The following is a 115,343-nucleotide window of genomic DNA, read 5'->3' on the forward strand; positions in this document are numbered from 1 at the left end:
CTGGCAGTTGGTGACCTTGCCCGCGGTGCCGGTGTACTGCCGCGACACACACGCCGAGGCAGTGCCGTCCTTGAGGAACCCGGTGTCATCGAAGACCAGCACGGTGGGCCGGATCGCCTTCTCCATCCTCCAGGCCAGCCGGGCCCGCACATGCGCCGGGTCCCACGGACTGGTGGTGATGAAGTGGGCCAGGGCCTGACGGTTCCCGTCCTCACCCAGCCGGGCGGCCATCGGCTCGACCGACTTGCGCTGCCCGTCCGTGAGCAGGCCCCGCAAGTAGACCTGCCCCCACCGACGCTGGTCGTTCCTCGCGAACGGCTCGAAAACCTTCGCCGCGAAGTCCTCCAACTCACCACGCACAGCCGCAATCTCGTCCGGAGTCACACCCTCTCAACGCAACACCGAGCCAGAAGGACACGCTCAACCACAGCTGACCTGACCAAGCACTACTAGTACTGCAACGGTCTTTGGTCTGATGTTTGGCTCGTTCCACCATCGTCGCAGCCGGCCGCGCGCGTGACTCCACTCTGGGCCGGTCATGTCGCGTCCTTGGTGCCGCGTTCGGCCTCGGTGGCCTGGAACCGGTAGGACTCGGTGCCGGTCTGGATCAGCGTGCAGCGGAAGGTGATCCGGTCGGCGATGGCCGCGCAGAGCCTGGGCTCGTTGAAGATCGAGTCCCACTCGTTGAACGGGGAGTTCGTCGCGACCGCGGTCGCCTTGCGTTCCTCGCGCTCGGTGAAGATCTGGAACAGCAGCTTGGCACCCTTCTTGTCCAGGTCGAGGTAGCCGAACTCGTCCAGACACAGAAGATCGACTTTGCTGTAGCGGGCGATCACCGCGGACAGGCGCTTGCCGGTCGCGGCCTCGGCGAGCTCGTTCACCAGGGCGGCGGTCGTGGTGTAGCGGATCGACAGCCCGGCCTCGGCGATCGCGGTGCCGATCCCGATCAGCAGATGGGACTTGCCGGTGCCCGAGTCGCCGATCAGGACCAGCGGCCGGCCTTCCTGAACCCATGCCGGGTTCTTCAGCTCGCCGATGATCTCGGACGGGATGTGAGGGTTCTTGTCGAACCGGAAGTCCTCCAGCCGCTTGGGCCGCGGGAAACGCGCGGCCCTGATCAGCCGCTGCTGGCGACGCACCTCCCGGTCGCCATGCTCCATCCGCAGCAGGTCCAGCAGGAACTGTTTGTAGGTCAGCTGTTCGCGGCGGGCTGTCGCGGCGGTCTCGACGAACCGCTCGCGTAGGGCCGGGAGCCTCAGATCCCGGCAGAGCTCGTCGATCGCCGCGTCCTCGGGATCGCCGGGCAGCGGCATCCTGGTGGGCGGAACGTCGGCAGGGGCCTGCTCGATGGTGGGAGTCATGCGCTGGTGCCCTTCTTCGGCGTCGCCGCCGCGCTCGTCGCCGTGGTCACGACCGGCTTCAGCAGCCGGTCGTACTTGCTCATGTCCGGAAGCCCGACCCGTAGATCCGTCGGCAGCCGCTTGGTGTGCAGGGAGATCGCCTTCGCCCCGTCCTCGGACTCGCCGCCCTTCGTGCCGCTGACGCCGTCCCTCTCGCCGAGCACGTCGTCGGTGCTGTCGTCGTCCGGCTCGGCCCCGCACGTCTCCATCGCCTTGCGGGCCTCGATCGCCACCAGGTCGGTGCTGGCCGCGCCGATCCTCAGCACCGTGCTCATCCCGGCGATGACCGCGTCGGCGGGCAGCGTCCGGTGCAGCAGCAGCACCTCGATGAGCATCCGCGTGCCCTCGCGGTCACCGCACTTGCGCTTCGCCGCGGCCCAGAACGCCTCATGCGTCTTGGTGAACCCGCCTTCCGCGCGGGCCTGCGCCAACGCTGCCGCCCCGGCGAACGCACCAGGCTTGACCAGCAGGATCTCCAGATAGTGGTCGAGGATGTCGTGCGCGGTGTAGCGGCGAGCCAGCCGCGGGTGCCGGGCGACGACCACGCGACCATCGAAGACCCATACCTCGTTCGCCTTCGGCTTCACCCGCACCTTCGCGCCGATGAACCGAGCAGGCACCGAGTAGTAGCTCTGCCGCACGGTGACCCGTCCGTTGCGGTGCACCACCGGCGTCAGATCGATGCCCGTGTCGTACTCGTCCGCCGGCAACGGACCGAGCAGCGACTGTTCGGCAGCACACGTCCGCGAAGTCGACCTCGGCCTCCTCGCCCGGCCGCTTGGCCTGGGGCACCATCCCCTCCAGGAACCGCCGCCCCTCACGGGCCTCCAACTCGACCTCCACCCAGCGCCTGCGAACGTAGTCACGGACCGTGGAGTACGACGCCTCCTCGAAATCCCGCTCCGCCGCAAGCCGCTGAAGAATCCGGTCGATCGTGTGCCGCTGCTTCCTCGGCGCCCGCACATCCTCCCGGAGCACCTGGTCGATGAAGCCCTTCACCGGCTCCAGCACGCTCACCCGGGGAGGAGGTGACTTCCGCACCGGCGGCACCGGATGAATCAAAGCCTTCACGACCGTCTTGCGCGAGACCCGGTACCGCTGGGCCAACGTACGCTGCGACACCGTCGGATCGCTCCGACGGTCACGACGGATCCGCTCAAAGATCCACTCACGCGATCTGTACACCAGGTCTCCTGACACGACCTTGATCAACGCGCACAGCGCGACCGGCCAAACAGCCCAAGACCCTCATTACGCCGAAAGCGGCATGTCACACACCATCAGACCGGTTGGCTCCCCCAACTCGCTGCCCGAGCGGTGGTCCCCGTTCTCGCTGCCCGAGTGGTCCCCTTACGACCTGTCGAAAACAGCCTGACCACCGCTGGCCTCGGCCAGGCCGCTTGACCGACCGCGAGCCTTCCTCTTGGGGTGCCGTTAACGAGCCGCGAACCAGGTGACAAGTGGCCAGAACCGCAGGTGGAACGCCTCCTCGGCGGCGGCGCTGATCTGTTCCGGACCCGGTGCGCTGCCCGTAGGGATGGGCAACAGCGCTACGTCGAGGGCGACACGGCGCCCAGGGAGGCTGTGGCCGACCTGCCTCGATCACACCGAGGCTCCGGCCGTCAGGCGAGTCGCGTGAACTGCCGGGAGGGGCGCCTCAGGACCACGATGCCGACGGCAAGTGCCCAGTAGACAACCAGCGCCGCGGTCATGGCGGTATTGCCCCAGCCGACGGCACTGTAGAAGTCGGCCGCGTCCGTCCCGAAGAACAGCGATGGTACGAAGGCGAGGTTGACCGCTGAGACGGCATATGCCAAGCGCCCGGCCCAGCGCGGCAGCACCCCGCTGCGCAGGATCGCGTATCCGGCGGCCATCAGCAGGACCGCCGTCAGGAGCCGGGCCACCGACCCGTGCAGGAGCATGTTCGCGTGGGCCAGCGTGCCGTCGACGGTCGGGTCCATGGTCCCGTCGGGATGCTCCAGGACGGTCCCCGCCTCGATAGACGCAGCGACCAGGGTGACGGTGACATAAGCCAGCCCAGAGCCGAACACCAGGCTCGCCAGCCACTCGAACCCGGCGCCCGCGCCCCGGATCAGATGGCGCAGGCCCGTCAGGAAGACCAGGAGCGCGCCGCAGGTCAGGATGTTCAGCAAGATCCTGGCGAGCACGTTCGAGGCCGGCGGCGCCCCGGAGTACACGAAGTAGAGCGGGACGCCGACCGCAGCCAGTACCCCGGCGGTGATGCCGCACAGGCCCATTAGCTGTCGTATGCGGATGTCATCCATGACGTTCTTCCTTGTCTGGTGCAGAAAGGGGGTTGGAGTGGGCTCGGGCCTCGATGCCATCGAGCAGGCGCTGAATACCGAGGTGGACGATCGGCGTGACATCGCCGTCTTCCGCTTCGTCGAGCCCGTCCCCGCCTGTAAGTGAGCACAGGGTGGGGAACTGCTCCGGGTCCAGCCGCTCGGCCAGGACCTGGCCGTATACGGCAGCGCCCGCGGGATCGAGTTCGGTGGCCACTCGCGCCAGGTCGCGTACAGCACTGGAGATGAAGGTGGCGAGCGGAATGAGTTCTCCGCGGCGGAGGCCGGCGCGGTGGAGCGGGCTCAGCAGCGCCTCGAACCACGCCAGTTCGTTCGGCCCGACCGGTGCGCTGAGCGTGGGCGCCTGCAGGATCCAGGGGTGGCGGAGATAGAGGCCCCACAGCGCGTCCACCCATCCTTCGACCTCGGAGCGCCAAGCTTTGGCCGCTGCTGGTGCGGGTGGGCGGCCAGTAGCGGCGTCGGTCATAGCCGCGAGGAGCTGGTTCTTGCTCGGGATGTGCCGGTAGAGCGCCATCGCGGTACAGCCCAGCTCGGAGGCGATGCGTTGCATCGACAGTGCGTCCAGTCCCTCGACTTCGGCGAGAGCAATGGCTGTCCCCACGATCAGCTTGGCGCTGAGCCGGGGGCGAGGTTCCTCGGCATGGTCGGGAGTGGCGCGCCACAGGAGGTCTGCGACAGCACTCAGGTCGATCGTGCGATTGGGGCGCCTGGCGCGATCTGCGGGCAGCATGGACCTCTCCCCCTCGATGTGTTTACAACATACACAATGTATATGCCATAAACGTTGATTCCCGCACCCGGCCTGAGACCTGACGCCCCGTCAGAGTGCTGCCGCAGTAAATGCCGGATTTACTGCGGCGGAGCCTCTACGGTGATCTTCGCGACCTGCGGCGGGGCATTCCGGTCGCCGAGGCGAGGTGTACGCATTTACTGCGACAGTGTCGGAGAGGCGGGGCAGGCATGGCGATCGAACCAGTGACCGAACTCGGAACCGAGGGCGCGCTCCGGCTGCCGAGCGCCCGAGTGGTGCCCCTGTCCGCCGCTCCGTCGTCGTACACCGCGGCGGTCGAGCGGTACCTCACCGGCGCGGGCATCGCGAAGTCCTCCGCGCGGATCTACCGGATCTCGCTGACGACGTGGGGATGGATGCTCGCCGGCGAGCCTGCGCCGACCGGCCCGGCCCGCCGGGGCGCGAAGCCGCCCGTCTTCCCCGTCACCGCGATCGATGACCCGGCACTGCCGGAGGTGCTGGCCGAGCTGGCGGCGGCGCGGGCGGACGAGATGGACGCCGACACCGTCAACCGCGAACTGTCCATCGCACGCAAGGCGATCGGCTGGTGGCAGCGCCAGGGCTGGATCGAAGGCGATCCCACGATCGGCATCGAACGGCGGCCGGCACCACCGGACCGCACCAAGGCTCTCGCGGAGAACCAGATCGCCGCCCTGTGGCGCCTCGACGTCGCACTGCGGGAGAAGGCGCTATGGAAGATGCTCTACGAGTCCGCCGCGCGGGCCGACGAGGTGCTGTGCCTCGACGTGGAAGACCTCTGCCCACAGGACAAGCGCGGGAAGATCACCGCCAAGGGCGGCGCGACCGAGTGGATTCACTGGCAGTCGGGCACCGCCCAGCTCCTGCCCCGCCTCGTCGCCCGCCGCACCCGCGGCCCGCTGTTCCTCACCGACCGCAAGGCCCCGGCCGGAACACCGACGCTCGACGTGTGCCGGGAGACCGGCCGGGCCCGGCTCTCCTACCGCCGCGCTGAGGAGATCTTCGAGGAGAACACCCGGCTGCTGGCCAACCCCCTCGCCTCACCCGACGACATCGAGGACCTGGACGGCTGGACGCTTCACCGGCTACGTCACAGTGCCCTCACACACGACGCGGAGGACGGCACCTCCACCCCGATGTTGCTGGCCCGCTCCCGCCACGCATCCGTCCGCTCCTTGGAGCGGTACGCCCGTCCCGGCGTCGACTCGGTCGCCCGGCACATCGCCGAACGCGACCCCGCTGCACGCCGCCGCACGTAAATCTGAGCAGATCAGGGCTTCAAGATCATCCCGTTGCCCCTTTGACGCGTATCTCGGTCACACCCCGTCATCGCCCGGAGCAGGCAGGCGAGTCCCGCCACCGACAGGATCGTGCGGACCAGGTTCCAGGCCACCCAGGGATCTTCGAAGGCGGCTCGGGCGGCCGTCGGGTCGTCGGCGGCCGCGAGGGCGGCGTTGAGGGGCACGTTCCCCGCGGAGGTGACCAGGAAGACCGCCGCGCAGAGGACGAACCCGGCGAGCGTCCAGGCCCGCGCCCGGGTGGCCCGGTGCTGCCAGGCGGCCACCGCCGCGAGGATCGGCGCCCCGAAGAACGCGGTGAAGAACACCGGGTTCTGGATGACCTCGTTGATGTTCCGCATCACCTCGAAGAAGACCTTGTCGTCACTGCGTGCCAGCGCCGGCATCACCGAGCTGACGTACGCGAACATCACCCCCGCGACGAGTCCCGTCGCCAGCGCCGCCGCGCCGAGGACGACGCCGGCGCCCTTCCCACCCGTGTCCTGTGTCATGTCCCCATTCAAGTGGGGAACGGGGGGTGGAGAACATGGTTCCGCGTCGCGCCCGCATACGCGAGCGTCCAGGGCTCTCTACTCGCGGCGGCCCGTCGGGGGCGGGCGGCTGCCCGCGCGGTACGGGGCCGGCCAGGGCGCGGCCGGGCCCTCGTAGCCCTGCTCGGCCGCGGCGTGGAGGGTCCAGTGCGGGTCGAAGAGGTGCGGGCGGGCGAGGGCGCAGAGGTCGGCGCGGCCCGCCAGGAGGAGGGAGTTGACGTCGTCCCAGGAGGAGATCGCGCCGACCGCGATCACCGGGACACCGACCGCGTTGCGGATCCGGTCCGCGTACGGCGTCTGGTACGAGCGGCCGTACTCGGGGCGCTCGCCGGGGACGACCTGGCCGGTGGAGACGTCGATCGCGTCGGCGCCGTGGTCGGTGAAGGCGCGGGCGACCGCGAGGGCGTCCTCGGCGCTCGTGCCGCCCTCGGCCCAGTCGGTCGCCGATACGCGCACGGTCATGGGGCGGTCCTCGGGCCACACCTCCCGTACGGCGTCGAAGACTTCGAGCGGGAAGCGCAGCCGCCCGTCGAGGGTGCCGCCGTAGGCGTCGGTGCGGTGGTTGGTGAGCGGGGACAGGAAGCCGGACAGCAAGTAGCCGTGGGCGCAGTGGAGTTCGAGGAGGTCGAAGTCGCAGCGGGCGGCTCGGCGGGCCGCTGCGGTGAACTCCTCGCGCACCGACACCAGTTCGGTACGGTCGAGGGCGCGCGGAGTCTGGTTGACACCCGCCCTGTACGGGAGGGGGGACGCGGCGACGACCGGCCAGTTGCCCTCCGGGAGCGGCTGGTCGATGCCCTCCCACATGCGCCGGGTCGAGCCCTTGCGGCCGGAGTGGCCGAGCTGGACGCCCAGCGCCGTGCCGGGCGCCCGCGCATGGACGAAGGCGGTGATCCGCGCCCAGGCGTCGGCCTGTTCGTCGGTCCAGAGGCCGGTGCAGCCGGGGGTGATGCGGCCTTCGGGGCTCACGCACACCATCTCGGTCATGACGAGTCCGGGGCCGCCGAGGGCCCTGGCGCCCAGGTGGACGAGGTGGAAGTCGTCAGGGACGCCGTCCTCGGCGACGTACAGGTCCATGGGTGAGACGACGACGCGGTTGCGGAGGGTCAGTCCGCGGAGCCGGAACGGGGTGAACATGGGTGGCGTTCCGGGCGGGCAGCCGAAGTCGCGTTCGACGGCCGCCGTGAAGGCCGGGTCGCGCAGCCGCAGGTTGGCGTGGGTGACGCGGCGGCTGCGGGTGAGGAGGTCGAAGGCGAAGCGGCGGGGCGGCCGGTCGACATGGCCGGCGAGCTCCTCGAACCAGCGGAGGCTGGCGGCGGCCGCGCGCTGGGTGGACGCGACGACGGGGCGGCGCTCGGCTTCGTAGGCGGTCAACGCCTCGGCGAGGGGGCGGTCTTCGGTGAGCTGCGTGGCGAGGGCGAGGGCGTCCTCGACGGCCAGTTTGGTGCCGGAGCCGATGGAGAAGTGCGCGGTGTGGGCGGCGTCGCCGATGAGGACGGTGTTGCCGTACGACCAGCGTTCGTTGACGACGGTACGGAACGCGGTCCAGGCGGAGCGGTGGGAGCGCAGCTCCCGGCCGCCGAGCGCCTCGGCGAAGATCTTGGCGCAGCGGGCGGTGGACTCGGCCTCGTCGAGTTCGTCGAACCCGGCGGCCCGCCAGACCTCCTCGCGCATCTCGACGATGACGGTCGAGGCGTCCGCGGAGAAGGGGTAGGCGTGGAGCTGCATCACGCCGTGCTCGGTCTCGGCGATCTCGAAGCGGAAGGCGTCGAGAGGGAAGTCCGCGGCGAGCCAGATGTAACGGCAGCGGTGGGTGGTGATCGTGGGACGGAAGTGTTCGGCGTGGGCCTCGCGGGTGCGGCTGTGCACGCCGTCGGCGGCGACGACCAGGTCGTGGCCGGCGGCGAGCTCGGCGGCGGGCGGGGCCTCGGTGCGGAAGCGGAGCCGTACGCCGAGCTCGGCGCAGCGGGCGTGCAGGAGCTCCAGGAGCCGACGGCGGCCGAGGGCGGCGAAGCCGTGGCCGGTGGAGGTGGTGCGGTGGCCGCGGTGGACGACGTCGATGTCGTCCCAGCGCACGAGCTCCCGGCGGAGCGCCTCGTACACGGCGGGGTCGGCGTCCCGGATGCCGCCGAGGGTCTCGTCGGAGAGGACGACGCCGAAGCCGAAGGTGTCGGAGGGAGCGTTCCGCTCCCAGACGGTGACCTCGCGGGCGGGGTCGAGACGCTTGAGAAGGGCGGCGGCGTAGAGACCCCCGGGGCCGCCGCCGATGACGGCGATGCGGGTGGGGCGCGCGGGATGGCCGGGGGCTTGGGCGGCGGCCACGGTCCGGGCGGGCTCAGCCCGGACGTTCTCGGTCCGGACGTTCTCGGTCCGGGCGGGCTCGGTCCGGGCGGGCTCGGTCCGGGCGGGCTCGGTCCTGGCTGCTTCGGTCCGGGCGGGCTCGGCCCGGACGTTCTCGGTCCCGGCGGGCCCGGTCCTGACTGCTTCGGTCCGGTCGGCCTCGGGCCGGTCGAGCCCGGTCCGGTCGGGCCCGGTCCGGTCGAGCCCGGGCCGGTCGAGCCCGGGCCGGTCGAGCCCGGGCCGGTCGAGCCCGGTCCGGTCGGGCCCGGTCCGGTCGAGCCCGGGCCGGTCGGCCTCGGGCCGGTCGAGCCCGGTCCGGTCGGCCTCGGGCCGGTCGAGCCCGGGCCGGTCGAGCCCGGTCCGGTCGGCCTCGGGCCGGTCGAGCCCGGGCCGGTCGAGCCCGGTCCTGGCGGCCATGGTTAGCGGCCCTGCCATTTCGGCGGGCGCTTCTCCGTGAAGGCGGCGTGGAACTCGGCGTAGTCCTCGCCGTGCATCAGCAGGGCCTGGGTCGCCGCGTCCAACTCGATCGAGGCGGCGAGCGGCATGTCCAGCTCCGCGGAGAGCAGGGCCTTGGTCTGGGCGAGGGCGAGCGCGGGGCCGTCCGCGAGGCGGCGGGCGAGGGCGGCCGCGCGGGTGCCCGCGGCGCCCTCCTCGGTCAGCTCGCTCAGCAGGCCGATGCGCTCCGCCTCGGCCGCCAGGACGGGTTCGCCGAGCATGAGGAGCCGGGTGGCGTGGCCGAGCCCGACGACCCGGGGCAGCAGATAGGCCGCGCCCATGTCGCCGCCGGACAGGCCGACCCGGGTGAAGAGGAAGGCGAAGCGGGTGGTGGGGTCGGCGACCCGGAAGTCGGCGGCGAGGGCCAGGACGGCCCCGGCGCCCGCCGCGACGCCGTGGAGCGCGGCGACCACCGGGAAGGGGCACTCGCGGAGCGCGCGGACGACCTGGCCGGTCATCCGGTTGAAGTCGAGGAGCCGAGCGGTGTCGAGGGAGAGCGTGGCGCCGATGATCTCGTCGACGTCACCGCCCGAGCAGAAGCCGCGGCCCTCCCCGCCGAGGACGAGCGCGCGGACGGCCCGCTCGCGTGAGAGCTCGGCGAGCAGGTCGCGCAGGTCGGCGTAGGCGCCGAAGGTGAGGGCGTTGAGCTTCGCGGGGCGCGCGAGGGTGACGGTGGCGACACCCTCGTCGATGTCCAGGCTCAGGTGCCGCCAGCGTTCGGTACGGGTCGCGGAGCCGGTAAAGGGGCTCATCGGAAGGGCCTCCTTCCTCCGCTCGGAGGGTATCACTCTCCTGTGACCGTCGTCACGAGTACGCGATAAAGGAGGCGTGAGCGCGGGACCCCCTACGTCCCGCGCGACAGATGACCGAAGTCCCTACCGGCCGGGGAGGGGTGCCCTGGGAACGGGATATTGCGGCTCGTAAGGTTGAAACCAGGACGTCTCGGGATGCCCCCACCCCACTCGCCCACCTGCCGCCCCTCGGTGAAGGGAGCCCTGCCACCCATGCCCGAACCCATCGGACCCGCCGAACCCATCGGACCCGCCGGAGCCACCGGCCCCGCCGGAGCCACCGACCCCGCCGAAGACGCCGACCCTGCCGGAGTCACCACCTCGGCCGGCCCCGCCGGCACCGGTTCCGCCGTCTCCTGGCACATCCGGCTGCCCCACACGACCGCCGCCGTTCCGATCGCCCGCGCCCTCATCCGTACCGCGCTCAACGACATCGGCCCCGCCGCCGCCGACCTCCCCGACAGCGACACGGCCGAACTGCTCACCGCCGAGCTCGTCGCCAACGCCGTCGAGCACACCGCCGGCCGGGGTCCGATCGAGCTGGTCGTCGAGCTGCTCGCCGCGCCCGGCGGCTGTCAGATCGAGGTCCACGACGCCGAGCCGGCCGGCCCCGGCGAGCTCGTCTGCCCCGACCCCGACGTCGGGGTCGACCCCTGGCAGGAGCACGGCCGCGGCCTCCTCCTGATCCGCGCGCTCAGCAGCGACTGCGGACACCGCCCGACCACGCACGGCAAGGCGGTGTGGTTCACGCTCCCCGGGATTCCGGCGCAGCGCCGCCGCCAGGAGCCCTGACCGAGAGGCGGCAGGACTCGCAGGGCTCGGTCAGGAATTCTGAGCGAGCGGCAGGAGCCGCCCAGGAGCCCTGAGCGACAGGCAGGAGCCGGTCAGGAAGCCTGAGCGACAGGAGCCGCCGCGCCGAGGCGCGAGTGACGGCGCCCGTAGAGCGCGTACACCAGCGCTCCGACGACCAGGAAGACCGCGAACTGCACCCAGGTCGTCCAGCCCGTGCCCCAGATCAGGTAGAGGCAGAAGCCGATGCCGAGCACCGGGCTCAGCGGGAAGAACGGCACCCGGAAGGAACGCTCCAGCGCCGGATCGCGGCGGCGCAGCACGATCACCGCGAGATTGACGACCGCCATGACGGCGAGCGTGCCGATGGTGGTCAGGCCGACGACCACGTCGAGCGAGGCGAAGGCGGCCGGGACCGCGAAGACGCCGGCGACGATCCAGGTGTTGGCCACCGGGGTCGCGGAGCGCGGCGAGACCCGCTCGAAGATGCGGGGCACCAGGCCGTCGCGGGACATCGACATCAGGATGCGGGTCTGCCCGTACATCACCGCGAGCACGACGGACGCGATGGCGACGACCGCGCCGAAGGCGATGACCCCGCCGCCGACCGAGGAGCCGGTGACCTGGTCGACGACGAGCGAGAGCGCGGCGGGCTGACCGGCGACGGCGTCGGCGCCGAGGGCCCCGATCGCGGCGAGCGCGACCGAGCAGTACAGCAGAGTGACGAGCCCGATACAGATGAGGATCGCGATCGGGATGTTCCGGCGCGGGTTCTTCACCTCCTCGCCGGCCGTGGTGATCGCGTCGAAGCCGATGTACGAGAAGAAGGCCACCGAGGCGCCCGCGGTGATGCCGCCGGCGCCGTTGGTGAACGGCGAGAGGTTGCCGTCCTCGAAGGCGGAGAAGCCGATCGCGCAGAAGACGACGAGGATGCCGATCTTGAGGACGGCCATGGCGGCGGTCGCCCGCGCGCTCTCCCTGACCCCTCGTACGAGGAGGCCGGCGGCGAGCAGCACGACGACGACGGCCGGCAGGTTGACCACACCGCCGTCACCGGGTCCCGCGGAGAGCGCGGCAGGCAGCTGCCATCCGATGAGGCTGTCGAGCAGCTCGTTCAGGTACTGGCTCCAGCCGACCGCGACCGCCGAGACGGAGACGCCGTACTCCAGGAGCAGGCACCAGCCCACCAGGAAGGCGGTCCGCTCCCCGAGGCTCGCGTAGGCGAAGGAGTACGAGGAGCCGGAGACCGGGATCGCACTGCCCAGCTCCGCGAAGGAGAAGGCGGTGAAGACGCAGGTGATCGCGGCGAGCACGAAGGAGATGACGACCGCGGGCCCCGCCTCCGCCACGCTGTCGGAGAGTCCGACGAAGATGCCGGTGCCGACGATCGCGCCGACGCCGAAACACACGAGCTGGAAGAGGCCCATGGTGCGCTTGAGGCCGTGGCCTTCGAGGTCGGCGCCGGACTCGGCGATGAGCTGTTGCGGGGACTTGATCCGCGAGGACATGCGGGGCTTCTCATCTCTGGTGGTGCACGCGTGAGGGGGGTTCGGGCATGTACACCCGAACCCCCCTGAAGGATGCGATCGTAAGCCGCACCACGCATATTCACCCAATCGGGCGTAAGGCTATGCCTGCGCACCCGCGGTCGGCGCCTCGGCGGGGCCCGCCATGGTGGCGACCAGGACCGCCTTGATGGTGTGCATCCGGTTCTCGGCCTCGTCGAAGACGACGGAGTGCGCCGACTCGAAGACCTCGTCGGAGACCTCCAGCTCGGTCAGGCCGTGCCGGGCGTGGATGTCGCGGCCGACGGCCGTGCCCAGATCATGGAAGGCGGGCAGGCAGTGCAGGAACTTGACGTCCGCGTTCCCGGTGGCGCGTAGCACGTCCATGGTCACGGAGTACGGGGAGAGGGCCGCGATCCGCTCGTCCCAGACCTCCTTGGGCTCGCCCATCGACACCCAGACGTCGGTGGCGACGAAGTCGGCGCCCCGGACCCCGTCCGCCACGGACTCGGTGAGGGTGATCGTGGCACCGCTCGTCTCGGCGAGCTTGCGGGCCGCGGCGACGATCTCCTCGGCCGGCCAGTACGCCTCGGGGGCGACGATCCGCACGTCCATGCCGAGCAGGGCGCCGGTGACCAGGTAGGAGTTGCCCATGTTGAAGCGGGCGTCGCCGAGGTAGGCGAAGGCGATCCCGTCGATCGGCTTGTCGGTGTGCTCGGTCATGGTGAGCACGTCGGCGAGCATCTGGGTCGGGTGCCAGTCATCGGTGAGGCCGTTGAAGACGGGGACTCCCGCGAAGGCGGCGAGCTCCTCGACGGCGGCCTGACTGTCGCCCCGGTACTCGATCCCGTCGAACATCCGGCCGAGTACGCGCGCGGTGTCCTTGACCGACTCCTTGTGGCCCATCTGGGAGCCCGAGGGGTCCAGGTAGGTGGTGGAGGCGCCCTGGTCGGCGGCGGCGACCTCGAAGGCGCAGCGGGTGCGGGTGGAGGTCTTCTCGAAGATGAGGGCGATGTTCCGGCCGCGCAGCCGCTGGACCTCGGCGCCGGCCTTCTTGGCGGCCTTGAGCTCGGCGGAGAGCGCGATCAGGCCGCGGAACTCCTCGGCGGTGAAGTCCAGCTCCTTGAGGAAGTGGCGGCCGATGAGGTCTGTGGCCATGGGACGCGCTCCTGGGGGTACGGGTCGAGGGGACGGCGGCCGGGGGAACGGCGCCGAGGGCACGATGGTCGCGGGGACGACGGCCGAAGGGACGACAGTCGCGGACCCTGGAAGTCTATACGAACATCAGCATTTATATACAGCCCCCTCGCGGAGGACCCGCTCAGATCGCGTCGCGCTCCACCGGGCAGCTCATGCAGCGCGGGCCACCCCTCCCCCGCCCCAGCTCGCTCCCCGGGATCTCGATCACCTCGATGCCCTGCTTGCGCAGATGCGTGTTCGTGGTGACGTTCCGCTCGTACGCCACCACCACCCCCGGCTCCACCGCGAGGACGTTGCACCCGTCGTCCCACTGCTCCCGCTCCGCCGCGTGCACGTCCTGTGTCGCCGTCAGGACCCGGACGTCCTGGAGCCCCAGGGCCGCGGCGATGGCGCTGTGCATCTGCTCCGGCGGATGGTCCGTCACCCGCAGGGACTGCCCCTCGTCGCCCGGCTCGATCGTGTACGAGCGGAGCATGCCGAGCCCCGCGTACTGGGTGAACGTGTCCTGGTCCACCATCGTCATCACCGTGTCCAGGTGCATGAACGCGCGCCGCTTCGGCATGTCCAGCGCGACGATCGTGCGCGCCGAACCGGCCGCGAACAGCCCGCGGGCCAGCATCTCCACCGCCTGCGGGGTGGTGCGCTCGCTCATCCCGATGAGGACGGCGCCGTTGCCGATGACGAGGACGTCCCCGCCCTCGATCGTCGACGGGTAGTCGCGCTGCCCCTCCGACCAGCGGTGGAAGGAGCCCGCCTCCGGTCCGGCGAAGAGCGGGTGGTGCCCGTAGATCGCCTCGAAGTGCACCGTCTCGCGCTGCCGGGCCGGCCAGCGCATCGCGTTGATCGAGACCCCGTCGTAGATCCAGGCCGAGGTGTCCCGGGTGAAGAGGTGGTTCGGCAGCGGCCCGAGGACGAAGTCGTCGAGGTCGAGGGCGTGGAAGCGGACCGACGTCGGCTCCCGGTGCGCCGCCAGGAACTCCCGCTTCGTCATACCGCCGACGAGCACCTCGCCCAGCGCCCCGGCGTCCAGCGAGTCGAAGGCCGCGCGCAGGTGGTCGGCGGCCAGCGGACCGTACTCCTTCTCGTCGAAGACCCGGTCCAGGACCAGCGCGCGGGCGGCGGGCACCTCCAGGGACTCCCGCAGCAGGTCGCCGAAGAGATGCACCTCGACACCGCGGTCGCGCAGCACGTCGGCGAAGCCGTCGTGCTCCTGGCGGGCCCTGCGCACCCAGAGCACGTCGTCGAAGAGGAGGGCGTCCTTGTTGGACGGCGTGAGCCTCTTCAGCTCCAGATCGGGGCGGTGGAGGATGACGCGGCGCAGCCGCCCGGTCTCGGAATCGACATGGAATCCCATGGGCCCATCCTGACGGAGCCGGGGGGCCGCGGCCCGTCTTTCGGGCCTTCGAGCCCGCGGTTCAGAGCGCGTCACTTCACGTCACCTCACTTCACGTCACTTCACTTCCCGTCACCTCACTTCCCGTCACTTCAGTACGGAGGCGATGAGGATCAGGGCGATGAGCAGGCCGAGGAAGGCGGCGGTGCGCAGCAGGAAGCGACGGGTGTAGCCGTTGACCGAGTCGCCGTCCGGCGGGGGGTAGGTGACAGGGCCGGGTGGCTTGCCGGGCCGCTGAACCTGGTCGGGTGGTGGGGGTTGGTGGGGCGGCGGGGGTTGGTGGAGGCGCTGGGCCTGGTCGGGTCGTTGGGCTGGGTGGGGTCGTTGGGCCGGCTCGGATCGCTGGGTCTGGTGGGATCGCTGAGCCTTGTCGGGTCGCTGGGCCTGGTCGGGGCGGTGGGCCTCGTCGGGCCCGTGAGGTGGCGCGGCCTGGTGGGGAGGCGGCGGCTGGTGGGGTGGCGCCGGGCGCCGGGCGCCGTGCGCCTCCTTGAGGAGCGTGAGCCAGACCGCGTCGGGCAGGCCCGGACGGTCGCCGTCGACGATCTGCCAGAAGGCCTCGCGGGCCGACGGCACGGGGCTCCTCCGCAGCCGCGAGAGCAGGTCCGCGACCGTACCGACCGGGGCGTCGCCGCCACCGAGGAGCGGGCGGACGGCCCAGCGGTGCAGCTCGGCCGCGTTGGACGCGCGCTGCTCCTCGGGCGGCTCGGAGCGGTCGTGTTCGGCGCCGGGCGACGCGGCCGCCCAGAGCTCCCGGCCGAGAACCACCTCGCACAGGTCGCGGCGCGCCGGATGCTCCCAGAACGGCAGGCGCCGGGCGATCTCCTGGAGGAGGAGGGTGACGACGACGTACAGCTGAGGGCGGCGCAGGGCGTCGAGGAGCTCACGGCTGCCCGCCCGCTCGACGAGGCCGCGGGCCTCCTCCACGTCGCGCGCGGTCGGCAACCGGTGGACGAGCCCGGTCTCGGCCTCCCGCTCCCGGCCTCCCCGCAGCTTCGTGCCCCACCCACGCCGGCCGCCGTCGGCCGGACCGGTCCACTGGGCCCCGACCAACGGGAGGACGGGACGGGGGTACGGATCGTGCGCGTGGTCCGGGGTGGAGTGGGGTGGGCGTGGGAGGAGTACGGGATCCGGTTCGGGGGCCGGGGTGGGGGCGGGGAGCGGTTCGGGATCACGGTGGCGGGCGGGAGCGGAGGCGGGGTGGCGTTCAGGGGCGCGGTCGGGCTGCCGCGGCGGGACCTCCGGGGCCCAGGGGTCGGCTGCGCCGGGGGCCTCGCCGTGGGCCGTGTCCGTGTACGGCTCCGCCGTGTGCCGCGGCGGGTCCTGGACGGGCCGGCCGGGGCGGGAGCGGTCCTGGCGGCCGTCCCAGGGCTCCGGGGAGGACGGGGGACGCCCCGCGTCGGGAGACCGGGGTACGGAGCTCCGCTCGGCGACCGGGAGGACCGGCGGGCGGCGCGCGTCGGAGCCGTCCCGCGTGCGGTCGGCGTCCCGCGCGCGGTCGATGTCCCGCGCGCGGTCACCGTCCCGCGAAGTCGGCTCGCGTCGCGCCTCCGGCGAAACGGTCGGATACTCCCGGCCCGTCGCCGCCCCGGGCTCTGACGCCGGGCCGGGCTCCAGGGCCGTGCCGGGCTCCGGGGCCCGCTCCGGCCCGTACCCCCGCCCACCCCCGTATCGCGGCTCCGACTCGGCCCGATTGCGCGGATCCGGCGCGGGCCTCGGTCTCGGATCCGACTCAGCTCCGTTCAGCGGATCCGGCGCAGGCCCGGATCTCGGATCCGGAACGGCCCCGGATCGCGGACCGGCCTCGGATCGCGGACCCTCGGTCCCGGACCCGTACCCGTACCCGGGGTCCGGCGGCGCGGCCCCGTACCGCGCGTCCCCCGTGGGCGGGACGCGGGGTTCACGGGCCGGGCCGGTGCGGCGGCGGGTTCGGGCGTCGAGGGTGTCCAGGGCGCGGGCCGCCGTGTCGAGGAGCGGGGCCCGGCGGCCGGACGCCGCCTCGTGGAGGGCGCTCCCGACCGCGTACTCGCGTCCGTCGCCCTCCTCGACGCCCCGCAGATGGTGGCGGACGAGCCCGGCGGCGATCTCCTCCGCGCGGTCGCCCGACCGCTCGCACGGGTCGACGCGGCGGCGGCCCGTGTTGGGGCTCGCCGCTCCCGACCAGCGGCCGACGAACACGTAACGCAGCGCGGGCAGTTCGACGGTGTCATGACTGGCGAAGGTCCACCGGCGTTCGATGAGCTCGCCGAACATGCTGTGCAGTCCCCACAGCACGGGGCAGGCGGTGTCACCGCGTTCGTCGAGGACGGTGAACCGGCCGTCGGGGTGCCGCAGCAACTCCGCCACCGTACCGACGAGTTCCCCCGCCACGTACGGCAGCGTCTCGTCGAGTGCGCCCTGTCCCCGGCCCGCCGCCGGTACGAGGACCTCCTCCCGCACCACGGGAAGCCGTCCGCGCGCCTCGGCGGCGTTCAGGGCGGCGGCGCCCTCCCAGTCCCAGGCCTGGAGGCCGAGGCACAAGGCCGGGTCGAGCAGCGCGGGCGAGCCGACGAGCGCGTGACAGAGGACGGACGTCCCGCCGTCGGCGTCCGCGAAGGGGGTCCGCCGGATGAGCATCACGCCCGCGCGGCCCTCCAGGCGGATCAAAGCCGGCCGCGTCTCCTCCCCGCCGGCCCGCAGCATGGGGCCGGAGATCCGGAAGAGTGCCTCCGTCTCGTCCCGGAGCCCGGACCAGGCCACCGGACCGAAGCCGGTACTGCCCGAGGAGTTCTCGCTGTCCCAGCGGAAGACGATCTGGTCGACCTCGTTCTCCGACCGTGTCATCGGACGATTCCCTCCGTAGGCTGCGTCCCGGGCAGCAGCCCGCACATGGCGAACAGGGACAGCAGGGGCGCCAGGACCCGGCGCGGCCGGACCCCGTGCGGGAAGTGGTCGCCGCGTGCCTGTCCGCCGGTCGCGGCGACGAAGTGCAGGGAGCAGTTCGCGCAGTCGTCGAAGGGCTTGAGCCAGGCGGCGCTGGCGTGGTGGGCGAGGAAGGCGTACGCGTCGCGGCTCTCGTCCCGCGCCTCGGCGGGGTCGAAGCGGCCGGGCAGGGCCCGGCCGAGCCACCGGTCGACGGTCGGTTCGAAGCGCACGAGGTCGCTCTTGTTGACGGCGAGCGCGGCCGGCGCCGCGACGAGTCCCCCGCGCTGCCTCGGGATGCGGTCCAGGACGGTGGCGAAGGCCTCGTCGCCGAGGTCGCGGCGACGCAGCCCGCTCTGCTCCCGCACCGGGTCGAGGGAGCCGAGGCGGAGCGCGCGGAGCGGGTCGAGGACGAAGACGAAGGCGTCGACGCCCATGAGGAAGCGGGCCACTTCCCCGTCCTGCGCGAGGTCCTCGCCCGCCAGGTCGAAGAAGACGACGGGCCGGGGCGTCCCGCCGCCCGCGGAGACCAGCAGCCCGTCCGCGAAGCGGGCGAAGGTCTGCTGACCGGTACGGCCCAACTGCCGTCCCTGCTGGAGGTTCTGGACGCGTTCGCGCAGATAGGTCCGGTGCGCCTCGGGGTTGAGCGGTCGGCTGCGCAGTCCGTACGGCGCGAGGCCGCCGAGTTCGATCTCGCCGAGCATCGCGGCGAGGAGGTGGGTCTTTCCGACGGAGGAGCTGCCGACGAGGGCGACGGAGAGCGGCTCGCCGTTGGTCAGGTAGGGCACGGGCAGTTCGTGCTCCTCGTCGCCCTCCACGGTGTGCGGGCACAGGTGGTAGGCCTTGCGCAGGGCGTCGGCGACGTGGGCGGGTCGCCGCTCCCCCGTGAGGTCGAGCGGGATCCGGTTGCCCTTGGCGTCGATGGTGACGAGCAGGCGCTCGTCGTACTCGACGGGCAGCAGGCAGTGCGGGCACATCCGGCTCCGCGAGGGCGGGACGGACGGGAAGTCGAGCGGCGACGCCGGAGCGGCGGGGCGGAGGGGTCCCTCCCCTCCTCCGAAGATCCGGTCGATGAAGGTGGTGCGGGAGGAGCGGGGGTCCGGTACGGGGTCGGGCACGAGGCCCGGTACGGGGTCGGGCACGAGGTCCGGTACGGGGTCCGGCCCGGCGCGGTCGGTGTACGGTCCCGCGTCCGACCACGGGTCTCGCGCGAACGCGGCGTGTTTGCGGGCGAGTTGTCTGTCGTACCGGGCACGCCACGGGGCGAGCGGATCGGCGGCTCCGGCGGCCGCGCCGAGCGGATCGCGGACGTTCAGGAGCCGCATGAGCTCGGCGGGGCGCGGCCGTTCGGCCGCCCTCGGGGAGAAGAGGCCGCTCTGGGCCAGGGCGGCGAGACGCCGGTAGTCCGCGAGGTCCCCGGGCGGTCCCCCGCCCGGGCCCGGGCGGCCGGAGAGGAGGTAGTAGCCGAGCTGGGCGACGGACCAGAGGTCGTCGCGCGCGTCGGTCGCGCCGCTCCCCTCGCGCTGCTCGGGCGAGGCCCAGGGCGCGCCGCCGAACGGCTCGCGCGCCTCCCCCGCGCGCAGCGCGGCGAACGGCTCGCAGAGCCGTACGTGCGCGCCGTCCCACCGCACGGTGTCCGGCGCGACGACCCGGTGCACGAGGTCGGCGTCCTCCAGAAGCCGTACCGCCAGGGCGAGTTGGCCGATGATCCGCTCCTGCTCCTCGGAGCCGAGGCGGCCCGCCCACTCGGCGAGCGGCCTGCCACGGGGCATGCGGTACAGGACGAAGGGCTCGGGCGCGGTGAGTTCGAAGCCGACGACCCTGGCGAAGACGGCCCCGAACTTCGCTGCCCCGTAACGCCGTTCGAGGGCGACGGCGGCCGCCACCTCGCGCTCCAGCAGGCCGTACGCGTGGGGGTCGGCCTGCGCGGACACGGTCAGCCGGAACTGCAGCACCGGCCACCCCGCGCCCAGGGTGGCCCGGCGCGCGAGGACGCCGGGCCTGCCGGGCGGCCTGCGGTCGTCGCCGTACCGCACGGCGAACCGGACCGGCTCCTCGCGGTGGGTGAGGAACTCCAGCTCCTCGTAGTACGGGTGCGGCGGGCTCGTGGGCTCGGCCAGGTGGTCGGGGTGGTACGGATCGATCGGGGGGTTCGGGGCGGTCGGATGGTCCGGGTCGGTCGGGTAGTTCGCGTGGTGCGGGTCGGCCGGGTAGCTCAGGTGGTCCGGGTCGGTCGGGTGGTTCGGGTCTGTCGGGTGGTTCGGGTCTGTCGGGTGGTTCGGGTCTGTCACGGTTCTCCCGCCTCCTCGGCGCGGACGGTGTGCACGACGTCCGCGCGCAGCGGTACGAGACGGAGGATGCCGGCGTGCCGGCCCGCACCCGTCCACACCACGTCCTCGGCGGTGCCCCGCCAGATGTCGTCCCCGGCCGCGCCGCGCCGCATCGCCTCGGGCACGAAGCGGACCCGCCGGGCGGCGAGGGGGTCGTGGGAGAGCAGCCTCAGGTGCTCGGGGCCGCAGAGCGCGACCGTGCCGCCGGGGTCGTCATCGGAGAGCAGCAGCCGGGCCACCGCGTCCGGGGCGACACCGGTGAGCCGGGCCGCGTCGGGCCGTTCGGAGCGGTCGGTGAAGGCCGCGAGCGAGGTGAGCGCGCCGAGGTCGCGGAGGCTTTCGTACGGCGGCGGTGGCGAGGCCGCCGCGTCGCGCTCCAGACGGATCCGGGTCTCGTCCAGGAGCTCCGTCAGCCGCTGCCCCTGTGCCGTGTGCTCCGTGCCCCCGGGGTCGCGTTCGATGCCCGCCCAGCATCCGTCGAGGAGGAGGACGGTGCCGGAGACCAGATCGCCGACGAGCGTGTCGACGAGTGCGGGGCCCCCGTCCCCGTACCGCCGCTCCAGCCATGCCGGGGCGGGCGTGAGCTGCCGGGACGGGGACGGTGGCGGGTAGGGAGACGACTGCGGCGCGTACGGGGGCGCGTACGGGGGCGCGGCCGGAGTCCGTACGGGCGGCTCGGCGTCCATGTCAGACCAGCCGTCGTCCGCCCCGTCGTCCGCCCAGTCGTCCCAACTCCAGGCGGCCGGCGCGGTGTCGGCACCACCGGCCTGGCCGGGACCCGGTCGCGGATACGGCGCGGGCTCCGGCGGTTCGTCCGCCCAGGAAGCCCGGTCCGGCCCCCACTCCGGCGGCTGGTCCGTCCTCCATTCCGGCGGCTGGTCCGTCCTCCATTCCGGCGTCCGGGCCCGCCCCCACTCCGATGACCGGGCCGGCGACCGCACGCCGCCGTACGCGTCGGCGGTGTCCGCGAGGCCGCGCAGCAGCCGGGCCGTGGCACCCGCCCCGGCCGAGCAGTGGTGCCGCACCTCGGCGAAGAGCCAGTCGTGCACGGCGGTCGTCACGACCAGGCCATGGACCTCCCGCAGCATCCGGCCGGCCTCCTCCGGATCCGCCCGCGCCCACCAGTCGTCCACGGCCCGGGTCCAGTCGCGCAGGGCGATCAGGACCACGGCCACGACGGACACGGCCAGGGCCGCGGCCCCCGCCCAGGTCGGCAGGGCCAGGAACATGCCGAGGCCCGCGCCGGCGAGGCCGCCGAGGACTCCGCCGACGAGCCGGGGCGCCGCGCCCGTGGCTCCGCCGCCGTCGATCCTGCCGTCGGGCGAACGGTTGGGCCTGCGCCGCAGCATCAGGACGGCGAGGGCGGCGGCGAGGACGCCGACGGCCGGGCCGAGGAGCAGGCCGAGTACCGGCCAGACCCCGGCGAGCAGCGCGAGCAGGCCGGTCAGGGCGAAGGCCGCGGGCCGCGACCCGCCGGCCGTGAAGGGATACCGGCCCCCGAGCCGCCGCAGCCGCTCCGGACCGCAGATCGCGTCCAGGCGCGCGAGCCGGGAGGCACTGCCCGCCGGTGCGGTGCGCGCGGAGAGCGCGGAGAGCCTGGCCGCCACGGAACGCAGCGGCAGGCCCCGGCCGATCAGGTCGTACGTATGGTCCCGCAGGGCCGGGACGATTCCCGCTCGCGTGATCTCCCTCGGCAGCTCGGGGAGTTCGACGCCCCGGTCCCGGAGAAGCCCCCGGTGTTCGGCGGTGAGGCGGGTGCCGCCCGCGGCCCCGAAGGCGTCCGCGACGGCCGTACGGAACCGGGCCAGCTCCTCCGTGAGCCGCTCGATGTCCCCCGGCAGGTCCACGGCACGGCCCGCGCCGGTGAGGAGCCCCGCCACTCCCCGCACCCGGTCGTAGCCGTCGACGGCGTCGTCGAGTGCCTCCTGGCAGGCGGCGAGCCGGGCCCCCGCCCTGCCCCCGACCGGCAGCCAGTCATGGCCCGAGAGGGAGCGCGGCACGCCCTCGCCGAGAAGCAGCGCGAGCGCGCCCGGCACGCCCTCCGGGGAGGCGGCCCCGGCCGGGACCTCGGGGCCGGTCAGCCCTTCGACGGCCTGCCGCCAGGCCCGCGCGCGGGCCTCGTCGGTGAGGTCGTGCTCCAGGACCCGCACGGCGGGCACGGCCACGCCGTGCACGACCTCCGCGAGCGAGCCGAGGACGGCGTCGAAGACCTCCGGGGTGGCGAGCACCTCGACGAGCGGGCGCAGGACGGCGTCGCCGGAGGAGGCGACGGCCGCCGCGCCGCCCTCCGCACCGTCCCCCACGCCGTCGCCCACGCCGTCGCCCGTGGTGTCACCCGTCGTGTCGCCCGTGGTGTCGAACAACCAGAGAACTCCGGCGGCGGGCGGGCGCAGTGTCAGGGTGCGGCGCAGCGTCCGGTCGCCCCGGTCGCCGACGGCCAGGCACACGATCTGGGCGGGGCCGTAGGAGGAGAGGCGCTCGTAGAGGAGTTGATGGGCGACGAGCCCGGCGGCCTCGTCGACGACGAGGAACCGGCGCTGACCGCCGGGCTGCGGGACGTCCAGCGCCGCGCGGACGGCGGCGCCGGGGTCGTCCGGCCCGCCCGACCTCAGGTCGAGGCAGACGGCGTGGCCCGGGAGAGGGCGCTCGGGGAGGGCGCGACGGTTCACCGCTCCTCCTCTTCCGGGCCCCACGGGTACCCGTCGAACTCGAACTCGGGCTCCGGCTCGAACTCCCAGTCCCCTTCGTACGCGGATCCGCGGGCCTCACCGGCCACAGGAGACTGAGGGGACGGGTCGTGCCGTCCCGCCCCCGGCCTGGACGCCTGCCCGGGCTGACCGTGCCGCCCCGGCTCGCTCCCGGGCCCGGTCCCCGCCCCGTACCCGTCTCCGTCTCCGTATCCGTATCCGTATCCGTAGTTCTCCCGAGGATCAGGACCGGGCGGCCGACCCTGGCCCCGCCCTTGGCCCTGACCCCGCACACTCCCCCGCCCCTGTCCTTGTCCCTGCCCCCGTCCCCGCCCCTGTCGCCCCGGCCCGTGGCGGTCGAAGAGGGCGCGCAGGGTGGAGCGGTTCGCGCGGGCCGCGGCCGGGAAGCGCATGTCGAGGGCGCCCGGGTAGGTGACCTCCCAGAAGTGGCGCAGCGGGGCGAGCCATTCGACGTCCGTGTCGCCGTACTCGCGGTACTCGGCCTCCAGCCGGTCGAGCAGGACGAGCTGGCGCGGGGCGACCTCCTCCACGAAGTGGGTGAAGAGCCGCGACGGCGGCTGCGGCACCTGCCCGAGGCCCTTGGGCAGGGTCCGCATGAGGCGTTCGCAGAACACCTCGATGATCTGGCCCTCGTCGAGCAGCGCCCAGCGCTCGTACGCGCGCAGCATCCCCGCCCAGCTGGAGAGCGAGCCGTCGAAGTCCTCCAGGCGCAGCGACATGGTCGCGGACTCGCCTTCCTGGAGCCGGATCCGGACGAGGCCGGGCGAGTCGGCCGGTCCTTCGGTGGCGATGTTGCCGTTCCACATCGCGCAGAGCAGCCGGTGCATGATCCGCTGGCGGTCCTGCTCCGTGGCGACGAGCCAGTCGTCCTGGTAGCCGAGGCGCTGGCGCCAGTGCAGGAAGTCGTCCTCGCCGGCCGAGTCGCGGGCCTCGGACCAGAGGCTGAGGACGTTGCGGACCTCGGAGATGTCGGTGAGGTTCATGCCGCTGCGGAAGAGGACGACGGTGAGGGACTCGGTGTCGACGGCCCGGTACTCCTGGTCGGCCTTCGCGGGCAGGTTGAGCGCCTGGCGGAGGAAGCCGGCGGCGCGGCCGTCGGACTCGCTGGCCGGGTGCACGATGAGGATCTTCATCGGGCCGCTGCCGTCCGGGACGAAGCCGACGGGGAGCAGCCCGGCGAGCCGGGCGCGGAACTGGTCGAGCCAGCGCGGGTCGACCTTCGACTCGGCGCCCTCGTCCCCGGCGGCGGCCCGCAGCAGCAGCTCCATGGAGGGCAGCAGGGGGCGGGCGAACTGGGCCTCGTTGGCCTCGCCGAAGAGCTTCTTGACCCGGCGTTCCAGGACCTGCTTGATCTCCTTGACCGGTGCTCCCGGCGAGCGGCGGACCGCGTCGAGGGCGCTGCGCCAGTCGTCGGGCCGGACCAGCCGGTCGAGGAGGGTCGCGGCGTCGGTGGTCTCGGGGAGGCCCTCGCTCTGGGCGAGCCGGTCGACGACGTCGTCGTAGAAGGCGCGCAGGGTGTTCTGCGGGGGCAGGAGGTAGGCGATGCCGGCGCGGTCGTCTCGGTAGAGCTCGCGGCGGCGTTCGGCGAAGCCCCGTGCCTCGTCCTGCTCGTGGGCGCGGAGCACCTTGGTGAGCTCGCCCAGCTCGTTGACGGTCCTGGCCAGGGACGGCCGCCACTGGGCCTCGCCGGCCTGCCAGCCGCGGTGCCAGAGGCTGCGGGCCCGCCACTGGTACCAGGCCTGCTGAGCGGCGAGCGCGTCCTGGACGTCGGGGTCGTTCCACCGGGCCGGTACGACGCCGCCGACGCTTCCCTTGATGCGCGGGATCGGCGGGGCGGAGGCCTGGACGTGGGAGGGACGTTCGGGTTCGTTGCGCCGGTTGTCCAGCATGCCCGTGAAGCCCGCTCTGGCGACTCTTTCGGGGTGGCCGGGCAGGCCGGCCAGGACGGCTTCGAGCTGGAACGGGCCGATGAGGCCGAGGAGTTCGCGTGCGCCGGAGCCCGGCCTGAAGTCCTCGGTGAGGCGCGGTATCTCGCGGGTGAGATGGGCGTCGAGACGGCGCAGCGCGTCATCCATGTCGCCGATCCGGTGCTGCAGCTCCTGGGCGATGTCCCTTCGTCCCCTGGGGAGTTGCTCGGGTCCGGGGACGTCGGGCGCCTCGCGGTTCCAGAGCCGGCCGATGCCGGAGCGGACGAAGAGGTCGCGGACGAGGTCCGATCCGTCCCGGGCGGGCCGCCGGGCGCGCTCCTCCATGCCGCGCACGGCCTGGGCGAGGAGCCGGGCGGCGACGATCTCGGCGAGGTCGTCGATGGGGACGGTGAGGGAGGCGGCGAGGCTGGTGGACATGCCGCGGTAGCCGATGCCGGAGCGGGCCGGTGTCGAGCGCTCGACGCTCTTGTTCACGAACCGTTCGGCGAAGGACTGGTAGTCGTCGTCGGCATGGGTCACCGAGCCGTTGGAGTCGCTGAGTTCGGTGCCGATGAGGGACATCACCATGGCGGTGATGGAGCGGCGCAGGTCCTCGGCGCCGATGACGGACGGCTTGGAGAAGAGGAAGGCGGTCTGCATGGTCGCGGGGCGCAGGGCGACGACCCCGTCCCGCGGGTACGTGACGCTGAGCCGGCCGCGCTGTTCGACGTCGCCGACGGCGTCGACGGCATCGGGTACGTTCTGGTCGTCGACGAGCCGTGAGAGGTCCACCAGGGCGCGGGCCGCGTTGAGTTCGGCCTCGCGCCCGCCGCCCGCCTCGGGCGGGAAGGCGGACGGCATGACGACGAGCGGGTAGATCTTCACGCCGGGCACCTTGGCGTTGCGGAACTCGTGCCCGATGAGGTGGATGAAGTCGTAGTAGATGCCGGCGCCGGTGCCGCCGGCGACGGAGAAGGCGACGAAGACGTCGCAGCCCCTGATCCGGCCGCCACCGACCCGCTGGAGGTCGCCGGCCGCCTGGCCGATGGCCCCGATGGCCTCGCGGAGCTGGCGCAGGACGGGTTCGAGACCGGAGCGCAGGGTCGCGAAGAGCGCGGCGCGCCCGACGGTCGGCAGCTGCCCCGCGCCACTGTTGAGCGGGGCGACGCGCGGCTGCCGGATCCGGGGCGGCAGCCAGAGCCGGGTCTCCTCGGGGACGGAGACGCGCAGCATCTCCGTGACCTCGGGCGAGGAGTCGAAGTCGGTCGGCAGCAGGTCCCGGACCATGCGGGAGGTACGGGCGAAGGCGGCGCCCTCGGCGCCCCTGGCCCGGAACTGCGGCTGCTTGAGGAGCTCCGCCTCGCTGAAGTCGGCGTAGACGAACTGGAGGCAGTCGGGCAGCTGGAAGGGCATCCGGCGCCCGCCGTCGACCAGGTCGGTGCCGTCGGGGCCGCAGAGCTCCCGGCGGAGGCTGCGCTCGAGTTCGCTGCCGATGCGGCCGCCGGTGCCGCCGAGCCCGACGAAGAGCATGGGCTGATAGATCTTCATGTCGTCTCCTTTGGGGGCCCGTTCAGAAGTTGGGGTCCGGGTCCCCGGCGGCCGTACCGCCCGTGCCCGTACTGGGTCCGCTTCCGGGATCGGTTGCCGCGGGGATGTCCGCGGCGCCTCCGGATCGGGCTGATCGGTCTGTCCTGCCTGATCTGTCTGATCTGTCTGACCGGCTTGATCTGCCTGCCCGGCCTGATCGGTCGGACCGGTCGGACCGGCCTGATCGGTCGGACCGGTCGGACCGGTCGGATCGCCGGGGCAGTCCGAACCGGCGCGGCCCTGGTACGCGGCCTTCCGCGCCCGTACGCGTACGGGATCCGGCCCCGTCGTCCGTACGGGAATCGGTTCCGTCCCCCGTACGAGGACCGGAGCCCGAGCCGGAGCCGAAGCCGTAACCGGAGCCGTAGCCGTCGTCGGCGCCGGAGTCGAAGCCATAGCCGTAGCCGTCGTCCGTACCGAAGCCGACGCCATCGTCCCTACCGGTACCGGAGCCCGTGCGGGCGCGGCCCCGCCCGCGGTCGCGGCCCGTTCCCCCGCCCCGTACGACGAGTTCGTACGCGTCGAGGCCGGCCGGCTCGCCCGGGCGCAGGGGGACCTGCGCGCCGCCCCGGGGGCGCAGCAGCAGCTGGCCGCCGCCCGTGCGGCGCAGTACATGGGCGCCGGAGGAGGAGCCTTCGCGGGCCCGGCGGAGGGTGGGCGGGGCGCCGCCCACGTCGTCGACCGCGAAGGGGAACGACCCTCGGACGCTCTGGCCGCGGCGGACGGTGAGCGTGTCGAGGACCCGCCCGCCCTCGCGGAGTTCGAGCGTGACGCCGGTGAGGTCGCGGCGGCGGCGCCTGGCCGCCTCCTGGACGCCGAGGAAGGCGGCGACGAGGACGAGTCCCGCGGCCCCGCCGACGACGGCCTTCCACCACCGGTCCCACCAGGTCGGCGGGGCCACGACGAGGACGTCGAGGAAGCCGTCGTCGAGGACGCGGTCGCCGTCGCCGGTGTCCACGGCCGCGATCCGGCCGCCCAGTTCGCCCAGCGGTGTGCCGTCGCCGACGGTCACCGTGAAGGGGACGCGCGTGCTCCCGCCCGGCGGCGCGGTGACGGTCGCCGGGGAGACGGAGAGACGGGCGCCGGGAGTCAGGTCCTCGACGGCGAGCCGCAGCGTGCGCGGTCCGGAGTCGTTGTTGGTGACGTCGATGGTGCCGCCGACGGTGCTCCCGGGGTGCACGGTGGCCCGGTCGAGGGCGAGCCCGGCGGTGAGGAGCGGGGTGCCCTGGGTGACGCGGGCGTGCAGCGGCCGCCGGTCGGAGGTGACGCCGGGCGCCGACATGCGGGTGGTGAGCTCCAGGTCGCCGGTGGCGCCGGCGGGCACGGTGAGCGTCCCGGTGAACCGGACGTCGCCCGCCTTGCGGTCGGGGGCCTTCCCGTCGTCGGCGAGCCGGAACGTCACGGGGGCGAATCCCGCGCCGCGCAGTTCGGCCGCCACCGTGAGATCCGCGAGCTGGCGGGGGTCGGTGACGGTGACACCGCGCCGGGTCTGCATCCGTACCGACACGGTGACCTGCTCGCCCGCGCGCGGGGAGGCCGGGTCGAGGGTGACGTCGGAGCGGAGCATGCCCTGCCAGATGGCGCGGACGGCGACCTCGCGGTCGCGGTGCCCCTCCGGCGCCTCGATGTGCACGCGCCAGCGGCCCGGCAGCGGGTTCTTCACGCGCAGCGCCTCGACCGGCCCGTCCTGTCCGCCGACCTCGAAGGTGGAGCCGTCCAGCTCGCCCCGGGTGGGGACCTGCCGGCCCATCGGGTCGAAGTAGGTGACCCGTACCTTCGGGTCGTGCTTGGACACCGTGAGGGAGCCGTCGGTGGCGATGGGCGGGATGACGACCGTCAGGTCGGCGGGCGGCTTGCCGGCGGTGCCGTGCGAGATCCGCGCGCACCGGGCGGCGGCGAAGGTCTCCTGGAGGGCCTTGTCGAGCTCGGCGGAGCTGCTGACGACCCGCATGTGGGGGACGGAGCCCGGCACGTCGGAGCACGCGCCCCGGTAGCCGCCCTCGGCCATGGCCGTGAGGGCCGCGCGGTCGATCTCGGTGCCGAAGCCGAGGGGCCAGATCTGCACGCCGGCCGCCCGGGCGCGCGCGAGTTCCTCGGTGAGCCGCCGCTCGCCGTTGGACTGGCGGTTGGCGGGGTCCGTGCCGTACTCGGGGCTGTCGGAGACGTCGAGCCTGCCGTCGGTCAGGAGGAAGACGACCTTGGGGGTGGCGGGGGCCTTCGCGGCCGCCCCACCCGTGGTGCCCTTCTCGGGGAGGCTCGGGAGGTCCGCCGGCCGGGGGAGGCGGGTGAGGCGGGTGACGGCCTGGCGGATGGCCGCCGGGAAGTCGGTGCCCGGCCCCATGCGGGCCGCGTCGCGCCGGTTGAGCAGCTGGACGCAGTCGCTGAGCCGCTCGCGGCCGGCCGCGTCGGCGACGGTCGGCGCGCAGACCTCGCGCACGGGCGACTGGCCGGACTTCTCCGAGCTGCCGAAGCCGATGACGGCCGCCCGGGAGCGCTCGGATATCTCGCCCTGGCTGAGCAGCCCCGCCGCCTCCGTCTCGCGCGCCAGGTCCTTGTCGGCCAGGCTGGCCGACTGGTCGACGACGACGGCGAAGTCGATCGGGTCGGGTCCCTCGGCGGGCTCGGCGACCGCTCGGGATGTCTGCGCTGACTGCGCTTGCTGCGCTTGCTGCGCTGCCTGAGGCGCGCCGGGAGCGCCGAACGCGCCGGGGGTGCCGGCGGCCGCGAGCGGGCCGGTGAGCGCGAACAGCGTACCGGCGAGGAGCAGGGCGCTCCCCTTGTTCGTCCACTGCATCGTCACTCTCACCACAGTTCGCTGAGGAGGGCCAGGAGGGCGCCGAGCGCGAGCGCGCACACGCCCAGGCGCAGCCACCGGTACTTCGCCGCGAGCACGAGCCCGTGCACGCTGGCCTGTTCGAGGAGCCAGCCGGTGGCGTCGGCGCCGGGCGGGGCGAGCCGCTCGCGCAGTTCGCCCTCGGACCGCCCGGCCGCCAGGTCGCGAAGCAGCGTGCGGTCCGCCCCTATCCGCGTGCGGGGCAGGACCACCGACACGAGCATCAGGACGCCCGCGGTCCACAGCGCACCCGCCACGAGCAGGAGGGCGAGCCCGGCACCGGCCGTGGGCATCGGGCCGCGGTCTCCGGAGAACACGACCGCGAGGAAGGCGAGGGCGCCGGAGAGCAGGATCGCGGCCTTGGTGTCGGCCCGCCCGATGTCCTCACGGACGGTGGAGAGCAGCCGCTCGGCCATGAACCGCAGCTCTTCGGGCGCCACAGGGGCGGGGGTCGGGGTGGGGGCGGGACCGGGGCCGGGGACGGGGCCGGCATGCGGCGGAGACGCGGCCGGGTCCGGGGTCGTCACTCGTCCTCCCAGTCGTCGAACGCCTCGCTGGGGCGGCCGGGGCGCGTGGGCCCCGGTCCGGAGACCGTCCCCGACCGGTCGGCGCGCTCGCGGTCGTACGGATCGTCGCGGTCGAACCGGTCGAACGGGTCGTACGAGTCGTCCCGCTCGTACCGGCCACGCTCACCGCCCCGCCGGCCCTGCCCCCGGTCCCCGTACCCGTACTCGTCCCTGTGCCTGTCCCGGTCCCCGTCGCGGTGCTCCTCCCGCCTCCTGCCCTCGCCCCTGGCCCTGCCCCTGCCCCGCTCGCGCTCGCGCTCCCGGTCGGAGCCGGACTCGACGCGCGTCGGCTCGTAGACCCTCCGGACGGGCGGGGCGTCACCGCGCTCCCGGGGCTCCCCGCGATTCCGGCTGTCCCCGTGCTCCCCGAGCTCGTCGCCCCAGTCGGGTCGTATCGGCTCCGGGGTGCCCTCCTCCAGGGCGCGCCGCGCCCGCGAACCACCTTCTCCGCCCGAGGGGTTGAGTACGTGGTCGGTGATGCCGCCGACGACGTTGCCGGTCTGGGTCCGCAGGTACATGAGCACCTGGTACATCTGCTCGCCGATGTCGTGCCGTTCCAGGACCCCGGTGTCCAGGAGGCGGTTGAAGACGGCCAGGTAGTCCTCCTGGCCCTCGCGCCGCTCCCGCTGGAGCTGCATGCGCATCTCCCACTGCTTGTCCGGGTGCGTCGCCATGTGGTGGGCGATCTGGGCCAGGTCGCCGCGCTGGAAGAGGGCTTCGATCTCGCGGGCCCGTTCGGCGATCCGTGCCCGGTCGGCCGCGTCCTTGCGGCGCTCCGCCTCGGCCTCGCGCGCGTCCGCCTCCATGGTCACGCTGATCCGGTCACGCCGGTGGACCTCGGCCTTCACCAGGTCGTCGAGGTCGATGAAGACATGGACCCGGGTCTTCAGCCCGATGTCCCGGCCGAGGCTGAGACGGCCGGCGTCCAGCTCGTCCCGCACCGCCTCGTCGGCGCGCTGCGCCTCGGTGATCCGGAACCTCCGGGACAGCCTACGCAGTCCGTCGAGCAGCTCGTCGTGCAGCAACTCGGCGACGTCCTCGACCTGTTCCTGGACGACGAGGTGCGGATCGGTCACCACCCACTGGACCCTGGCGACGGCCTCGAAGAAGACGCCGTCCCCGGCGGCGGGCAGCTGGAGCCGGAACTCCGTCACGTTTCTGCCGAGTTGGACCTCGAAGACGGTGTACGGGGAGCCGATCAGCGGCTTGTTCACGTCCTCGTTGCGGTCCGGCCAGACCACCCGGTGACCGCCGTTGCGGTAGAGGAGCACGGCGGCGACCCGGCCGCTCCGGCGACGGTACGGGGGCGCGTACTCGCCGAGGAGCGGTCCGCGCGGGCGCCCTGAGGCCGCCGGGCCCCGCCGCTCGCCCGCCCGGCCCTCGCCCCGCGCCCCACCTCCCACCCCGCCCCGCGACCCGTCCCGCGCCGCTTCCCGTCCCCCGTTCCGTTCCCGGCTCTCCGGCACCCTTGCACCCTCCTGCCCCTGTCCGCGCTCCGGTTCGCGCTCCCGACCCGGAAGCCGATCCCGATCCTCGCCCCGGCCCCGATCGCGGTCCTGGTCGCGATCCCGGTCGCGGTCCTGGTCGCCCCGGCCTCCGTTGCGCGCCTCGCCCGGTGCGTCGTACCGCTGCCGTTCGCGTTCGTACCGCTGCTGCCGTTCCCTGTCGTCCCGCGCACGCCCGGGCGCGTCCTCGTACCGCTGCCGCGCCCGCCCGTCCGGAGCCCTTCCGTCCGGCGTCCGCTCGTCCCATCGCGCCCGCTCGTCCGGTCGCGCGCCCCCGTCCCGCTCGGGCCCGGTCATCGGTTGACTCCTTCCGTCACGGCGTCCCACATGCGCCGCGCCGCGCCTCTGTCCAGGGGCCTGTCGCGGTCCCGGACCAGCTCGTTCAGCAGGCCTCTGAGGCGATCGCGGTCACGACGGTCCACGGCCAGGAGCGGCAGGAAGCGGCACACATGACCCAGCGCCTCCTCGTCCTTCGCGGCCCGCCGGAGCATGCCTCCGAGGGCCTCCAGCGCCACCTCGCCGGAGCGTGCCGTGGCGAGCGTGTGCCGCAGCAGCCGGGCCAGTTCGGGCGCGAGCCCTGGGCGGGTGGCGAGCAGGGCGACGAGCAGCGGGCGGGCCGCGTGCGGGTCGAGCTCGGGCACGTCCCGCAGGCCCCACAAGTGAGTGGTCCGGGTGCTCAGCGCGCGGATGAGGGCGAGATGGGTCAGGTTCGCGAGGCTGAGCCGGCCGTCGTCGAGCCACTGGTCGAAGCGCCGCAGCACGGGCTCGGGCTCCCCCGAGGCGAGCAGCCGGGCCGCGCTGAAGGCCGCGGGTCCGAGGACGTCACCGTCGGACGCCTCGTGGACCCGGACGACCCGGGCGAGCGCGTCGAGCGAGCGGGGCACGTCGCCGGCGGCGAGCACGTAGCCGTGGGCCAGCAGGGCGGTCCCGACGAGACCGGAGTCCTCCGACACGGCCCAGTCCTTGAGCACGGCGGCGACGGCCGGCCGGATGCGGGCGTCCCGGGCGGACTCGGCGAGCGCGGTCGCGGCGGCCAGGCGGGCCACGGGCGCGTCCGTCACGGCGAGGGGCGTGATCAGCTCACTGAATCCGTGGATCCAGTCCCAGGAGCAGAGCACGCCCGCGGCGATCGAGGCCCGCACCCACACCTCGGGTCGCGGGTCGTCGCACAGGGAGCGCAGCCAACGTGCCACCGGGCCCCGGACGTTGTGGTAGCCGTGCCAGATCTCGCCGAGTACGGCTCCGGCCAGTGCCTCGCCCTGGAAGCGGACGGCCCGCACCGGCACCTTCGCCGGGCCGAGGTCCAGTTGCCCGTCCTCCAGGACGGCCCGCGCCTGCACCGGCCGGTGCTCGGCGTGCGTGCTGAACAGGCGTCGCCCTGGGGCGTGTTCGGGGTCAAGAGTGACGGCGAGCTCCCAGGCGAGGAGTTCGGCGGCCTCGGCGGCGAGACTGTAGGCCGAGCCGTCGAAGACCGCGACGGCGATACGGAACGCTCCCGCGTTCAGGACGGGGAGCGCCTCGGGCAGCGTGCCGGGGCGGTCGGCGCCGGCGAACCACTCGCGGGCCTGTGACGTCACGAACGAGGCGCAGTCGGCGAGGAGTTGCTCCTCCGTCACCTCCCCGCGCCAGTGACGGGCGAGATGGTCGGCGAGCCGGGCGGCCTCGCGCGGGCGCAGCTCCTCCAGGCCGAGGGCCGTGACGACGTCGGAACGGCCGGCGAGCGCCCGCGCCGCGTCGAGGGCCTCGGCGGGCTCGGCCCGCAGCAGGTCCCGCAGATGGCGCCCAAGGACCTCGTCGGCCGGCGGCGGCGGACAGTACGTCCCGTACCGCCCGCGCAGCAGCCTGTCGGCGAGCTCGCCGTTCTCGACGAGGACGATCCCGTACGCGTCGACCCCGCGCAGCAGCTCCGCGAAGCGGTCCAGGTGCAGTTCGGAGAGGCGGGCGGCGGGGCGGCGCGCGGCGGTGCCGTCGCCGCCCGGGCCGGAGCGGGAGTTCCGTGGCTCGCTCTCCGTGCGCATGTCCTCGGTGAGCAACTCCATCAGGTGGCCGCCGCCCTCCTGGAGGGCCTCTTCCGTGATCTCGTCGACGCCGTGGCGCGGGTCGAGCCGGAAGACCTTGTCGTCGGCGAGCTCGCCGAGGAGGGCGAGCGCGGTGGCCTTGCGGCCGCTGCCCGGCTCGCCGCAGAGGACGAGGACGCGATGCTCACTGAGCCGCCGCTTCATCCGCTGGTATCCGGCGGTCTCGCAGTACACCCGGCCGAGATGGTCGAGCGTCTCGGGCGGGACGGGGCCCCGGACGAAGTGGGCGGCGCGGTCGGAGGCGTACAGCGAGAAGAACTGGTTGCCCTCGTAGACGGTGCCGTCGCCCTGGATGCTGGTGTGGCGGTCACCCGCCATGCTCGCCCAGGTCCGGACGGCGCGCCGCGCCGTGGCGGCGCCGCCCGTGTCGCCCTCGCCGCCGAGGGGGCCGCCGCCCGCGGACGCGAAGACGCTGGGCTCGCGCGGCTGGTCCCCCGGGCCGTCCCCCCGGTCGGACGCGCCCTGCCGGTCGCCTTCCCGGTCCCCGCGCCCCGCACCCCGGTCCGGCCCCCGCTCCCCGCGCCCAGCACCCCGGTCCGGCCCCCGCTCCCCGCCGCGCTCCCCGCCCCGGTCGTCTCCGCCGCGGCCCGCGTCCAGGGGTTCGTTCGAGGAGGCACCGTCGTCGTGGTCGCTCACTCCGACTCACCCGCCCCCTGGCCGCCCCGGTCCCCTCGGCCGGCCCGCTCCCCCCGGTCCCCCGGGTCCTTGCGGATGCCGGTGAAGGGGCCGTGGATCGTGTTGTGGTGGATGTCGAGCAGATCTCCACCGACGTTGTACGTGCGGTTCCCGCCCCCGGTTCGGGGCGTTGGGCCGTCCCCCCGCGACGGCCCGACGCCGGCTCCCGAACCCACCTCCGGCACACCCCGCGCCGCGGGCGTCGCCGCCCCGTCCTCCCCCTCGGGCCCGATCAGCGGCGGCGCGGTCCGGCGCGGGACGTGGAACCAGGCGGCCTCGTCGGTCTCCTTGGACCGGATCCGGGCCCGCCGGTAGTGGTCCGGCTCCACGTACCGCCCGCCCTCGGCGACCACGTTCCCGTACAGCCAGTCGGAGACCACGACGAGCAGGTCGACCTCGGGGGCCTCCGCCATGATCCGCTTGGCCGTGGGGCTGTCGCAGAGCCGTGCGGCGAGGTCCACCGCCCGCCCGACGAGGCCGTACCGGTCCTGGACCACGAGCCCGGCGTTCATGCCGATCCGCAGGCGCAGCCGCCGGTTCCGGCCCGTGTTGTGGGCGCGGAGGCTCTCGTACAGGGTGTCGATCCACCGTCCGACCATGAGCCTCGGCGGCATGTCGGGGCGCAGTGCGGCGAGGATGCCGTCCCCCCGGTCCTCCTGGTGGAAGGTGCCGGGCTCGACACCGACGGAGGCGTAGGCCTCGTCGAACGCCGCGTACATCGCCGCGCGGTGCAGCTCCTTCTCGGCCATGTCCAGGGTGCCGGACCCGCAGATGTCGCCGAGGACGACGAACCGGTGGATCCCGCCCGAGGCGGCCTCCCGGCCGGAACTCGCCTCACCGTGCGCCCCGTTCACTCCCGCGCTGCTCACTCGGACCCCCTGTCGGATGCCGTGGTGCCGTTGGTGCCGTGGTGGTGCGCTTCCAGGCTGGCCGTGTTCCGCGACCGGCGATGTAGCCGTTTACACATCCGGCGGAGATTCGTCCGCCTGTTCCGCGTGGGGGCGCGCACGCCCCTCGGCGAGCAGGACGAGGACCCGCATGTCGATGACGATGACGGTGCGGTTCGCGGTCCGGACGACGTCCTGCTCCCGCAGCAGGCGCAGCGCCTTGGCCACCGCCTCCCGGGTGGCTCCGATGGCCGCTGCCAAGTCGTGCTGAGGCAGCGGTAGTTCGAGTACGGTCCCGCTGTCGGCCTGCCGGCCCGCGCGCTCCGCCAGTTCGACGAGACGGGCCGCGAGGCGCTGGAGGACGGTCTCGGAGGCGAGCGCGCGGCGTTCGACGTCGGCACTGCGCAACCGGGTGGCGAGCTGGCGCATGATCAGCGAGGTGGCGTGCGGTCGGGCGGCGAGGAAGTGCCGGAAGCGGTCGCCCGAGACGGCCACCGCCTCGACCGCTCCGAGCGCGGTGACGGTGGCGCTGCGCGGGCGCAGGTCGACGGCGGCGAGGTCGCCGACGACCTCTCCGGCCCCGCGCAGGGCGAGGATGAGCCGGGAGCCGCGCTCGGTGCCGACGGAGACGACGGACCAGCCGGAGAGCAGCACGAGGACGTAGGCGCTGGTGTCGTGTTCACGGATCATCACCTCCCCCGGCTCGTAGGTGCGGCGGGCACCCTCGGCGATCAGGGAGCGGCGGTCGGCCGCCGGGAGGGCGTGGAGGAAGGAGCGGTCCTGGCCGAAGAGACTCATCACCCGTTCACCCCCGTGCCCTCCGGCGGCCCTCGGGGAAGGCCGCCCACCGGTGGTCGTCCGGTGCCTCTCGTGTGTGCGTTCGCGCCTCATGTGGCTTGCCTCGCCACATTGTTGACGCTGCGTCACCTCTCGGGGTGAAGAACGCTAGAGGTGCGGAACGGCGGCGTCAACGAGCACGGGGGGCGCAGGGGAGCGCCACTGTCGGCGCCCCTGCGCCCCCCGCCGGAGCAGCACGGACGAGCAGGACGGATACCTCACGGAACCGGAGAACCGCCGGCCCCGGCACCCCGGTTCAGAGCCTCGGGTCGACCGGCTCCGACTCCAGGGCGAGGACCGCGAAGACGGCCTCGTGGACCCGCCAGAGCGGTTCCCCCTCCGCGAGCCGGTCCAGCGCCTCCAGGCCGAGCGCGTACTCGCGCAGCGCCAGCGACCTCTTGTGGCCGAGGGAGCGCTGCCGCAGCCGCTCCAGGTTCTCCGGACGGGTGTACTCCGGACCGTAGATGATCCGCAGGTACTCCCGGCCGCGCACCTTCACACCGGGCTGCCCGAGCCGCCCCTTGGCGTCGCGGACGAGCGCCGCCAGCGGCTTGACGACCATGCCCTCGCCGCCGGCTCCGGTCAGCTCCAGCCACCAGTCGGTGCCCGCGCGGACCGAGGCCTCGTCGCGGGTGTCGACGACGAGCCTGCGGGTGACCTGGAGCAGCCCGGTCGGGTCGTGCTCGACCAGGCGGTCGAGCCAGGCCAGCTGCTCGTCGTGCGGGACGGCGGCCAACGAGCGACCGCGCGCCGCGAGGAGCTGGAAGGGCGCGAACCGCACGCCCTCCAGGCCCTCGGTCGGCCAGCAGTACCTGCGGTACGCCTCGGTGAACGCGGCCGCGTCCACCTTCCGCTCCCGCTGCTTGGCGAGGAGCCCGTCGAGCCCCTCGACCCCGCGCGCCACCGCCCGCTCCAGGGAGGCGATCGCCCCGGGGAGGACGGCGCCGGAGGCGGCGCCGACCGCCGCGTACTGCGAGCGCAGCAGCCCGGCCGACTTCAGCGACCACGGCATCAGCTCGCCGTCGAGCAGCAGCCAGTCGCCCGCGCCGGAGGCGCTGTCCGACGCGGCGAGCTCGTCCCACAGGCCGGCGGCGCCGATCGCGGTCCGCAGCCGGTCGAGGACCTGCTCGGTGACGGCCTGGTCGCCGAAGAACGGGCGTCCGGTACGGGTGTAAAGGGCGCCGGTCACGCCGCTGACACCGAAGCGCTCGCGCGCCGCCTCCTCGTCCCGGCAGACCAGGGCCACGGCCCGGGAGCCCATGTGCTTCTCCTCGCACACGACCCGCTCGACGCCGTCCGCCCGGTACTGCGCGAAGGCCTCGGCCGGGTGCTCCAGATATCCCTCGGCGCGCGAGGTGGCGGTCGGGGCCATCGTCGGCGGCAGGTAGGCGAGCAGGCGCGGGTCGACGGCGAAGCGGCTCATGACCTCCAGGGCCGCCGCCGCGTTCTCCTCGCGCACGGCGACGTTCCCGAGCTGCCGGGTCTCCACGATCCGCCGGCCGTGCACGTCGGCCAGGTCGAGGGGGCGTCCCTCGTGCCCGCCGGGCGCCTCGGTCGCGAGCGGCCTGGCCGGCTCGTACCAGACCCGCTCGGCCGGTACGTCGACGATCTCGCGCTCCGGCCAGCGCAGCGCGGTCATCTTCCCGCCGAAGACGGCCCCGGTGTCGAGGCAGATGGTGTTGTTGATCCAGGAGGTGTTCGGTACGGGTGTGTGGCCGTAGACGACGGCGGCCCGGCCCCGGTAGTCCTCGGCCCACGGGTAGCGCACCGGCAGCCCGAACTCGTCGGTCTCCCCGGTGGTGTCCCCGTACAGCGCGTGCGAGCGCACCCGGCCGGAGTTGCGGAGGTGGTACTTCTCCGGCAGCCCGGCGTGGCAGACGACGAGGGCGCCGCCGTCGAGGACGTAGTGGCTGACGAGCCCCTCGATGAACTCCGCGACTCTCGCCCGGAACTCCTCGCTCTCGCCCTCCAGCTGCTCGATCGTCTCGGCGAGCCCGTGCGTCTGCTGGACCTTCTTCCCCTTCAGCCAGCGGCCGAGCTTGTTCTCGTGGTTGCCGGGGACGCACAGGGCGTCGCCCGAGGCGACCATGACCATGACGCGCCGCAGGACGCCCGGCGAGTCGGGGCCCCGGTCGACGAGGTCGCCGACGAAGACGGCCGTACGCCCCTCGGGGTGGTGGCCGTCCACATAGCCGAGCTTGGCGAGCAGGGTGTCGAGCTCGGAGCGGCAGCCGTGGATGTCGCCGATGATGTCGAAGGGGCCGGTGAGGTGGCGCAGGTCGTTGAAGCGGCGCTCCAGGACGATCCCGGCCTCCTCCACCTCCTCGACGGAACGCAGGACGTGGACCTTGCGGAAGCCCTCGCGCTCCAGTCCGCGCAGCGAGCGGCGCAGCTCGCGGCGGTGGCGCTGGATGACGTGCGCGGGCATGTCCGCCCGGTCGGGACGGCCGGCGTTCCGGCTGCGGCAGACGTCCTCCGGCAGGTCGAGGACGATCGCGATCGGGAGCACGTCGTGGGACCTGGCCAGCTGGACGAGCTGGCGCCTGGGCTCCTGCTGCACGTTCGTGGCGTCGACGACGGTCAGCCGTCCCGCCGCAAGGCGCTTGCCGACGATGTAGTGCAGGACGTCGAAGGCGTCCTTGCTCGCGGACTGGTCGTTCTCGTCGTCGGCGACGAGCCCCCGGCAGAAGTCGGAGGAGACGATCTCGGTCGGCTTGAAGTGCCGCCGGGCGAAGGTGGACTTGCCGGAGCCGGTGGCGCCGACGAGCACCACGAGGGACAGGTCGGTGACGGGCAGGGTGCGGGTCATGCCGTGACCTCCTTCAAGGTCTCGTCGGTCGCGGTCTCGGTCGCGGTCTCGGTACGGGTGAAGACGGCCATCTGTGTGGGCGGCCCGACCTCGGGGTCGTCAGGTCCGACGGGAACGAACTCGACGCCGTACCCGTGCTGTCCCGCGACTCCGGCCGCCCAGCCCCGGAACTCCTCCCGGGTCCATTCGAAGCGGTGGTCGCCGTGCCGGACGTGTCCGGCCGGCAGGGACTCCCAGCGCACGTTGTACTCGACGTTCGGCGTGGTCACGAGCACCGTACGGGGCCGGGCCGCGCCGAACACCGCGTACTCCAGCGCCGGCAGCCTCGGCAGGTCCAGGTGCTCGATCACCTCGCTGAGCACGGCCGCGTCGTAGCCGGCGAGCCGCTTGTCGGTGTACGCGAGCGAGCTCTGGAGCAGCGTGACCCGGGCGGCCTGCCGCTCCCCCATCCGGTCGAGCCGCAACCGGCGCGCGGCGACGGTCAGCGCCCGCACGGACACGTCGACGCCCACGACCTCCGCGAAGCGCACGTCCTTGAGCAGTGCCTGCACCAGCTGGCCCTGCCCACAGCCCAGGTCGAGCACGCGGCTCGCTCCGGCGGTGTGCAGCGCGGCGAGGATCGCCTCCCTGCGCTGCTCGGCGAGCGGCACGGGCCGCTCCTCCGTGTCGCTGGACTCGTCGACGGCGTTGTCGACGTCCTCGACGTCGAGCCCCTCGGCCTCGGCGAGCCGCACCAGTTCGAGCCGGTCCGTGGCCTCCTTGGTCAGGCCCCAGCGGCGAGCGAGGTAGCGCGCGGTGATCAGCTTCCGCTCCGGGTGCCCGGCGAGCCAGCCGTCCCCGGCGCGCAGCAGCTTGTCGACCTCGTCGGGCGCGACCCAGTAGTGCTTGGCGTCGTCGAGGACGGGCAGCAGGACGTACAGCTGGTTGAGCGCGTCGGCGAGCCGCAGCTCGCCTTCGAGCACCAGCCGCACGTACCGGGAGTCGCCCCACTCGGGGAACTCCCCGTCCAGCGCGACCGGTTCGGCCTCCACCGTGTCCCAGCCCAGCGGCCCGAAGAGGGCGCGCACGAGCTCGGCGCCGCCCCGGGCGGGGAGCGCGGGGACCTCGATCCGCAGCGGCAGCGGAGCGGCGGCCCGCTCGGGCATCGCCTGGCACACACCGTGCAGCGCGGTCTTGAAGACCTTCGCGAGCGCCACGGCCAGCAGCGAGGACGCCGCGTAGGGCCGGTCGTTCACGTACTGCGCGAGCGCGGCGTCGGGGGCGCCGCCCCTGCCCTTGCCCTTGCCGCGGCGCACCAGCGCCACGGGGTCCACCTCCAGGAGGAGTGCCGCGGTGCACCGCTCGGCGCTCGCCTCGGGGTAGAGGACGTGCGCGGTGCCGTGCGAGGTCGAGAACGCCTGCGCCCGCTCGGGATGCTTGTGCAGCAGAAATCCGAGATCGGTCGCGGGTCGCTCCGGGTTGCCGGTCGTACTGATTGTCAGGAACACACGCCCGAGTATGAGCGCCGCCTGCCCACCCCACCAGGCATTTTCCGCGCGCCCAGCGCCCCGGGCCCACCCCGCTGCCGCCGCCTCCGACTACGTCGTCGGCTTGCGCGCCCCGGCGGCGAGGCCCGCGGCCAGAGCACCGATCGCCGACGGACCGACGCGGCAGCAACCACCGATCAGACGGGCACCGGCCCCCGCCCAGGCGGCGGCCAGGGACGGGTCGAACGTGCCGTCGCCGCGCCAGCCCCTGGCTCCGGCGTCCCACCGCTCCCCGCTGTTCGGGTAGACCACGGCCGGTTTGCCGGTCACGGCGACGGCGAGCTCCACTGCCGCCCCCGCCTCCTCCAGGTCGCAGCAGTTCACCCCGACCGCGACGACCTGGTCGTTCCCGGCGGCGACCGCGAAGGCCTCCGCCGGCTCCTGCCCGGCCCTGGTCCGCCCGCCCTCGACGGTGTACGAGAGCCACACGGGCACCCCGCACCCCTCGACCGCCCGCAGCAGCGCCTCCGCCTCGTCCACGTCCGGCACCGTCTCCAGGGCCAGGACGTCGGGCGCGGCCGCGGCGAGCGCCTCGATCCGGGGCCGGTGGAACCGTTCGAGCTCCCGCACGGACAGCTCGTACCGTCCCCGGTACTCGCTCCCGTCCGCGAGCATCGCGCCGTACGGCCCGACGGACGCGGCGACCCAGACCTCCTCCCCGACCCGCTCCGCCGCCGCCCTGGCCAGCTCCACGCTCCGCGCGAGGAGCCGCTCGGTCTCCGCCCGGCTCACGCCCCGCCGGCCGAAGCCCTCGAAGGTGGCCTGGTAGGAGGCGGTGGTCACCACCCGGGCACCGGCCCGTACGTATACCGCGTGCGCCGCCTCGATCTGCTCGGGCCCGTCGGCGAGGAGCCGCGCGGACCAGAGCGCGTCCGAGAGGTCGCAGCCCTGCGCCTCCAGCTGGTTGGACAGCCCGCCGTCAAGGACGAGTGGCCCCTCCCGGAAGGCCTCGGCGAGCGCACGGCCCGGCTTCATCGGCTCACCCCGCTCACCCCGCTCATCCCGCTCACCCCGCTCATCCCGCTCATCCCGCTCACCCCAGCTGTGACTGGACCCGCGCGGAGATCAGCTCCAGGTGGTCCAGGTCGTCCAGGTCGAGGACCTGGAGGTAGACCCGTGAGGAGCCGATCGCCGCGTACCGCCAGAGCTTGTCGACGACCTCGGCGGGCGAACCCGCGAGACCGTTCGCCTTGAGCTCGTCCACGTCCCGCCCGATGGCGGCGGCCCTGCGGGCCACCTCCGCGTCGTCCTTGCCGACACAGACGACCAGCGCGTTCGAGTACACGAGGTCGCCGGCCGGCCGGCCCATCGCCTCCGCCGCCGCCCGGACCCGTCCGAACTGCCGCTCGCTGTCCTCCAACGAGGCGAAGGGGATGTTGAACTCGTCCGCGTACCGCGCGGCGAGCCTCGGTGTGCGGCTCGCACCGTGCCCGCCGATCAGCACCGGGATCCTGTCCTGGGCGGGCTTCGGCAGCGCGGGCGAGTCGGTGAGCCGGTAGTACTCCCCCTCGTAGGAGAAGGTCTTGCCGAGCTCGGTCTCCCACAGGCCGGTGACGATCGCCAGCTGCTCCTCCAGCCTGCCGAACTTCTCCTTCGGGAACGGAATGCCGTAGGCCTTGTGCTCCTCCTCGAACCAGCCCGCGCCGAGCCCCAGTTCGACCCGGCCGCCGGACATCCGGTCGACCTGGGCGACCTGGATGGCGAGGACCCCCGGAAGCCGGAACGTACCGGCGGTCATCAGCGTGCCGAGACGGATCCGCTTCGTCTCCCTGGCCAGACCGGCCAGGGTGATCCAGGCGTCCGTCGGGCCGGGAAGGCCATCGGACGAACCCATGCTGAGGTAGTGGTCCGAGCGGAAGAAGGCGTCGAATCCGAGCTCCTCGGTGGCCCGCGCCACCGCGAGGAGGGTGTCGTAGTCGGCCCCCTGCTGGGGTTCCGTGAAGATGCGAAGATCCATGCCTCCATCCTGCACCGTCGGGTGCGTGTCAACCTCTCCGTCAGCTCGCCGGCGGCTCCGGCCCTGTCGGGTGAATATCCGGCCCCGTGGCGGGCCGCGTCCGCCCTGGCCAGTGACCGTGGCCGGGGACCCGTCGTTGGCTCGGGCGGAGCCGGACCGCCCGGCCCGCGTGCCGGCGGCCGCTGCCGGTGCGTCGCTCTCTCTCGTGCCCCGCCCACGGCGGCGGGGTCCGGGCCGAGGAGGCCGCCATGTCCCAGGAAGCCGCGCCGGAGCGGGCCGTGCCCGAGCAGTCCGCGCCGCAGTCCGTGCCCGCACAGAAGGACGCCGGCGCCCCCAAAGGGCTGCTCCAGCAGATGGAGGAGCTGATGGCGGCGCTCTCCGCCGACCTCTCCCAGCTCGACGCGGACATCCAGTCCACGGCCGACCGCCTGGACCCGGAGCCCACACCGCCGCGCACCGAGAACCGCGAGGCCACAGGCCGCCGCGAGGCCACTGACCGCCAGGTGGACACTGACCGCCAGGTGGACACCGACCATCGCTAGGGCGCCGGCCGGCACGAGGGCGCCGACCTTCGCGAAGGCACCGGCCGCCAGGTAGGCGTCGACCTCCGCGAAGGCGCCGGCCCGCACAAGGGCGACGACCGCCGCGAGCCCACCGGTCGCGACTCCGAAAGCCGCCCGGCCCCGGCGAGGCGCGGCCGCTCTCCTAGCTCCACCGCGGCCTCCCGACCGCCCCGACCGCCCCGACCGCCCCGACCGATTACAGATCGCCGTCCGCCGTCCGCGCCGGCCGGCGTCCGCCGTTCACGTTTCACCCTTCACACCGGACCCGGCCCGGGGCCCGCCCGGCCTCGGGCGGGGTCGGGTGGACGGGCCCGCTCCCTGTCGCGGACCGCGAGCCGTCGCAGCATCCCGCCCACCCGGTCGTTCGACTCGTCGACCGCGTCGATGGCCTCGATGCACTGCCAGTAGAGCCCCTCCTCGTCGGTGGCACAGGCCACCCCGACGAGCGCGATCCCCACCTCCCCGAGCAGCGCCCCGAGCGCGGTCAACGCCACGACCGGGTCACCCACCTCGGTCAACTGCGCCGCACGCGGCCCACCCGTCCCCCACGTCGGGTACTCCCCGATCTCGCTCAGCCCCCGCGCCTCGCCGCGCAGCTCCAGCGGCCCGCAGAGCGCGAGATGACTCCCTATCGCCTGGGCGAGGGCCTGAGCCTGCCAGGCCTCCGCCACGATGTCCTGTGCCGTTCCGCTCCCCGCCAGCGCGTGCCGCCCGGCCGCGATGAGCCTCTCCGCTTCCATCAACGCCGCCCCCGTTCGTACGACTTACCGCCCACTCATTCCACTACCCAGAGTGAGGCCGCCTGAGCCCCAACACCAGGGGAATTCGGAAATCTGTGGACAGTAGGCTCGATGGGGAAAAGTCGATCACTCCGAAGAGTGACGATCTCCTGGAGTGCCCGCGTCAGCGGCCCCGTCAGCGTCCCCTCCTTCCCTCCTCCGGACGGGGAATCGGACCTCGTTCCTGTCGATCTTCGCCGCGAGCGCCACCAGGGGATCGACCCCGAGCACCTCGCAGAACTGGAGCAGATAGGCGAGGACGTCGGCGACCTCGTCCGCGACACGGTGTGCCGACTCGGGGTCGTCCATCACGCGTTCTGCCTGGTCAGGGGTCAACCACTGGAAGATTTCGAGGAGTTCGGACGCCTCCACGCTAAGCGCCGCGGCCAGGTTCTTGGGCGTGTGGAACGGCTGCCAGTCGCGGGCGGCGGCGAACTGGGCGAGCCTGCGCTGGAGCGACGCCACGTCTTGAACCGCCGCATCGCCGCTCGCCGCGCCCCCACGTTCTACGTCCCCACGCTCCACGTCCACGCGCTGGACGTCCCCACGCTCCACGTCCTCACCCTCCACGCCCCCACGCTCCGCGTCCCCACGCCCCATGCCCTTGTCCACCGTCTCGCTCCTGGCGCCTGCCACCGTCTCGCCGCCGGCCGTCTCGTTCTCCGTCACACGCCCAGGTCTACCACCGTCACCCCCGGCGTCCGCCGCGCCTCCCGCGCCCCCAGCTCCCCGACCGCCCCCGCGACCCGGATGTGCCCGTCGTTCGCGATGCCCACGGCAAGGCCGAGCAGCTCGTGCACCTGGCGTCCGTCGAGCCCCCGGTCCAGGCCGTCGGCGAGGAGGGTCAGGCTCTGCATGGCATCCGGCACCTCGGCGATCCGGTCCATCGCGAGCACGCCGGGCCCGGTGAGGAGGGTGAGCGCCAGTGCCAGATAGCGCAGTTCCCCGTCGGCGAGGCGGCCGAGCGGAGTCGCGGGCCGGCCGCCCCGTTCGAGCACCGCGCGGACGGTGCCGTCCGGGAGTTCCCGCACGCCGAGACCGGTGACAGGCCCGGCGCAGCCGGCGCCCGCCACGGCCGCGAGGCGTTGGTGCCTGCGCGGGCAGTCCGTGTGAGTGCGGTGCAGGACCTCGGCGAGGTTGGCGCAGTCGCGGAGCAGCCGCCCTTCGCCGGGGAGGACGGGAGCCCGCATCCCTTCGGGCCGGGGGTCGCAGGGGAAGGCGGAGCGCAGCCCGATGACGAGCTGCTCGGCTGCGGCCAGGACCTCCAGCTGTCCGGGGGTCTTGCCCGCGACCCGCAGCGGCAGCAGGGCCGTACCGAGGAGGTCGTCGGGGAGCGGTGCCCGGGTGACGGGGGTGGCGCCGGCCGTGTGCCACTCGGCCTGGACGGTGCTGCGGCCGGGGTCGCGCAGGGCGGTGGCCAGCAGGGTGCGGCCGCGGCCGGTGAGGCGCTCGCCGACGATGCGGAGCCGGGGTTCGGCCTGGACGGCGAGGTCGAGGTGGACCGGGCCGGCCGGCCCGTCGACCGTGCAACCGATCCGGAAGCCGCGGCGGCCCTGGGCGTCGGGCCGGGCGCGCTCGGGGACGCAGTCGGCGGCGTCGGGGAACACCTCGTCGAGGGAGTCGCCCGCGCCGAGCCGGGCGAGCGCCTCGTACGCGCGGAGCATGGTGGACTTGCCGCTTCCGCTGGGCCCGGCGAAGAGGGTGACGGGCCCGAGCGCGTGGACGGCGCCGCGATGCCCGGCGAACGCGGACAGGCGCAACTCGGTGACGACCGGGCGAGCAGCCCTTCGCCCGACCCCGAAACCGACCCCGAGACCGACTCCGACCCCGGCTTCGACGCCGACGCCGACGCCGACCCCGACTCCAACCCCGGCCCCAGCCCCGGCTTCGACACCGACGCCTGCACCGACTCCAGCCCCGACTCGGGGCCCAGCTCCCTCCCCAGCCGCCGGTCTGCCACCGGGTACGGCCGCGGGAACCGTCCCCGCTCGCCCGGCAAGCGCGCTGGAGGCAGGGGCGTCGGAGGGCTGGGTGTGGGGGGTGCGGGCGAGCGTGCTGCCGCCGGTGAGGTCCATGCCCGGACCGTACGCAGGCCGTTCTCTGACGAACCGTTACGTCCAGATGACCTTCCTACGAACGGGGGACGCCGGCGGCCCTGCCGCCCACGACCTCCTCCCCGTCCTCGCCCTCCGCGCCCTCGACCTCCGTACCGGCCGGGGCAAGAAGGAAAACGTTCCGGTCGACGCGGTGCATCCCGCTGCCGAGGCCGAAGACGACCCCGCTGCTGAAGTCGAGGATGCGCTTGGCGACATCGGTGTCGGCGCTCGTCAGATCGAGGAGGACCGGGATCTGGGCGATGAGGTACTCGGCGACCTCACGGGCGTCGGCGAACACCTGGACCCGCAGCACGATCATGCGGCGCTGCTCGGCGGACTCGTACTGCTCGGGGATCGTGCGGTGGTCGACCCTGGACGGCCATTCGTCACGGCCGCGCAGGGGCACGACCTGGGCGAGGCCCTCCCACTGCTCGTCGGTGACGTCGTACCTCTCGTACCTACTCATGGGCACATCCTCCCGCTCCTCACCCGTTCGGCCCAACAACGACACGAGGTCATGACCAGGCAGCAAGCAGTACTCGGCGGCGACCACGGGCATTCGGCGCCGGGCACCGCCGTTCGGCACCGGGCGGCACCGCCATTCGGCGCCCGTCAGCGCCACTCGGCGCCCGTCAGGCGAAGGTCAGGCGAAGGTCAGGCGAAGGTCTTCGCCAGTCGGCGCAGGCCTTCCCTGATCTCCTCGGCCGAGTGCGTGGTGAACGACAGCCGCATCGCGCCCGCTTCCGGCTCCCCGCAGAAGAACGGCGCTCCCGGTACGTACGCGACCTCGTGGCCGACGGCGGTCTTGAGGAGCGCCGTCGCGTCGTGGCCCTCGGGGAGGCGAGCCCAGATGAACATGCCGCCGTCCGGCCGGTTCCAGCGGCTGCCCTCGGGGAGCGCGGCCGGCAGGCCTTCGAGCATGGCGTCCCTGCGCTCCCGGTACGCGTCCCGCATCCCCGCGACGTGCGCGTCGAGGTCGCTGTCACGCAGATAGCGCGCGGCCGCGGCCTGGTCGATGGAGGAGGTGTGCAGGTCGGCGGCCTGCTTCGTGATCACACAGGCGCGGCGCAGACCGGCGGGGGCGCGCAGGAAGCCGAGCCGGAGCCCGGGGGCCATCACCTTGGAGAAGGAGCCGAGGAGGACGGTCCGGTCGGCGGCCGCGGGATCGGCGGCGATCCAGGGGACGCGCTCGCCGTCGTAGCGGAGTTCGCCGTACGGGTCGTCCTCGACGATCCAGAACCCGTGCCGCGCGGCGGCGTCCGCGACGGCGGCACGCCGGTCGGCGGGCAGCGTGCGGCCGGTGGGGTTCTGGAAGGTGGGGACGAGGTAGAGGAGGGTGGCCTTCTCGCGCGCCACGATCTCCTCCAGCGCGGCGGGGATGACGCCCTGGTCGTCGGTGGGCACGGGGACGATCCGGGCGCCGGCGAAGGCGAAGGTCTGGAGGGCCGCGAGGTAGCAGGGGTCCTCGACGAGCACCACGCCACCCGGTTCGACGAGGGCCGTCGTGAGGAGGGTGAGGGCCTGCTGCGAGCCGGTGGTGACCAGCAGGTCGTCGGGGTCCGTGGGCAGGTCGCGCGCCGTGAGCCGGCCGGCGATCGCGGTACGCAGCTCCGGGTCGCCCTCGGTGGTCGAGTACTGGAGCGCCTGCTGCGGGTTCTCGGCCAGAACGCGGTCGTACGCCGCCCGGATTCCCGCGACGTCGAACAGCTCGGGCGCGGGCAGGCCTCCGGCGAAGGAGATCACCTCGGGGCGCGCGGTGAGCGCCAGGATCTCCCGTACCGGCGACGACGCGACGCCCGCCAGGCGCGAGGCGGTGGCGGGAACAGGCGCGGAGGAGCTGGACGCGGAGGAAAACATGCCATCAGCATATAGACAGCCCGCACACTGTCCAGGTCGCTCGGACTGCCAGCAGGAGCAAGGGAGTTGGCGCTCTCTCCCCGCGCCTCGACGAACAGGATCCCGCCGCCGCGCCCTCCTTACGGGGCCGCTGTCCGCCCGGCCGGCTTGTCGTGGGCGTCGGCCCAGAGGGAGCGGACGTGGCGGAGGTGGCGGCTCATGCAGGCCTCGGCCTCGTGGACGTCACCGGCCAGCATCAGGTCGAGGAGTTCGAGGTGCTCCTCGGCGGAGGAGACCAGCTTGCCCGCCTCGTCCAGACCGGTCAGGCCGTAGAGGCGGGAGCGCTTGCGCAGCTCCCCGACGGTCTCGACCAGACGCTCGTTTCCGGACAGGGAGAGCAGGGCGAGATGGAAGCGGCGGTCGGCCTCCAGATAGCCGATGAGGTCGTGCTCGCGCGCGCGGGAGACGATCTCCTCGGCGACCGGGCGGAGTTCCTCCAGCTGCTCACGGGTGGCCGTCCGCGTGACCCGGCCGATGGTGGGGACCTCGATGAGGGTCCGCAGTTCGGTGAACTGGTCGAGGTCCCGTTCGCTGACCTCGGTGATGCGGAAGCCCTTGTTGCGTACGGGCTCGACCAGACCCTCCCGGGCCAGGTCGAGCATCGCCTCGCGGACCGGGGTCGCGGAGACGCCGAGGTCGGCGGCGAGTCCGGGGGCCGAGTAGACCTGCCCGGGGCGGAGTTCGCCGGCTATCAGGGCGGCCCGGAGGGCGTGCCCGACCTGGTCGCGGAGCCGCTCCTGCGCTCTCACGAGGCCGTACTGTTTCAGGTCACCCATCGTGCGCCCTCCGAGAAGTTACGGAGGGGCATCGTACAATGTCACGTTTCTCTGCCCGCCATCAGAGGAGGAACCCGGCGGGGAAGGGGTCGTCGGGGTCGAGGAAGTACTGCGCCGTGCCGGTGATCCAGGCGCGTCCGGTGACGGTCGGGACGACGGCCGGCACGCCGCCCACCTCGGTCTCGCCGACGAGCCGCCCGGTGAACTCCGTCCCGATGAAGGACTCGTTGACGAAGTCGGTGTCGAGCGGAAGTTCGCCTCTGGCGTGCAGCTGAGCCATGCGGGCGCTGGTCCCGGTGCCGCACGGGGAACGGTCGAACCAGCCCGGGTGGATGGCCATCGCGTGCCGCGAGCGGACGGCGTCCGAGCCGGGCGCGGCCAGGTAGACGTGCTTCACGCCGGCGAAGGCCGGGTCCAGGGGGTGCACGGGCCGGTCGGGGCCCGCGTTGATCGAGTCCATGACGGCGAGCCCGGCCGCGAGCAGCTCGTCCTTGTGGTCGCGGTCGAACGGCAGGCCCAGGGAGTCGAGTGCGACGAACGCGTAGAAGTTGCCGCCGTAGGCGAGGTCGTAGGTGACGGTCCCGAACCCGGGCACCTCCGTCTTGAGGTCGAGCCCGACGGAGAAGGCGGGCACGTTGGTGAGCGTGACCGCCTTCGCGGCGCCGTTCTCCACCTGGACGTCGACGCTGACGAGGCCGGCGGGGGTGTCGAGGCGGACGGTGGTGACGGGCTCGACGACCGGCACCATGCCCGTCTCGACGAGGACGGTGGCGACGCCGATGGTGCCGTGACCGCACATCGGCAGGAGACCGGACACCTCGATGTAGAGGACGCCGTAGTCGGCGTCGGGCCGGGTGGGCGGCTGGAGGATCGCGCCGCTCATCGCCGCGTGACCCCGCGGCTCGAACATCAGGAGCGTACGGAGGTGGTCCATGTGCTCGATGAAGTGCAGCCGGCGCTCGGCCATCGTGGCGCCGGGAACGACCCCGACACCACCGGTGATCACGCGCGTGGGCATGCCCTCGGTGTGCGAGTCGACGGCATGGAAGACATGACGCGTACGCATGGAGTCCCTTTCAGACGTACGAGTGGGTGGAGGTTCGCGGCGGGGGTGCGGCGCTCACGCGTGCGAGGTTCGCGGCGCGGGCACGGCGCTCACGCGTGCGAGGTTCGCGGCGCGGGTGGGGCGCTCACGCGCGGGAGGTTCGCGGCGGGGGTGGGGCGCTCACGCGCGGGAGGTTCGCGGCGGGGGTGGGGCGCTCACGCGCGGGAGGTTCGCGGCGGGGGTGGGGCGCTCACGCGCCCGGTCCTTCGCGGTGAGGTCACGGCGCTCACGCGTGCCCCTCGGCGAGGGCCTTCTCGGTCGCGGCGCGCACGACGGCGTCCTGCTCGGGTGTCAGCGGCGCACGGGGCGGCCGGGTGGCTCCCCCGTGGCGTCCGGCGAGGTCCATGGAGCGCTTGATCGCCTGGACGAACTCGACCTTGGAGTCCCAGCGCAGGAGCGGATGGAGCGCCGTGTAGAGCGGGAGCGCGGCGGCGAGGTCGCCGGCGACGGCGGCCCGGTAGAGCGTGGCGCAACTGCGGGGCAGGGCGTTGGGATAGCCGGCGATCCAGCCGACCGCACCCGCGACGGCCAGCTCCAGGAGGACGTCGTCGGCGCCGACCAGGAGGTCGAGATCCGGGGCGAGTTCGGCGATCTCGTACGCCCTGCGGACGTCACCGCTGAACTCCTTGACCGCGACGATGCTGCCGTCGCCGTGCAGACGCGCGAGCACGTCGGGCGTGAGGTCGACCTTGGTGTCGATCGGGTTGTTGTACGCGACGACGGGCAGGCCCGCGGCGGCGACCTCGGCGTAGTGGGCGCGTACGGCCCGCTCGTCGGCGCGGTAGGCGTTCGGCGGCAGGAGCAGGACCGAACCGGCACCGGCCTCGGCGGCCTGCTCGGCCCACCGCCGCGCCTCGGCGCTCCCGTACGCGGAGACACCGGGCATGACCCGCGCGCCGTCGCCGGCCGCCGCGATGGCGGTACGGACGACCTGGGCGCGCTCCGCGTCGGTGAGGGTCTGGTACTCGCCGAGGGAGCCGTTCGGGACGACACCGTCGCAGCCGTTGGCGATCAGCCAGGCCACATGCTCCGCGTACGCGTCGTGGTCGACGGAGAGGTCCTCGCGCAGGGGAAGGGCGGTGGCGACCATGATGCCGTGCCAGGGGTGGGCGCGGTGGTCCGGGGCATGCTCGTGGGCCATGAAAGAACTCCGCTCCCTGTAATGGTGTGTGACATTTTACGGATCCTCGGGACGGCCACAAGGGGGAAGCCAAGGCGACCGTTACGGACGGGTCCGGCACAAAAACGGAGAGGGAGGCAGGAGGACGAACCGACCAGACCCGCTACCGAACGACGACAAGTCCCCTCACGGGGCAGCGCGCGGTGCGAGAACCGGACGCGGCACGTCCCTGCGGTGGCCGGGCCGCTTCCACTCCCTCGGGTAGCCGACCGACACCTCCTCGAAGCGCACGCCGTCGTGCCAGGTGGTCCGGGGGATGTGGAGGTGGCCGTAGACGGCCACGGCGGTCTTGAACCGGCGGTGCCAGTCCGCCGTGCGTTCCGTCCCGCACCACTGGGCGAACTCCGGGTAGCGCAGGATCCTCGTGGGCTCGCGGAGCAGGGGCCAGTGGTTGACCAGCACGAGCGGGACGTCGGGGTCGCACTCCGCGAGGCGCCGCTCGGTGAGGGCCACCCGCGCCGCACACCAGTCCTCGCGGCCCGCGTACGGGTCGGGGTGCAGGAAGAACTCGTCGGTGCACACGACCCCCGCCTCGTAGGCCTGCGCGAGGGACTCCTCCTTGTCGGCGGCCGTCGGCGTACGGAAGGTGTAGTCGTACAGCAGGAAGAGGGGCGCGATCCGGACCGGGCCGCCGTCGCCCTCCCACAGCGCGTACGGATCCTCCGGGGTGAGCACGCCCAGGCCGCGGCAGACGTCCACCAGGTACTCGTACCGCTCGACGCCCCGCAGCTGGACCGGGTCCTCGTTCGGCGTCCACAGCTCGTGGTTGCCCGGGCTCCAGATCACCCGGGCGAACCTCTCGCTGAGCGTCCGCAGCGCCCAGGTGATCTGCTCGGCCATCTCCCCGACGTCACCGGCGACGATCAGCCAGTCGCCGTCCGAGGACGGGCGGAGCTCTTCGACGAGCCGCCTGTTCTCCTCGTGGGCGACATGGAGGTCGCTGATGGCGAGAAGCTGCGGGCGGCGATCGGACGTGCGATCGGACGGGCTACGTAATGCGTGACTCTCCATGGATGACGACCTCTCCCCCCTGTCCTTCTTTCCCTCAGCCGGCGTCGGGGCGGCTCGCGATGACGACGGTGGCGTCCAGTTCGTCGTCGGTGGCCACCCGCGCGAGCAGACCGGCACCGGTGACCGCGGCCACGGCCTCGTCGGCCTGGCGCTCGCTCGTCTCGAACAGCAGGACGCCGCCCGGGGCCAGCCACTCGGCCGCCTCGGAGACGACGCGCCGCAGGACCTCCAGACCGTCCGCACCACCGTCGAGCGCCACGCGTGCCTCGTGGTCGCGGGCCTCGGAGGGCAGCAGCTCGATCTCCACGGTGGGCACGTACGGAACGTTGGACAGCAGGACGTCCACGCGGCCCTTCAGCCCGGCGGGCAGCGGCGCGAAGAGGTCACCCTCGTAGACCTCGCCCCCGGCCCGGGTGACATTGCGCCGGGCGCAGCGGACGGCGGCCGGGTCGACGTCCGCCGCGTGCAGCTCGACCTGGTCCAGGGCCGCGGCGAGTGCGACCCCCAGCGCACCGGAGCCGCAGCACAGGTCGACGACGACGGCCCGCGTCGGAGGCGCGAGCTCCGCCGCCTGCTGGACGAGTGCCTCCGTACGCCTCCGGGGTACGAAGACCTCGGCGTCGACCTCGATGCGCAGGCCACAGAACTCCGCGTAGCCGACGACGTGCTCCAGCGGCAGACCGACGACACGTCGCTCGACCATCGCCTCCAGATCCGCGGCGTCACCGGCCGCGGACATGATCATCTGCGCCTCTTCCTCGGCGAAGACGCAGCCCGCGGTCCGGAGCCGGGAGACGATGGCGGATTCGGATGCGGAGTGGTCCAGCGAGGGAATCGACATGTAAGCCTTTCGGGCCGCGGAGCCCACCGCGGAGATCGAGGTGCGCCCGGCGCCGGGCAGGCGACCGAGGCGAGCAAATGCCTCAACATTATCCGACGGTCCCATCCGGCCCCTCGTCCAGCCCAGTTACGGCCGGCGGGACGCGCACTCGCCCCGCATGTACATACGCATGCACGGTTATGGTGATCCGCGACCGAGATCATGCTCGCCCAGGAGGTCACGAGTGGGGACAGCCGAACCCCTGCCGACACGGCCGATACGCGTACCGGTCGGGGAGGGATCCCATCGGTGGGCGAGTCGTGCCGCCCAGCGGCGGGTGCTGCTGGTCGTCCACAACGTGACCTCGGCCGGACGCCTGTCGGACCTGCTGCCGTTGTTCCACGACGACTTCCGCGTCCAGCTGCTGGTCACGTCGACGGGCTCCTCGGCGTTCCAGGGCGGGATCCGGGAGGTCTTCGCCGACCTGGAGCTTCCCGAGCTGCCGTGGGAGCAGGCACTCTCGACCCCGGTGGATCTCGCGATCTCCGCCAGCTTCGGCGGCGAACTGGCCGACTTGACGGGCAATTTGTCCGTAATCTCACACGGTGTCGGATACACTAAGAGACTGCACGAGCCACGAGCCACGAGCCACGAGCCACGAGCCACGAGCCACGAACCACGAACCACGAACCACGAACCACGAACCACGAACCACGAACCACGAGCCGACGTTCGGGCTGTCGCCGGAGTGGCTTCTGGTCGACGGCAAACCGTTCGTGGACGGTCTTGTCCTGTCCCACCCGGAACAACTGCAACGACTGACCCGGGTATGCGCCGAGGCGGTGCCCTCCGCCGTACTCGCCGGCGACCCCTCCTTCGACCGCATGCTCGCCGGACGTCCCTACCGGGACAGGTTCAGACGCGCCCTGGGGGTGCGGAGCGGGCAGCGGCTCGTCGTCCTGAACTCCACCTGGAACCCGGAGGGCCTCTTCGGCAGCGGCGGGGGCCAGGACATCCTGCCCGGCCTGCTTCCCCGGCTCGCCGCCGAGCTCCCCGCCGATGAGTACCGGCTGGCCGCCGTACTCCACCCGAACGTCTGGCACGGCCACGGCCCCGGCCAGATCAGGGCCTGGCTCGACCGGGCCCGGCGCGGCGGGCTGATCCTGATCGACCCCGTTCACGATTGGCGGCAGGCTCTCCTGGCCGCGGACCTCGTCCTCGGGGACTTCGGAGCGGTGACCTACTACGCCGCCGCCCTGGACACCCCGGTGCTGCTGGCGGCGGACGGCCGGGGAAGGCTCGACCCCGAGGCGCCGCTCGCGGAGTTCGCCCGGCAGGCCCCGCGGCTCGATCCGCACGCCCCTTTGCGCCCCCAGGTGGAGCGGGTCCTGAGTGCTCATCGTCCGGATGGCACGGCGGCGGAGTTCGTCACCTCGGCTCCGGGCCGGTCGGCCGCGCTGCTGCGCCGGCACTTCTACACGCTGATGGACCTGCCCGAGCCCGACGCGCCCGCGTCGCTGGAGCCGCTGCCCCTCCCGCCGTACAACCCCCCGAGGCTGACGGCCGCGCTGCACGTACGGACGCGCGTGAACGGATCGGAGGTGGCGATCGAACGCGCCACGGAACACCTGGCCGACCATGACGAGCCCACCGGAACCGTCGCCACCCACCTGGCCGTCCACGAGGACACCCGTCGCCCCGGAGACCTGGAACTGGCGGATGTGATCACGCGCGACGGGCCGCCGGACGACCCGCGCCTGGGCGGTGCCGACCGGTGGACTGCGGACGTACTGAGGCGGCATCCGCACTGCGCGGTGGCCGCGTACGTGACCGGGCCGGACACCTGCACCGTACGCACCCGGGATCACGGCACGTTCCGGCTGACCGGCGACACCGGCGCCGGCGCGGACGCGGATCCGGCGGCGTACGCGTCGTCGCTGTACGCCTGGCTGGCGCACGGCGGGACCGTCCCCGCGCGGGGCGTCACGCTCCGGGTGCGTACGGCCGGCGGCACGCACCCGGTCGCCGTCGACGCCGGCGCGGCCCCTACCGGACGTCCGCCTCGCAGCGCCGCCGCAGACCCGCCAGGTAGGTGAGGTGTGGGGTTGCGGCAGGACTGAGCAGGGCCTCCGCCCCGGCGATCCTCGTCAGCGCCGCCGTGTCGTCACCGCTGTCGTGAAGCGTCTCCGCGAGGTCCGTGAGCGCACGGGCCTGGTTGTACGCCTCCACCGGCCGCTCTCCACTCCCGGCGAAGAAGTCCACGGCGCTCTCCAGACGACGGCGGGACTCGTCCAGCCGTCCCAGGCCGCGCAGAGCCCGGCCCTGGTGTCGCTCGGCCAGCGCCAGGGCCCGCGGCAGGTCCGCCGCGCCCTCCTGGTCCGGGGCGATCCTCCGGTAGATGTGCTCGGCCTCGACGAAGCGCTCCAGGGCCTCCTCGTACAGCCAGCGGTTCAGGCTCAACAGTCCGAGCAGTTCCACGGACGACGCCTCGCCCCGTAGATGCCCGGCGGCCCGCTCGCACCTGACGGCTGCCCGCGCCGCGCGGTGCGCCTGCTCCCAGCGGCCCAGTTCGCCCAGACAGTGCGCCAGTTGGAAGTACAGCAGCCCGGTCGCCCGGGAGTCCACGCCGTTCTCCTCGGCGCACCGGGTCGCGTCACGCAGCGCGGGGAGCACCTCGTCCCAGTGCCCGGCCTTCAGCTGGAGCGGCCAGAGGGCGCGGGCCAGGCGCAACGCGGTGGTGACCTGCTGGTGCTCCTCGGCCACGGACACGGCTCGGACCACGTTGGCCACCTCGGCCGCCAACACCCCCACCGCGTCGGCCTCGTTGCGGTAAGCGCGCACGTCCCCCGGCACCTGCTCCGTCCGCCAGCTCTGCGGCAGGGCGGCGTGCGCGGCGCGCAGGACCCGGTCGAGGAGGGCGTCGAGCACCCGGGTCACGGCGTCGGAGCACTCCCGGACGCCGTACTCCGAGGCCGCCGTGTCGGCCAACTGGCGCCGGACCTCGGGCCGGAAGCGATAGCGCGAGCCGGGGAGATCCTCCACGAGCCCGACGTCCGCGGCCTCGGCGAGCAGCCGAGCCGCCCGCGCCTCGTCGTCGCCGAACCCCGCTGCGGCGGCGGCGAGTTCTGCGCTGATGGACGGCCAGCCGCCCAGCGCCGTGAGCCGGCAGAGCCGAACGGCCTCGGAACCGAGCCGGAGGGAAGCGTGCCGCACGGTGCCCCGCACCGGATGCTGCCGCCCCTCCTCGTCCCCTCGCTCCTGAGCGACGGCCTCCCCGGCCAGGAGCCGCGCCTCGGTGTGAAGGGCGTACGCGTTGCCCTGGCAGCGGGCGAGCAGTCCGGGCAGGCGCGCGGCGACCCGCGCTGAGTTCTCGGACCCCGCCACCTCCCTCACGAGCTTCTTCGCGTACCGGTCGGTCAAGGGCGGCACGGCGACGCGCTCCGCCTCCAGAAGGAGGGGCGGGCCGGACACGACCACGAGCAGGAAGACATCGGGGGTGGCCGGTACGAGGGCGCGGACCTGGGCCAGCGAGGTGACGTGGTCGATCACCACCAGCGCCTTGCGCCCCACGGTGAGCCGCCGGTAGAGCCGTTCCCGCCCCGACTCGGTGGAGGGCATCCGCTCGGGGTCCACGTCCATCTCGCGCAACAGCCGCAGCAGCACGGCGGCCGGCTCCGGCCCGTTCTCCGCGCCCGTGTCGCGCAGGTCGACGTAGAACTGCCCGTCGGGAAACCGGTCACGGCTCTCGGCCCCGAACCGGAGGGCCACGGACGTCGTACCACTCCCGGGATCCCCGGAGAGCAAGGAGACCCGAGGCCGCCCGTCCCACGACCGGTCAGCCTCGCGCGTCAACTGCTTCAGGGCCTTCTGCCGGTTGGTGAACGCCCGGGGCGCGGGAGGCATCCCGCCACCGGACGGCGCCGGGAGCTGCTCCGGACCGCTCTCCATGAGGACCGCCCACTCACCGGCCTGCCGGGGATCCCGACTCAGCCGCGCGTACACCCGCCCCGCCAGCGCCTGTCTGTCCTCCGTACCGGCCGGCAACGGCGTCTCCCGCCCGAGGGCCCGCCGCACCAGGGCCCCCGTCGACAGCGTCATCTGCTTGCCGATCTCCCCCGCGGCCCCGTTCCCCACACCCAGCAGGAACGTGGTGAGCGCACTGAGCGCCACAACCTCCAACACGCCGACCCCTCCCCCTGATTCCCAATCCGCCTCTGGCCGGACTGTATCGCCGCGACTCCGGATCAAGAAAACACCCAGAACTCCACAACTCCCCTTCCTGGCGCGATACATGCACCAGGAACATGGACATCACCACAGCGAGAGCCGATCGAGTTCGTCAGGTCGGGTTGATCGAACGCAAGCCACGGCCGTTGATCGGCGCTCGTCGACGGGCTGGGGCTGAGAACATCGGCCGTGGGCGGCAATCGGTCAAGTTCCTGTTGGGGCGAGCCAACACGCCCTAGCCGTCTGCCTGATGGCCCCGGGTCAGTAGTCGAACGCGTCGAGATGCCGGCGCAGCAGATCACCGATGTCTTCGCGGTCCCCCTCGGCCGGCAGCGGCGAAGGGGTGTCCTCGCCGTTCACCATGGCGAGGCTGTTGGCGAAGCGCACGAGGTCGGGCGCCGGGGCGAACGAGTCGCGCAGCCAGACGGCGAAGGCGCCGGCTTCGTCCGCGGTGACGTCGGTGAGGGTGACGTAGGCGTAGTCGGGCTCGGCGATGGCCGCGGTGCCGTCCGGCCACACGTCCGGCGCCAGCTCGATCTCGAAGTCCAGCACCGTCATTTCCTGTTCTCTGGGGACGTACCGCGTTGCGCCGGGCGTAGCGGGGGATCGTGCTCATGCGGCCCGCCGCACTGGGCGACGGCCGCCCCTTCGCGGGGTCCCGCTCAGGCGCCCTTCTTCCCCGGCCCCAGGGTCGCGACGACCCTACGGCCCACGGGGCGATAGGCATCCGGCATCCCGGCCCCGCGAGTGCAATCCTTCGTCGCGGCAGCTCCGAATGGAGAGTGAAAGGGATGACATATCCGGACGCGAACCGGCCCCGCGCCGGCGAGTCCCCCGGAAGGGGATGCATCGCGATGACAACCAGGCACTCAACCCGTCTCACCACCCTCGTGGCCCTGCCCGCCGCCCTGGGGCTCGCCATGGCAGCCCCGGCCCTCGCCCAGGACGGAGACAGCGGGGGTTCGCAGACCGGGCAGGCCCAGAGCTACCAGGTCGAGCTGCGTCAGCTGAACGACTCCGGTGCCCGTGGAACCGCGCAGCTCAGCCTGGACGGCCGCCAGCTCACCGTGAAGATCAACGCTCAGGGTCTGGTCCCCGGCCAGCCGCATGCCCAGCACATCCACGGCTCCACCAGCGGACACGACTTCACCTGCCCCGACGCCGGCGCGGACAAGAACGGCGACGGCGTCGTCACCACCACCGAGGGACTGCCCGCCTACGGGGACATCAACATCTCCCTGACCACCAAGGGCGACACGACCAAGGCCAGCGGACTGGCCGTCGACCGGATGCCGGTCGCGGACAAGAACGGCAACCTGTCCTACTCGCGGACGATCACCGTCTCCCAGGCCGTCGCCGACAACATCACCCGCCTGCACGTCGTTCAGCACGGCATCGACCCCAACGGCAACGGCATGTACGACTTCGGCAAGGGCAAGAGCGAACTCGACCCCAAGCTGCCCCAGGAAGCCACCGCCCCCGCCACCTGCGGCACCATCGAAGGCCACGGCAGCGGTTCCATGCACAAGTAGTCGGCCATCGGTCACGGACCCGGCCCTGCCCGTCGACCAGAAGCGAGTAGAGCCGGTGGTCCGCGTCCCTCGCGGTGAGAGTGGTGAGGGACGTGGGCCACCGGCCGCTGGGCGTTCAGGGGGAAAGGGCCGGTGTGCGCTCGCCGGCTACTTGGGCATGAGGACGGTGTCGACGATGTAGACGTTCGCGTTGGCGGTCTTGACGTTGCCGCAGACGACCTTCGAGGTGTCGTTGACCGTGTACGCCTCGCCGGAACCGGCGGTGGTGATCATGCCCTTCTGGAGGGTCTCGAAGGAGCCGTTCTCCAGCTGCTTCGGGGTGAGCTTCTGGCCGACGACGTGGTAGGTGAGGATCTTGGTGAGCGTGTCCTTGTCGGCGAGGACCTTGTCGAGGTCGGCCTTCGGGATCTTGGCGAAGGCGTCGTTGGTCGGCGCGAAGACCGTGATGTTCTCGGCGTTGTTGAGGGTGTCGACCAGGCCGGCCTTCTTCACCGCGGTGACCAGGGTGGACAGCGCCGGGTTGTTGGAGGCGGCGGTGGCGACCGGGTCCTTGGCCATGCCGTCGAACGAACCGGCGCCCTCCTTGGGCACCCCGGCACAGGCCGGGCCGAAGGGCTGGTCCATGGCCGTCGCGTCCTCGCCGGGGGCCTCGCTCGCCGTGCTCGGGTCGGCGGGGGCCGCGCTGGGCGCGGCCGCTTCGGTCTTGCTGTCGGAGTCCGAGCAGGCCGCGAGCGAGAAGGGGAGGACGGCGGCGGCGGCCACGGCGATCGCGCCACGGCGCATGCGCAGGGTGTTCATCTCTGTTGCTCCTATGGAGAGTTGTGAGTTGTGTTTTCTGTACGGAATGGCGTTGTGGTGTTCGGTGTTCTCCGGGCCCGCGGGGCAGCCCGGTGGTCTAGGTGACGGTGACGAAGACGCTGTGCCGGCCGCTCGCCCCGTCGGGGACCGTGCGTGTGCGCACTTCGGTCTGGACTCGGCCGGTGCCATCGGTGGCGCGGACGGTGAGGGTGTGTCCGCCCGGGGCGGCCTTCCAGCGGTAGGACCACTGGCGCCAGGTGTCGACGGTGTCCTGAACCGCGAGGTCGGCGTCCTGCCAGGGGCCGTCGTCGACGCGTACCTCGACGCGGGTGATGCCCCGGCGCTGGGCCCAGGCGACGCCGGCGACCGTGACGGTGCCGGCGGTGGGCCGGGCGAAGGGCTTGGGGGTGTCGATGCGGGACTGGGTCTTGATCGGGGCCTTGCGGGCCCACTTGCGCTTGACCCAGTAGGCGTCGTAGGCGTCGAAGGTGGTGAGCTCGATGTCCTCGATCCACTTGCAGGCGGAGACGTATCCGTAGAGACCGGGGACGAGCATGCGGACGGGGAAGCCGTGCTCGAACGGCAGGGGTTCGCCGTTCATGCCGAAGGCGAGCATCGCGTCCCGGCCGTCCATGACGTCCTCGACCGGCGACCCCAGCGTCATGCCGTCCACCGAACGCGCCACCAGCTGATCGGCCTTGCCGCCCTGTGAGGGAGACCGCACCCCACATTCGGCCAGCAGGTCCGCCAGGCGTACGCCGAGCCAGCGGGCGTGGCCGACGTACGGGCCGCCTACCTCGTTCGAGACGCAGGTCAGCGTGATGTCCCGTTCGATCAGGGGGCGCGCGAGGAGGTCTTCGAGCGTGTACGTGCGGGGGCGCGTGACGCCCTTGCCGTGGATCCGCAGCCTCCAGGTGTCCGCGTCGACCTTGGGTACGACGAGGGCGGTGTCGACGCGGTAGAAGTCACGGTTGGGGGTGGTGAACGCGCTGATCCCGGGCACCTTGAGCTGTGCTCCGGCCGGAACCGGGGGTGCCGGCGACGCCGGTGAGGGCAGGGCGAGGCTGTTGCGGGAGGTGACCGCTCCCTGCCCGCGCCGCTGCGACAGCACCCGGCCCAGTACACCCGCTCCGGTGGCAGCGGCGGCGGTCACGGCCGCGGTGGTCAGGAACCCCCGTCGGCTCCACCCGCCCCCGGTGCCCTCGGTACCGGCCGAGGAGCCGACGGAGGTGGCTTTCCCCGCCAGGAGGTACAGCACGGCGGCTCCCGCCACCGCGCCGACCACGGACGGCAGGGCGTCTGCGACGCCCGCGGTGTCGGGCCTGCTCAGGGCGGCGGCGGCCCCGACGATCCCGAAGAGCAGGACTCCGGCCGCCCCCAGGCGCCTGTGACGGAGCGCCAGGACGCCCAGGGTCATCGCGAACAGGGCGAGCAGGACCAGGATGCCCAGTTGCAGGACGACCTTGTCGTTCTCGCCGAACGTCCGGATCGCGAAGTCCTTGACCGGCGCGGGTGTCCGGTCGATGACGGCGCCGCCCACCACCGTCACCGGCCCCGCCTCGGGCCGGACCAGGGCGGCGGTCAGTTCGGCCACGGCGAGCGCGGTGAACCCGGCCAGCAGGCCGGCCAGTGCCCCGAGAGAGGCCCGGGTGAGGGTGTCGCGGAAGGTGCTCACGGGGGGCATTCGGCGGCACCCGCCCGGCGGATTGGTCCGTCACCCGAAAGATTGACGACGGCCACCCGAAGCGAGCCGAAAGCGAGCGGTAGGCAAGCGGAAGGTGAGCGGAAGCGGACCTGCGGGCGGCTGTGCCGACAGCCGCCCGCGGCCGACCCGTCCGGAGTCCCGGCTCTGCGTGCACGAGGTACGGATGCGCCTCGCGCCCGCGACTACGGACGGGTCACCGGTCCGCGCCACCCCGGATACGGCGCTGGACCGGAACCTGACAGGCCCGTCGGCTGGGCCAGGCGCCACCCTGTTCACCCCGCTCACCCCGCTCACCCGGCTCACCCGGCTCACCCGGCTCACCCGGCTCACCCGGCTCACCCGGCTCACCCGGCCGAGCGAACCGGCCAACGCCCAGGTGACGAAACACCCGCCCATCCGCACATCCATCCGCTACGAAGACTGTGCAAAGACCCCTGCGATCTACGGCCCGGCTGCCGGTGTGACGGCCTGCCCCTTCCACGACCAAGGACGCGTATGCGATGGACACGGACCCACCGGCCGGCCCCCGGCCACTTCAGCTGGTCGCCACAGCCGGAGCCCGGCCGGTGAACCAGCCGCTCCCCTTCGGTCCCCCTGGCCAGACCGGTCGCAGCGATCTGACCGAGGTCATGCAAAGGGTCGCCCGCGGTGACAAGCAGGCCTTCTCCGCCCTCTACGACGCTCTCGCCCCCCTGGTGTTCGGGATCACGACGAGGGTCGTCCGCGACCGGGCCCAGTCCGAGGAGGTCACCCAGGAGGTCATGATCGACCTGTGGCGGCAGGCCGCCCGCTACCGCCCCGAGACCGGCAGCGTGACGACCTGGGCCGCGACGATCGCCCATCGGCGTGCCGTGGACCGCGTCCGCTCCGCGCAGGCCGCCACCGACCGCGAACAGGCCCAGGCCGCTCGCGAGCACTCCCCCGCGTACGACGAGGTCGCCGAACAGGTGCAGACCCGTCTCGAGAGCGAGCAGGTCCGCCGCTGCCTGCGCGGACTCACCGAACTGCAGCGCCAGGCGGTGACCCTGGCCTACTACCAGGGACTGACCTACCGTGAGGTCGCGGAATCCCTGCGCACGCCTCTTCCCACCATCAAGACACGCATGCGCGACGGGCTGATCCGGCTTCGCGACTGCATGGGGGTGACCACGTGAAACAGCACCACTCCGACATCCACTCCTTCGCGGCCGCCTACGCCCTCCACGCCCTGGACCGGGCCGAGCGGGAGGCGTTCGACGACCACCTCCGGCACTGCGACGACTGCCGGAAGGAAGTGGCGGAGTTCGAAGCGACCGCGGCACGGCTTGCCTCCGCTGTGGCCCAAGACCTGCCGGCCGCCATGAAGCAGCGAACGATCAGCGCCGTCGACGGCGTACGCCAACTGCCCCCACGGGTACCTGTCTCCACGTCGGCGACGAGCCTCACCGGTGGCCTGCGCCGCAGGGCCGTACCTCTCGCGCTCGCCGCCAGTCTGGCCGCCGCCGCGTCGTTCGGCGGCCTCGCCCTCTGGCAGCACCGGGAAAACGTGGACTCCCAGCAGCAGGCCCGCCAGGTCCAGGAGCAACTGGACGCCGTCAGTGCCGTGCTGGCCGCTCCGGACTCCCGTACCGCGCACGGGCGTGCCACCAACGGAGCGCTCACCACCGTCGTCACGTCCGACCGCCAGAACCAGGCCGTCTTCACCGCCACCGGCCTGCCCGCCCCGGAGCCGGGCACGACGTACCAACTGTGGCTGGCCCACGACGGCGCCATGCGCCCGGCCGGCTTCATCCACGCGGACGGCACCGTTCTCATGGACGGCAGTCCCTCCGGCGCCACCGCGGTCGGTCTCACCGTCGAACCCGCCGAAGGGTCCTCACAGCCCACCTCCGCCCCCCTGCTCCTGATGGACCTGCCCGCCTGACCACACGCCTCACCCCCGCAACTCCGTTCCTTCTCGCCCCTTACGTTCCACCGCGACCGACCACGCGACTCTCTCGACCCATCCACCCGGCCCTCGGCTGCGAAGTACGGGTGAAGCAGCCGCGCCCAGCGGCGTGTCGAGTGGCGGGAGCACTGTGGTGGAACACCGGAAAGTTGCCGTGGTGGGTGCCGGGGTGGCGGGCCTCACCGCCGCCTACGTCCTGGCGTCCTCGTACGAGGTCACCCTCTACGAGGCCGACGGGCGGCTGGGTGGCCATGCCCACACCCATGACCTCCCGGGCCCCGGCGGTCGGACGGTGGCGGTGGACTCGGGGTTCATCGTGCACAACGAGCGCACCTACCCCACGCTGCTGCGTCTCTTCCGCGAGCTCGGGATCACCACGCAGGACGCCGAGATGAGCATGTCGGTGCGTTGCGACGGCTGCGGCCTTGAATACGCGGGCGCACGCGGCGGCCGGGGGCTGTTCACCGGACGGGCGGCTCTGCGGCCCCGCTATCTGCGGCTGCTGACCGAGGTCCCGGCCTTCCACCGCGGGGCGCGACGCCTCCTGGCCGAGCGGCCGTCCTCACCTGTCACGCTGGGAGAGTTCCTGCGCGGGGGCGGCTTCTCCCCGTACTTCGTCAGCCATTTCGCCCTCCCCCTGGTGTCCGCGGTGTGGTCCTGCCCGGCACGGACCGCCCTGTCGTATCCGGCCGCCTACCTGTTCACCTTCCTGCGGCACCACGGTCTGCTCTCGATCACGGGCTCCCCGCAGTGGAAGACGGTGACGGGAGGATCGGGCGCGTACGTCTCCGCCGTTGTCAAGCAATTGCAGCGCGTACGTACCTCCAGCCCGGTCGACGCCGTCCAGCGCACCGGACGGGGGGCTCTGGTCACCACCCGCGACGGAGGTACCGATGCCTACGACGCCGTGGTGATCGCCACCCATCCCGATCAGGCGCTCCGTCTGCTCGCCGATCCCACCGCCGATGAGAAGCGGCTCCTGGGCGCGTTCACCTACTCGCGCAACACCACCCTGCTGCACACCGACACCGGCGTCCTGCCCCGCTCGCCACGGTCACGGGCGAGCTGGAACTACCACCTGACCGGCTGTGACCCCACGGCGGAACCCGCCCGGGTCAGCTACGACATGCGGCGCCTGCAGCGACTGCCCGCGGCGGCCGGCTACGTCGTGTCGCTCGGCGGCGAGGACCGCGTCGCCCCGGACCGGGTCGTGGAACGGATGGTCTACGAGCACCCGGTGTACACCCCCGCGTCGGTGTCGGCCCAGAAGGAACTCCCGCGCCTGAACACGGGCGTGACCGCGTTCGCCGGAGCCTGGCACGGATGGGGTTTCCATGAGGACGGCTGTCGCTCCGGCGTGAGCGCCGCCCGGTCGCTGGGGGTGCGCTGGTGACCGTCACCGGGGCGCCCGCCGCGGCGCTGTACGAATGCGTCGTCGCCCATGCCCGCACAGCGCCACTGCGTCACACGTTCAGGCACCGCACCTACCTGTGGTACGTCGACCTCGACCGACTGCCGGTCCTGCCCTTCCTCCTGCGCCCCCTCGCACGGTTCGCCCCGCGTGACCACTTCACGGGGCGCGCGGAGTCCATCCGGGCCGGCCTGGAGGCGTTCCTCGCGGCCCACGACATCGATCTGGGCGGCGGACGGGTGCTGATGCTCGCGCACGCCCGTGTGCTCGGCTACGTCTTCAACCCGCTCAGCGTGTACTGGTGCCACGACGCCTCAGGGGCCCTGGTCTGCGTGGTGGCGGAAGTCCACAACACCTACGGGCAGCGCCACTGCTACCTGTTGCGCACCGACAGCGCCGGACTCGCCCAGGTGGACAAGGAGTTCTACGTCTCGCCGTTCTTCCCGGTCGCCGGCCGCTACCGGATGAGGCTGCCCCTCCCCGGCGAGCGCCTCGGGCTGACGGTGCACCTTGACATCGGGGACGGTCGGCCCTTCACGGCGACCGTCCGGGGCCGCCGTCGGCCCGCGACCGCTCGCGCCCTCCTGGCCGCCGCCGCGCGCAGGCCGGGATCGACCGCCGCCGTGTGGGCCGGAATCCGCCGCCACGGCATCCAGCTGTTCCTGCGCGGCCTGCCCGTGCACCCCCGACCTCACCACACGCCGCAGAAAGGCATGGTCCCGTGACCCGCCCCACCACCACCGCACCCGACCGTTCGCCGACGACAGCCGGCCGTTCCCCGGTGATCTCCCGGCCGACGCGCGTGGCATGTTCTCCCCGCCTGCCGTCCAGCCGCCACGAGGTGGACAGTGCGCGCTGGCCGGACGTGGCCGGGCTGCCGTCGGCCCGGCCGGGCCACACCGCCGTCGCCCGACTCCTCGTGGGCCGCGCCCTGCGCAAGCTGTCCCTGGTCGACCCCACCGGAGGCAGGAATCCCGGCGCCGGTGGCGCGCCGAGGATGACTCTTCACGATCCTGACGCCTTCTACCGCCGGATCGCCCGGGACGGTCTCATCGGATTCGGCGAGTCCTACATGGCCGGTGAATGGGACAGTGACGACCTGGCGGGAGTACTGACCGTGCTCGCCGCGCACGCCGACGAGCTGGTGCCGGCCCCCCTGCGCCGGCTGCGCCCGCTGTGGGCGTCCGCCCGCCCCCGCAGCGATCGCAACACCCCGCACGGCGCCCGACGGAACGTCCAGCGGCACTACGACCTGTCGAACGACCTGTTCGCCACGTTCCTGGACCCCGGCCTCACGTACTCCTCGGCGGTCTTCACCGCCTTCCCGGCCCGCTTCGAATCCCTCACGGCAGCCCAGCACCGCAAGATCGACCGGCTCCTGGACCTCGCCGAGGTCCACGACGGCACGCGGCTCCTGGAGATCGGCACCGGCTGGGGCGAGCTGGCCTTGCGTGCCGCCGTCCGCGGCGCCCGCGTGACCACCCTGACCCTCTCCACCGAGCAGGCCCGACTCGCCCGTGCCCGGATCCGATCCGCCGGCCTCGCCGACCGTGTCGACGTGCAGGTGCGCGACTACCGGGACGTCGAAGGCCACTACGACGCCGTGGTCAGCGTGGAGATGATCGAGGCGGTCGGTGCCGAGTACTGGCCCTCGTACTTCGCCGCGCTGCGAGGCGCCCTCGCGCCCGGGGGCAGGATCGCCCTGCAGGCCATCACCATGGGCCACCGGCAGATGCTCGACACCGCCGCCACCCACACCTGGATCAGCAAGTACGTCTTCCCCGGCGGGCTGATCCCCTCCCGCGAGGCCATCGCCGAGCACTCCGGCGCGGCCGGGCTGCGCACCGTCGCGGACAACGGCTACGGCGACCACTACGCGGAAACCCTGCGCCTGTGGCGGGAACGGTTCACCACACACCGGGAAACCGTGACGGACCTCGGCTTCGACGCCGTCTTCCACCGCATGTGGGAGCTCTACCTCGCCTACTCCGAAGCCGGGTTCCGCTCCCGCTACCTCGACGTCCGCCAGATCCTCCTCACCGAAGGGACTCCCCGATGAGGCCCGCCGCCGACCGTCTCGCCGATCTGCTGAACCTCTTCACCGCCGGCCCGCCGCCCGTACGCCTGCGGGCCTGGGACGGCAGCGAGACCGGCCCCGCCGACGCGCCGCTGGTCGTGCTCCGCTCGCCCGCGGCTCTGCGCCGCCTGCTGTGGCAGCCGAACGAACTGGGCCTGGCGGAGGCGTACATCACCGGTGACCTCGACGTCGAGGGCGATCTCGCCACAGCGCTCTCGCAGGCGGGCCGGGCCGTCCGCGACCAGGGCCTGAGCCGGCCGGGGCCGGCCGCGCTGGCGGCCGCCGTCGGCCTCGCCGCGGGGCTGGGCGCGGCCGGGCCGCCTCCCCGCCGACCGGACGGGCGGGCCCGGCTGACCGGTCGTCTCCACAGTGCTTCCCGGGACCGGGCCGCGATCAGCCATCACTACGACGTGTCCAACGACTTCTACGCGCTGCTGCTCGACGAGTCGATGGCCTACTCGTGCGCCTACTGGAAGCGGACCGCCGGCCCCGCGTACGGCCTGGCCGACGCTCAGAAGGACAAGCTGGAGCTGATCTGCCGCAAACTGGGACTGCGTCCCGGCAGCCGACTCCTCGACGTCGGCTGCGGCTGGGGATCCCTGGCCGTGCACGCCGCCCGGCACCACCAGGTGCGGGTCACGGCGGTCACGCTGTCCCGGGAGCAGCGCGACTTCGTCGCCGCGAGGGCCGTGCGCGAGGGCGTGGCCGACCTGGTGGAGGTGCAGCTGCGGCACTGGCGCCACATCGACGGCGGCGGCTACGACGCGGCCACCGCCGTGGAGATGGGCGAGCACGTCGGCGACAGCGAGTACCCCGCCTTCGCCGCCCTACTGCACGACGCTCTGCGTCCCGCGGGACGGCTGCTCATCCAGCAGATGTCACGCGGCGCCGACGCACCGGGCGGCGGCGCGTTCATCGAGACGTACATCGCGCCGGACATGCACATGCGGCCCGTCGGCCGGACCGCGGACCTGCTGGAGGCGGCCGGCCTTGAGGTCCGCTTCGTCGAGTCCCTGCGCGAGCACTACGCGGCCACCATCGACGCCTGGCGCGTACGCCTCGAAGACCACTGGCCCAAGGTCGAGGACCTCGTCGGAGAGACCACCGGCCGTGTCTGGCGCCTCTACCTGGCCGGTGCGTCCCTGGCCTTCTCCGAGCGCCGCATGGGCGTCGACCAGATCCTCTCCGTCCGTCCCACCCGTGAGGGCGGTTCCGCCGTGCCCGCGACCCCCGCCGCCTGGTACGCGGCGGCGGAGCTGTCGTGAACGGCCTCGTGTGGGGGCCGCCGGTCTCCGTCCTCGTGACCACCGCGGCCGTGGCGGTGGGGGTGCTGCTCGTCACGTTCGCGATCGCCGTGCGACGGGGCCTGCACCGGATCGTCGACATCGCCTGGGGCATCGCCTTCAGCGCCGTCGCCACCGTCACCTGGCTGCTCTCCGCGGGGGAGGGCGACGACGCCCGGCGCCTGCTGGTGGCCGCGGCGACCATCGTCTGGGGACTGCGGCTGTCGGCACACATCGCCCGCCGCTCGCGGGGGCACGGTGAGGACCCGCGGTACGCCGAGCTTCTCGGGAAGGCCCGCGGAAGCCGCACCTGGTACGCGCTGCGCACCGTCTACCTCCTCCAGGCCGCCTTGGTCTGGCTGATCTCCCTGCCCGTCCAGACGGCCTCCTACAGCACCGAGCCCCTGGGATGGCTCGATGCCGCAGGGCTGACCGTATGGCTGGTGGGGCTCGGCTTCGAGGCCGTGGGCGACCACCAGCTGGCCCGCTTCAAGAGCGATCCGGCCAACCGGGGCCGGGTCATGGACCGCGGGCTGTGGTCATGGACCCGCCACCCGAACTACTTCGGCGACAGCCTCGTCTGGTGGGGCCTGTTCCTCCTCGCCTGCACCAGCGGGCAGGCTGCTCTGGCCAGCCTGGTCTCCCCGGTCGTCATGACCCTGCTGCTCACGGTGGGCAGCGGGAAGCGCCTCCTCGAACGCCACATGGCCGACCGCCCCGGATACGACGACTACGCCGCCCGGACCAGCGGCTTCCTCCCCCTGCCGCCCCGCCGACACCCCAACGATCCGAAGCGGAGGTGGTGAGACGTGCCGCCGACACCACGCTCCCACGACACGGACAGCCGGCCCCTGGGATCACGGATGGGGTCGAAGGGGAGTATGTGCTGGTCACCCCGGAGGCGCTACTTCCCGCTCCCCGCCGCCCTGAACGGAACAGTCCAACGGCACTCCGACCTCGAAGCATCGACCTTCCGTCGGTGCTGCTCCATCCGGGATCGGCGGACTCGCCCTTCCCACGCGACGCGGCACTCCGTTCGATAGAATCGCTCACAGACGTTCGACTCCGTCGGAAGCACGACCAACGCCGGGGTGCCGAGAGGCTTCGGTACCCCCTCGCGACTGGAGCGTCGTATGCCGTACCGTCCAGCGTCCGGCGTGACGCGAACGGCCGTCGCGGTCGTCTTCGTGACGGCCCTGGCCACCGCACCGCCCACTCCCGCGCAGGCCTTCACCGGTGGCAACCACGAGGACATCACACGGGCCGCCCTGCCCTGGGAACCGGTCACGCTCTCCGCGATGGCGGATGCCAAGGACGGGGCGGTCAACGCCAACGACCACGGCGGGTACTTCCTGATCGGCCCCCTGCACTGCGACAACGCCGACTACCTCGCCCCACGCCGCGTCCAGCACTATCCCCGCAGCCGGGACGAGGCCACCACCGAGCTGCTCGCCTGCATCCGCACCTCCGTCGCCCGCTTCCGGAACGCGATCCGGGCGGCCGACGGCCTCGTGGACGCGCACGGCAGGGTCCGGGCCGATCAGAGCGACCTCTCCTCCCCTTGCACGTGGAAGGAGACCTCCGACCGTGCCAAGTGCGACGTGCTGGAACAACTCGGCCGCGGCTGGCACCAGCTCCAGGACTTCCACACCCACTCGAACTGGTCCGACCGGCCGGCCCCCGGCCCGGTCGGCCTCGACAACCCGCCCGGGCTCGCACGTACCGATGCCGTCCCCTTCTTCGCCATCGGCCGCTACAGCCGCATGGAGGACGCCGAGTGGACCAGGGAGGCACGAGACCTCGTTCCCGAGGAGCTCACGACCGGCTGCTACTCCGACTTCGACTCCACCGGCGTCAAGTCCGCCGACTGCGCCGGACGTGTAACGCACAACCGTCACCTGAACAAGGACACCGCCGCCTCCCACCGCTCGAGGACCGGAGACAACTTCGCCCGTGCCGTTTCCGGAGCCACGGCCGAGACCGCCCGTCAGTGGAACGACTTCAAGGCCGAACTGCGCAGGACCTATCCGGACGACCGGCGCGGCGAGCAGATGATCTGCGCCCTCGTCCACGACGACCCGGCTGCAACCTGCCCCTGAGCGAGAGCTCAACCCGTGAGCTGGTACAGACAAGCAGCATGGGGGCGTCCCTGTTCTGTGTCGTGCTCCGGCCGAATGCGCTCAGGTCGCGAGGACTTTGGCCTTGGCCTGTGCGAACTCGGCACCCATGATCGCGCCACCGTCCTCGAGTTCGGCTGCAGCTGGTCACGAAGCGGGAATCCTGCTCTTCTGAGCCGCGAACTCTTCCTCGGTCAGGACAGCTTGGCTGATGTCGACTGGATCGGGTCCGCCTGATGCGTCCGCGGGGTCAGGCGGCGGCTGCGTCGCCCGCCGCGGTCTCCGCGGCGTCGAGCGAGGCCAGAAGGGCTTGCACCGGGATGCGCCCGCTTGCCACGAGTTGCGCCCCTCCGCGCCGCAGTGCCTGTGCGAGGGGAGCGGCCCAGAGGTTCTCGTACACCAGGATGCCGGCCGAGTTGCCCGACTCAAGGGCCATCCCCGCCTCTTCGATGTCGTCCTGGCCCAGGAGTCCTGATGACGCTCCCTCGAACACGGTCAGGTCGAGTTCACCGTCAGCGTCCAGGTCCTTCAGTTCCAGACCGTCGACCCTTCCGTCGGTGTCCTTCCGGACGAACAGAAGGTCCAGAATGCGCATGATTCCTCTGTCCACCAGGTCGAGAAGCAAGGGGAATCCCTCACCTGTCATGCGGTTGCCCGGGAACTCGATGACCAGGAAGTCGACCGGTCCCGGTCCCTCGTACGTCGAGGCCGGCGAGTACGTATCGCCTCGCGGTCATGGGGCAGGTGGCCTGCTGTCGTCGGGGTCGATCGACTGGCCACGATGTTGCAGGCCTCGCTGGACTGCGTGGGCCAGGAGCCGGGCAGCCACGCCGAGCAGCAACAGGTTCAGTGTGATCTGTCCCGTGGTCAGCAGTCGGGCCGGCTGGCTGCGTGCGGTGATGTCGCCGAATCCGACGGTGCTGAACACGGTCATGGCGAAGTACAGCGCGTCGGTGCGCGAAAGCGGTTCGCTGAAGCTGCCTGGCGCGCTGTGCTCCAGCAGGACGCACGCGGTGGCGAACAACAGGACGAAGAGCGGCACGGTGATCGCCATGGCCTCCATGGCCCTCAGCCCTGGCCACGGCGACAGCGTGATGGTGTGGATCTGCCAGGCCAGGAGCACCGCCACGGCTGCGATACCGCCGACGAGCACGAGGACGGTGGTGGGCGTGAAGGCGGAGTCCATGGGCAGCAGGTAGTACGCCACCATGAGGAGTGCTGCCGTCACCAGCGAGCGCATGCAGGAGAGCACGACCTGTCGGCGATGACGACCCCGGTTTCCGATCACGCAGCGGCCCGTTATGGCTTGGTCGCGCGGGGCTGGGTGGTGGGGATGCGCTGGGTGAAGAACAGGGCGATGAGCGCGGCGAAGGCGAGGATGGCGAGTGCGGCGCGCAGCCCGTCGAGCCGCGCCGCGGCGTTCGCGTCCAGCGCCTCCTGCGTCAGCTCTTCGCTGGTGCCGGCCTCGTCGAGCGCGCTCTGCAGCTGGGCATCGGAGAGGAACGGCACGCCGCTTTGGAGTTCGACGGCCGACTGGCTCTTCACACTGGCCGGTACGGCCGGATTCTGTTCCACGCTTGCCAGGAAGGAGGACGTGAGGGAGGCGATCAGGATCGATCCGGCGAGGGCGGTACCGATCGAGGCGCCGAGGTTGGTGACGGCGTTCTGGACACCCCCGACCTCCGCGCTCTGCTCCTCCGGCATCGCGGAGACGGTGACGGATCCCAGCTGGGAAGCGAGTGCGCCCATGCCGAACCCGATCAGGAGCATGGGGATCGTGACCACCTCCGCGCCGGCGTCCGCGTCGAGCGCGGCCATCAGGATCACGGCGCCCAGAAGCAGTGCGGTGATGCCGATCCGTACGACTCGCCGGGGTGAGACGTCCGGGAGGAAGCGCGGGATGAGGACGGCGGCGGCGAGCAGGGTCACCGAGAGCGGCAGCAGCCGGGCCCCGGTGGCGAGCGCGGACAGGCCCAGCGCGACGGAGAGGTAGAGGGGGACGACGAAGAAGACGCCCATCTGGACGAGGTACTGGAAGAAGAACATCGTCAGCCCGCCGGTCAGCTGCTTGTTCTGCAGCATGACGGGGTCGAGGAGCGGTTCCTTGTGCTGCCGGACGAGGCGGGCCTCCCAGCGGAGGAACAGCCAGGTGAGCCCGATCCCGAGCAGCATCAGCCACACGGTCAGAGAGATCCCGAGCAGCGCGGGCGCGTCGGGCTTCGGCTGGAACCACCCCCACTCGTCGGACCGGAGCACGCCGTAGACGAAGCTCCCGAGCCCGAGGGCGGAGAGCACCGTGCCGACGAGGTCGATGCGCGGGCGGTCGTCACTCACCGCGTCGGCGATCCGGCGGGCGAGGAGCAGGATGCCCAGGACCACGAGGACCTCACCGGCGAACACCCAGCGCCAGGAGAAGTACGTCGTCGCGACACCGCCGACGAGCGGGCCGACCGCGATGGCGACCGCGCCGGCCGCGGCGACCAGTCCGTAGGCGGCGGGGCGGCGCTCCGTGGCGAAGTTGCCCGCCACGAGCGCCACGATCGCCGGCAGGATCAGCGCCGCCCCGATGCCTTCCAGGAATGCCCAGCCGATGAGCAGGACGGGAAGGTTGGGTGCGAGGGCGGTGGTCAGGGAGCCACATCCGTAGATGACGGACCCGATCATGAAGGCGCGTCTGCGGCCGATCAGGGCCCCCACCTTGCCGCCGGGGATCATGAACATCGCCATCACCAGGGTGTAGGCCGTGATGGCCCCCTGGATCCCCGCGACCGTCGTGCCGACGTCCTCTGCAACCGTCGCGATGGAGACGTTCATGACGGAGCTGTCGAGCGCCATCAGGAACTGACCGGCCGCCAGGGCCAGCAGGACGAGCCGCGCCTTCGCAGAGCCTTCTGCGGTGCCTTTTTGTGCCGACATATCAGCATCGTCCCAGCCTCGTCGAGGAGGCGCGGCACGACCCGCCGCCCTCGGCGATCAATCTGTCAGTGGCGATGCAGATGCCGTGTACTACCCGTTTCCGCAGGTGGCCGCTCGCAGGAGTCCTCTCGAAACCCACATGTCGCGCGAGGCGGTTCCGAGATGGCAGACATGGGTCACACGCCCGGTCAGGTCGCATGGGCGGTAGTACGTCACGACTGCCCGCGCACCGCCGGATCGCTACTACTTGGACGGGCCGATCGCCGCCTTCGAAAAGACCGACGGCCCCACCGATCCGGTGGCCGCGCCCAGATGCGTTCACCGGCCGGCCGCGGGACCCGCGGGTGCGGAGGGCTTCGCGGCCTGTGTCCTGCGGCCGGTCGCCGCCACCAGGGCGATCAACGCCAGCGCCGCCAGGAGAATGAGGACCAGCAGCAGCACTGTCAGGACCGTGGGGTGGTTCCACAGCGCGAACAACAGCGCGAGCAGCAGCAGGACGCCGATCGTGAGCCACCGCCGGTAGTTGGCGGTCCACGTCCCCACACGACCGGTGTGGATGCCGTGGGTGTCCGCCCATCGGGCGGCGGAGTCGGCTGTGCGCTCAGAGGTGGCCCGCACGGACCGCGCCCAGCCGCCCGGCCCCACGAGATAGGCACCGAGGGCGACGATCACACCAAGGACGACCACGGTGCGCAGAGTGACCCGCAGGAAGTGCAGGAGCTGGTCGAAGATCGCTGCCGCGGCAGCTTCCGACTGCACCTGTGGGGGCAGATGGTCCAGGTAGTAGCGGCGGGCGACGACAAGGCCGATGGCGACGATCAGGCAGGCGAGCGCGGCGCCCAGGGCGGTCTTGGCCAAGGCCCGTCTGCGCCGGTAGGCGAGAAAGACGCCCGCTGCCCCGATGAGCACGGTCAGCACCGGCATCCAGGTGCCGACCACGTCGAGGGCGTGCACGGCGCCTTGCATCCGCTCCAGCTTGTCGGACTGGAAGAGCACCATCTGCTTGTCGACGTCCGGGATCTTCTCGGCCGGCGTCACACCCGCGTCGACGAGCTCTTGCCTGACCCGGTCGACAGCGGCGCCGACATCGAGGGTCACGGTGCCTTCCTCGACACCGACCGCCCCACGACCTTCCCCGGTCAAGGCGTGCACCACAGCCGTATGGGCGGCCCGGTTCGCGGCGGTCCACACCTTCTCGAACCTGTCGCTCTCGACGAACCGCGTCGCCACCTTGTCCGCGGCGCCGGTCACGGCCGCGTCCAGCTGGGGCGCCAGACCTCTCACCGCTTGAGCGGCGCGGGGTGGCAGACCCTGCGACTGCAGCCAGGCCGCAAGCTCGGCGGTGACGGCCTTGCCGTCGACCCGTACGTCGACGGCCTGAACGAGACGGTTGTGCGCGGCCTCCTCGATCGCGGGGTCGGAGGCGAGCGGTGCCACCGTCTCGACGTAACGATCTGTGTCAAGGGCGATGTCGTGCACCCACACGGTCAGCACCGATACCGGGACCAGGATGCAGGCAAGGACGATCAGTACCGCCGAGACCACCTTGCGCGCGATTCGGCCGGGGCCCGCCGCGTGCGACGTACCGTCTGGTAGCGGAGCCCTCTGGGCAGGGTCATGTCGCGGTTCCAGCGGGCCGGTCATCCGTCCTCCAGGATTGCGAGACGGCCTTCGTTACTGCCGTTGACACCCATTCCCCCCGATCACCATGGATAGGGCATCCTGGGTGCGCCATCCGGTCCTGGATCCGGTCATCGACGTGAGCGGGACGGGACCCAGCCAGCAGGTACGCCGAGCGACGGCCCCGGCCCGAGTGACGGGAGGGGGCCGAGCGGAACACCCGGGCACTCCTCGGCCGCCGTCCCCGCCGCCGCCCTGCTGCGCAGGGCCTACCCGGACGACCGGCGTGGCGGGCAGATGATCTGCGCCCTCGTTCACGACGCCCCGGCTTCGAGCTGTCCATGAGCGGAAAGCTCATCCCGTGAGCTGGTACAGGCTCCTGCCGACGAGCCACAGCCCGAGCAGGAGACAGATGAGGACGATCGCCGGGTCCTTGTGCCGTGTGAGCCACGTGCGCAGGCTCGTCAGGCCGGACTGGGCCTTCTCGGGCGCGAACACCATGTACAGCTCCATGGCCAGCAGGCTGGAGGTGGCCAGCAGGCAGAAGCCGAGAAGAGCAAGGAACGACTCGGCGTGCGAGATGTCGGCCTTCACGACGGTGGCGGCCGCAGCGCTGACCATCCCCCAGGGCTGCAGGAGAACGGCGAGTCCGGCCGCCGACCATCCGGTGGCCTGGTCCATCCGGGACGTCAGTGATCGCCCGGAACCGCCGGGCCGCTCCTTGATCTCGGGGGAGGCGGTGGAGGAGGGCGAGTCACGGCGGCTTCGGCGGCGCCTGTGCTCGCTGTAGACGATCAGGCCCAGACCGATGACCAGCGTGGCCGCGAGCGCAACGATCGAGGGCGGAGAGCGGGGCGCGGGCGGTTGCCCGCCCGTGAAGATCAGGACCATGGCGATCACGGCCACGAGACAGGCGAGCCAGGCGACGATGAAGGCCAAGCCCCTGTACACCCCACGGGGTGCGGACACGACCAGCACGAAGGCCATGACCGGAATCGGGTAGAGCGTGATGGCCACACCGATGAGGAGCAGATCGAGCAGCATGGAGCCGCCCCTGTTCTGTGTCGTGCTCCGGCCGGACCAGTTCAGGTCGCGAGGACTTTGGCCTTGGCCTGCGCGAACTCGGCTTCCGTGATCGCGCCGCGGTCCTTGAGCTCGGCGAGCCGGGACAGTTCCTCCGCATGGCCGCCGGTCCCGGTGGTCTCCCGGACGTAGGAGCGGAACTCCTCCTCGCTCCGGCGGACCCGCGTCAATTCGCGTTCACCCATTCCCTTTCCGCGGGCGATCAGGTAGACGAACACCCCGAGGAAGGGGAGCAGGATCACGAACACGGACCACCCCGCCTTGCCCCAGCCGCCCAGCTCGTCGTCGCGGAAGATGTCGCCGAGGATGCGGAACAGCAGCATGAACCAGAGGACCCAGAGGAAGATCATCAACATGGTCCAGAACATGTTCAGCAAGGGGTAGTCCACTGCCAGGTTCGACATGGAGTCCTTCATGGCCTGTCTCCTGCCGATCGTTACGGGTCGTCGCCGCCCCTGCGCCGGCCGCGATTCGGCGGGACGAACTGCCTTCAGAATGCGCCGCGCCAGAGCTCCCCGCACTCCGGACGGGGATCCGTCCCGGGGCCGGATCACCCGCTCGGCGGCATACGGGTGACGCCGGCTCCGTTACCTCGTGGCGCGCCCGCCGCACGGTGGAGGGACCGCCCGGGACAGTGACCCCCACTGGCAGGGAGGGAGCCGGGCACGGGGCTCCGTGCGGCCAAGAGGGGAATCGTGAACGGGAATTCAGGAGTCCGCCGGTCGGCCGTGCTCACCGCGATGCGCTCGATCCTGACGCCGTCAGCTCGCCGCCCGCCTACTAGGGCCTGTTGCGAAAGCGGGTGTAGCTACGGAGTCGGGTGAGCCGTCGGTTGCGCCCCTGCTGCCCGGAGGGTCTCGGCAGTGTCAGGGTGAGGGCCGCTGTTCGCCCAGTCCAGCGGGGACTTACCTGTGCCGTGGTCTTCGCGAAGGTTGGGATCGGCGCCATGCGCCAACAACTGCCGGATCGTTTCGGTGTGCCCCCAGCAGGCGGCTGCGCAGAGCGGTGTGCCCTCCGAGCCGAGGCCGCTGCTTTCGGTGTCGGGAGAAGCCCCGGCTTCCATGAGCAAATGAGCTATCTCGGCTTCGCCCTGCACTGAAGCCAGGTACAGCGGAGTGGTGCCGTCACTGTTCCGTCTCTCTGGACTTGCTCCACTGCTCAACAGGGCCTTCGTGTGCATGGCGTCACCTGTCAGGACTGCTTCGAAGAGGTGGCGGGAGAGCTTCTTCTGTTTGCGCTGCTTCATAGCCGGTGAGGCTAGCGATCATGAGTGCGCCGGAGCCATTCATATCCATTCGTTGATCGCCGCGACCAGCACAGTGGCTTCGTAGCGGACGGCGAGTTTGTCGTATCTCGTGGCCACGGCCCGGTGCCGCTTGAGGCGATTGATCCCGCACTCGACCGCGTGGCGCTCGCGGTAGTCGGCCGGATCGAAATGCGGCGGCCGGCCGCCACGGGAGCCAAGCTTCTGGCGATTGCGTGCCTGGTCGGCCTTGTCGAGGATGGTGCAGCGGATCCCGCGTCGGCGCAGGTAGGCGCGGTTTCTGCGGGAGGCGTACGCCTTGTCGGCCCGCACGCGATCGGGGCGGGCGCGTGGCCGACCCGGTCCGATGCGGGGCACGCGGACCTTCTCCAGCACGGGTTCGAACTGCGGCGAGTCCCCGCGCTGCCCTGCCGTCACGACGATCGACATGGGCTTCTGACCCTGCTCGACCGCCAGGTGCAGCTTGGTGGTGAACCCGCCGCGCGAACGTCCCAGCCCGTGATCATTCGGCTCGGTGAACACGCCACCCGGTGGTTCCTTCTGCAGGTCACCCCGCTTGCGAGCCCCGGCCGCATGCTGATGGGCTCGGCACACCGTGGAGTCGACGCTCAGATCCCACGTGATCGCACCCTTCGCATCGGCCAGGGACTGGAGGCGGGTGAGGATCCGGTGCCACGTGCCGTTCCGCTGCCATCGGCGGAACAGGTCGTAGACCCGGCTCCACGGTCCGTATTCGACCGGGATGTCTCGCCACGGAACTCCGGTTCGAACCCGGAACCGTATGCCGTCGATCAGCTGCCGTCGAGGCCAGACGGGTGGCCGCCCCGCCCTGGCACCCTTCGGCAACAGCGGCTCCAGCACTGCCCACTGCTCGTCTGCGGGATCTCCCCGACCCATGACCTGTGATCATTCACAGCCCAAGATCCACTTTCGATACACGGCCGCCGCTTCATGGAGCACGGTATCGAGGGTCAGGAGTGCCGTTGAAGGAACTGCACGATCGCGAGGTTCACGCTGTCCGGCTCCTGCTCTGCGGGGTAGTGGCCGGATTGCTCGAGGACGAGTGGGGTGACATCGGTGGCAAGGGCGGCCATTCCATCCGCGACTGCCGTCCCCATCGCGTGTCTGCCTCCGACCGCCAGGACAGGCGTTGGAATCGGCTGGGCGGCAAGGGCTTGAATGTCATCGACATCTTCTGACCTGGTGCGGTAGTAGGCCAGCCCGGCGTTCAGTACACCTGGAGTGCTGTACGCCTCGATGTAGGCCGGAAGGGTGTCTGGGTCGAGGCCGCTCGGTCCGGCGCTCTGTTCCAGAAACGTGCCGTAGTAAGCCGCTTCCCGGCCTGGCACGAGCTTCTCCGCGAGGCCGGGCGTACGGTTGAACGGGCCGTGCCAGGATGGATAGTAGTCCCGGCCGGCCTCGGGAATCTCGACATCGACACCGGGAAGGATCTCTTCCTCGACCACGAGTCCACTGACCGATTCCGGCGCTTGGGCCGCGATGAGGTATCCGACCGTCGCACCCCAGTCGTGACCGATGACGGCGAAGCGCGTGACGCCCTCCTGCGCCAGCCGTGCCCGGACACCGTCGGCAAGTGCCATCTTGCGGAAGTCGGTCACGCCGGAGTCGGGAGCGGTGCCCAGCCCGGGAAGCGTGACCGGGACTGCGGTGATACCGGCCGCATCGAGTGCCGGAATCAGGTACCGCCAGTGGTCGGCCGTGACCGGCCAGCCGTGCAACAGCACCGCCGTCGGGGTTCGATTCTCGCTCATCGCCCTATGATCCCTCTACTCCGGAACACGCGTTCGCCCGCCTGGCGCTGATGCCACAGGACCTGTCATGGAAGTGCTGGTCACAGCCACTCGTTGATGGCCGTAACCAGCACTGTCGCCTCGTAGCGCACGGCCAGCTTGTCGTATCTGGTGGCCACCGAGCGGTGTCGTTTCAGCCGGTTGATCCCGCACTCCACCGCGTGGAGCTCTCTGTAGTCCTCCTTGTCGAAGGCCGGTGGCCGGCTGCCTCGGGAGCCGAGTCTTTTGCGATTGCGGACCTGGTCGACCTTCTCCGGGATGGTGCACTTGATCCTGCGTCTGCGCAGGTGGGAGCGGTTCGCGCGGGAGCCGTAGGCTTTGTCGGCACGGACCTCGTCGGGCGTAGTGCGTGGTCGTCCGGGGCCGGTACGGGGCACGCGAATGCGTTCGAGGACCGGTTGGAACTGCGGGCTGTCGTGCCGGTGCCCGGCGGTGATCAACAGGGACAGGGGCTTCTGTCCCTGCTCGGTCGCAAGGCGGATCTTCGTGGTCAGACCGCCGCGGGAGCGCCCGAGCCCGTGGTCGTCCGGCTCGCTGTCGATTCCGCCGGGCGGCTCGCGCTGCAGATCCCTTTTTTACGCGCGCCAGCGGCGTGCTGGTGGGCACCGCAGACGGTCGAATCCACACTCACTTACCAGGTAATCAGGCCCTGCGCCTCGGCCTGGACCTGCAGCTGTTCTAGTATCCGCTTCCACGTTCCGTCGCGCTGCCACCGGCGGAACAGGTCGTAGATCCGGTCCCATGGGCCGTACCGCTCAGGTACGTCCCGCCACGGCGTACCCGCCCGGGTCCGCCACCGTATCCCGTCGATCAGCTGCCGACGTGCCCACATCCGGGGCCTCCCCGGCTACTTCCCCACCGGCAGTAACGGCTCCAGCCGAGCCCACTGCCGGTCCGTCAGGTCCCCTCGCGCCACGACACGTGATCATGCACAACCTTGATCCACTGTTCGCAACAGGGTCAACTGCAGCATCCGCCCGGGTGCGCTCCGGGTCCTGGTCCCCAGGAACCGTCCTGAATCACCGGCGAGCCGCCCGCCCCTTGACTGGAGGAAAACGGTTGCCCTGGCGTTCAGTCAACGGCGGATCACCGGCCTCGTCGGAATCTTCCGCGGCATCATGGCGATCGCCGAGGACGACGTCTTTCTCACCATCCCCACTACGTCTTCAAGTTCGCCCCGACCTCATGGGGCTGCATATACCTGGCTCTCGGCGTCATCGCGCTCCTCGCGAGTTTCGATCGAGCGACAGTTGCTCGCCACGCCCGCCGGAATCAGGAATTCGCCTCCTCGGGTATGACGCGCAGTGGATGAGCGGGGATGCGTGAAAGGCCTGGCCCGACGGCGGCCGCCGTCGGGCCAGGCACACCGGGATAAGCCGGCGTCCACTACGCCGAGGCGCACCGCGTCAGGCACTTCGAGGCGCAGGAAGCCGCACGGCGCCACACCGCCCCGGCTGCCCGACATCCCCGCACCGCGAGCCGACGACCTCAGGCCCTTTCTCGGGCACTGGAGCCCCTACGGCCCCTGACTCAACACGGACCGGACACCTCAAGTGCCTGCGAGCACACAGCTGAGGGCTCCACTCGGCGATCGCCAAGCACGCATGACGACCCATCAGAAACCGTGCCGTCCGTGCGTCACGTGCGTCGAACATGCGTCGAGATATCGCGCCCAACGCACGTAACGCCCACCACGCACACTCGAAGAAACAGCAGGTCAGGCGTCCTTCTTCACCGGCTCCAGGATCGCCACGCACTCCACGTCGTGCGTCATCGAGAGCACGTACGAATCGGGGTCGGCCAGCGAAGCAGCAGGTCAAAGAGCACATGGATCGCCATTCACAGCCCCTCGTGAGGGTCCGTGCGTCAAACGAGCGTCACTGGTCCTGGCGTCGGTCCCGGTCTCGGCACGTCGCATGTCTCACCAGCAGCACGTCCTACCCGAGGTCTGCCAGCAACGAGTCCAGAACAGCCTCCTCCTCAATACGCACACCGTGCTCAGCGAGGGCAGTCGCCAGATCCGGATCCCATGGCGACAGAGCCGACATCCCGGTCAGAGGCAGGGGAGCAGAACCGGCAGCGGCTACCGCCGCGCGGTATTCCTCGGCTGTGTAGCGCCATGGCTGCCACGGCACGTGCTGGTGCAGCGTCGTGGCGATGCGCAGGCCGCCCCAGTCGAAGTCGCCGTGGTAGCGGAATTCGGCACGGAGCTCGTGGAGGTGCGCCAGGAGAGCCAGGGCGGCAGCCGACGGCTGGCCCTGGAGGCAGACCAGCGGAAGGGCGTCCGGGCCGTAGGTGTCGGCCGCGGCCGACAGGACGGCGGGATTCTCACAGATGTGGACCACCAGCGGTGTGGCCCGGGGCGGATGGTGCGCGAGCTGGCGAAGGGTGAGTACGCACGGCTCCCCCATGTCGGCCATCCAGTCCAAAGCGGGGGTCCCTCGGAGGTTGAGGGTGAGGACCGTGGAGGAGACGTCGTCACGGAGAAGGCCGGCGGAGGCCCAGGCGGCCCGTCGCCAGGCTGCGCCCGCCCCGTCCGGATGTCCGGTGAGGGCACGGATGCCGGAGAGGCAGAGCGTCGCCGGGGGTGTGCCGTCGTCCAGTGCGTGGGCGCTGCCCAGGATGTCCGCGGCGAACACGGAGAGGGAGCGCGGCGGCTCGGCCGGCAGTTCCCGCAGGACGCGAGCCACCTGATCGAGCAGCGGTCGGGCGGCCTCAGGCGTACGGGCGAGACGCCGCACTAGGCCGTCTTCGCGTACCCGGCCGGCCCATTTCTCGAGCAACGGAACCTCTCCGATGAGCCCGGTGAGCGGAGCGTAGGCCTCCGCCCAGGCCTGATCCTCACTCCGGCGGACCTCTTCGAGAGAGATGACGGGCCCGGTGAGCGTCGTCACAGCCGCCGTCAGGCCCTCGGGGCTGACACCTGATCTGACCAGTACGGCGTCCACGGCGTCGAGCCGGACCGTCAGCGCCTTGCCATCACCCGGGGCCCGGCCCAGCAGCCGCTCGGCCGCGGCCCGTTGGGCCGGGGTCGCCGCGGCCAGGGAGACGGGCCCGGTGAGCGGCTGCCCACGCTCCAGCCGGCGGCGTACGCGCTCCAGCAGCCAGGCCAGATCGGGCCCGCCGAGGAGGCGGCGCAGGCGGGCTTCGTCGACCGGAGGCCTGTTCACGTCCACAGGGGCTCCGGGTCCGGCGTGCGCACCGGGTCCTCGTGACGGGTACGAGCCGTGCCGTCCCATTCCCAGCGGGTGACCAGAACGGCGGCCACCTCGTCGACCCGGGACAGCTGGGCGATGGCGATGCCCGGTACCTGCGGATAGCAGGCCCATTCCCGTTCGCTGGTCATGACCACATCCAGGTCGAAGGCGTGCAGGAGGCCGAGGCACTTGGCGCGCGAGTCGTCGTCGACGCCCGCGAACGCCTCGTCCAGGGTGACGAGTCGTGGTGCGTACGGGCTGGCCGCGCTCGCGTAGTGCGAGGAGGCCGCGGCGAACAAGGGCACGGAGACCGCCAGGACGCGTTCGCCTCCGGACGCCGGACCGGTGGCAGGCACCCAGCGACCGTGCTGCTGCCGCTCGACGGCGAACTCGTGCCAGGAACGGTAGTCGAGCGCCGCCGTGAGGTGTTCCAGCCAGCTGCCGGCCGCGTCCTCGGTCTGCTGGCGGGCGATCTGCGTCTGCAGGAACTCCCCGACCGCGGCCCGGTCCTCGGGAGTCCAGGCGTCGGCGGTCTGGAGCAGTCGGCCACGGGCCTGGGCAAGGCCGGCAGGTGCCTTGCGGGAGGCCCGCCACACCAGGCGCAGGGTCATGCCGGTGGAGGTCGGACGGTCCTCCAGCTCGGCGTTCATGGCGAGCACGTGCCGTTCGGCGGTCGCGATCAGCTCCTGAAGAGTGCCCGCGACCTCGGTGATGAGGTGTGTTTCAAGGATTTCGCGTTCGTTCGCGGAGAGGATGCGGGTGAGTTCGCCGACCTCGACCGCCAGCGCCTCGGCGAGTTCGGGTACGGCGCGTTCGCGGCCCTGGTAGACGATGTCGACGATCATCCCGTCCTCGACCATCCGGGCCGAGGCGGTATGGCCGTGCCGGGACAGCGCGTCCTGAAGGGTTTTGAGCTCTTCGCTCAGACGCCGCTGCACGCGCTCCCAAGCACCGTCCGAGTCGTCCGTCGTCGACAACTCCGCTTCGAGGGAACGGGCGAGGGCGATGGCCGGGGTGGCCGCCCACGGGCCGTCGGCGGCGGCCGGTACGGCAAGTTCGGGAAGCGCGACCGTGATCAGCCCGGTGGCGGTGAAGCGCTGGAGCGCGGCGATGGCCTCGGAGCGCGCGGAGGCAGCCTCGGTGACGGCTTTCTCCAGCTGTTCGATCCGGCCTTCGGCCCGGTTGGCCCGCCGGTCCGCCTCCGTGCGGCGGTCCTGGGACGACCGCTGATCGGCAGCACAGCCGCGCAGGGCCTCCGCGGTCTCCGCCAGCCGCCGTTCCAGCTCGGCCACGGCCGCGCCCACGGTCGAGCGCAGCGTGGTGAGCCGCTCGTCCGCGGCTGCCGCCTCGCGGGCGGCCTCCTTCGCGCGCAGGGCGAGTTCGGCGGTGCGCTCCCCTGCCCGGCCGGTTTCCTCACGCTCCTCCTGTGCCTGCCGTGCCGCTTCGGTTCGTTCGCGCAGGGCGGGCCAGAGTGCGGCCAGGACGGCCGCGAGTTCGACGAGGGCCTGCCGTACGACAGCCAGCGCCGGCCGGTCCGGGGGCAGCCCCAGATCGGCGGCGGTCTCCTGGAGCTCGGCGCTCGCCAGCTCCGACCGCTCGGCTGCGGCCAGCGCGTCGGCGGCCCGTCCCTCACGACGGGACCTGGCCCGGCGCGCGGTGTCGGCGGCAGCCGCCGCGCGGGCGTGCGCCCGGGTCAGCGGCCCGTCGTCGGGCACCGCGGCCAGTTCGGCGTCGAGCGTACGGCGCCGGGTCTCCAGAGCCTGCGCGTGCACGGCCTCGGCTGCCTCCTCTCCATGGAGAAGGGAGAGTTCGGCGCGCAAGGTGGTGATACGGCTGCGCCGCGCGGCTTCCCGGGCGCCCGCGCCGATGTACTCGGCCGCAGGTTTGGCCCACCGACCGATGAGGACGCCTACGCGGTAGCGGCCGTCCGGAGCCGCCCATGTGCCCGCTGTCGGCTCGGTGCCCCCTGGCCCGGCACCCGCCTCCGCGTCCCCGGCGACCGCGCCCAGGCCGGTCGCCGAGAGGAGTCGGCCCACGGTCTCCTCACCCACGTGGGCCGCCTGGGCATCGCCGTGGTCGACGGCCGGGCGCAGCACGTCGGCGAGCGACGGCCCGTCGACCGGACCCGTCCGCGCGTCGAGGAGTACGTCGTGACCGTCCGCCGCCAGGGCCGCGCCGTCGGGGCGCACCCACGCGTCCAGCAGCCCGGCCGCCTCCAGGGCCGCCTCCAGGCCGGCGCGCTCCCGGTCCGCGACCTCGTCCCGGAAGTCGACCAGCCGCCACAGTGGGGCGCCGGGCGCCTGATCGCGCAGACCGGGGTTCCGGGTGTAGGGGGCCTGCGGTCCACGGCGGCCGCCGGCCTCCAGCTCGGCGAGTTCCTGTTCCGCGTCTCGGGCACGGGCCGCCAGGGCCGCCGCGCGCTGCGCTGATTGCGCCGCCTGGTCGGCGAGTACCGCTGCCGTGGCGCTGTGCGCGTCCGATCCGTGCCGGCGTGCCGGGTAGGGCCCGTCCTGGTGCCGGGTCCACTCCTGGAGCTCGTCCAACAGTCCGACCGGGTCGGCGTACGCGAGCTCCTCGCACCGGCCCGCGTGCTCGCGCACGGCGTCCACCAGGGCCCGGCCCGCGGCCGTCACCGTCTCGTCGGCCGCGCCCTGTTCCTCGGCGGCGTGCGCCAGGTCGGTTTCCGTCTCGTCGAGCCGCAGTGCGGCGGCCCGGCGCTCGGCCGCCGCCGCCTCGGCGCGGTCCGCGAGCTCCTCGACGTGCGCGAGGGTGCGGTGTCGGCGGTCGGTCGCCTCGGTCACAGCGGCGCGCAGTTCGGCCGCCGTCAGCCCCTCGTCCCCGGGCAGGTCCAGCCGGGCCGCCTCGGCGGTTTCCCGCGCGAGGCGAAGCGTGTCCTCGACTCGGTGCCCGGCGGCCTGGAACCGGTTCTCCGCCGCCGCGAGGCGCCCGAGCGCCCGTGTGTGCAGCAGCGCGGCCTCCTCCCGGTCGGCGCGTGCGCGTGCGCTGTCCTGCCCGCACCGTTCCAACGCCTTGGCGGCCCGCTCCAGTTCATGAGCGCTGCGCATTTCCGGGCCCTCACGCAGGGCCGCGTCGACGGCCTCCAGTCGGGCCTGCGTCTCGGTGAGCGCGGCGATCCGCTCATCGGCCGCCGCCCGCTCCTCCTCGGCCGCGGCCTTCTCGGCCTGTGCCTCGGCGAGGTCGCGCAGCAGGTGCTCGTACTTCGAGTGCTCGCTGCGCGGGAGGCGTGCGCGCCGGCGGGAGGCGATGCGGGCATAGCGCCGGTAGTGGTCGAGGAACGCGGAGGCCGCGCGCTCGGCCGCGCCGGCGGCCCGTAGCTCCTCCTTCTCCTCGTCCAGGGAGCGGAATGCCTCGGCCACGTCCGCGATGACGGCCTGGTCCATGGGCGGAAGCGCTTCGGTGAGCGCGCGGGAGAGGGCGGCTTCGTTGGGGCGTTTGGACAGTTGGGGCTGGCGCAGCTGGATGAGCAGGTCCACGAGGGCGCCGTAGCGCTGCTCCCCGAGCCCGAAGAGCGCCTCGTCGACGGCCCGGCGATAGGTCTTGGCCTGGTCGTAGACCATTCCGTGTCCCGCGACCGCCTCGATGAGCCGGTCCCGGGACAACACCGTGCCGGTGGCGTCGAGGAGGCTGAGCGACCCCTCCGACACCGCCCCGGCCGGTGCGTGGTCGATCCGCTGGGCGGTCACCGCCCACCAGTGCCGGGCGATGCCGCGCCCGCTGACGGCCTTGAGCCCGCAGAGAAGCGTACGGAACTGCTCCTCGCCGCTCACCTCGTCGCGGCGGCCGAACTCCACCCAGGTGTAGCCGAGCCGTTCGGAGTGGGGGTGCTCTCCGCCGAGCAGCAGATTCCACTCCATCCTCTTTCCGGCGTCTCCGTCGGGCTCCACCCGGCGCGCGCTGAGGTCCCCGTCCAGGAGGAAGGGCAGGGTCAGGGCGAGCACCTTGGATTTGCCTGTGCCGTTGTTCCCCCGGAGCAGCAGCCGCCCGTCGCGGAAGTGGAATTCCTCCACGTCGTAGTGGAAAAGATCGACGAGACCGATCCGCAGGGGCTGCCAGCGGGCGCGCGCGGGGACCGGGAGTACGGCACGGGGGGTCAACGCTGATGAGCCTTTCGCTGCGCGGGCACCTGAGCGGTGCCGACTGTGCGGGGTTCGAGTACGACGGTCTCGCCGACCGCGTACCGGGCGAGCGCCGGGCGTGGCACCACCCCGTCAGGAGTACGGGAGACCAGGCCGAGGGCGGCGAGCCGACTGACGGCCTGCTCCACGAGCTCCCCCTCGGCTCCCGGCTCACGGGCCGACTTCGCCCAGAAGCCTCCGTGTTCGGCGGCCAGTGCGGCGACACGGCGTTCAAGGTCTGCCGTGAAGACGACCGGACCTTCGGCACTCGTGAGGTACTCGGCGAGCAGCAGGGTGACGTGACCGTGGGTGCCGGATTCCGGCATGCGGAGGTCGGTGAGGTCGTCGTCGGGGTCGACCATGGCGATGCCTTCGGCCCTGACCTCGGCCACCAGGCCCGTCAGTTCGGTGATGCGTGCGGTGAGGAAACCGCGCTGCCGCGTGAGGTAGCCCAGCTCGGCGTCGGTCAGTTCGTCGTAGTAGAGCACGGGGTCGTCCAGCAGTCGGCGGGTCAGCGAGCGGCGCATCGCCCGGAACCGGAGTTCGTCACTGTCGAGGGCCGTTTCGGCGGTGAGCCCGACGAGCCGCTCGTCCAGGGTGGCGGCCCGGATGGTGGACGGGCCGCGTCGGGTCGCGAGCAGCCCGGCGAGCACCCGCCGTTCGACGTCGTACAGGACGTCTCCGGCGCCGCTGACGTACGCCTCTTCGTCGCCGGCGACGCGCCGCAGTACTCCGAGGCTGAGCAGGAGGCGTACGACGGCGGCGAGGTCGAGGCGCTCGTCGCGGCGGTCCAGGGTGAACTGGACGCCCGTCGCGGCCAGCTGCGGATCAGCGGCGTCGAGGACGACCTGGTCGGCGAGGCGGCCGAGCGCGATCTGCGCCTCGCCGCGTTCGAGGGCGGCGAGGGCGAGGCAGAGCAGGACGTACCGGCGGCGGGTGAAGGGGGCGGCGCTGCGCGTTGCCTCGCGGGCGGGGTGGGTGGCATCGGCGAGGTGGGCCGGGATCTTGCCCAGCCGGGCGGTCTCGGCGTCGACCTGGAGGGACCAGCCGGTGTTGCGGTCGAACCACTCGCGCAGTTCGGAGGCGTGCCGCCGGACGAGACGGAACTCGTCTGCGTACGCGCCGACGGCGAGCAGCAGAGGCTGCTTCAGCAGAGCGCGGGCGGCCTTGCGCAGTTCCGCGGCATGCTGCCCGTCCAGCACTTCGGCGAGCGGAGTACTCACGGTCCGTCGTCTCCTTCCGCCAGATCGATGATCTCGATGGTGTGGTCAGGGCCGCGGAAGACGCCGCCCGGCGTGCGGACCTCGGCCGCGGATCCATCGGCCAAGGCGGTGAGTCGGATCTCCATGGACCCGTCGTTGCTGGTGGCCACCGTGTGCGTCATACCGGGCCGCCAGGTGGCCAGGGCGTCCCCGAGGAGCTGGAGGAAGAGCCGGAAGCTGACGGGGTCGAGCTCGCCGAGCCCGGACAGGCGGGTGATGCCGTCGGTGACGAGCCGGGCCCGCGCGGCCGCGATCTCCGCGGCCTGCTTGACGGCCACCTCGGCGAGCCTGCGGCGCGCTTCTTGGCGGTCCTCCACCTTGCGGGTCTTGCCGCGCCGCTCGTAGCTGCCGGTACGGCGCAACTGCGGGCTGATGCGCAGCGGCTCGGCGTCGGCCCATGGGGTGGACGCGGGATCGGGCCGGGCGGCGCGGGCGGCCAGCGTCTCGGCGTCGACCGTGAGGTGCCGGGCCGGATACAGCCCGAAAGCGGTGCGCCATAGCCGGTGCCGGGCGTCGTCGTCGGGCGCGTCGGCGAACCAGCGGGCGAGCGTACGGAAGTCGGCGGAGCGATCGGAACGCCCGGCCCGCCGCTCGTTCAGCGACCGTACGACGGCCAGCAGCTGGGGTACGGCCCCGAGCGCACGGCCGCGCAGCAGCCGGGCCTGCGATTCCCGGCCGTCCCGGCTGAGGAACCAGGCCGCCAGCCCGGCCCACCGGCCGGCCCACCGCTCGTACGCGGCCTGCTCGGCGTATGCGGCGTCCTGCGGGGTGGCATCGGCGGCCTCACGGGCGGCAGCGGCCCACAGCAGCGCCTCGATGCTGCCACCCTCCTCCAGCTCCAGGATCAGCCGGGCGATGCGGCCGCCGAGGGTGATGAGGTCCTGGATGAACCGCTCCAGGTACTGGATGAGCTGGTCCTTGTAGGCGAGGAAGACCTCCTCCCCCACGTCGTGGAGGTCGATGGTCCGCTGCAGGGACCCCATGAAGGCCCGGGCGTTGTCGGCCAGCGCCCCGAACCGACTGGCGAGCCCGTCCAGCGCGAGATGCGTCTTGGCCGGATCCGGCGCTTCCTCAGCCGCCAGCACGAGGAGGGCGCGGAGCTGGGTGACGATGTCGTGCAGCGCGACGGCCTGGAGCGCACCCCGCCGCCCGAGCGCCTCGTCGTAGGCGGACAGGGCCTCCTCGGCCGCCTCGCCCTCCCGGGTGAGCTGGTAGATGTACCGCTTGCGGTAGAAGTCCTCGACGGCCGTGACCCGCCCGGTGTCCGGGTCGGCGCGCAGGTTCCCCCACTCGACCAGCTTGTCCAGTGCGCCGACGACACCCTCCAACTCGCCGGGCCGTACGGCGGCGGGCAGCCCGGCGTAGACGTCCTCGGGCCGCAGGTGTACGGCGAACCGCTCCTTGGCCACGAGGAAGGCGCGCATCACCGAGCGGTAGAGCAGCACGTTCGGGGCGGTGAGATGCGCGAAGGGCCCGTAGCCGTCCGGAGGGCCCTCCGGACGGGAAGAAGTCATGTCCATCGCCTGCAATCCTCCCGGACCGTTCTCCGTGATCGGCAGGGACTTAAGTACTTGACCGATTCGCACCGCTCTTGATCGCGCCTGCCCTGCACTCGCGGCGTCCGCAAGCCTGGGCGCTGCCCGCTTCGTCGCAGGTGCCCCTGATGTCAAGGCCCCACCGTCAGGATCTCCCAAGAGCTTTGTCTACCGCCGGATGGCCGAGTCAATCAGCTCTTCAGCACGCAGCGACGAAGCGGGGGCCCGCACATGCGGGAAGGCCGGTGGACCACGGTAACCGAGTCCGAGTCCGAGTCCGAGTACGAGCACGAGCACCGCGGCCTGGAAGTCATCCGCGAGAAGCTGCCGGACTCTGATCCGTGGCGGGCCTGGTCGAACTTCACCTTCACCGCGAACACCGGGCACGTCCGCGAGATCGATCTCCTCGTCATCGCCCCAGGCGGCGTCTGCATGATCGAGCTGAAGAACTGGCACGGCTCCGTGACCAGCGAGAACGGCACCTGGGTCCAGACCGCGCCCAACGGTCGTCGCGTCCTGCACGGCAACCCGCTGCACCTCGTCAACAAGAAGGCCAAGGAGCTCGCCGGACTGCTCGGCCAGAACGGCAAGCGCGTCTGGGTCGCGGAAGCCGTCTGCTTCACGGACGACGGCCTGCGCATCCGACTGCCCGCCCATGACGAGAACGGCGTCTACACCGTCTCCGAACTGGTCGCGATGCTGCAGCAGCCCCCGCGTGACGAGCGCCGACGCATCACCGCCGTCGACTCCCGCGAGATCAAGGCCGCCCTGGAGCGGGTCGGCGTCCGCCCAAGCGATGCCAAGTACAAGGTCGGCCCGTACGAGCTGAAGCGGAAGGCCTTCGACTCCGGCGAGACCTGGGCCGACTACCTCGCCGAGCACACTGAGCTGCCCGAGGTCGCCCGCGTCCGCATCTACCTGCGCGAACGCGGTTCGCCCCGACCGCGCTGTCCGCGATGCACCTGGCGGAGGGCTCCGACCCGTACCTCGCGCCCGAGCTGACCGCCCTGAACGCCGACCCGGTCTACCTCGACGTCTACGGCCTCGGCGTCCTCACCTACCTCCTCGTGACGGGCAAGGCACCGGCCGCGAGCCAGGCGGAGCTGCTCACGCGCCTCGAAGCCGGCGAGGGCCTGCGTCCCAGCTCGCTGGTGGACGGCCTTTCCGAGGACATCGACGACCTGGTCCAGGCGGCCACCGCCTACCGGCTCGACCAGCCGCGCCTACCTCGTGTACGACCAGTACTGGGAAGGACGTGCCATGACTCGATCCTCTCAAATGATCGAGTCCCTACCGAACCCGGAACGGTTCATAAGGCCCGACCTGCCGAAGAACGACACCTCGGCTGTCGGCGAGAACTGCGTCGATCATGGCTGGATCACGCAGTACGGGTCATGGACCCTAGATCTCGAGCCGGCAACTGTCAGCTCATTCTCGGGGCGCCGACTGCGCGGACCGGAAACTCCCGGGCGACCGCCGCCAGCTCCCCACCGCTGTTCCCGGCGGGCTCCGTCGACCCCGTCGCGGGCAGTCCGAGATCCGCCCACCAGTCCGACGGCGGCATGTTCTCGGGCCACGGGCCGCAAGTCCTGAAGCCGGCGAGCAACGTCTTAACGGACAGGACCTCGAAATCCAGCAGCCGCTCGTCGAAAATGCCTGTGGTCAGTGACGCTGAGATACCGCTACTGGGGCCGCCACCCGGCAACGAGTGAGCGTCATCAGCCATGGGACAGGCTTGGCACTCGGGATGTCATAGGGCCAGCGGCTTGCGGGTCGGCGACCAAGCCGTTGGCCCGGTCGCGTCCGTGGACGCGGCCGGGTCAACGTGATGGGGCTTCAGAACGTGCGTCAATTGAGCGTCAGCAGCCCGAGGATAGCCCTGATGCCGCTAGCTAGGACCGCGACGTCCCGTACTGAATCTGCAGGTCAGGTTGCCTTCAGCAGGACCGACGCGCCTTCACGCGTTGCTGGCCCGGAAACAGGTCGAGCAGCTGACGAAGACCAGGAAACCCCAGCTCAGGCGTCCTTCTTCACCGGCTCCAGGATCGCCACGCACTCCACGTGGTGCGTCATCGGGAAGAGGTCGAAGGCCCTCAGCGTCCGTACCTTGTAGCCGCGGTCGGCGAAGTAGGAGATGTCGCGGGCCAGGGCCGCCGGGTCGCAGGCGACGTAGGCGATGCGGCGGGCGCCGAGGCCGGCCAGGTGGTGGACGGTCTGCTTGCCCGCGCCGGCGCGGGGCGGGTCCAGGACGATGAGGTCGACGTCCGTGATGCCCGTGCGCGGGAGGACCGACTCGACCTTGCCCTGCTCGATGCGGACGCGCGGGAACCCGGCCAGGTTGTGGCGGGCGTCCTCGACCGCGCGCTTGCCGGACTCGATGCCGAGGACCGCGCCCTTGTCGCCGACACGGTCGGCGATGGCTCCCGCGAAGAGGCCGACGCCGCAGTAGAGGTCGAGGGCGGAGTCGCCCTTGCGGGGGGTGAGGCCCTGCATGACGGCGAGCATGAGGGTCTGCGCGGCCTGCGGGTGGACCTGCCAGAAGCCGCCGTTGCCGACGCGGTAGGTGCGGTCGTCGGCGCGCTCCCGGACGAAGGCGCGGCCGTGGACGCGGTGGACTCCGCCGTCCTTCTCGTCGACGCGGAGGACGGAGACCGGCTTGTCCAGTTCCACCAGCGGCAGGCGGCCGCCGGGCTTCGGGGTCAGGATGACCTGGCGGTCGTTCGAGCCGGAGGCCGCGATGGCCTCGACCGTGGCCATGCCCTCCCAGGTGCGCTTCTCGACGCCGAGTTCCGAGACGCCCTCGGCGGCGATCATGCAGTGGTCGATGATCTCGACCTCGTGCGAGCGGTGCTTGCGCAGGCCCGCGTGGCCCTCGGCGTCGATCGCGTACTGGACGCGGGTGCGCCACTGCGGGACCTCGCCCGGCGGCAGCTTGTCGCCCTCGGCGGGCATGACGGTGCCGTCCCAGCCGGCCTCCTCCGGGGTGAGTCCGGCGAGCCGCAGGAGCTGCTCGGCGATGACCTCGCCCTTGAGCCGGCGCTGGGCGCCGGGCTTGGCGTGCTGCCAGTCGCAGCCGCCGCACCTGCCCGGGCCCGCGAAGGGGCAGGGGGCCTCGACGCGGTCCTTGGAGGGGTCGAGGATCGTGATCGCGTCGGCGCGGAGGAAGCGGGACGTCTCCTCGCCCTCGGTCACGCGGGCGAGGACCTTCTCGCCCGGCAGCGCGTGGCGGACGAAGAGGACGCGGCCCTCCTCGGTGCGGGCGATGCAGTGGCCGCCGTGGGCCACCGGGCCGACCTCGACCTCGTACTCCGCCCCGACCAGCGACGTAACAGGGGTGTTCTGCATGACCGGGGACTCCAGAGGAAGAAGAAGGTGGGCCGCCGTTTGCACAGCAGCCCACCAGTCTAGTTGTTCTTTTCCGAGGCGTTCTCGCCAGCTGTTCCCAGCCCCGGCTGTTCCCAGCCCCGGCTGTTCCTAGCCGTGGCTGTTCTTCGCCGCCGGTTCCTTCTGGCGCTTCTCCACCGGCCCACGGCGCACCGAGCCCGGCGCGTTCCAGTCCTGGCGCTTCCTGGCCCGCTTCTTCGCGGCCTCGGAGGACTGGAGCTGGTACGGGACGGAGGTCACCATGACGCCCGGGGTGAAGAGCAGCCTGCCCTTGAGCCGCAGAGCGCTCTGGTTGTGCAGCAGGTGCTCGTACCAGTGGCCGACGACGTACTCGGGGATGTAGACCGAGACGGCGTCGCGGGGGCTCTCGCGGCGGATGTTCTTGACGTACTCGATGACCGGCCGGGTGATCTCGCGGTACGGCGAGTCCAGGATCTTGAGCGGGACGTTGATCCCGCGCCGGTCCCACTCCTCCCGCAGCGCCTTGGTCTCGACCGGGTCGACGTTGACGCTCAGCGCCTCCAGCTCGTTGGCGTGCAGTAGCTTCGCGTACGCGAGGGCGCGCAGCGTCGGCTTGTGCAGCTTCGAGACGAGGACGACGGAGCGGACGCGCGAGGGGCGGACGTATTCGTCGGGGCGCTCCTCGGCCGCGGCGATCTCCTCCGCCACCGAGTCGTAGTGCCTGCGGATCGCGCTCATCGTCCCGTAGAAGATCACCATGCCGAGCAGGGCGACCCAGGCGCCGTGGGTGAACTTGGTGGCGAGGACGACGACGAGGACCAGGCCGGTGAAGAAGGCGCCGAACGCGTTGATCGCGCGGGAGCGGATCATGTGGCGGCGCTTGGCCGGGTCGGTCTCCGCCCTCAGGTGCCGGTTCCAGTGCCGGACCATGCCGGTCTGGCTCAGGGTGAAGGAGACGAAGACGCCGACGATGTAGAGCTGGATGAGCTTGGTCGAGTCGGCCCCGTACATCCAGACGAGGAGCACGGCGGCGCCGGCGAGGAGCACGATGCCGTTGGAGAAGGTGAGGCGGTCGCCTCGGGTGTGCAGCTGGCGCGGCAGGTACCGGTCCTGGGCGAGGATCGAGCCGAGGAGCGGGAAGCCGTTGTACGCCGTGTTGGCGGCCAGGAAGAGGACGAGCGCGGTGGCCGCGGCGAGGACGACGAAGAAGAACGTGCCGTCGCCGAAGACGGCGGCCGCGACCTGGGAGATGACCGGGTCCTGGACGTAGGACTCGCCGACCGGCACGCCGTTGACCAGCAGGTCGTGGGCGGGCTCCTCGGCCATCCGCACGTCGGTGGCCATGGCCAGGAAGATGATGCCGCAGAACATGGTGACGGCCAGGCCGCCCATGAGGGCGAGCGTGGTGGCGGCGTTCTTCGACTTGGGCTTGCGGAAGGCGGGGACACCGTTGGAGATGGCCTCGACGCCGGTGAGTGCGGCACAGCCGGAGGAGAACGCGCGCAGCAGCAGGAAGACCAGCGCGAAACCGGCCAGTCCCTCGTGCTCGGCCTTGATCTCGAAGTCGGCGGTGGGGGCCTTCATGGTCTCGTCGAGGACGAGACCCTTGTAGGCACCCCAGACGATCATGATGAAGACGCCGGCGACGAAGACGTACGTCGGGATGGCGAAGAGGCTGCCCGACTCCTTCACCCCGCGCAGGTTCATCAGCGTGAGCAGGATGATGACCCCGACCGCGCAGGCCACCTTGTGCTCGACGACGAAGGGGATCGCGGAGCCCAGGTTCTCGATGCCCGAGGAGATCGAGACGGCCACGGTCAGGACGTAGTCGACGAGCAGGGCGCTCGCGACGGTCAGTCCGGCCTTCGGTCCGAGGTTGGTGTTGGCCACCTCGTAGTCGCCGCCGCCGCTCGGGTACGCGTGCACGTTCTGCCGGTACGAGGCGACGACCGTGAACATCAGGACGACGACCGCGAGCGCGATCCACGGGCTGAAGTGATAGGCCGACAGTCCCGCGATGGAGAGGACGAGCAGCACCTCACCTGGCGCGTACGCCACCGAGGACAGCGGGTCGGAGGCGAAGACGGGGAGAGCGATCCGCTTCGGGAGAAGGGTTTCCCCGAGCTTGTCGCTGCGCAGGGCCCGCCCGATCAGGATCCGTTTGGGCACGTCGGTCAGTTTGGACACGGAGAGGATCGTAAGCGTTCGAAATCCGCCATGCTCACCGGCACCCCCGATCCGCACCGAATCTCCCTGAGTACCACCTCGGATGCGGTCCCCGCCAGCGTTGCCGCATAAGCTCGGACCGGGCAACCCGGCAGGGCGTTGCCCGCCGCGGCCCGGGCCGATCGGGCGAGGAAAGTTGTGGGCAGGGTGTTTTCGCAGGTCAGCAGGGCGATCAGGAGTGCGGGGTAAGGGGACGTGCACATCGTCATCATGGGCTGCGGGCGAGTGGGAGCCGCTCTCGCGCAGACCCTCGAACAGCAGGGGCACACCGTCGCGGTCGTCGACCAGGACCCGACGGCCTTCCGTCGTCTGGGGTCCGGTTTCGGCGGCCGTCGCGTCACGGGCGTGGGCTTCGACCAGGACACGCTGCGTGAGGCCGGGATCGAGGACGCCGGTGCCTTCGCCGCGGTGAGCAGTGGCGACAACTCGAACATCATCGCGGCGCGGGTCGCGCGCGAGATGTTCGGCATCGAGAACGTGGCGGCGCGGATCTACGACCCGCGTCGTGCCGAGGTCTACCAGCGCCTCGGGATCCCGACGGTCGCGACGGTCCGCTGGACCGCCGACCAGATGCTGCGGCGGCTGCTGCCCTCCGGCGCGGAGCCGCTGTGGCGCGACCCGAGCGGCGGCGTGCAACTCGCCGAGGTGCACACCTCTCCGGCCTGGATCGGCCACAAGGTGAGCCGTCTCCAGGAGGCGACCGGCGTCCGTGTCGCCTTCCTCACCCGACTGGGCGAAGCGATTCTGCCGACCTCGCAGACGGTGCTCCAGGAGGGTGACCTGGTGCACGTGATGATGCGTACGGACGAGATCGCGAAGGTCGAGGAGGCCTTCGCCGAGGGTCCTGAGGAGGGCGGTCACTGATGCGTGTCGCTATTGCGGGCGCGGGTGCGGTGGGCCGTTCCATCGCGGGCGAGCTCCTGGAGAACGGGCACGAGGTCCTGCTGATCGACAAGGCGCCGACCGCCATCTCGGTGGAGCGGGTGCCCCAGGCGGAGTGGCTGCTCGCCGACGCCTGTGAGATCACGTCCCTCGACGAGGCGGCGCTCCAGCGCTGCAACGTGGTGATCGCGGCGACCGGCGACGACAAGGTGAACCTGGTCGTCTCGCTGCTCGCCAAGACCGAGTACGGCGTGCCGCGGGTCGTCGCCCGGGTCAACAACCCGAAGAACGAGTGGCTGTTCAACGAGGCCTGGGGCGTGGACGTCGCCGTGTCGACGCCGCGCCTGATGTCGGCGCTGGTCGAGGAGGCGGTGAGCGTCGGCGACCTCGTCCGGCTGCTCCGCTTCAGCCACGGCGACGCGAACCTGGTCGAGCTGACGCTCCCGCCGGAGTCGGCGCTCGCCGGTACACCGGTCGGGGACGTGGCCTGGCCCCAGGACACCTCGCTGGTGACGATCATCCGCGGTTCGCGGGTGCTCACGCCGAGCGCGGAGGAGACCCTGGAGGCCGGCGACGAGCTGCTGTTCGTGGCCGCGCAGGCCCGCGAGGAGCAGCTGGAGGACCTGCTGCAGGTCCGCCGCGAGCCCAGCGAGTCGTAGGAATCACCGTACGTCTCCTCTCCGTACGTGGAAGGGCCCGGAACCTGTCATCAGATTCCGGGCCCTTCCACGTACGGAGAGGAACGGCGCCGCTCAGGCCTCCGGCTGCCCCTGCGCTGCCGCCTTGCGGGCCTTCTCGGCGCGCTCCTCGGCCTCCATCTCGGCGAAGACGTCGATCGGCGGCGGCGCCTTCGCGAGGAACATCCAGGTGAGGTAGACCGCGAGCAGGAACGGCGGGATCTTCAGGGCGACCAGAACCCAGCCGAACTTGGTCGTGTCGGCCCACCAGTACATGGGGAAGAGGATCGCGCACTTGGCGAGGAGGATGAAGCCCCAGGCCAGGCTGGCCTTCGCGTACGCCTTCTTGCGGCCGGGGTTGCGGGTGCGCCAGGAGAGGTTCTCCTTGAACACCGGGCCGAGGATCAGGCCGATCAGCGGGACCCCTGCGGCCGTGGTGACGAGGTACGCGAGGGCGAGGCCCAGGGTGTACAGCATGCCCGGCAGGTAGAAGTCCTTGGCGTTGCCCGTCATCATCGCGAAGACGACACCGAAGACGACACCGAAGACGCCGCTGAAGGCGTGCTTGACGGTGTCACGGCGGATCAGCCGGACGGCGACCAGGACCAGCGAGACCGCGAGCGCCGCGATCGCCGAGATGTGCAGGTCCTTGTTGATCGTGAAGATCGTGACGAAGAGCAGGCCCGGCACGACCGTCTCGATCATGCCGCGCAGTCCGCCGAAGGCCTCGAACAGCGCGGCCTCGGTGACCTCCTTCGAGGCCTGGGCGTCCTGCGGGGCCTGGGCGTCCTGATCCCTGGTCGGCTTGTCGAGGGACGTCACCGGCTACTCCTGTCCGAGCGGTCGGAGCTCGTATTTGGGGTTGAAGAGGACCCGCCGGCCGTGGCTCATGGAGATCCGGCCGGAGGCGATCAGCTTGCGCCCCGGTTCGATGCCCACGATGGAGCGGCGGCCCAGCCAGACGACGTCCAGCGGTGCCGTGCCGTCGAAGAGCTCGGCCTCCAGCGCGGGCACACCGGCCCGGGGACGCAGCGTGACCGTGCGCAAGGTACCAGTCACCTTGACTATCTGGCGGTCGGAGCAGTCACAGATGCGGGTGCACCCCGTGGCCTCGGCGTCCTCCTGGAGCTCCTCCGACTCCAGGTCCTCCGGCGTGGAGGAGAGCCGGTCGAGCATCCGGCGGAACCGGCCGGCCGGCTTCTCAGTACGCGGTGCAGCACTCATACAGAAAGCGTACCGGCCTCCACCGTCACCAGGACCGGCCGCGTAGACGAGGTTCGCTTCACCGTTCGAAGCGGTAGCCCATGCCGGGTTCGGTGACGAAGTGGCGGGGGTGCGAGGGGTCGGCCTCCAGCTTGCGCCGCAGCTGCGCCATGTACACGCGGAGGTAGTTGGTCTCCGTGCCGTACGAGGGGCCCCAGACCTCCTGGAGCAGTTGCTTCTGGCTGACGAGGCGCCCGCCGTTGCGGACGAGGACCTCCAGGAGGTGCCACTCGGTGGGGGTGAGCCGGACGTCCCGGCCGTCGCGGTGGACCTTCTTCGCCGCCAGGTCGACGGTGAAGCCCGCGGTCTCGACGACCACGACGCCGTCCTCGGCGCCGCCGACCGGCTCGGCGCGGCGTACGGCCGCGCGCAGCCGGGCGAGCAGCTCGTCCATGCCGAAGGGCTTGGTGACGTAGTCGTCGGCGCCGGCGTCGAGCGCCTCGACCTTCTCGTCGGAGGTCTGGCGGGCGGAGAGGACCAGGATCGGCACCCTCGTCCAGCCGCGCAGGCCCTTGATGACCTCGACGCCGTCCATGTCGGGCAGACCGAGGTCGAGGACGACGACGTCGGGGTGACGCTCGGCGGCCAGCCGGAGGGCGGTGGCACCGTCGGGTGCGGCATCGACCTCGTACTTCCGCGCCTTGAGGTTGATCACCAGGGCGCGGACGATCTGCGGCTCGTCGTCGACCACGAGGACCCGGGTCATGGAGGGGGACCTACCTTCTTCGGTGCCCGTTGCGGGCGGCTTGGGTGGGAGGGAGCGGAAGCGGTACGAGGGCGGGCGCCGCAGGTGACGCGGACGCGGGACGAAAGCCGCCGCGGGGCTCAGCTCACGGCATGCGCCGGAAGCTCCACGGCCGGTTCCGGGGGCCTGCCCCGTACGGTCCTGAGGGTGAGGACCATGGTCAGCCCGCCGCCCGGGGTGTCCTCGGCGGAGAGAGTCCCGCCCATGGCCTCGACGAAGCCGCGGGCGACCGCGAGGCCGAGACCGACGCCGGCGCCGCGGGGGGCGTCGCCGAAGCGCTGGAACGGCTCGAAGATGCCGTCCTTGCTCTCGTCGGGCACTCCGGGGCCGCGGTCCACGACGCGCAGTTCGACGCGTTCCCCCAGGGTGCTGGCGGCGACGGCGACGGGTTCGCCCTCGGGGCTGTACTTCACGGCGTTCTCGACGATGTTGGCGACGGCCCGTTCCAGGAGGCCCTTGTCGACCTCGACCATCGGCAGCGTCTCGGGGATGTCGAGCTCGGCGCTGCCGTCGGGTACTCCCCCGAGGGCCATCGGGACGACCTCGTCGAGGTCCACGGCGCGGATCAGCGGCGTGACGGTGCCGGTCTGGAGGCGGGACATGTCGAGGAGGTTGCCGACGAGGTGGTCGAGCCGGTCGGCGCCCGCCTCGATGCCTTCCAGGAGTTCGGCGCGGTCCTCCTCGGACCACTCGACGTCGTCGGAGCGGAGGGAGCTGACGGAGGCCTTGATGCTGGCGAGCGGGGTCCGCAGGTCGTGGCTGACGGCGGCCAGCAGGGACGTACGGATCTTGTTGCCCTCGGCCTGCTTCCTGGCGTCCTCGGCCTCTCCGACGAGCCGCTGCCGGTCGAGGACGACCGCGGCCTGGGCGGCGAAGGCGCCGAGGACGCGCCGGTCCTCGGCCGGCAGGACCCGGCCGGTCAGCGCCAGCGCCAGGTGATCGCCGACCGGCATGTCCACGTCCGCGTCCTCGGGCCGCGCGACCGGGTGCGTGCCCACGCTCGCCGCCCGGGTCCAGGGCTCGATCTCGTCCGCCCGTTCGAGGAGGGTCACCGACTCCATCGAGAAGGTCTCGCGGACCCGTTCGAGGAGGGCGTCCAGGCTGGTCTCGCCGCGCAGCACGCTGCCCGCGAGGTAGGACAGCACCTCGGACTCGGCGCGGAGCCGGGCGGCCTGGTGGGTCCTGCGGGCGGCCAGGTCCACGACCGAGGCGACCGCCATCGCGACACCGAGGAAGACCGCGAGGGCGACGATGTTCTTGGGGTCGGCGATGGTGATCCGGTGGACGGGCGGGGTGAAGAACCAGTTCAGGAGGAGGGATCCGACGGCCGCGGAGGCGAGAGCGGGCAGGAACCCGCCGAGCATCGCGGCGGCGACCGTCAGCGCCAGGAAGAGCAGCATGTCGTTGGCGAGGCCGAGGTCGGCGTCGACGTGGGTGAGCAGCAGGGTCAGGCAGATGGGCCCCGCGACGCCGGCCAGCCAGCCGCCGAGGATCCGGGAGCGTCCGAGCCGTGCCCCGCGTGTGACGGGCAGCCCCCGCCCCTTGGCGACCTCGCCGTGGGTGACGATGTGGACGTCGAGGTCGGGGCCGGAGTCACGGGCCACGGTCTGGCCGACGCCGGGGCCGAACACGTACTGCCAGGCGCGGCGGCGGCTGGAGCCGAGGACGATCTGGGTGGCGTTGACCCCGCGCGCGAACTCCAGGAGCGCGGAGGGGACGTCGTCGCCGATGACGTGGTGGAACGTTCCGCCCAGGTCCTCGACCAGGGTCCGCTGGACCGCGAGCTCCTTCGGGGACGCGGCGGTCAGGCCGTCGCTGCGGGCGATGTAGACGGCGAGGACCTCGCCGCCCGCGCCCTTCTCGGCCAGCCGGGTCGCCCGCCGTATGAGCGTGCGGCCCTCAGGACCGCCGGTCAGACCCACGACGATGCGCTCGCGGGCCTGCCAGGTGGAGCGGATGTCGTGCTCGCCCCGGTACTGCTGGAGGTACTCGTCGACCCGGTCGGCCGTCCACAGCAGCGCGAGCTCGCGGAGGGCGGTGAGGTTGCCGGGGCGGAAGTAGTTGGAGAGGGCCGCGTCGACCTTGTCGGAGGTGTAGATGTTGCCATGGGCCATGCGGCGGCGCAGGGCCTGGGGCGACATGTCGACCAGCTCGATCTGGTCGGCGCGGCGGACGACCTCGTCGGGGACGGTCTCCTTCTGCCGTACGCCGGTGATCGACTCGACGACGTCGCCCAGCGACTCCAGGTGCTGGATGTTGACCGTCGAGACGACGTCGATGCCGGCCGAGAGGAGCTCGACGACGTCCTGCCAGCGCTTGCTGTTCCGGGAGCCGGGGACGTTCGTGTGGGCGAGCTCGTCGACGAGCGCGACGGCCGGCTTCCTGGCCAGGATCGCGTCGACGTCCATCTCGGTGAAGGTGGCGCCCCGGTAGTCCAGGGTCCGGCGCGGGATCTGCTCCAGGCCGTGCAGCATCACTTCCGTACGCGGCCGCCCGTGGTGTTCCACGAAGGCCACGACGCAGTCCGTACCGCGCTCGATCCGCCGGTGTCCCTCGGAGAGCATGGCGTACGTCTTGCCGACACCCGGCGCAGCGCCGAGGTAGATCCGAAGCTTGCCGCGTCCCATGGCATGACCATACGTCCAGCCAATCGGACATTCCGCACGCGGGCGGAGGCCCCGGTCCGGTATTGACGTGATTCTGATGCCGGGACGGCGCCGCGAGGGCCGCCCCCGCACCACAAGGGACCGTCCCGCCCTCAGTTCTCGATGATCTCGCCGTCGCTGAGCTCGAGGACCCGGTCCGCCAGGCCCAGGAGCTGGGGGTCGTGCGTGGCGACGAGGGCCGTGCAGCCCTCGCTGCGCACCACCGCGCGCAGCAGCTCCATGACGGCGAGCCCCGTCTCCGCGTCCAGCTGGCCGGTCGGCTCGTCGGCGATCAGCAGGGCCGGCTTGTTGGCGAGGGCACGGGCGATCGCGACCCGCTGCTGCTGGCCGCCGGAGAGCTCGCCGGGCCGCTGGGCCGCGTGGTCGGCGAGGCCCACGAGCGAGAGCATCAGCGCGACCCGCTCCTCGCGCTCCTTGGGGTCGGCCTTCCGCAGCCGGAGGGGTACGCCCACGTTCTCGGCGGCGGACAGGATCGGGAGGAGCCCGAAGGACTGGAAGATGAAGCCGATCCGGTCGCGGCGCAGTTCCAGGAGCCCGCTCTCACCGAGCGTGGAGAGGTCGGTGCCGTCGATGACGATCCGGCCCCCGTCGGCGCTGTCGAGGCCGCCCACGAGGTTGAGCAGGGTCGTCTTGCCGGAGCCCGAGCGGCCCTTGAGGGCGACGAGCTCGCCGCGCGGGATGTCGAAGGAGACCCCGCGCAGGGCGTGGACGGCGGCCTCGCCCGTACCGTACGAGCGCCGGAGGTCCTCGACCCGGACCATCGGCGGGCCGGCCGGGTCCTCGGCGACGGCCGTTGCGGACCGCGTGCTGCTCTCACTCACCGTGTGCTCCCCCTCCTCGAACATGTGCGCCCGCCAGTATGGTCCGCCGCCGGGTCCCAGGGCCAGAGCCGGAGGACGTACGGAGGGGGAGACGGGGCGGGAAGCGGGGGCTGCGAGGGCGGGAATCCCGGGCGGGATAGGCGGGGAAACGACCGGTGGGCCGCATTCCCATACGTCTCGTACGGAAAGCGGCCCACCGGTCGTGCGTCGATCGCGGCTCAGCGGATCTCGGTGACCTCCGGGCCACGCTGGAGCTGGCCCATGCCGCCGGAGAAGCGCGACTCCGCCTGCTCCTCCTGCTGGACACCGTCCGGCACCATCTGCGCGTCGTTCGGCAGCTTGAGGACGATCGGGTCGCGCGGGGCCATCGGGCCGTCACCGCGGACGACCACGGTGTCCCGCACGATCTGCTCCAGGAGCCCGGCCGCCTCCGGCTGCACCGCGCCCTGCCCGGAGATCACTCCGCGCAGGAACCAGCGGGGTCCGTCGACGCCCACGAAGCGCACGAGCTGCACGCCGCGGTTGCCGTCGGGCAGCTGTACGGGGACCTGGGCCCGCAGCTCCCAGCCGAGGGGGCCCTCGACCTCGTCGATGACGCCGCCCTGCTGGACGATGCCCGTCGCGATCTCGTCACGGACCTCGCCCCAGATGCCCTCGTTCTTCGGGGCGGCGAAAGCCTGCAGCTGCACGGCGCTGTCGCGCAGGACCACGGTGGCCGCGACGATCGCGTCGCCCGCCACCTCGACCCGCAGCTCCATGCCCTCGACTCCGGGCACGAAGACGCCGCCGAGGTCGACACGGCCGTCCTCCGGCGTGGTGACCTCGGAGAGGTCCCACGGTCCGTCGGGCCGGGGCGCCGGCGGAAGGTTCACCCGACGCGGCGCGTCGGCCGATGCCTCGCCATCGCGGGACTCGACCTCCTCGACGACCTGCTCGGCCTCGCCCGCTGCGTCCTCAGCGGCACCGCTCTTCTTGCGACGTCCGAACACGTCACTGTCCTTCCCGGTCGGATACGACCGAAGCGTATCGATTCCCACCCGTTGAGCCGTCCACGGCGGCATGGCCGCCGGTGGACCCGAAGCCCCCCTCGGCCCGCGCCGAGCCGGGAAGCTCCGCCACCTCGTGGAAGCGAACCTTCTCGACCTGCTGGACGACCAGTTGGGCAATCCGGTCGAACCGCTCGAACCGCACGCTCTCGCGCGGGTCGAGATTGACCACGATCACTTTGATCTCTCCACGGTACCCGGCATCCACCGTCCCCGGGGCATTCACCAGCGCGACTCCGCAGCGGGCGGCCAGGCCGGAGCGCGGGTGCACGAAGGCCGCGTACCCGTCCGGCAGCGCGATGGAGACCCCGGTGGGGAGCACCGCGCGCTCCCCGGGGGCCAGGACGGCGGCCTCGGTGGTCACGAGGTCGGCACCGGCGTCGCCGGGGTGCCCGTAGGCCGGGATCGGCACCTCCGGGTCCACGCGGCGGATCAGTACGTCGACAGGGTTGCGCATCAGGGGTTCACCTCGAAGGCGCGGGCGCGCCGGACCTGGTCGGGGTCGGACATGGCGGCCTGGATCTCCTCAGGCCGGCCGTTGTCGATGAAGTGGTCGACCTTGACCTCGACGAAGAGGGCGTCGGCGCGGACGGCGACGGGGCCCTCGGGCCCGCCGATCCGGCCGACGGCGGTCGAGAAGATCTTGCGGCCGTGCACGGCGGTGACCGCGGCCTCCAGGTGGAGCACGGTGCCGACGGGGACGGGCCGGACGAAGTCGGTCTCCAGCCGGCCGGTCACGGCGATGACGCGCAGCAGCCAGTTCAGGGAGCCGAGGGTCTCGTCGAGCGCGGTGGCGAGGACACCGCCGTGCGCGAGGCCGGGGGCGCCCTGGTGGTCGGGGGTCACCGTGAACTCGGCGGTGACGGTCACGTCCTCGCCCGCCCGTGCCTCCAGGTGCAGGCCGTGGGGTTGTCCGCCGCCGCACCCGAAGCAGTACGCGTAGTGGGCACCGAGCAGCTCGCCGGGGGCCGGGGCGTCGGGGTGCCGTACCGGCGGTATGGCGTCGGCCGGCGGGGTGAGGGCGGCAGATGTTGCAGTCACAGGCGCAGACCTTACCCGCGCGGCCGGGCGCGGGTCGCGCCGTGGCAGGCTTGGACGCATGCAGCCTTCCGTGCCGTCCCCCGCCCCCTCCTCCGAGCCCGCGCCAGCGCCGTCCGCGGAGTCACCCGCGGGGACGCCCGTCGCGTCGTCCCCGGTGGCGGCCCCGGCGGCGGGCGCGCCGCGCTTCGACGAGCGGCTGACGGCGCCGCGCGCGTGGTGGGCCATCGCGGGCCTGCTCGGTCTGTCCGGCGGCCTGATCATGTTCCCGCTGGGCACGGTCCCGATGCTGGGCGGTCTGATCGTGGCGGCGGTGCTCGCCGGCGCGGCGGTCTCCTCGTACGGCTCCGCGCGCGTCCGGGTGGTGGCCGGTTCGCTGGTGGCCGGCGACGCGCGGATCCCTGTCTCGGCGCTCGGCGCGGCCGAGGTGCTGGACGCGGAGGAGGCGCGCGCCTGGCGCACCCACAAGGCCGACCCGCGCGCCTTCATGGTGATGCGCAGCTACGTGCCGCGGGCGGTACGGGTCGAGGTCACGGATCCGGCGGACCCGACGCCGTACGTGTACCTGTCCAGCCGCGAGCCGGAGGCCCTGGTGGCCGCCCTGGAGTCCGTACGCGCCGAGGCGTGAACCGGCACCCTCCGGGCCGGTTCCCGTCCGGCCCGGCGGTGGACGGCTGGAGACGGACGACTGTCAGCGGGCGGCCGGTAGTGGGCCGCCGGTAGCGGCCGACCGGCAGGGGGCCGCCGGTAGTGGCCTGCCAGAGGCGGGCGGCTAGAAGCCGAGCTCCTTGGGGTTCTCGGGCTGCTCCAGCGGGGGCAGCTCCGGGAGGGCGTCCCAGGGGATCTGGCGGGCGCGGAGGTCCTTGCGGATGTGCGCCGCGACCTTCTTGGTGTCGCGCCGGTTCATGACCGCACCGACGGCGGCGCCGACCATGAAGGGCGTGAGGTTCGGCAGGTTGCGCAGCATGCGTTTCATGATCTGCTGGCGCAGCTCGCGCTTGAGCTGTCCACCGAGCGCCGCGTTGACCGTGGTGGGCTTGGAGGGGTCGATGCCCCGCTCCTCGGCCCAGGACGTCAGATAGGCCGTCGAGCGCTGGGTGATCCGGCCCTGCGGGCGCAGTCCGTACACCTCGTGCAGTTCGGCGATGAGTTTGAGTTCCACGGCGGCGACGCCGGTGATCTCGGTCGCCAGTTCGGCCGGCATGGCCAGCGGTACGGGAAGCATGGCGGCGGCGCCGATGCCCGCGCCGACGGTCGAGGTCGCGTTCGCCGCGCCCGCGACGAGCTTGTCGGCGATCTCCTCGGGACCGAGTCCCGGGAACTGTTTGCGCAGGGTCGCCAGGTCGCGGACCGGGATCCGCGGGGCGAGGTCGATCAGCAGGTCGGCCAGATGGCCGATGCCCGCCTTGGCGCTGTCGCCGCCGCGCTTCGCGCCCTCCTTGACACTGCGCGCGACGCCGCGCCGGACGGCGTCGATTCGATCGCTGTCGATCTTGATCTTGTCGAGCTGGGCGCGCGCGGGATTGGCCAGCCGCCTGACGGCGTCCAGCCGGCCGTGGCGCTCTTCGCTCCGGCCCTCGCTCCGCTCCGCGGGGAGCCGTGCCGCCTCCGGCCCTGCGCCGTGACGGGCACCCGGTTCGACGCGCGAACCGGTCGCCGCCTCGATGTCCGCGACGACCGCTTCGAGCGAGGCCGAGGGGCCCCGCTCGTCGTCACGTGCACCGAGGGAGGGCAGGGGGGCGGCCCGCTCGGCGTCAGGGGCCTCCTGGGCACCCTCCGCCGGGCTCGTGCCGCCCTTGTACGTCTCCGAGCTCCCAGGGAGCCGGAGACGCCGCTTCCGGGACGGTGTGTCGCCTGCCACGGCCGTGCGACCTCAGTCGCAGTCGCGGCAGATCGGCTGGCCGTTCTTCTCTCGTGCCAGCTGGCTGCGGTGGTGCACGAGGAAGCAGCTCATGCAGGTGAACTCGTCGGCCTGCTTCGGCAGGACCCGGACGGCCAGTTCCTCGTTCGAGAGGTCGGCGCCGGGCAGCTCCAGGCCTTCGGCGGCCTCGAACTCGTCGACGTCGACCGTCGAGGTCGACTTGTCGTTCCGGCGGGCCTTCAGTTCTTCAAGGCTGTCCGAGTCGACGTCGTCGTCGGTCTTGCGTGGGGTGTCGTAATCCGTTGCCATGTCGCTCTCCCCCTCTGGGTAGTTGCGGGTGTCTCAGCGCACGTAACGCGTGAGAGGTCGGACTTGTGCCCGACCTGAGGCGGAGATTTTGCCTCACATCAAGGTCTGTTACTCAATCGACACCCGTCGCGTCGTCTCAGGAGTGATCGGCTTCGGGTGGCGAACCGGACCGTACACGGTCCTCCGGGCGCCCTTCGCAGACGCCACCCCGTGTACTTCCCGTCATTCCGGGCCCTGGAAACCCGGACTTTTCCTGGTTTTCCGAGGGATTTCTCGGTCACGGAGAGTGGAGGTCCCGACACCCCGACCTGTGATCGATCACACATGAGCGTCTCAGGATCGGGGCCCGGGAATTCCGCGCAAAGCGAACGGAACGGGTCGGCTTGTGCAGTGTGTCAGATCGGCAGAGTGACACGCATCACGAGACCACCGCCCTCGCGGGGCTCCGCGATGATACGGCCGCCGTGGGCGCGAGCCACGGACCGCGCGATCGACAGGCCGAGACCGACCCCCTTGTCGCTTCCGGTGCGCTCCTGCCGGAGCCTCCGGAACGGCTCGAAAAGGTTGTCGATCTCGTACGCGGGGACCACCGGTCCCGTGTTCGAGACCACCAGGACCGCCTGGCCGTGCTCGGTCTCGGTCGTGACCTCCACCCAGCCTCCTTCCGGCACGTTGTACCGCACGGCGTTCTGGAGCAGGTTCAGTGCGATCCGCTCCAGCAGGACGCCGTTGCCCTCGACGACGGCCGGGGCGCGCTCGCCCCGGATCTCCACGCCCTTGGCCACGGCCTCGGCGTGCGTCTGGTCGACCGCGCGGGAGGCGACCTCGGCGAGGTCGACGGCCTTGCGCTCGATGATCTGGTTGTCGCTCCGGGCGAGCAGCAGCAGGCCCTCGACGAGCTGCTCGCTGCGCTCGTTGGTGGCGAGCAGGGTCTTGCCCAGCTGTTGGAGCGCCAGCGGGGCCTCGGGGTCCGAGACGTGGATCTCCAGGAGCGTGCGGTTGATCGCGAGCGGGGTGCGCAGCTCGTGCGAGGCGTTCGCGACGAACCGCTGCTGGGCGGTGAAGGCTCTCTCCAGGCGCTCCAGCATCTCGTCGAAGGTGTCGGCCAGCTCCTTGAGCTCGTCGTCGGGGCCGTCCAGCTCGATCCGGCGGGCCAGGTCGGAACCGGCCACCTGGCGGGCGGTACGGGTGATCCGGCCGAGCGGGGAGAGCACCCGTCCCGCCATGGCGTAGCCGAAGGCGAAGGCGATGATGCTCAGGCCGAGCAGGGCGAAGAGCGAGCGGCGCAGGAGGTCGTCCAGGGCCCGGTCGCTCTGGTGCTGCAGACAGATCGAGACGGCGTCGTTGAACTGCTTGCCACTGCCCTGGACGGGGAGCTCGCACCAGGAGGTGGTGGGCCGCACCTCGCCCTTGACGAACTCGAAGGGAAGTTTCGCCGCGCTCTCGCTCAGGGCCTGCGCGGTGAAGAGGTAGATGATCGAGAGCAGCAGGATGCCGGCGATCAGGAACATTCCGCCGTACAGCAGCGTGAGCCGTATCCGGATGGTCGGGCGCAGCAGCGGCCGCACCGGGTCCCGGGGGTCCCAGGTCGGCTTCGGCGGCGCCTGGGGGTGCGGCACTGAGGTCGTTGGCATCTGGTCAGATCCGGTACCCGGAGCCGGGCACGGTGACGATGACCGGGGGTTCGCCGAGCTTGCGGCGCAGGGTCATCACGGTGACGCGCACGACGTTGGTGAAGGGGTCGGTGTTCTCGTCCCAGGCCTTCTCCAGGAGCTGCTCGGCCGAGACGACAGCGCCTTCGCTGCGCATGAGGACCTCCAGGACCGCGAACTCCTTCGGGGCGAGCTGGACCTCCTTGCCCTCGCGGAAGACCTCGCGGCGGTTGGGGTCGAGCTTGATGCCGGCGCGCTCCAGGACGGGCGGGAGCGGCACGGTGGTGCGCCGGCCGAGGGCGCGCACGCGCGCGGTGAGCTCGGTGAACGCGAAGGGCTTCGGCAGGTAGTCGTCCGCGCCGAGCTCCAGGCCCTCGACACGGTCGCTGACGTCGCCGGAGGCCGTGAGCATCAGCACGCGCGTGGGCATGCCGAGCTCGACGATCTTGCGGCAGACGTCGTCGCCGTGGACGAGCGGGAGGTCGCGGTCGAGGACGACGACGTCATAGTCGTTCACCCCGATGCGCTCCAGGGCGGCGGCGCCGTCGTACACGACGTCGACGGCCATGGCCTCCCGGCGCAGTCCGGTGGCCACCGCATCGGCGAGCAGCTGCTCGTCCTCGACGACGAGTACGCGCACGTCGTAGTCCTTCCCTTGAGCCGCGGCCCGCGGGGGGGACGGCTGAAACCTGAGCACTGACTGTGCGTGTCCATCCTGCCCCGAACGCGCGTAAACCGGCTGTAAGGCGGCTGTGCGGGGCCCTGGGGCGCGGGGGTGGTGCGGAGGGGGCGTGCGGTGGAGCCTGTGACTCCGCCAGTGGGGGACCACGAAGAATTCACCTGATTCGCGGGCCAGTTGAGGTTTCTGTGAGGAAGGGGGTGGGGAGGACGACTGCACACCCCGTGATCACGCCCTGTATGTGGCGCGCCACCTATCGCCTTCTGTCCCCCAGAGGCAGCAGTGTGTGATCCACCCACCCTCGGCACACCCCCGTGCCACCGGACCCACGACGAGGGGGCGCACGATGGACGCTTTCACCGCAGGACTGCTGCACCGGATCAGGGCCACGCAGACCGACCTCACGCGTGCTCGTGAGACGGGCGACGACTTCCTCGCGGACGTCGAGCAGGCAGAGCTGGACGACCTGCACCGCCTGGCCGCCGAGCACGGCGTGGAGGTAGCCGCGCCGGGCGTCTGACCGGCCGACCCGCGTCGAGGGCCCCGGAGCCGTACTGGCTCCGGGGCCCTCGCACGTCCGGTCGGACCGGGAGACCGGGAATCCTCTAGGACGTGTTTCGAAAGTCCCGTCTGCCGGGCGACGCCTGGCACGCACGCTCGCCGCGTTGTCGGGATCATCCCGACACACCAGTATCGGGACGACCCTCCGCCTTACGATCGCACGCACCAGACGCCGCCCGGCCTGCCCTTCGGGCAGACGACGCTACTTTCGAAACACGCCCTAGTCGTGCCACGCTCCGAGCTTCTCCAGGAGCTCCTGGAGGGGCGCGAAGAGGCCCGGGGAGGCCGCCAGGGTCAGCTCGCCCGACTCCGGCTCCCCCGGTCGGCCGCCCGTCAGGGCGCCCGCCTCGCGGGCGATGAGCGCCCCCGCGGCGAGGTCCCAGGGGTTGAGGCCGCGCTCGTAGTACGCGTCGAGGCGGCCGGCCGCGACGTCGCAGAGGTCGATGGCGGCCGAGCCGCCGCGGCGGATGTCGCGGACGCGCGGGATCACGTGCTGGGCGATGTCGGCCTGCCGGGCGCGACGGGACTGGACGTATCCGAAGCCCGTGCCCACCAGGGCCTGGTCGAGCTCGGGCGAGGGGCGGGCGGCGAGGCGCCGCTCCCCCTCGTACGCGCCGCCGCCGAGGACCGCCCGGTACGTCTCGCCGCGCATCGGCGCCGCGACCACGCCGACCACGGTCTCGCCGTCCCGCTCGGCGGCGATCGAGACCGCCCAGGTGGGCAGGCCGTAGAGGTAGTTCACCGTGCCGTCGAGCGGGTCGATCACCCAGCGGATCCCGCTCGTCCCGGGGCTCGACGCGCCCTCCTCGCCGAGGAAGCCGTCCTGCGGCCGGTGCTCGGAGAGGAAGCCGGTGATCAGCTGCTCGGCGGCGATGTCCATCTCGGTGACCACGTCGATAGGGCTCGACTTGGTCTTCGCCACGGCCAGGTCGTCCGGGCGGCCGTCGCGCAGCAGCGCTCCGGCCCGTCGTGCGGCCTCCAGGCCGAGGCCGAGCAGTTCGGCGAGCAGCGGGTCGCTCACGTCGGTCACGTCACGTACGTCGTTCACGTCGGTCACACCGTTCAGGTCGGTCACGGGAGGCTCCTTACGCGTACGGGCTGTCGGCGCCGGCGGCCGCCGGCCGCTCCGCCCTGGCCGGGCAGCAGCCGATCGGGCACAGGTCGTGGGAGGCCCCGAGCGCGCCCAGGGCGCACCGCTCCACCCGGGTTCCCCGCTCGCCCGCCGCCCGCTCCAGGACGAGGTCGCGGACGGCCGCGGCGAAGCGCGGGTCGGCCCCGACGGTCGCCGAGCGCCGGACGGGCAGGCCGAGCTCGGCCGCCTTGGCCGTGGCCTCCGTGTCGAGGTCGTAGAGGACCTCCATGTGGTCGGAGACGAAGCCGATGGGGACCATGACGGCCGCGGGCGCCCCGGCGCCGTGCAGCTCCTCCAGGTGGTCGCAGATGTCGGGCTCCAGCCACGGGATGTGCGGGGCGCCGCTGCGGGACTGGTAGACGAGCTTCCAGGGGTGGACGACGCCGGTCGCCTCGCGGACCGCCTCGACGATCACCCGTGCCACGTCGAGGTGCTGGCGCACGTAGGCGCCGCCCTCGCCGTGCTCGGTGACCGCGCCGGAGGTGTCGGCGGCCGATTCGGGGATGGAGTGGGTGGTGAAGGCGAGGTGTGCCCCGTCGCGCACGGAGGGGTCGAGCTCGGCGAGGGAGGCGAGGACGCCCTCGACCATGGGCTCGACGAAGCCGGGGTGGTTGAAGTAGTGCCGGAGCTTGTCGACGCGGGGCAGCGGGAGTCCCTCCGCCTCCAGGGCGGAGAGCGCGTCGGCGAGGTTCTCGCGGTACTGGCGGCAGCCGGAGTAGGAGGCGTACGCGCTGGTGGTGAGGACGGCGATGTGGCGCCGGCCGTCGGTGATCATCTCGCGGAGGGTGTCGGTGAGGTACGGCGCCCAGTTCCGGTTTCCCCAGTAGACCGGGAGGCCGAGGCCGGCCTCCGCGAAGTCCGTCCGCAGCGCGTGGAGCAGCGCGCGGTTCTGGTCGTTGATCGGGCTGACGCCGCCGAAGAGGAAGTAGTGCTGCCCCACTTCCCTGAGCCGTTCCTTCGGAATGCCGCGGCCGCGCGTCACGTTCTCCAGGAACGGGACCACGTCGTCCGGGCCCTCGGGGCCGCCGAACGAGAGCAGCAGCAGGGCGTCGTACGGGGCGGGATCGTGCTGATCGGACATGGCACCGATCCTCCCACCCACCTCGGACGGCGAAGGGTGCGGCCCGACCGACGGAGTACGTCCGTGGGTGCTTGTCCGAAAAAAGGGGGATGACCGATCGACTTCAACACCGTAGGCTTTAGCTATTAATTACACGTGTTGAGTCGTCGCGCGGAGCCCGCTCCGGAGCACGGAAGTCCGGAGAGCCCCTTGCCCAGCCCCTATCGCGCGATCTTCGCAGCGCCCGGCACGACGTCGTTCTCCGTCGCCGGCTTCTTCGGCCGTATGCCGTTGTCCATGATGGGCATCGGCGTCGTCACCATGATCTCGCAGGTCACCGGCCGGTACGGCCTCGCCGGCGCGCTCTCGGCGGCGCTCGCGATGTCCGCCGCCGTCCTCGGCCCCCTGGTCTCGCGCCTGGTCGACCGCCACGGGCAGCGCAAGGTGCTCCGCCCGGTCACGCTCGTCTCGCTCGCCGGCGCCGCCGGACTGCTGCTCTGTGTGCAGCAGGAGGCTCCGGACTGGACGCTGTTCGTCTTCACCGCCGTGATCGGCTGCGTGCCGAGCCTCGGGGCGATGACCCGGTCCCGGTGGGCGGAGATCTACCGGGGCGACGAGCGGCGCCTGCACACCGCGTACTCGTGGGAGTCGATCGTCGACGAGGTGTGCTTCATCTTCGGCCCGATCATCTCCATCGGTCTGTCGACGACGTGGTTCCCCGAAGCCGGCCCGCTGTTCGCCGGGGTGTTCCTGGCCGTCGGCGTCTTCTGGCTGACCTCTCAGCGCGCGACGGAGCCCGTGCCGCACCCCCGCGAGGTCGGCGAGAAGAGCGTCTCGGCGCTCCGCTCCCCCGGCCTCCAGGTCCTGGCACTCGCCTTCGTCGCCACCGGCGCCATCTTCGGCTCGGTCGACGTGGTGACCGTGGCCTTCGCCGAGGAGCAGGGGCACAAGGCGGCCGCGAGCCTCGTCCTCGCCGTCTACGCGCTGGGCTCCTGTCTCGCCGGCGCCGTCTTCGGTCTTCTGCACCTCAAGGGCGAGCCGTCCCGCCGCTGGCTCCTGGGCATCTGCGCGATGGCCGTGAGTATGATCCCCCTCCTACTGGCCGGGAACCTGCCGTTGCTGGCCGTGGCGCTCTTTGTCGCGGGCCTGTCCATCGCACCGACGATGGTGACCACCATGGCCCTCGTCGAAGCGCACGTACCGCGCACCAAGCTGACCGAGGGCATGACCTGGACGGGTACCGGGCTCGCGATCGGCGTGGCGCTCGGCTCCTCGGCCGCCGGCTGGGTGGTCGACGCGTCCGGGGCGGAGGCGGGGTACGTGGTGCCCGTCGTCTCGGGAGCGCTCGCGGTCGCGGTGGGTCTCCTCGGGCACCGCCGGCTGCGCACGCCGGCGCAGGACCGGGAGGGGAAGCGTGAGCGGGACGACAACGGCGGGGTCGGGGAGCACCAGGACGGCGAGCAGCCCGTGGCGTAACTGGGCGGGGAACGTCACCTCCCGTCCGGTACGGGAGGTGAGCCCGGCCTCGGCCGAGGAGCTCGCCGAGGTGGTGCGCCGGGCGGCCGAGGACGGGCTGCGGGTGAAGACCGTCGGCACCGGCCACTCCTTCACCTCGATCGCGGCCACCGACGGCGTACTGATCCGGCCGGGGCTGCTGACCGGGATCCGGCGCGTCGACCGCGAGGCGATGACCGTCACGGTGGAGTCGGGCACTCCGCTCAAGCGGCTCAACGTGGCACTGGCCCGGGAAGGCCTGTCGCTCACGAACATGGGCGACATCATGGAGCAGACCGTCGCCGGGGCCACCTCCACGGGCACGCACGGCACGGGCCGCGACTCCGCCTCGATAGCGGCGCAGATCCGCGAGCTGGAACTGGTCACGGCCGACGGACAGCTGCTGACCTGCTCGGAGAAGGAGCATCCCGAGGTCTTCGCGGCCGCCCGGATCGGGCTCGGCGCCCTCGGCGTGGTCACGGCGATCACCTTCGCGGTGGAGCCGGTCTTCCTGCTCTCCGCCCGCGAGGAGCCGATGACCTTCGACCGGGTCACCTCGGAGTTCGACGCGCTGCACGCGGAGAACGAGCACTTCGAGTTCTACTGGTTCCCCCACACGGACAACTGCAACACCAAGCGCAACAACCGCAGCGCGGGCCCCGCCGCCCCTCCCGGGAAGATCGGCGGCTGGATCGAGGACGAGTTCCTCTCCAACGGGATCTTCCAACTCGCCTGCTCGCTGGGCCGCGCGGTCCCGCCGGTGATCCCCTCGATCGCCAAGGTCTCCAGCCGGGCCCTGTCGGCCCGTACGTACACCGACATCCCGTACAAGGTCTTCACCTCGCCGCGGCGGGTGCGCTTCCTGGAGATGGAGTACGCGCTGCCGCGCGAGGCCGCCGTCGCCGCGCTGCGCGAACTGAAGGCGATGATCGAGCGCTCGCCGCTCAAGGTGAGCTTCCCGGTGGAGGTGCGTACCGCCCCGGCGGACGACATCGCGCTGTCCACGGCCTCCGGGCGGGAGACGGCCTACATCGCCGTGCACCTCTACAAGGGAACGCCCCACCGCGCGTACTTCACCGCGGTGGAGCGCATCATGACGGCCCATGGGGGGCGCCCCCACTGGGGCAAGGTCCACACCCGGGACGCCGCCTACTTCTCCGAGGCCTACCCGCGCTTCGCCGAGTTCACGGCGCTGCGCGACCGGCTGGACCCGGACCGGCTCTTCGGCAACGACTATCTGCGCCGGGTCCTGGGCGACTGACGGTCGCTCACCCGCCGGTCACTCGGCGCCGCCCGTGGCGGGCGCCGACGGGGCACCCGGATCGGCGGCGCCGGTGGTCGGGGCTCCGGTCGACGGTGCCGGATCGGTGGGCTCCGTCGGTGTCGTCGGCTCCGTGGACCCGGTCGGATCGGTCGTGGGGCCGGTCGGCGTCGGAGGGGGCGTCGCCCCGCCGTCGGTGGAGCCCGTGGACGTCGACTCCGGGTCGGGGGTCGCGGCGCCGGTCCCGCCGGTGCCCGGGTCGCCCGGGTCCGGTGTGGCGCCCGTCGCGGGGGCGCCGTCGCCGTCCTCCAGCTGCCCGGTGTCGCCGGCGGAGCCGGACGGCGTCGGCGCGGGGCTCTCGTCCCGGTCGGGCGCGTCCTGCCCGGAGTTCCCGCCGCCGCGGACGACGGAGCCGAAGGTGGTGGTCCCCTGGGTGCCGCTGAAGTCCTGACCGGAGACCAGCTCGTAGGCGGTGATGCCGCCCATGGTGACACCGAAGACGAGGGCCGCGGCGATCGCCGGGCGCTTCCAGCCGCGGACGCGGGTGCCGTGCGTGGTCGCCGCGCCGAACTCCTCGTCCACCGGCTCGGCGTACGGGTCGGTGGACGCGCCGGGGCGCGGGAGCGCGCCGAGCATCAGGGTGTGCCGGTCCCCTCCCGCCTCGGGTCGCGCGGCCGGGAACGGCACCTGCCGCTTGGGTTTCGCGGCGGTGGTCACGTCGCGCACCTGCTCGCCGGTGCGCTTGAAGAGGTGCTGGAAGAGCGGTCCGCCGCAGGTGGCGATGACGCTGATCACACCGGCGCCGAGGATCGTGCCGTACACACCGAGGGTGGAGGCGAGCTTGGCGGCGATGACCGCGGCCAGGGCGCTGCCCGAGACCTGAGCCACGCTCAGGTCGATCCTCCGCCTGCCGCGATCCTTCTCCCCGGCCGTCTCACCCGCCGTCTCCCCGGTCGGGTTCGCCCCCTGCCCCACCTCCGTCTTCTCCGGATTCTCCGGCTCGTCCGTGTCGGTCTCCGGCCTGTGACGCATCTCCGACCCCTGATGGCTGATCCGTTCGCCTTGCACCCAGAAGGGACAAATGGGCGAAGGGAATAGTTCCGCTTCTGTCGGTTCTGTGAAGAGCGACACGTACGGGGGAAGATCACGGAGACTCAACTCCCGTACCGCCCGAGAAGTTGGGCGGCGCGCCGGTCCACCCAAGTGGCCCGAATGGAGTACATTGACGAACCCTGGGTCCGGACGCCTTCACGGGTGCCCGGGATCGGGGAGGGGGCCGAACGCGGCACTCGAACCGGCGGCGCCGCAGGCCGCACGGAGACCCGCTGCACAGCGTGACCGTCAGTCACTCTGAGTGGCGATCGGGTAACCGTGCCATAACGGCGTCCCAGGGTCCATGCCCGACACGCCGGGCAACTCGGCAAGGTAGTGGCAGGCTGCACCCGGGCAGGCCACACTCGACTAGCGGAAGCAGCGACGCACGTGACGTCGGCAGGCACCACCCGGGAGGTCCCCATGCCCGAACTGCGTGTCGTGGCCGTCTCCAACGACGGCACACGACTGGTGCTGAAGGCTGCTGACAGCACGGAGTACACACTTCCGATCGACGAGCGGCTCCGCGCCGCAGTGCGCAACGACCGCGCGCGTCTCGGTCAGATCGAGATCGAGGTGGAGAGCCACCTCCGCCCCCGCGACATCCAGGCGCGCATACGAGCCGGTGCCTCCGCGGAGGAGGTCGCCCAGCTCGCCGGCATCCCCGTCGACCGCGTACGCCGCTTCGAGGGCCCCGTCCTCGCGGAGCGCGCGTTCATGGCGGAGCGGGCCCGCAAGACCCCGGTCCGCAGGCCCGGGGAGAACAGCGGCCCGCAGCTCGGCGAGGCGGTCCAGGAGCGGCTGCTCCTGCGCGGCGCCGACAAGGACGCCGTGCAGTGGGACTCGTGGCGGCGCGACGACGGCACCTGGGAGGTGCTGCTCGTCTACCGCGTCGCGGGCGAGGTCCACACGGCCAGCTGGACGTACGACCCGCCCCGGCGGCTCGTCCAGGCCGTGGACGACGAGGCGCGGGCCCTGATCGGCGAGACGGACGACACGATCGCCGCCGCTCCGGAGCCGAGCTTCCCCTTCGTGCCGCGCATCGCCCGGCTGCCCCGGGACAGGCCCCTGGACCGGGCGCTCGACCGCCAGCTGGACCGGCTGGAGCGGACGTCCGCCCCGGCGCCCGAGCCGGAGGAGGAGCGGGACACGCTGACGAGCCTCCTGGAGGCCGTCCCGAGCTTCCGCGGCGACATGGTCGTGCCCGAGCCTCCGGACACGGAGCCCTCGGAGGAGCCGGAGGCGGACGAGCCGCCTGCCCCGGCCGCCTCGGCGGGCGCGGGTTCCGCGTACGCCGACGTCCTGATGCCGCGCGCCGTCTCCGGCCACCGCGACCGCCTCACCGGCACCACCGACCGCCAGGCCGAGGCCGACGGCGTCCGCCCCGGCCGCCGCGCGGCGGTGCCCAGCTGGGACGAGATCGTCTTCGGCACCCGCAGGAAGAAGCAGGAGTAACCGGCCTACGCGCCGGT

The 115,343-nt window shown here is 72.1% G+C and carries 87 protein-coding genes and 4 pseudogenes; 21 read left to right on the forward strand and 70 right to left on the reverse strand.

What is annotated here, in order from left to right; all coding sequences use genetic code 11:
* From ACWFR1_RS05055 to ACWFR1_RS05075, 5 genes are all read right to left on the reverse strand, one after another.
* A partial coding sequence (locus tag ACWFR1_RS05055; protein ID WP_453546592.1) for a transposase occupies positions 1 to 384 on the reverse strand: 384 nt, incomplete at its 3' end.
* A gap of 152 nt (positions 385 to 536) precedes the next feature.
* A complete protein-coding gene (gene istB, locus ACWFR1_RS05060) occupies positions 537 to 1,313 on the reverse strand; it encodes an IS21-like element helper ATPase IstB (RefSeq protein WP_453546880.1) in 777 nt (258 codons plus the stop codon).
* 44 nt (positions 1,314 to 1,357) lie between these two features.
* Positions 1,358 to 2,110 carry a Mu transposase domain-containing protein gene (locus tag ACWFR1_RS05065; protein WP_453546594.1) on the reverse strand — a complete coding sequence of 251 codons (753 nt, stop codon included), beginning with the start codon at positions 2,108 to 2,110 and terminating at the stop codon, positions 1,358 to 1,360.
* 912 nt (positions 2,111 to 3,022) lie between these two features.
* Positions 3,023 to 3,685, reverse strand: coding sequence for a hypothetical protein (locus ACWFR1_RS05070; protein WP_453546596.1), 663 nt, complete (start codon positions 3,683 to 3,685; stop codon positions 3,023 to 3,025).
* A complete protein-coding gene (locus ACWFR1_RS05075) occupies positions 3,678 to 4,454 on the reverse strand; it encodes a TetR/AcrR family transcriptional regulator (protein ID WP_453546599.1) in 777 nt (258 codons plus the stop codon). Before ACWFR1_RS05075 ends, ACWFR1_RS05070 begins: the two co-directional genes overlap by 8 nt.
* A gap of 230 nt (positions 4,455 to 4,684) precedes the next feature.
* On the opposite strand from ACWFR1_RS05075, the gene ACWFR1_RS05080 reads away from it, so the two are divergent.
* Positions 4,685 to 5,752 carry a tyrosine-type recombinase/integrase gene (locus ACWFR1_RS05080; RefSeq protein WP_453546601.1) on the forward strand — a complete coding sequence of 356 codons (1,068 nt, stop codon included), beginning with the start codon at positions 4,685 to 4,687 and terminating at the stop codon, positions 5,750 to 5,752.
* 11 nt (positions 5,753 to 5,763) lie between these two features.
* Here ACWFR1_RS05080 and ACWFR1_RS05085 read toward each other — a convergent pair whose 3' ends face one another.
* The 3 genes from ACWFR1_RS05085 to ACWFR1_RS05095 all read right to left on the reverse strand — a co-directional run bounded on the left by ACWFR1_RS05085 (position 5,764) and on the right by ACWFR1_RS05095 (position 9,905).
* Positions 5,764 to 6,282 carry an anthrone oxygenase family protein gene (locus ACWFR1_RS05085; RefSeq protein ID WP_453546603.1) on the reverse strand — a complete coding sequence of 173 codons (519 nt, stop codon included), beginning with the start codon at positions 6,280 to 6,282 and terminating at the stop codon, positions 5,764 to 5,766.
* A gap of 78 nt (positions 6,283 to 6,360) precedes the next feature.
* Positions 6,361 to 9,075: a bifunctional salicylyl-CoA 5-hydroxylase/oxidoreductase gene (locus ACWFR1_RS05090; protein WP_453546605.1), complete on the reverse strand. Its 2,715-nt coding sequence runs from the start codon at positions 9,073 to 9,075 to the stop codon at positions 6,361 to 6,363.
* Positions 9,076 to 9,077: 2 nt separating this feature from the next.
* A complete protein-coding gene (locus ACWFR1_RS05095) occupies positions 9,078 to 9,905 on the reverse strand; it encodes an enoyl-CoA hydratase family protein (protein ID WP_453546607.1) in 828 nt (275 codons plus the stop codon).
* A gap of 252 nt (positions 9,906 to 10,157) precedes the next feature.
* Between ACWFR1_RS05095 and ACWFR1_RS05100 the strand changes: the two genes are divergently transcribed.
* The gene (locus tag ACWFR1_RS05100) at positions 10,158 to 10,736 is read left to right on the forward strand and encodes an ATP-binding protein (RefSeq protein WP_453546610.1); all 579 of its coding nucleotides are present in this window, start codon (positions 10,158 to 10,160) and stop codon (positions 10,734 to 10,736) included.
* Positions 10,737 to 10,828: 92 nt separating this feature from the next.
* Here the strand turns inward: ACWFR1_RS05100 and ACWFR1_RS05105 are convergent, their stop codons facing one another.
* From ACWFR1_RS05105 to ACWFR1_RS05185, 17 genes are all read right to left on the reverse strand, one after another.
* The gene (locus tag ACWFR1_RS05105; protein ID WP_453546612.1) at positions 10,829 to 12,241 is read right to left on the reverse strand and encodes an amino acid permease; all 1,413 of its coding nucleotides are present in this window, start codon (positions 12,239 to 12,241) and stop codon (positions 10,829 to 10,831) included.
* A 120-nt stretch (positions 12,242 to 12,361) separates the two neighbouring features.
* Complete coding sequence (gene argF / locus ACWFR1_RS05110) at positions 12,362 to 13,396, reverse strand: ornithine carbamoyltransferase (RefSeq protein ID WP_453546614.1); 1,035 nt, start codon at positions 13,394 to 13,396, stop codon at positions 12,362 to 12,364.
* A 163-nt stretch (positions 13,397 to 13,559) separates the two neighbouring features.
* Positions 13,560 to 14,792, reverse strand: a complete 1,233-nt coding sequence (locus ACWFR1_RS05115; protein WP_453546616.1) for an arginine deiminase — start codon at positions 14,790 to 14,792, stop codon at positions 13,560 to 13,562.
* Positions 14,793 to 14,918: 126 nt separating this feature from the next.
* Positions 14,919 to 17,651 (reverse strand): hypothetical protein, encoded by a 2,733-nt coding sequence (locus ACWFR1_RS05120; RefSeq protein WP_453546618.1) that lies wholly within the window; start codon positions 17,649 to 17,651, stop codon positions 14,919 to 14,921.
* Positions 17,648 to 20,020 (reverse strand): hypothetical protein, encoded by a 2,373-nt coding sequence (locus ACWFR1_RS05125; protein WP_453546620.1) that lies wholly within the window; start codon positions 20,018 to 20,020, stop codon positions 17,648 to 17,650. Before ACWFR1_RS05125 ends, ACWFR1_RS05120 begins: the two co-directional genes overlap by 4 nt.
* Positions 20,017 to 22,728 carry a hypothetical protein gene (locus tag ACWFR1_RS05130; protein ID WP_453546622.1) on the reverse strand — a complete coding sequence of 904 codons (2,712 nt, stop codon included), beginning with the start codon at positions 22,726 to 22,728 and terminating at the stop codon, positions 20,017 to 20,019. Before ACWFR1_RS05130 ends, ACWFR1_RS05125 begins: the two co-directional genes overlap by 4 nt.
* The gene (locus ACWFR1_RS05135) at positions 22,725 to 26,222 is read right to left on the reverse strand and encodes a tubulin-like doman-containing protein (protein ID WP_453546624.1); all 3,498 of its coding nucleotides are present in this window, start codon (positions 26,220 to 26,222) and stop codon (positions 22,725 to 22,727) included. Before ACWFR1_RS05135 ends, ACWFR1_RS05130 begins: the two co-directional genes overlap by 4 nt.
* 22 nt (positions 26,223 to 26,244) lie before the next feature.
* Positions 26,245 to 29,055: a VWA domain-containing protein gene (locus ACWFR1_RS05140; protein ID WP_453546882.1), complete on the reverse strand. Its 2,811-nt coding sequence runs from the start codon at positions 29,053 to 29,055 to the stop codon at positions 26,245 to 26,247.
* 8 nt (positions 29,056 to 29,063) lie between these two features.
* A complete protein-coding gene (locus ACWFR1_RS05145; RefSeq protein ID WP_453546627.1) occupies positions 29,064 to 29,621 on the reverse strand; it encodes a Pycsar system effector family protein in 558 nt (185 codons plus the stop codon).
* Positions 29,618 to 31,462 carry a hypothetical protein gene (locus tag ACWFR1_RS05150; protein ID WP_453546629.1) on the reverse strand — a complete coding sequence of 615 codons (1,845 nt, stop codon included), beginning with the start codon at positions 31,460 to 31,462 and terminating at the stop codon, positions 29,618 to 29,620. The genes ACWFR1_RS05145 and ACWFR1_RS05150 overlap by 4 nt, the downstream gene beginning before the upstream one ends.
* Complete coding sequence (locus tag ACWFR1_RS05155; protein WP_453546631.1) at positions 31,459 to 33,879, reverse strand: nSTAND3 domain-containing NTPase; 2,421 nt, start codon at positions 33,877 to 33,879, stop codon at positions 31,459 to 31,461. The genes ACWFR1_RS05150 and ACWFR1_RS05155 overlap by 4 nt, the downstream gene beginning before the upstream one ends.
* A complete protein-coding gene (locus ACWFR1_RS05160) occupies positions 33,876 to 34,787 on the reverse strand; it encodes a hypothetical protein (protein ID WP_453546633.1) in 912 nt (303 codons plus the stop codon). Before ACWFR1_RS05160 ends, ACWFR1_RS05155 begins: the two co-directional genes overlap by 4 nt.
* Positions 34,788 to 34,877: 90 nt before the next feature.
* Positions 34,878 to 35,603: a Crp/Fnr family transcriptional regulator gene (locus ACWFR1_RS05165; protein WP_453546636.1), complete on the reverse strand. Its 726-nt coding sequence runs from the start codon at positions 35,601 to 35,603 to the stop codon at positions 34,878 to 34,880.
* Positions 35,604 to 35,898: 295 nt separating this feature from the next.
* Positions 35,899 to 38,451 carry a polynucleotide kinase-phosphatase gene (locus tag ACWFR1_RS05170; RefSeq protein WP_453546638.1) on the reverse strand — a complete coding sequence of 851 codons (2,553 nt, stop codon included), beginning with the start codon at positions 38,449 to 38,451 and terminating at the stop codon, positions 35,899 to 35,901.
* Positions 38,448 to 39,938: a 3' terminal RNA ribose 2'-O-methyltransferase Hen1 gene (locus ACWFR1_RS05175; RefSeq protein WP_453546640.1), complete on the reverse strand. Its 1,491-nt coding sequence runs from the start codon at positions 39,936 to 39,938 to the stop codon at positions 38,448 to 38,450. Before ACWFR1_RS05175 ends, ACWFR1_RS05170 begins: the two co-directional genes overlap by 4 nt.
* Positions 39,939 to 40,028: 90 nt before the next feature.
* Positions 40,029 to 40,952: a homocysteine S-methyltransferase gene (mmuM, locus tag ACWFR1_RS05180; protein ID WP_453546642.1), complete on the reverse strand. Its 924-nt coding sequence runs from the start codon at positions 40,950 to 40,952 to the stop codon at positions 40,029 to 40,031.
* 58 nt (positions 40,953 to 41,010) lie between these two features.
* Positions 41,011 to 41,934: an LLM class F420-dependent oxidoreductase gene (locus ACWFR1_RS05185; RefSeq protein WP_453546644.1), complete on the reverse strand. Its 924-nt coding sequence runs from the start codon at positions 41,932 to 41,934 to the stop codon at positions 41,011 to 41,013.
* 248 nt (positions 41,935 to 42,182) lie between these two features.
* On the opposite strand from ACWFR1_RS05185, the gene ACWFR1_RS05190 reads away from it, so the two are divergent.
* Positions 42,183 to 42,476 carry a hypothetical protein gene (locus ACWFR1_RS05190; protein WP_453546646.1) on the forward strand — a complete coding sequence of 98 codons (294 nt, stop codon included), beginning with the start codon at positions 42,183 to 42,185 and terminating at the stop codon, positions 42,474 to 42,476.
* A 275-nt stretch (positions 42,477 to 42,751) separates the two neighbouring features.
* Here the strand turns inward: ACWFR1_RS05190 and ACWFR1_RS05195 are convergent, their stop codons facing one another.
* The 10 genes from ACWFR1_RS05195 to ACWFR1_RS05240 form a co-directional block, all read right to left on the reverse strand.
* Entirely contained in the window at positions 42,752 to 43,237 is a 486-nt protein-coding gene (locus ACWFR1_RS05195; RefSeq protein ID WP_453546648.1) for a DUF6099 family protein, read from the reverse strand.
* A gap of 126 nt (positions 43,238 to 43,363) precedes the next feature.
* Positions 43,364 to 43,741 (reverse strand): nucleotide pyrophosphohydrolase, encoded by a 378-nt coding sequence (locus tag ACWFR1_RS05200; protein ID WP_453546885.1) that lies wholly within the window; start codon positions 43,739 to 43,741, stop codon positions 43,364 to 43,366.
* Between the two features lie 200 nt (positions 43,742 to 43,941).
* The gene (locus ACWFR1_RS05205; protein WP_453546650.1) at positions 43,942 to 45,351 is read right to left on the reverse strand and encodes an ATP-binding protein; all 1,410 of its coding nucleotides are present in this window, start codon (positions 45,349 to 45,351) and stop codon (positions 43,942 to 43,944) included.
* 55 nt (positions 45,352 to 45,406) lie between these two features.
* Positions 45,407 to 45,838, reverse strand: coding sequence for a cell division protein SepF (locus ACWFR1_RS05210; protein ID WP_453546652.1), 432 nt, complete (start codon positions 45,836 to 45,838; stop codon positions 45,407 to 45,409).
* A 188-nt stretch (positions 45,839 to 46,026) separates the two neighbouring features.
* On the reverse strand, positions 46,027 to 47,229 hold the full coding sequence (locus tag ACWFR1_RS05215; protein ID WP_453546654.1) for an aminotransferase-like domain-containing protein: 1,203 nt from the start codon (positions 47,227 to 47,229) through the stop codon (positions 46,027 to 46,029).
* Between the two features lie 119 nt (positions 47,230 to 47,348).
* Complete coding sequence (locus ACWFR1_RS05220; RefSeq protein ID WP_453546656.1) at positions 47,349 to 48,044, reverse strand: GntR family transcriptional regulator; 696 nt, start codon at positions 48,042 to 48,044, stop codon at positions 47,349 to 47,351.
* 61 nt (positions 48,045 to 48,105) lie between these two features.
* On the reverse strand, positions 48,106 to 49,110 hold the full coding sequence (locus ACWFR1_RS05225) for a proline racemase family protein (RefSeq protein WP_453546658.1): 1,005 nt from the start codon (positions 49,108 to 49,110) through the stop codon (positions 48,106 to 48,108).
* 265 nt (positions 49,111 to 49,375) lie between these two features.
* Positions 49,376 to 50,290 (reverse strand): dihydrodipicolinate synthase family protein, encoded by a 915-nt coding sequence (locus ACWFR1_RS05230; protein ID WP_453546660.1) that lies wholly within the window; start codon positions 50,288 to 50,290, stop codon positions 49,376 to 49,378.
* A gap of 165 nt (positions 50,291 to 50,455) precedes the next feature.
* Positions 50,456 to 51,340 (reverse strand): metallophosphoesterase family protein, encoded by an 885-nt coding sequence (locus ACWFR1_RS05235; RefSeq protein WP_453546662.1) that lies wholly within the window; start codon positions 51,338 to 51,340, stop codon positions 50,456 to 50,458.
* A gap of 34 nt (positions 51,341 to 51,374) precedes the next feature.
* A complete protein-coding gene (locus ACWFR1_RS05240; protein WP_453546664.1) occupies positions 51,375 to 52,181 on the reverse strand; it encodes a putative protein N(5)-glutamine methyltransferase in 807 nt (268 codons plus the stop codon).
* Positions 52,182 to 52,936: 755 nt separating this feature from the next.
* Here ACWFR1_RS05240 and ACWFR1_RS05245 point away from each other — a divergent pair.
* Entirely contained in the window at positions 52,937 to 54,256 is a 1,320-nt protein-coding gene (locus ACWFR1_RS05245; protein WP_453546666.1) for a hypothetical protein, read from the forward strand.
* Here ACWFR1_RS05245 and ACWFR1_RS05250 read toward each other — a convergent pair.
* Both ACWFR1_RS05250 and ACWFR1_RS05255 read right to left on the reverse strand, forming a co-directional pair.
* Positions 54,207 to 56,342, reverse strand: coding sequence for an ATP-binding protein (locus ACWFR1_RS05250; protein ID WP_453546668.1), 2,136 nt, complete (start codon positions 56,340 to 56,342; stop codon positions 54,207 to 54,209). The two genes, ACWFR1_RS05245 and ACWFR1_RS05250, sit on opposite strands and share 50 nt — an antisense overlap.
* 306 nt (positions 56,343 to 56,648) lie before the next feature.
* A complete protein-coding gene (locus ACWFR1_RS05255; protein ID WP_453546670.1) occupies positions 56,649 to 56,945 on the reverse strand; it encodes a hypothetical protein in 297 nt (98 codons plus the stop codon).
* A 296-nt stretch (positions 56,946 to 57,241) separates the two neighbouring features.
* On the opposite strand from ACWFR1_RS05255, the pseudogene ACWFR1_RS05260 reads away from it, so the two are divergent.
* Positions 57,242 to 57,910 (forward strand): annotated as a pseudogene (locus tag ACWFR1_RS05260) (hypothetical protein); the annotation flags it as partial.
* Between the two features lie 156 nt (positions 57,911 to 58,066).
* Here ACWFR1_RS05260 and ACWFR1_RS05265 read toward each other — a convergent pair.
* A complete protein-coding gene (locus tag ACWFR1_RS05265; RefSeq protein WP_453546672.1) occupies positions 58,067 to 58,717 on the reverse strand; it encodes a fasciclin domain-containing protein in 651 nt (216 codons plus the stop codon).
* A 97-nt stretch (positions 58,718 to 58,814) separates the two neighbouring features.
* Positions 58,815 to 60,401, reverse strand: coding sequence for a sulfite oxidase (locus ACWFR1_RS05270; RefSeq protein ID WP_453546675.1), 1,587 nt, complete (start codon positions 60,399 to 60,401; stop codon positions 58,815 to 58,817).
* Positions 60,402 to 60,988: 587 nt separating this feature from the next.
* Here ACWFR1_RS05270 and sigK point away from each other — a divergent pair.
* The 8 genes from sigK (at position 60,989) to ACWFR1_RS05310 (ending at position 69,219) form a co-directional block, all read left to right on the forward strand.
* Complete coding sequence (sigK, locus tag ACWFR1_RS05275; protein WP_453546887.1) at positions 60,989 to 61,576, forward strand: ECF RNA polymerase sigma factor SigK; 588 nt, start codon at positions 60,989 to 60,991, stop codon at positions 61,574 to 61,576.
* The gene (locus ACWFR1_RS05280; protein WP_453546677.1) at positions 61,573 to 62,325 is read left to right on the forward strand and encodes an anti-sigma factor; all 753 of its coding nucleotides are present in this window, start codon (positions 61,573 to 61,575) and stop codon (positions 62,323 to 62,325) included. Before sigK ends, ACWFR1_RS05280 begins: the two co-directional genes overlap by 4 nt.
* Positions 62,326 to 62,482: 157 nt before the next feature.
* A complete protein-coding gene (locus ACWFR1_RS05285) occupies positions 62,483 to 63,742 on the forward strand; it encodes an NAD(P)/FAD-dependent oxidoreductase (protein WP_453546679.1) in 1,260 nt (419 codons plus the stop codon).
* Entirely contained in the window at positions 63,736 to 64,485 is a 750-nt protein-coding gene (locus tag ACWFR1_RS05290; RefSeq protein ID WP_453546890.1) for a DUF1365 domain-containing protein, read from the forward strand. The genes ACWFR1_RS05285 and ACWFR1_RS05290 overlap by 7 nt, the downstream gene beginning before the upstream one ends.
* On the forward strand, positions 64,482 to 65,819 hold the full coding sequence (locus tag ACWFR1_RS05295) for a class I SAM-dependent methyltransferase (protein WP_453546681.1): 1,338 nt from the start codon (positions 64,482 to 64,484) through the stop codon (positions 65,817 to 65,819). Before ACWFR1_RS05290 ends, ACWFR1_RS05295 begins: the two co-directional genes overlap by 4 nt.
* Positions 65,816 to 67,102 (forward strand): class I SAM-dependent methyltransferase, encoded by a 1,287-nt coding sequence (locus ACWFR1_RS05300; protein WP_453546683.1) that lies wholly within the window; start codon positions 65,816 to 65,818, stop codon positions 67,100 to 67,102. The genes ACWFR1_RS05295 and ACWFR1_RS05300 overlap by 4 nt, the downstream gene beginning before the upstream one ends.
* On the forward strand, positions 67,099 to 67,926 hold the full coding sequence (locus ACWFR1_RS05305; RefSeq protein ID WP_453546685.1) for a DUF1295 domain-containing protein: 828 nt from the start codon (positions 67,099 to 67,101) through the stop codon (positions 67,924 to 67,926). The genes ACWFR1_RS05300 and ACWFR1_RS05305 overlap by 4 nt, the downstream gene beginning before the upstream one ends.
* A gap of 351 nt (positions 67,927 to 68,277) precedes the next feature.
* Positions 68,278 to 69,219: a hypothetical protein gene (locus tag ACWFR1_RS05310; RefSeq protein ID WP_453546688.1), complete on the forward strand. Its 942-nt coding sequence runs from the start codon at positions 68,278 to 68,280 to the stop codon at positions 69,217 to 69,219.
* 268 nt (positions 69,220 to 69,487) lie between these two features.
* Here ACWFR1_RS05310 and ACWFR1_RS05315 read toward each other — a convergent pair.
* The 14 genes and pseudogenes from ACWFR1_RS05315 to ACWFR1_RS05380 form a co-directional block, all read right to left on the reverse strand.
* Positions 69,488 to 69,925 (reverse strand): annotated as a pseudogene (locus ACWFR1_RS05315) (DUF6325 family protein); the annotation flags it as partial.
* 45 nt (positions 69,926 to 69,970) lie between these two features.
* Positions 69,971 to 70,465, reverse strand: coding sequence for a potassium channel family protein (locus ACWFR1_RS05320; RefSeq protein WP_453546691.1), 495 nt, complete (start codon positions 70,463 to 70,465; stop codon positions 69,971 to 69,973).
* A gap of 71 nt (positions 70,466 to 70,536) precedes the next feature.
* Positions 70,537 to 72,153, reverse strand: coding sequence for an MFS transporter (locus ACWFR1_RS05325; RefSeq protein WP_453546693.1), 1,617 nt, complete (start codon positions 72,151 to 72,153; stop codon positions 70,537 to 70,539).
* Between the two features lie 318 nt (positions 72,154 to 72,471).
* Positions 72,472 to 73,698 (reverse strand): hypothetical protein, encoded by a 1,227-nt coding sequence (locus ACWFR1_RS05330; protein ID WP_453546695.1) that lies wholly within the window; start codon positions 73,696 to 73,698, stop codon positions 72,472 to 72,474.
* A gap of 429 nt (positions 73,699 to 74,127) precedes the next feature.
* Positions 74,128 to 74,817, reverse strand: a complete 690-nt coding sequence (locus tag ACWFR1_RS05335) for a GAP family protein (RefSeq protein ID WP_453546697.1) — start codon at positions 74,815 to 74,817, stop codon at positions 74,128 to 74,130.
* Between the two features lie 41 nt (positions 74,818 to 74,858).
* Positions 74,859 to 75,272, reverse strand: coding sequence for an SHOCT domain-containing protein (locus ACWFR1_RS05340; protein WP_453546699.1), 414 nt, complete (start codon positions 75,270 to 75,272; stop codon positions 74,859 to 74,861).
* A gap of 392 nt (positions 75,273 to 75,664) precedes the next feature.
* Positions 75,665 to 76,102, reverse strand: coding sequence for an ankyrin repeat domain-containing protein (locus ACWFR1_RS05345; protein WP_453546701.1), 438 nt, complete (start codon positions 76,100 to 76,102; stop codon positions 75,665 to 75,667).
* A gap of 39 nt (positions 76,103 to 76,141) precedes the next feature.
* Positions 76,142 to 77,017 (reverse strand): IS5 family transposase, encoded by an 876-nt coding sequence (locus ACWFR1_RS05350; RefSeq protein ID WP_453546703.1) that lies wholly within the window; start codon positions 77,015 to 77,017, stop codon positions 76,142 to 76,144.
* Positions 77,018 to 77,091: 74 nt separating this feature from the next.
* The gene (locus tag ACWFR1_RS05355) at positions 77,092 to 77,892 is read right to left on the reverse strand and encodes an alpha/beta fold hydrolase (protein ID WP_453546705.1); all 801 of its coding nucleotides are present in this window, start codon (positions 77,890 to 77,892) and stop codon (positions 77,092 to 77,094) included.
* 80 nt (positions 77,893 to 77,972) lie between these two features.
* A pseudogene (locus ACWFR1_RS05360) lies at positions 77,973 to 78,847 on the reverse strand (IS5 family transposase).
* Positions 78,848 to 79,868: 1,021 nt separating this feature from the next.
* The gene (locus ACWFR1_RS05365; RefSeq protein ID WP_453546708.1) at positions 79,869 to 81,101 is read right to left on the reverse strand and encodes a TIGR02679 family protein; all 1,233 of its coding nucleotides are present in this window, start codon (positions 81,099 to 81,101) and stop codon (positions 79,869 to 79,871) included.
* Positions 81,098 to 85,243, reverse strand: a complete 4,146-nt coding sequence (locus ACWFR1_RS05370) for a TIGR02680 family protein (RefSeq protein WP_453546710.1) — start codon at positions 85,241 to 85,243, stop codon at positions 81,098 to 81,100. Before ACWFR1_RS05370 ends, ACWFR1_RS05365 begins: the two co-directional genes overlap by 4 nt.
* The gene (locus ACWFR1_RS05375; RefSeq protein WP_453546712.1) at positions 85,240 to 86,487 is read right to left on the reverse strand and encodes a TIGR02678 family protein; all 1,248 of its coding nucleotides are present in this window, start codon (positions 86,485 to 86,487) and stop codon (positions 85,240 to 85,242) included. Before ACWFR1_RS05375 ends, ACWFR1_RS05370 begins: the two co-directional genes overlap by 4 nt.
* Positions 86,484 to 88,040 (reverse strand): TIGR02677 family protein, encoded by a 1,557-nt coding sequence (locus tag ACWFR1_RS05380; RefSeq protein ID WP_453546714.1) that lies wholly within the window; start codon positions 88,038 to 88,040, stop codon positions 86,484 to 86,486. Before ACWFR1_RS05380 ends, ACWFR1_RS05375 begins: the two co-directional genes overlap by 4 nt.
* A gap of 252 nt (positions 88,041 to 88,292) precedes the next feature.
* On the opposite strand from ACWFR1_RS05380, the pseudogene ACWFR1_RS05385 reads away from it, so the two are divergent.
* Positions 88,293 to 89,245, forward strand: a pseudogene (locus tag ACWFR1_RS05385) (NERD domain-containing protein); the annotation flags it as partial.
* Between the two features lie 832 nt (positions 89,246 to 90,077).
* On the opposite strand, the gene ACWFR1_RS05390 reads toward ACWFR1_RS05385, so the two are convergent.
* Both ACWFR1_RS05390 and ACWFR1_RS05395 read right to left on the reverse strand, forming a co-directional pair.
* Complete coding sequence (locus ACWFR1_RS05390) at positions 90,078 to 91,406, reverse strand: class I SAM-dependent RNA methyltransferase (RefSeq protein ID WP_453546716.1); 1,329 nt, start codon at positions 91,404 to 91,406, stop codon at positions 90,078 to 90,080.
* Positions 91,407 to 91,535: 129 nt separating this feature from the next.
* Positions 91,536 to 93,593 (reverse strand): APC family permease, encoded by a 2,058-nt coding sequence (locus ACWFR1_RS05395; RefSeq protein WP_453546719.1) that lies wholly within the window; start codon positions 93,591 to 93,593, stop codon positions 91,536 to 91,538.
* Positions 93,594 to 93,827: 234 nt separating this feature from the next.
* Between ACWFR1_RS05395 and ACWFR1_RS05400 the strand changes: the two genes are divergently transcribed.
* Entirely contained in the window at positions 93,828 to 94,496 is a 669-nt protein-coding gene (locus ACWFR1_RS05400; protein ID WP_453546721.1) for a potassium channel family protein, read from the forward strand.
* Positions 94,496 to 95,173, forward strand: a complete 678-nt coding sequence (locus ACWFR1_RS05405) for a potassium channel family protein (protein WP_453546724.1) — start codon at positions 94,496 to 94,498, stop codon at positions 95,171 to 95,173. The genes ACWFR1_RS05400 and ACWFR1_RS05405 overlap by 1 nt, the downstream gene beginning before the upstream one ends.
* Positions 95,174 to 95,266: 93 nt before the next feature.
* Here the strand turns inward: ACWFR1_RS05405 and ACWFR1_RS05410 are convergent, their stop codons facing one another.
* The 8 genes from ACWFR1_RS05410 to ACWFR1_RS05445 form a co-directional block, all read right to left on the reverse strand.
* Entirely contained in the window at positions 95,267 to 96,013 is a 747-nt protein-coding gene (locus ACWFR1_RS05410; protein WP_453546727.1) for a DUF3159 domain-containing protein, read from the reverse strand.
* A 3-nt stretch (positions 96,014 to 96,016) separates the two neighbouring features.
* Positions 96,017 to 96,415, reverse strand: coding sequence for an OB-fold nucleic acid binding domain-containing protein (locus ACWFR1_RS05415; RefSeq protein WP_078627107.1), 399 nt, complete (start codon positions 96,413 to 96,415; stop codon positions 96,017 to 96,019).
* 58 nt (positions 96,416 to 96,473) lie between these two features.
* Positions 96,474 to 97,160, reverse strand: coding sequence for a response regulator (locus ACWFR1_RS05420; protein WP_356678033.1), 687 nt, complete (start codon positions 97,158 to 97,160; stop codon positions 96,474 to 96,476).
* Positions 97,161 to 97,279: 119 nt separating this feature from the next.
* On the reverse strand, positions 97,280 to 99,826 hold the full coding sequence (locus ACWFR1_RS05425) for a DUF4118 domain-containing protein (RefSeq protein WP_453546731.1): 2,547 nt from the start codon (positions 99,824 to 99,826) through the stop codon (positions 97,280 to 97,282).
* 131 nt (positions 99,827 to 99,957) lie between these two features.
* Entirely contained in the window at positions 99,958 to 100,710 is a 753-nt protein-coding gene (locus ACWFR1_RS05430; RefSeq protein ID WP_453546733.1) for an ABC transporter ATP-binding protein, read from the reverse strand.
* Positions 100,711 to 100,904: 194 nt separating this feature from the next.
* Complete coding sequence (locus ACWFR1_RS05435) at positions 100,905 to 101,675, reverse strand: DUF3710 domain-containing protein (RefSeq protein WP_453546735.1); 771 nt, start codon at positions 101,673 to 101,675, stop codon at positions 100,905 to 100,907.
* A 1-nt stretch (position 101,676) separates the two neighbouring features.
* A complete protein-coding gene (dut, locus tag ACWFR1_RS05440) occupies positions 101,677 to 102,189 on the reverse strand; it encodes a dUTP diphosphatase (protein WP_024758522.1) in 513 nt (170 codons plus the stop codon).
* Positions 102,189 to 102,773 carry a PaaI family thioesterase gene (locus tag ACWFR1_RS05445; protein ID WP_453546737.1) on the reverse strand — a complete coding sequence of 195 codons (585 nt, stop codon included), beginning with the start codon at positions 102,771 to 102,773 and terminating at the stop codon, positions 102,189 to 102,191. Before ACWFR1_RS05445 ends, dut begins: the two co-directional genes overlap by 1 nt.
* A 58-nt stretch (positions 102,774 to 102,831) precedes the next feature.
* Here ACWFR1_RS05445 and ACWFR1_RS05450 point away from each other — a divergent pair, with 58 nt between their 5' ends.
* A complete protein-coding gene (locus ACWFR1_RS05450) occupies positions 102,832 to 103,398 on the forward strand; it encodes a DUF3093 domain-containing protein (protein ID WP_453546739.1) in 567 nt (188 codons plus the stop codon).
* A gap of 144 nt (positions 103,399 to 103,542) precedes the next feature.
* Here the strand turns inward: ACWFR1_RS05450 and ACWFR1_RS05455 are convergent, their stop codons facing one another.
* From ACWFR1_RS05455 to ACWFR1_RS05470, 4 genes are all read right to left on the reverse strand, one after another.
* Positions 103,543 to 104,631, reverse strand: coding sequence for a hypothetical protein (locus ACWFR1_RS05455; RefSeq protein ID WP_453546741.1), 1,089 nt, complete (start codon positions 104,629 to 104,631; stop codon positions 103,543 to 103,545).
* Between the two features lie 12 nt (positions 104,632 to 104,643).
* A complete protein-coding gene (locus ACWFR1_RS05460; RefSeq protein ID WP_003955561.1) occupies positions 104,644 to 104,940 on the reverse strand; it encodes a DUF4193 domain-containing protein in 297 nt (98 codons plus the stop codon).
* Between the two features lie 395 nt (positions 104,941 to 105,335).
* A complete protein-coding gene (locus ACWFR1_RS05465; RefSeq protein ID WP_453546743.1) occupies positions 105,336 to 106,574 on the reverse strand; it encodes a sensor histidine kinase in 1,239 nt (412 codons plus the stop codon).
* A 4-nt stretch (positions 106,575 to 106,578) separates the two neighbouring features.
* Positions 106,579 to 107,232: a response regulator transcription factor gene (locus ACWFR1_RS05470; RefSeq protein WP_024758527.1), complete on the reverse strand. Its 654-nt coding sequence runs from the start codon at positions 107,230 to 107,232 to the stop codon at positions 106,579 to 106,581.
* Positions 107,233 to 107,617: 385 nt separating this feature from the next.
* On the opposite strand from ACWFR1_RS05470, the gene ACWFR1_RS05475 reads away from it, so the two are divergent.
* The gene (locus tag ACWFR1_RS05475) at positions 107,618 to 107,791 is read left to right on the forward strand and encodes a hypothetical protein (protein ID WP_386302225.1); all 174 of its coding nucleotides are present in this window, start codon (positions 107,618 to 107,620) and stop codon (positions 107,789 to 107,791) included.
* A 261-nt stretch (positions 107,792 to 108,052) separates the two neighbouring features.
* On the opposite strand, the gene ACWFR1_RS05480 is transcribed toward ACWFR1_RS05475, so the two are convergent.
* Together ACWFR1_RS05480 and ACWFR1_RS05485 are read right to left on the reverse strand one after the other, a co-directional pair.
* Positions 108,053 to 108,853, reverse strand: a complete 801-nt coding sequence (locus ACWFR1_RS05480) for an inositol monophosphatase family protein (RefSeq protein ID WP_453546892.1) — start codon at positions 108,851 to 108,853, stop codon at positions 108,053 to 108,055.
* Between the two features lie 64 nt (positions 108,854 to 108,917).
* Entirely contained in the window at positions 108,918 to 110,045 is a 1,128-nt protein-coding gene (locus ACWFR1_RS05485; RefSeq protein ID WP_453546747.1) for a ferrochelatase, read from the reverse strand.
* Positions 110,046 to 110,234: 189 nt separating this feature from the next.
* Here ACWFR1_RS05485 and ACWFR1_RS05490 point away from each other — a divergent pair, with 189 nt between their 5' ends.
* Entirely contained in the window at positions 110,235 to 111,500 is a 1,266-nt protein-coding gene (locus tag ACWFR1_RS05490) for an MFS transporter (protein WP_453546749.1), read from the forward strand.
* Entirely contained in the window at positions 111,439 to 112,779 is a 1,341-nt protein-coding gene (locus ACWFR1_RS05495) for a D-arabinono-1,4-lactone oxidase (RefSeq protein ID WP_453546751.1), read from the forward strand. Before ACWFR1_RS05490 ends, ACWFR1_RS05495 begins: the two co-directional genes overlap by 62 nt.
* Positions 112,780 to 112,797: 18 nt before the next feature.
* On the opposite strand, the gene ACWFR1_RS05500 is transcribed toward ACWFR1_RS05495, so the two are convergent.
* On the reverse strand, positions 112,798 to 113,811 hold the full coding sequence (locus tag ACWFR1_RS05500) for a hypothetical protein (protein WP_453546753.1): 1,014 nt from the start codon (positions 113,809 to 113,811) through the stop codon (positions 112,798 to 112,800).
* 450 nt (positions 113,812 to 114,261) lie between these two features.
* On the opposite strand from ACWFR1_RS05500, the gene sepH reads away from it, so the two are divergent.
* The gene (gene sepH, locus ACWFR1_RS05505) at positions 114,262 to 115,326 is read left to right on the forward strand and encodes a septation protein SepH (protein ID WP_453546755.1); all 1,065 of its coding nucleotides are present in this window, start codon (positions 114,262 to 114,264) and stop codon (positions 115,324 to 115,326) included.
* Positions 115,327 to 115,343: the final 17 nt, after the last annotated feature.

It is taken from the genome of Streptomyces sp. NPDC055103 (genome assembly GCF_053607625.1).

Bases quoted from the DNA above. Each gene is read 5' to 3' on its own strand.
- ACWFR1_RS05225 (WP_453546658.1), bottom strand. From the start codon at position 49,110: ATGCGTACGCGTCATGTCTTCCATGCCGTCGACTCGCACACCGAGGGC.
- ACWFR1_RS05485 (WP_453546747.1), bottom strand. From the start codon at position 110,045: ATGTCCGATCAGCACGATCCCGCCCCGTACGACGCCCTGCTGCTGCTC.
- ACWFR1_RS05170 (WP_453546638.1), bottom strand. From the start codon at position 38,451: ATGACCCGCACCCTGCCCGTCACCGACCTGTCCCTCGTGGTGCTCGTC.
- ACWFR1_RS05465 (WP_453546743.1), bottom strand. From the start codon at position 106,574: ATGCCAACGACCTCAGTGCCGCACCCCCAGGCGCCGCCGAAGCCGACC.
- ACWFR1_RS05270 (WP_453546675.1), bottom strand. From the start codon at position 60,401: ATGCCCCCCGTGAGCACCTTCCGCGACACCCTCACCCGGGCCTCTCTC.
- ACWFR1_RS05135 (WP_453546624.1), bottom strand. From the start codon at position 26,222: ATGAAGATCTATCAGCCCATGCTCTTCGTCGGGCTCGGCGGCACCGGC.
- ACWFR1_RS05340 (WP_453546699.1), bottom strand. From the start codon at position 75,272: ATGAAGGACTCCATGTCGAACCTGGCAGTGGACTACCCCTTGCTGAAC.
- ACWFR1_RS05210 (WP_453546652.1), bottom strand. From the start codon at position 45,838: ATGAGTAGGTACGAGAGGTACGACGTCACCGACGAGCAGTGGGAGGGC.
- ACWFR1_RS05165 (WP_453546636.1), bottom strand. From the start codon at position 35,603: ATGAGTCTCTTCGGCCAGGACCGCTCCTTCCTCCACGCCCTCCCGGCG.
- ACWFR1_RS05195 (WP_453546648.1), bottom strand. From the start codon at position 43,237: ATGGAAGCGGAGAGGCTCATCGCGGCCGGGCGGCACGCGCTGGCGGGG.
- ACWFR1_RS05415 (WP_078627107.1), bottom strand. From the start codon at position 96,415: ATGAGTGCTGCACCGCGTACTGAGAAGCCGGCCGGCCGGTTCCGCCGG.
- istB (WP_453546880.1), bottom strand. From the start codon at position 1,313: ATGCCGCTGCCCGGCGATCCCGAGGACGCGGCGATCGACGAGCTCTGC.
- ACWFR1_RS05430 (WP_453546733.1), bottom strand. From the start codon at position 100,710: ATGTTCGAGGAGGGGGAGCACACGGTGAGTGAGAGCAGCACGCGGTCC.
- ACWFR1_RS05420 (WP_356678033.1), bottom strand. From the start codon at position 97,160: ATGACCCGGGTCCTCGTGGTCGACGACGAGCCGCAGATCGTCCGCGCC.
- ACWFR1_RS05105 (WP_453546612.1), bottom strand. From the start codon at position 12,241: ATGTCCTCGCGGATCAAGTCCCCGCAACAGCTCATCGCCGAGTCCGGC.
- argF (WP_453546614.1), bottom strand. From the start codon at position 13,396: ATGGCCACAGACCTCATCGGCCGCCACTTCCTCAAGGAGCTGGACTTC.
- ACWFR1_RS05220 (WP_453546656.1), bottom strand. From the start codon at position 48,044: ATGGGTGACCTGAAACAGTACGGCCTCGTGAGAGCGCAGGAGCGGCTC.
- ACWFR1_RS05120 (WP_453546618.1), bottom strand. From the start codon at position 17,651: ATGACACGGTCGGAGAACGAGGTCGACCAGATCGTCTTCCGCTGGGAC.
- ACWFR1_RS05115 (WP_453546616.1), bottom strand. From the start codon at position 14,792: ATGGGATTCCATGTCGATTCCGAGACCGGGCGGCTGCGCCGCGTCATC.
- ACWFR1_RS05335 (WP_453546697.1), bottom strand. From the start codon at position 74,817: ATGCTGCTCGATCTGCTCCTCATCGGTGTGGCCATCACGCTCTACCCG.
- dut (WP_024758522.1), bottom strand. From the start codon at position 102,189: ATGCGCAACCCTGTCGACGTACTGATCCGCCGCGTGGACCCGGAGGTG.
- ACWFR1_RS05350 (WP_453546703.1), bottom strand. From the start codon at position 77,017: ATGGGTCGGGGAGATCCCGCAGACGAGCAGTGGGCAGTGCTGGAGCCG.
- ACWFR1_RS05095 (WP_453546607.1), bottom strand. From the start codon at position 9,905: ATGAGCCCCTTTACCGGCTCCGCGACCCGTACCGAACGCTGGCGGCAC.
- ACWFR1_RS05405 (WP_453546724.1), top strand. From the start codon at position 94,496: ATGCGTGTCGCTATTGCGGGCGCGGGTGCGGTGGGCCGTTCCATCGCG.
- ACWFR1_RS05070 (WP_453546596.1), bottom strand. From the start codon at position 3,685: ATGGATGACATCCGCATACGACAGCTAATGGGCCTGTGCGGCATCACC.
- ACWFR1_RS05255 (WP_453546670.1), bottom strand. From the start codon at position 56,945: ATGACGGTGCTGGACTTCGAGATCGAGCTGGCGCCGGACGTGTGGCCG.
- ACWFR1_RS05355 (WP_453546705.1), bottom strand. From the start codon at position 77,892: ATGAGCGAGAATCGAACCCCGACGGCGGTGCTGTTGCACGGCTGGCCG.
- ACWFR1_RS05235 (WP_453546662.1), bottom strand. From the start codon at position 51,340: ATGGAGAGTCACGCATTACGTAGCCCGTCCGATCGCACGTCCGATCGC.
- ACWFR1_RS05190 (WP_453546646.1), top strand. From the start codon at position 42,183: ATGTCCCAGGAAGCCGCGCCGGAGCGGGCCGTGCCCGAGCAGTCCGCG.
- mmuM (WP_453546642.1), bottom strand. From the start codon at position 40,952: ATGAAGCCGGGCCGTGCGCTCGCCGAGGCCTTCCGGGAGGGGCCACTC.
- ACWFR1_RS05475 (WP_386302225.1), top strand. From the start codon at position 107,618: ATGGACGCTTTCACCGCAGGACTGCTGCACCGGATCAGGGCCACGCAG.
- ACWFR1_RS05215 (WP_453546654.1), bottom strand. From the start codon at position 47,229: ATGTTTTCCTCCGCGTCCAGCTCCTCCGCGCCTGTTCCCGCCACCGCC.
- ACWFR1_RS05230 (WP_453546660.1), bottom strand. From the start codon at position 50,290: ATGGCCCACGAGCATGCCCCGGACCACCGCGCCCACCCCTGGCACGGC.
- ACWFR1_RS05205 (WP_453546650.1), bottom strand. From the start codon at position 45,351: ATGGACCTCACCGGCGGCAGCACGCTCGCCCGCACCCCCCACACCCAG.
- ACWFR1_RS05500 (WP_453546753.1), bottom strand. From the start codon at position 113,811: ATGCGTCACAGGCCGGAGACCGACACGGACGAGCCGGAGAATCCGGAG.
- ACWFR1_RS05380 (WP_453546714.1), bottom strand. From the start codon at position 88,040: ATGACTTCTTCCCGTCCGGAGGGCCCTCCGGACGGCTACGGGCCCTTC.
- ACWFR1_RS05075 (WP_453546599.1), bottom strand. From the start codon at position 4,454: ATGCTGCCCGCAGATCGCGCCAGGCGCCCCAATCGCACGATCGACCTG.
- ACWFR1_RS05460 (WP_003955561.1), bottom strand. From the start codon at position 104,940: ATGGCAACGGATTACGACACCCCACGCAAGACCGACGACGACGTCGAC.
- ACWFR1_RS05100 (WP_453546610.1), top strand. From the start codon at position 10,158: ATGCCCGAACCCATCGGACCCGCCGAACCCATCGGACCCGCCGGAGCC.
- ACWFR1_RS05080 (WP_453546601.1), top strand. From the start codon at position 4,685: ATGGCGATCGAACCAGTGACCGAACTCGGAACCGAGGGCGCGCTCCGG.
- ACWFR1_RS05150 (WP_453546629.1), bottom strand. From the start codon at position 31,462: ATGACCGGGCCCGAGCGGGACGGGGGCGCGCGACCGGACGAGCGGGCG.
- ACWFR1_RS05185 (WP_453546644.1), bottom strand. From the start codon at position 41,934: ATGGATCTTCGCATCTTCACGGAACCCCAGCAGGGGGCCGACTACGAC.
- ACWFR1_RS05240 (WP_453546664.1), bottom strand. From the start codon at position 52,181: ATGTCGATTCCCTCGCTGGACCACTCCGCATCCGAATCCGCCATCGTC.
- ACWFR1_RS05450 (WP_453546739.1), top strand. From the start codon at position 102,832: ATGCAGCCTTCCGTGCCGTCCCCCGCCCCCTCCTCCGAGCCCGCGCCA.
- ACWFR1_RS05140 (WP_453546882.1), bottom strand. From the start codon at position 29,055: ATGCAGTGGACGAACAAGGGGAGCGCCCTGCTCCTCGCCGGTACGCTG.
- ACWFR1_RS05345 (WP_453546701.1), bottom strand. From the start codon at position 76,102: ATGAAGCAGCGCAAACAGAAGAAGCTCTCCCGCCACCTCTTCGAAGCA.
- ACWFR1_RS05425 (WP_453546731.1), bottom strand. From the start codon at position 99,826: ATGGGACGCGGCAAGCTTCGGATCTACCTCGGCGCTGCGCCGGGTGTC.
- ACWFR1_RS05390 (WP_453546716.1), bottom strand. From the start codon at position 91,406: ATGCAGAACACCCCTGTTACGTCGCTGGTCGGGGCGGAGTACGAGGTC.
- ACWFR1_RS05265 (WP_453546672.1), bottom strand. From the start codon at position 58,717: ATGAACACCCTGCGCATGCGCCGTGGCGCGATCGCCGTGGCCGCCGCC.
- ACWFR1_RS05300 (WP_453546683.1), top strand. From the start codon at position 65,816: ATGAGGCCCGCCGCCGACCGTCTCGCCGATCTGCTGAACCTCTTCACC.
- ACWFR1_RS05090 (WP_453546605.1), bottom strand. From the start codon at position 9,075: ATGGCCGCCAGGACCGGGCTCGACCGGCCCGGGCTCGACCGGCCCGAG.
- ACWFR1_RS05325 (WP_453546693.1), bottom strand. From the start codon at position 72,153: ATGTCGGCACAAAAAGGCACCGCAGAAGGCTCTGCGAAGGCGCGGCTC.
- ACWFR1_RS05085 (WP_453546603.1), bottom strand. From the start codon at position 6,282: ATGACACAGGACACGGGTGGGAAGGGCGCCGGCGTCGTCCTCGGCGCG.